69 protein-coding genes and 35 pseudogenes (1 of these 104 only partly in view) are annotated in these 115,343 nt (G+C 58.4%); 33 read left to right on the forward strand and 71 right to left on the reverse strand.

Annotated features, from left to right (window positions below; translation table 11 throughout):
* Positions 1-544: 544 nt before the first annotated feature.
* From SS05631_RS28865 to SS05631_RS32580, 4 genes and pseudogenes are all read right to left on the reverse strand, one after another.
* Positions 545-1,669, reverse strand: a pseudogene (locus SS05631_RS28865) (Glu/Leu/Phe/Val dehydrogenase dimerization domain-containing protein); the annotation flags it as partial.
* Positions 1,670-1,874: 205 nt separating this feature from the next.
* Positions 1,875-2,372, reverse strand: coding sequence for a UPF0262 family protein (locus SS05631_RS28870; protein ID WP_037427571.1), 498 nt, complete (start codon positions 2,370-2,372; stop codon positions 1,875-1,877).
* A gap of 10 nt (positions 2,373-2,382) precedes the next feature.
* Positions 2,383-3,033: pseudogene (locus SS05631_RS28875) on the reverse strand (hypothetical protein); the annotation flags it as partial.
* 21 nt (positions 3,034-3,054) lie between these two features.
* Positions 3,055-3,387: pseudogene (locus tag SS05631_RS32580) on the reverse strand (CoA-transferase); the annotation flags it as partial.
* Positions 3,388-3,713: 326 nt separating this feature from the next.
* Here SS05631_RS32580 and SS05631_RS28880 point away from each other — a divergent pair.
* The gene (locus SS05631_RS28880) at positions 3,714-4,307 is read left to right on the forward strand and encodes a GNAT family N-acetyltransferase (RefSeq protein WP_050988455.1); all 594 of its coding nucleotides are present in this window, start codon (positions 3,714-3,716) and stop codon (positions 4,305-4,307) included.
* A 52-nt stretch (positions 4,308-4,359) separates the two neighbouring features.
* On the opposite strand, the gene SS05631_RS28885 is transcribed toward SS05631_RS28880, so the two are convergent.
* From SS05631_RS28885 to SS05631_RS28950, 15 genes and pseudogenes are all read right to left on the reverse strand, one after another.
* Entirely contained in the window at positions 4,360-5,478 is a 1,119-nt protein-coding gene (locus SS05631_RS28885; protein ID WP_245369189.1) for an IS630 family transposase, read from the reverse strand.
* Positions 5,479-5,679: 201 nt separating this feature from the next.
* Positions 5,680-7,017, reverse strand: coding sequence for an ISNCY family transposase (locus tag SS05631_RS28890; RefSeq protein WP_095678142.1), 1,338 nt, complete (start codon positions 7,015-7,017; stop codon positions 5,680-5,682).
* Between the two features lie 636 nt (positions 7,018-7,653).
* Positions 7,654-8,640, reverse strand: a pseudogene (locus tag SS05631_RS28895) (IS110 family transposase).
* Positions 8,641-9,084: 444 nt separating this feature from the next.
* Positions 9,085-9,907 (reverse strand): annotated as a pseudogene (locus SS05631_RS28900) (IS110 family transposase); the annotation flags it as partial.
* Positions 9,908-10,671: 764 nt separating this feature from the next.
* A pseudogene (locus SS05631_RS28905) lies at positions 10,672-10,877 on the reverse strand (transposase); the annotation flags it as partial.
* 13 nt (positions 10,878-10,890) lie between these two features.
* Positions 10,891-11,187 (reverse strand): hypothetical protein, encoded by a 297-nt coding sequence (locus SS05631_RS28910; protein WP_037427578.1) that lies wholly within the window; start codon positions 11,185-11,187, stop codon positions 10,891-10,893.
* Positions 11,187-12,780: pseudogene (locus tag SS05631_RS28915) on the reverse strand (IS66 family transposase). Before SS05631_RS28915 ends, SS05631_RS28910 begins: the two are co-directional and overlap by 1 nt.
* Before the next feature lie 62 nt (positions 12,781-12,842).
* Positions 12,843-13,040 (reverse strand): annotated as a pseudogene (gene tnpB / locus SS05631_RS28920) (IS66 family insertion sequence element accessory protein TnpB); the annotation flags it as partial.
* A gap of 28 nt (positions 13,041-13,068) precedes the next feature.
* Positions 13,069-14,136: a hypothetical protein gene (locus SS05631_RS32305; RefSeq protein WP_037427654.1), complete on the reverse strand. Its 1,068-nt coding sequence runs from the start codon at positions 14,134-14,136 to the stop codon at positions 13,069-13,071.
* A 154-nt stretch (positions 14,137-14,290) separates the two neighbouring features.
* Positions 14,291-14,722: pseudogene (locus tag SS05631_RS32310) on the reverse strand (recombinase family protein); the annotation flags it as partial.
* Positions 14,723-14,754: 32 nt separating this feature from the next.
* Positions 14,755-15,159 (reverse strand): recombinase family protein, encoded by a 405-nt coding sequence (locus SS05631_RS32315; protein ID WP_245369176.1) that lies wholly within the window; start codon positions 15,157-15,159, stop codon positions 14,755-14,757.
* A complete protein-coding gene (locus SS05631_RS31565; protein WP_172900208.1) occupies positions 15,137-15,322 on the reverse strand; it encodes a hypothetical protein in 186 nt (61 codons plus the stop codon). Before SS05631_RS31565 ends, SS05631_RS32315 begins: the two co-directional genes overlap by 23 nt.
* Before the next feature lie 308 nt (positions 15,323-15,630).
* Positions 15,631-15,789 (reverse strand): annotated as a pseudogene (gene tnpB / locus SS05631_RS32320) (IS66 family insertion sequence element accessory protein TnpB); the annotation flags it as partial.
* Entirely contained in the window at positions 15,786-16,160 is a 375-nt protein-coding gene (locus SS05631_RS28940; protein ID WP_172900209.1) for a transposase, read from the reverse strand. The pseudogene tnpB (SS05631_RS32320) and the gene SS05631_RS28940, both read right to left, overlap by 4 nt.
* Before the next feature lie 109 nt (positions 16,161-16,269).
* Positions 16,270-16,545 (reverse strand): annotated as a pseudogene (locus SS05631_RS28950) (transposase); the annotation flags it as partial.
* A gap of 195 nt (positions 16,546-16,740) precedes the next feature.
* On the opposite strand from SS05631_RS28950, the pseudogene SS05631_RS32325 reads away from it, so the two are divergent.
* A pseudogene (locus tag SS05631_RS32325) lies at positions 16,741-16,938 on the forward strand (hypothetical protein); the annotation flags it as partial.
* Positions 16,939-16,950: 12 nt separating this feature from the next.
* Here SS05631_RS32325 and SS05631_RS28955 read toward each other — a convergent pair.
* Positions 16,951-18,585, reverse strand: coding sequence for an MFS transporter (locus tag SS05631_RS28955; RefSeq protein ID WP_037427592.1), 1,635 nt, complete (start codon positions 18,583-18,585; stop codon positions 16,951-16,953).
* A gap of 401 nt (positions 18,586-18,986) precedes the next feature.
* On the reverse strand, positions 18,987-19,472 hold the full coding sequence (locus tag SS05631_RS28960) for a GNAT family N-acetyltransferase (protein WP_037427591.1): 486 nt from the start codon (positions 19,470-19,472) through the stop codon (positions 18,987-18,989).
* A gap of 232 nt (positions 19,473-19,704) precedes the next feature.
* Here SS05631_RS28960 and SS05631_RS28965 point away from each other — a divergent pair, with 232 nt between their 5' ends.
* Positions 19,705-20,211: a GNAT family N-acetyltransferase gene (locus SS05631_RS28965; RefSeq protein ID WP_083854384.1), complete on the forward strand. Its 507-nt coding sequence runs from the start codon at positions 19,705-19,707 to the stop codon at positions 20,209-20,211.
* A 712-nt stretch (positions 20,212-20,923) separates the two neighbouring features.
* Here the strand turns inward: SS05631_RS28965 and SS05631_RS28970 are convergent.
* Positions 20,924-21,955, reverse strand: a pseudogene (locus SS05631_RS28970) (IS91 family transposase); the annotation flags it as partial.
* Between the two features lie 9 nt (positions 21,956-21,964).
* Positions 21,965-22,834: a tyrosine-type recombinase/integrase gene (locus SS05631_RS28975; protein WP_095678135.1), complete on the reverse strand. Its 870-nt coding sequence runs from the start codon at positions 22,832-22,834 to the stop codon at positions 21,965-21,967.
* A gap of 1,011 nt (positions 22,835-23,845) precedes the next feature.
* Between SS05631_RS28975 and SS05631_RS28985 the strand changes: the two genes are divergently transcribed.
* A complete protein-coding gene (locus SS05631_RS28985; protein ID WP_037427640.1) occupies positions 23,846-25,072 on the forward strand; it encodes an acetyl-CoA carboxylase biotin carboxylase subunit family protein in 1,227 nt (408 codons plus the stop codon).
* 442 nt (positions 25,073-25,514) lie between these two features.
* The gene (locus SS05631_RS28990; RefSeq protein ID WP_095678142.1) at positions 25,515-26,852 is read left to right on the forward strand and encodes an ISNCY family transposase; all 1,338 of its coding nucleotides are present in this window, start codon (positions 25,515-25,517) and stop codon (positions 26,850-26,852) included.
* A gap of 210 nt (positions 26,853-27,062) precedes the next feature.
* Here the strand turns inward: SS05631_RS28990 and SS05631_RS28995 are convergent.
* The 3 genes and pseudogenes from SS05631_RS28995 to SS05631_RS29005 all read right to left on the reverse strand — a co-directional run.
* Positions 27,063-27,469: pseudogene (locus SS05631_RS28995) on the reverse strand (IS5 family transposase); the annotation flags it as partial.
* A gap of 136 nt (positions 27,470-27,605) precedes the next feature.
* Positions 27,606-28,826 (reverse strand): annotated as a pseudogene (gene istA / locus SS05631_RS29000) (IS21 family transposase); the annotation flags it as partial.
* Between the two features lie 329 nt (positions 28,827-29,155).
* Positions 29,156-30,670, reverse strand: coding sequence for an ISNCY family transposase (locus SS05631_RS29005; protein ID WP_095678139.1), 1,515 nt, complete (start codon positions 30,668-30,670; stop codon positions 29,156-29,158).
* Between the two features lie 185 nt (positions 30,671-30,855).
* On the opposite strand from SS05631_RS29005, the gene SS05631_RS29010 reads away from it, so the two are divergent.
* The gene (locus SS05631_RS29010; protein WP_095677963.1) at positions 30,856-31,890 is read left to right on the forward strand and encodes an IS110 family transposase; all 1,035 of its coding nucleotides are present in this window, start codon (positions 30,856-30,858) and stop codon (positions 31,888-31,890) included.
* A gap of 339 nt (positions 31,891-32,229) precedes the next feature.
* On the opposite strand, the pseudogene SS05631_RS31570 reads toward SS05631_RS29010, so the two are convergent.
* From SS05631_RS31570 to SS05631_RS29080, 15 genes and pseudogenes are all read right to left on the reverse strand, one after another.
* Positions 32,230-32,397: pseudogene (locus SS05631_RS31570) on the reverse strand (IS110 family transposase); the annotation flags it as partial.
* A 97-nt stretch (positions 32,398-32,494) separates the two neighbouring features.
* Positions 32,495-32,615 (reverse strand): annotated as a pseudogene (locus SS05631_RS31220) (IS5/IS1182 family transposase); the annotation flags it as partial.
* 245 nt (positions 32,616-32,860) lie between these two features.
* Positions 32,861-33,863: pseudogene (locus SS05631_RS29020) on the reverse strand (IS91 family transposase); the annotation flags it as partial.
* Positions 33,788-34,483 (reverse strand): annotated as a pseudogene (locus SS05631_RS32330) (tyrosine-type recombinase/integrase); the annotation flags it as partial. The pseudogenes SS05631_RS32330 and SS05631_RS29020, both read right to left, overlap by 76 nt.
* A 159-nt stretch (positions 34,484-34,642) precedes the next feature.
* Positions 34,643-34,732 (reverse strand): annotated as a pseudogene (gene tnpB / locus SS05631_RS32335) (IS66 family insertion sequence element accessory protein TnpB); the annotation flags it as partial.
* A gap of 37 nt (positions 34,733-34,769) precedes the next feature.
* Positions 34,770-35,915: a DDE-type integrase/transposase/recombinase gene (locus SS05631_RS29035; RefSeq protein ID WP_348628906.1), complete on the reverse strand. Its 1,146-nt coding sequence runs from the start codon at positions 35,913-35,915 to the stop codon at positions 34,770-34,772.
* 690 nt (positions 35,916-36,605) lie between these two features.
* Entirely contained in the window at positions 36,606-36,797 is a 192-nt protein-coding gene (locus SS05631_RS29040) for a DUF1508 domain-containing protein (protein WP_037427068.1), read from the reverse strand.
* Positions 36,798-37,278: 481 nt separating this feature from the next.
* Positions 37,279-37,966, reverse strand: a pseudogene (locus tag SS05631_RS29045) (methylmalonyl-CoA mutase family protein); the annotation flags it as partial.
* 51 nt (positions 37,967-38,017) lie between these two features.
* The gene (locus SS05631_RS29050) at positions 38,018-39,439 is read right to left on the reverse strand and encodes a M20 family metallopeptidase (protein ID WP_172900210.1); all 1,422 of its coding nucleotides are present in this window, start codon (positions 39,437-39,439) and stop codon (positions 38,018-38,020) included.
* 65 nt (positions 39,440-39,504) lie between these two features.
* The gene (locus tag SS05631_RS29055) at positions 39,505-41,043 is read right to left on the reverse strand and encodes a malonyl-CoA synthase (RefSeq protein WP_037427063.1); all 1,539 of its coding nucleotides are present in this window, start codon (positions 41,041-41,043) and stop codon (positions 39,505-39,507) included.
* A 252-nt stretch (positions 41,044-41,295) separates the two neighbouring features.
* Positions 41,296-42,294 (reverse strand): ABC transporter ATP-binding protein, encoded by a 999-nt coding sequence (locus SS05631_RS29060; protein WP_037427060.1) that lies wholly within the window; start codon positions 42,292-42,294, stop codon positions 41,296-41,298.
* Complete coding sequence (locus tag SS05631_RS29065) at positions 42,287-43,297, reverse strand: ABC transporter ATP-binding protein (RefSeq protein ID WP_037427057.1); 1,011 nt, start codon at positions 43,295-43,297, stop codon at positions 42,287-42,289. The genes SS05631_RS29060 and SS05631_RS29065 overlap by 8 nt, the downstream gene beginning before the upstream one ends.
* Entirely contained in the window at positions 43,294-44,226 is a 933-nt protein-coding gene (locus SS05631_RS29070; RefSeq protein WP_037427054.1) for an ABC transporter permease, read from the reverse strand. The genes SS05631_RS29065 and SS05631_RS29070 overlap by 4 nt, the downstream gene beginning before the upstream one ends.
* On the reverse strand, positions 44,223-45,197 hold the full coding sequence (locus tag SS05631_RS29075; protein WP_037427052.1) for an ABC transporter permease: 975 nt from the start codon (positions 45,195-45,197) through the stop codon (positions 44,223-44,225). The genes SS05631_RS29070 and SS05631_RS29075 overlap by 4 nt, the downstream gene beginning before the upstream one ends.
* A gap of 25 nt (positions 45,198-45,222) precedes the next feature.
* Entirely contained in the window at positions 45,223-46,893 is a 1,671-nt protein-coding gene (locus tag SS05631_RS29080) for a peptide ABC transporter substrate-binding protein (RefSeq protein WP_037427050.1), read from the reverse strand.
* A gap of 379 nt (positions 46,894-47,272) precedes the next feature.
* On the opposite strand from SS05631_RS29080, the pseudogene SS05631_RS31575 reads away from it, so the two are divergent.
* Both SS05631_RS31575 and SS05631_RS29090 read left to right on the forward strand, forming a co-directional pair.
* A pseudogene (locus tag SS05631_RS31575) lies at positions 47,273-47,558 on the forward strand (IS110 family transposase); the annotation flags it as partial.
* A gap of 91 nt (positions 47,559-47,649) precedes the next feature.
* Positions 47,650-48,665: pseudogene (locus SS05631_RS29090) on the forward strand (IS110 family transposase).
* A gap of 577 nt (positions 48,666-49,242) precedes the next feature.
* Here the strand turns inward: SS05631_RS29090 and SS05631_RS29095 are convergent.
* The 4 genes from SS05631_RS29095 to SS05631_RS29110 form a co-directional block, all read right to left on the reverse strand.
* Complete coding sequence (locus SS05631_RS29095; RefSeq protein WP_037427047.1) at positions 49,243-50,994, reverse strand: CocE/NonD family hydrolase; 1,752 nt, start codon at positions 50,992-50,994, stop codon at positions 49,243-49,245.
* Positions 50,995-51,253: 259 nt separating this feature from the next.
* A complete protein-coding gene (locus SS05631_RS29100) occupies positions 51,254-52,663 on the reverse strand; it encodes an aldehyde dehydrogenase family protein (RefSeq protein WP_037427045.1) in 1,410 nt (469 codons plus the stop codon).
* A gap of 147 nt (positions 52,664-52,810) precedes the next feature.
* Positions 52,811-54,214, reverse strand: coding sequence for an aspartate aminotransferase family protein (locus SS05631_RS29105; protein ID WP_037427043.1), 1,404 nt, complete (start codon positions 54,212-54,214; stop codon positions 52,811-52,813).
* 299 nt (positions 54,215-54,513) lie between these two features.
* Positions 54,514-55,692 (reverse strand): Xaa-Pro peptidase family protein, encoded by a 1,179-nt coding sequence (locus SS05631_RS29110; RefSeq protein ID WP_037427042.1) that lies wholly within the window; start codon positions 55,690-55,692, stop codon positions 54,514-54,516.
* 347 nt (positions 55,693-56,039) lie between these two features.
* On the opposite strand from SS05631_RS29110, the gene SS05631_RS29115 reads away from it, so the two are divergent.
* From SS05631_RS29115 to SS05631_RS29130, 3 genes and pseudogenes are all read left to right on the forward strand, one after another.
* Entirely contained in the window at positions 56,040-56,243 is a 204-nt protein-coding gene (locus tag SS05631_RS29115) for a DUF5372 family protein (protein WP_157213226.1), read from the forward strand.
* A gap of 190 nt (positions 56,244-56,433) precedes the next feature.
* A complete protein-coding gene (locus tag SS05631_RS31580) occupies positions 56,434-57,174 on the forward strand; it encodes a helix-turn-helix domain-containing protein (protein WP_245369177.1) in 741 nt (246 codons plus the stop codon).
* Positions 57,164-59,247 (forward strand): annotated as a pseudogene (locus tag SS05631_RS29130) (recombinase family protein). Before SS05631_RS31580 ends, SS05631_RS29130 begins: the two are co-directional and overlap by 11 nt.
* Here SS05631_RS29130 and SS05631_RS29135 read toward each other — a convergent pair.
* The 7 genes from SS05631_RS29135 to SS05631_RS29165 form a co-directional block, all read right to left on the reverse strand.
* Positions 59,209-59,898 carry an IS3 family transposase gene (locus tag SS05631_RS29135; RefSeq protein ID WP_157748010.1) on the reverse strand — a complete coding sequence of 230 codons (690 nt, stop codon included), beginning with the start codon at positions 59,896-59,898 and terminating at the stop codon, positions 59,209-59,211. The pseudogene SS05631_RS29130 and the gene SS05631_RS29135 overlap by 39 nt on opposite strands.
* Complete coding sequence (locus SS05631_RS29140; RefSeq protein WP_095678149.1) at positions 59,847-60,197, reverse strand: transposase; 351 nt, start codon at positions 60,195-60,197, stop codon at positions 59,847-59,849. The genes SS05631_RS29135 and SS05631_RS29140 overlap by 52 nt, the downstream gene beginning before the upstream one ends.
* 714 nt (positions 60,198-60,911) lie before the next feature.
* Positions 60,912-62,054, reverse strand: coding sequence for a M20 family metallopeptidase (locus SS05631_RS29145; RefSeq protein ID WP_037427106.1), 1,143 nt, complete (start codon positions 62,052-62,054; stop codon positions 60,912-60,914).
* 34 nt (positions 62,055-62,088) lie between these two features.
* A complete protein-coding gene (locus SS05631_RS29150) occupies positions 62,089-63,210 on the reverse strand; it encodes an aminotransferase class V-fold PLP-dependent enzyme (protein ID WP_244412426.1) in 1,122 nt (373 codons plus the stop codon).
* A gap of 371 nt (positions 63,211-63,581) precedes the next feature.
* A complete protein-coding gene (locus SS05631_RS29155) occupies positions 63,582-65,294 on the reverse strand; it encodes a GMC family oxidoreductase N-terminal domain-containing protein (protein ID WP_244412428.1) in 1,713 nt (570 codons plus the stop codon).
* A gap of 266 nt (positions 65,295-65,560) precedes the next feature.
* Positions 65,561-66,916 carry a Glu/Leu/Phe/Val dehydrogenase gene (locus tag SS05631_RS29160; protein WP_037427109.1) on the reverse strand — a complete coding sequence of 452 codons (1,356 nt, stop codon included), beginning with the start codon at positions 66,914-66,916 and terminating at the stop codon, positions 65,561-65,563.
* A 240-nt stretch (positions 66,917-67,156) separates the two neighbouring features.
* Positions 67,157-67,705, reverse strand: coding sequence for a UPF0262 family protein (locus SS05631_RS29165; protein WP_086022820.1), 549 nt, complete (start codon positions 67,703-67,705; stop codon positions 67,157-67,159).
* Positions 67,706-68,186: 481 nt separating this feature from the next.
* Between SS05631_RS29165 and SS05631_RS29170 the strand changes: the two genes are divergently transcribed.
* The 6 genes from SS05631_RS29170 to ehuB (SS05631_RS29195) all read left to right on the forward strand — a co-directional run bounded on the left by SS05631_RS29170 (position 68,187) and on the right by ehuB (SS05631_RS29195) (position 73,622).
* On the forward strand, positions 68,187-68,651 hold the full coding sequence (locus SS05631_RS29170; protein ID WP_037427113.1) for an Lrp/AsnC family transcriptional regulator: 465 nt from the start codon (positions 68,187-68,189) through the stop codon (positions 68,649-68,651).
* 350 nt (positions 68,652-69,001) lie between these two features.
* Positions 69,002-69,886 carry an ectoine/hydroxyectoine ABC transporter substrate-binding protein EhuB gene (ehuB, locus tag SS05631_RS29175; protein ID WP_348225565.1) on the forward strand — a complete coding sequence of 295 codons (885 nt, stop codon included), beginning with the start codon at positions 69,002-69,004 and terminating at the stop codon, positions 69,884-69,886.
* 78 nt (positions 69,887-69,964) lie between these two features.
* Complete coding sequence (gene ehuC / locus SS05631_RS29180; RefSeq protein ID WP_037427115.1) at positions 69,965-70,636, forward strand: ectoine/hydroxyectoine ABC transporter permease subunit EhuC; 672 nt, start codon at positions 69,965-69,967, stop codon at positions 70,634-70,636.
* On the forward strand, positions 70,633-71,301 hold the full coding sequence (ehuD, locus tag SS05631_RS29185; RefSeq protein WP_037427118.1) for an ectoine/hydroxyectoine ABC transporter permease subunit EhuD: 669 nt from the start codon (positions 70,633-70,635) through the stop codon (positions 71,299-71,301). The genes ehuC and ehuD overlap by 4 nt, the downstream gene beginning before the upstream one ends.
* A gap of 67 nt (positions 71,302-71,368) precedes the next feature.
* Positions 71,369-72,190 (forward strand): ectoine/hydroxyectoine ABC transporter ATP-binding protein EhuA, encoded by an 822-nt coding sequence (gene ehuA / locus SS05631_RS29190; protein WP_050988432.1) that lies wholly within the window; start codon positions 71,369-71,371, stop codon positions 72,188-72,190.
* A gap of 553 nt (positions 72,191-72,743) precedes the next feature.
* A complete protein-coding gene (gene ehuB, locus SS05631_RS29195) occupies positions 72,744-73,622 on the forward strand; it encodes an ectoine/hydroxyectoine ABC transporter substrate-binding protein EhuB (protein ID WP_244412430.1) in 879 nt (292 codons plus the stop codon).
* A 547-nt stretch (positions 73,623-74,169) separates the two neighbouring features.
* Here the strand turns inward: ehuB (SS05631_RS29195) and SS05631_RS29200 are convergent.
* The 4 genes from SS05631_RS29200 to SS05631_RS31235 all read right to left on the reverse strand — a co-directional run bounded on the left by SS05631_RS29200 (position 74,170) and on the right by SS05631_RS31235 (position 78,832).
* Positions 74,170-75,342 carry an amidohydrolase gene (locus tag SS05631_RS29200; protein WP_037427120.1) on the reverse strand — a complete coding sequence of 391 codons (1,173 nt, stop codon included), beginning with the start codon at positions 75,340-75,342 and terminating at the stop codon, positions 74,170-74,172.
* Positions 75,343-75,568: 226 nt separating this feature from the next.
* Positions 75,569-77,011, reverse strand: coding sequence for an aldehyde dehydrogenase (locus SS05631_RS29205; protein ID WP_037427122.1), 1,443 nt, complete (start codon positions 77,009-77,011; stop codon positions 75,569-75,571).
* Between the two features lie 165 nt (positions 77,012-77,176).
* Positions 77,177-78,517 carry a diaminobutyrate--2-oxoglutarate transaminase gene (ectB, locus tag SS05631_RS29210; protein WP_050988428.1) on the reverse strand — a complete coding sequence of 447 codons (1,341 nt, stop codon included), beginning with the start codon at positions 78,515-78,517 and terminating at the stop codon, positions 77,177-77,179.
* Between the two features lie 147 nt (positions 78,518-78,664).
* Positions 78,665-78,832, reverse strand: coding sequence for a hypothetical protein (locus SS05631_RS31235; RefSeq protein ID WP_157213229.1), 168 nt, complete (start codon positions 78,830-78,832; stop codon positions 78,665-78,667).
* A gap of 148 nt (positions 78,833-78,980) precedes the next feature.
* Here SS05631_RS31235 and SS05631_RS29215 point away from each other — a divergent pair, with 148 nt between their 5' ends.
* The gene (locus SS05631_RS29215; protein WP_244412432.1) at positions 78,981-79,745 is read left to right on the forward strand and encodes an arylmalonate decarboxylase; all 765 of its coding nucleotides are present in this window, start codon (positions 78,981-78,983) and stop codon (positions 79,743-79,745) included.
* Positions 79,746-79,977: 232 nt separating this feature from the next.
* Here SS05631_RS29215 and SS05631_RS29220 read toward each other — a convergent pair whose 3' ends face one another.
* From SS05631_RS29220 to SS05631_RS29235, 3 genes and pseudogenes are all read right to left on the reverse strand, one after another.
* The gene (locus SS05631_RS29220) at positions 79,978-81,315 is read right to left on the reverse strand and encodes an ISNCY family transposase (RefSeq protein ID WP_095678150.1); all 1,338 of its coding nucleotides are present in this window, start codon (positions 81,313-81,315) and stop codon (positions 79,978-79,980) included.
* A gap of 525 nt (positions 81,316-81,840) precedes the next feature.
* A pseudogene (gene glnQ / locus SS05631_RS32345) lies at positions 81,841-82,044 on the reverse strand (glutamine ABC transporter ATP-binding protein GlnQ); the annotation flags it as partial.
* Between the two features lie 362 nt (positions 82,045-82,406).
* Entirely contained in the window at positions 82,407-83,087 is a 681-nt protein-coding gene (locus SS05631_RS29235; RefSeq protein WP_095678151.1) for an NAD(P)-dependent oxidoreductase, read from the reverse strand.
* On the opposite strand from SS05631_RS29235, the pseudogene SS05631_RS29240 reads away from it, so the two are divergent.
* Positions 82,984-83,922, forward strand: a pseudogene (locus tag SS05631_RS29240) (ISNCY family transposase); the annotation flags it as partial. The gene SS05631_RS29235 and the pseudogene SS05631_RS29240 sit on opposite strands and share 104 nt — an antisense overlap.
* Positions 83,923-84,110: 188 nt before the next feature.
* On the opposite strand, the gene ehuB (SS05631_RS29245) reads toward SS05631_RS29240, so the two are convergent.
* Positions 84,111-84,836 (reverse strand): ectoine/hydroxyectoine ABC transporter substrate-binding protein EhuB, encoded by a 726-nt coding sequence (ehuB, locus tag SS05631_RS29245; RefSeq protein ID WP_037427258.1) that lies wholly within the window; start codon positions 84,834-84,836, stop codon positions 84,111-84,113.
* Positions 84,837-85,390: 554 nt separating this feature from the next.
* Here ehuB (SS05631_RS29245) and SS05631_RS29250 point away from each other — a divergent pair.
* The 6 genes and pseudogenes from SS05631_RS29250 to SS05631_RS29280 all read left to right on the forward strand — a co-directional run.
* Positions 85,391-86,185: a hypothetical protein gene (locus SS05631_RS29250; RefSeq protein ID WP_193378225.1), complete on the forward strand. Its 795-nt coding sequence runs from the start codon at positions 85,391-85,393 to the stop codon at positions 86,183-86,185.
* A 1,088-nt stretch (positions 86,186-87,273) separates the two neighbouring features.
* A complete protein-coding gene (locus SS05631_RS29255) occupies positions 87,274-88,113 on the forward strand; it encodes a LuxR family transcriptional regulator (protein ID WP_095678152.1) in 840 nt (279 codons plus the stop codon).
* A gap of 182 nt (positions 88,114-88,295) precedes the next feature.
* The gene (locus SS05631_RS32350; RefSeq protein WP_244412445.1) at positions 88,296-88,619 is read left to right on the forward strand and encodes a transposase; all 324 of its coding nucleotides are present in this window, start codon (positions 88,296-88,298) and stop codon (positions 88,617-88,619) included.
* Between the two features lie 18 nt (positions 88,620-88,637).
* Positions 88,638-89,637 (forward strand): annotated as a pseudogene (locus tag SS05631_RS29270) (IS110 family transposase); the annotation flags it as partial.
* A gap of 165 nt (positions 89,638-89,802) precedes the next feature.
* A pseudogene (locus tag SS05631_RS29275) lies at positions 89,803-90,354 on the forward strand (transposase); the annotation flags it as partial.
* Between the two features lie 74 nt (positions 90,355-90,428).
* Positions 90,429-90,578, forward strand: a pseudogene (locus tag SS05631_RS29280) (IS110 family transposase); the annotation flags it as partial.
* Positions 90,579-90,634: 56 nt separating this feature from the next.
* On the opposite strand, the pseudogene SS05631_RS29285 reads toward SS05631_RS29280, so the two are convergent.
* The 3 genes and pseudogenes from SS05631_RS29285 to ectB (SS05631_RS29300) form a co-directional block, all read right to left on the reverse strand.
* A pseudogene (locus tag SS05631_RS29285) lies at positions 90,635-90,909 on the reverse strand (transposase); the annotation flags it as partial.
* Positions 90,910-91,919: 1,010 nt separating this feature from the next.
* Positions 91,920-92,762, reverse strand: coding sequence for a hypothetical protein (locus SS05631_RS29295; RefSeq protein ID WP_037427249.1), 843 nt, complete (start codon positions 92,760-92,762; stop codon positions 91,920-91,922).
* A complete protein-coding gene (ectB, locus tag SS05631_RS29300) occupies positions 92,752-94,011 on the reverse strand; it encodes a diaminobutyrate--2-oxoglutarate transaminase (protein WP_037427247.1) in 1,260 nt (419 codons plus the stop codon). Before ectB (SS05631_RS29300) ends, SS05631_RS29295 begins: the two co-directional genes overlap by 11 nt.
* A gap of 1,375 nt (positions 94,012-95,386) precedes the next feature.
* Here ectB (SS05631_RS29300) and SS05631_RS29305 point away from each other — a divergent pair.
* The 3 genes from SS05631_RS29305 (at position 95,387) to SS05631_RS29315 (ending at position 98,845) form a co-directional block, all read left to right on the forward strand.
* Complete coding sequence (locus SS05631_RS29305) at positions 95,387-96,316, forward strand: 2-oxoglutarate and iron-dependent oxygenase domain-containing protein (protein ID WP_037427246.1); 930 nt, start codon at positions 95,387-95,389, stop codon at positions 96,314-96,316.
* A gap of 371 nt (positions 96,317-96,687) precedes the next feature.
* A complete protein-coding gene (locus tag SS05631_RS29310; RefSeq protein WP_037427244.1) occupies positions 96,688-97,107 on the forward strand; it encodes a DUF2267 domain-containing protein in 420 nt (139 codons plus the stop codon).
* Positions 97,108-97,144: 37 nt separating this feature from the next.
* Positions 97,145-98,845: a GMC family oxidoreductase N-terminal domain-containing protein gene (locus SS05631_RS29315; protein WP_037427242.1), complete on the forward strand. Its 1,701-nt coding sequence runs from the start codon at positions 97,145-97,147 to the stop codon at positions 98,843-98,845.
* A gap of 342 nt (positions 98,846-99,187) precedes the next feature.
* Here the strand turns inward: SS05631_RS29315 and SS05631_RS29320 are convergent.
* Together SS05631_RS29320 and SS05631_RS29325 are read right to left on the reverse strand one after the other, a co-directional pair.
* A pseudogene (locus tag SS05631_RS29320) lies at positions 99,188-99,757 on the reverse strand (transposase zinc-binding domain-containing protein); the annotation flags it as partial.
* A pseudogene (locus SS05631_RS29325) lies at positions 99,709-100,236 on the reverse strand (tyrosine-type recombinase/integrase); the annotation flags it as partial. The pseudogenes SS05631_RS29320 and SS05631_RS29325, both read right to left, overlap by 49 nt.
* Before the next feature lie 621 nt (positions 100,237-100,857).
* On the opposite strand from SS05631_RS29325, the gene SS05631_RS29330 reads away from it, so the two are divergent.
* On the forward strand, positions 100,858-101,961 hold the full coding sequence (locus SS05631_RS29330; RefSeq protein WP_095678153.1) for an IS110-like element ISSfr2 family transposase: 1,104 nt from the start codon (positions 100,858-100,860) through the stop codon (positions 101,959-101,961).
* A 294-nt stretch (positions 101,962-102,255) separates the two neighbouring features.
* On the opposite strand, the pseudogene SS05631_RS29335 reads toward SS05631_RS29330, so the two are convergent.
* A pseudogene (locus tag SS05631_RS29335) lies at positions 102,256-103,364 on the reverse strand (IS630 family transposase).
* Positions 103,365-103,867: 503 nt separating this feature from the next.
* On the opposite strand from SS05631_RS29335, the gene SS05631_RS29340 reads away from it, so the two are divergent.
* Complete coding sequence (locus SS05631_RS29340) at positions 103,868-104,572, forward strand: response regulator transcription factor (RefSeq protein WP_037427651.1); 705 nt, start codon at positions 103,868-103,870, stop codon at positions 104,570-104,572.
* A 188-nt stretch (positions 104,573-104,760) separates the two neighbouring features.
* On the opposite strand, the gene SS05631_RS29345 is transcribed toward SS05631_RS29340, so the two are convergent.
* Positions 104,761-105,876 carry a transposase family protein gene (locus SS05631_RS29345; protein WP_348628907.1) on the reverse strand — a complete coding sequence of 372 codons (1,116 nt, stop codon included), beginning with the start codon at positions 105,874-105,876 and terminating at the stop codon, positions 104,761-104,763.
* A gap of 1,074 nt (positions 105,877-106,950) precedes the next feature.
* On the opposite strand from SS05631_RS29345, the gene ectB (SS05631_RS29350) reads away from it, so the two are divergent.
* A complete protein-coding gene (ectB, locus tag SS05631_RS29350) occupies positions 106,951-108,285 on the forward strand; it encodes a diaminobutyrate--2-oxoglutarate transaminase (RefSeq protein WP_050988450.1) in 1,335 nt (444 codons plus the stop codon).
* Positions 108,286-108,740: 455 nt separating this feature from the next.
* Here ectB (SS05631_RS29350) and SS05631_RS29355 read toward each other — a convergent pair whose 3' ends face one another.
* The 3 genes from SS05631_RS29355 to SS05631_RS29365 form a co-directional block, all read right to left on the reverse strand.
* Entirely contained in the window at positions 108,741-110,609 is a 1,869-nt protein-coding gene (locus tag SS05631_RS29355; RefSeq protein WP_037427520.1) for a DUF6119 family protein, read from the reverse strand.
* A 433-nt stretch (positions 110,610-111,042) separates the two neighbouring features.
* The gene (locus tag SS05631_RS29360) at positions 111,043-111,618 is read right to left on the reverse strand and encodes a hypothetical protein (RefSeq protein ID WP_037427518.1); all 576 of its coding nucleotides are present in this window, start codon (positions 111,616-111,618) and stop codon (positions 111,043-111,045) included.
* Positions 111,619-112,037: 419 nt separating this feature from the next.
* Positions 112,038-112,421: a winged helix-turn-helix domain-containing protein gene (locus tag SS05631_RS29365; protein ID WP_348225567.1), complete on the reverse strand. Its 384-nt coding sequence runs from the start codon at positions 112,419-112,421 to the stop codon at positions 112,038-112,040.
* Between the two features lie 15 nt (positions 112,422-112,436).
* On the opposite strand from SS05631_RS29365, the pseudogene SS05631_RS29370 reads away from it, so the two are divergent.
* Positions 112,437-112,955: pseudogene (locus SS05631_RS29370) on the forward strand (LysR substrate-binding domain-containing protein); the annotation flags it as partial.
* 605 nt (positions 112,956-113,560) lie between these two features.
* Positions 113,561-114,664 carry an IS110-like element ISSfr2 family transposase gene (locus SS05631_RS29375; protein ID WP_014327616.1) on the forward strand — a complete coding sequence of 368 codons (1,104 nt, stop codon included), beginning with the start codon at positions 113,561-113,563 and terminating at the stop codon, positions 114,662-114,664.
* A 294-nt stretch (positions 114,665-114,958) separates the two neighbouring features.
* Here the strand turns inward: SS05631_RS29375 and SS05631_RS29380 are convergent.
* Positions 114,959-115,343: pseudogene (locus tag SS05631_RS29380) on the reverse strand (IS630 family transposase) (it continues 724 nt past the right edge of the window).

Consider the following 115,343-nt stretch of genomic DNA (forward strand, 5'->3'; position numbering starts at 1 on the left):
TCTCGTGATCACGTCGGTGAGACAGCCCAGAGGTTCGACGCCGTATAAATTTGGCAGTTATGTCGAGCAGCCTCGTTCACCATGGCAATTGAATCGCGCTCCCCTCGCCGCTTTGGCCGAAGAACAGTCGCTGGCGCTCGGGATAGCTCTCGACGATTGCGCCGCGATCAGATCGACTGGGCCGGTCGGGTCTACGGCTTTTCCGTCTCAAGCGCAGCCAACCGCAGATCTGTCCGGTCTTTTCGTCTGTTGATGAGGCGCTCCACGGTGTGGCCGTTGTCGGTCTTCCTCTGCATGCAAGCGCCCCGTCAGCCGTTGAAGGCGAGGAGCGTTTATGATGGAGCGATCCGCAATGCCCGGTCAGAAGGAAACAGCTTCCAGGTCGCCCGAACAACTTCGAAGTCTGGACAGGACTTTTCCTGAACTGCATCGGGATGCTCGCCTCGTCGGCACAGATAAGGTTGGCCCCTGCGGAGTGTTCGCAGGGGCCACCGTTCACTCATTAGGCATATCTGATGATACAGGAACGACTTGGAGCGGTTTCTTGCTGTCCCACCAGGTCGGCAATGCGCGCCCAGGTGCTGCGCATGACGTCTTCCAGCCGGGAACGAACGAGGTCGATTTCGGCGCCGCCTTCGAGGAATTCGTCGCGTATCTGCGGGGGAACTCCTTGCCTGTTATCCGCTCGAGCGCCGAAGTGATCGTGTGGTTGCGTCGTTCCCGCCGCCGCCGCTCCATGAGCCCGAAGGGGATGTGTGTCAGGTTTCTCGCCCACTCAAAGTAACTGGCAACGACACCGCCGACATTCACATAAAGATCGGGAAGAATAGTTACGCCCTGAGAGCGAAGGATCTTGTCCGCCTCGAATGTGACGGGGCCATTGGCGGCTTCGACGACAAGATGTGCGTTTATGCGCCCCGCGTTTTCAGCATGAATGGCATTCTCCATCGCCGCTGGAAGCAGAAGGTCGCAGGGCTGTTCGACGCCGGTCATGTTGCCAGCGTAGGATTTGGCACCTTCAATGCCAAGAATGCTGCCGGTTCGGACCTGATGTTGCTCAAGTGCCTCAATGGATAGGCCTCCCGGATTGGCGACATACCCGTCACGTTCAGCAACAACGGTCACGCGTTCGCCATCCTCTTCGAACAAGAACTTGGCGGCGTGATAGCCGACATTGCCGGGCCCCTGTACAAAGGCGGAGGCGCCTTTCGACAGCGGCTTTCCGGTGACGCAAGCGCGCGGGTTGACGACATCGGCCGGATTGGCGCGACGGAATTCGTCCATCATCAAGGGCATCTCCCGCTCGCCCGTGCCGATGTCGGGAGCCGGAACATTCACGCCCGGACCGATCAGGCCGCGCTTGTCCAGTTCCTGCGGCGTCCATTCACGCGGGTCGATCTTCAAGGCTCCCTTGGAGCCACCTAACGGCACATCGACGAGCGAGCATTTCAGCGTCACCAGCGCAGCAAGCGCCTCGACCTCCTCAGCATCGGCATTGGATGCATACCGGATCCCGCCTTGAGCGGTTCGCAGTGCTCACTGTGCACCGAGCGCCAGCCGATGAAGCTGTACATGCGACCGCGCAGGCGCACACGAAGCGCACCGTGTAGGTTGAGTTGCATTGGATAATGCCCTCGGCTAATCCCTCCGGCAGATCAAGGAACGACATGGCGTGGCGGAAGTTATGGTCGACGCTTTCAAGAAAGCCAGCAGAGTTCGTTTGCATCAAGCACCTGTAACAGCCTGAGGAGCGCTGCATTGAGATTGTGTCTTGCCGGGGACTCGGATGCTGTGATATTGCATACACGTTGTGCTTCCTCCTATGATGAACGCTGACCAATCCGCCCGCTTGTGGGCGTAGATCGCATAGCTGTTCAATTCAAAGAGATCTGATGGCAGACATTGCGAGCGAGCAGCGCGTAAATCAGCGTGAACAACCGACGTGCTGTATCTTTGTCGATGTCAACTTTGGCGGAGAGACGCTCCCTCAGTAGCTCGGCAGCCTCGTCGTGAATGCCACGTCGCCCCATGTCGATCGCCTGCAGCCGCTCGGGCCCGGAGCGGCATATGGCCTCGTAATAGCTCTCGCAAATGCGCGTGTAGTCCTTGAGCAGCCTGCGGAAAGGGGCGAGCGAAAGATAGTGGCTGACGACATGCACTCTCTTATCGTCGGCGATATGAAATGCCAACCGGCCGTCGGCCGTCGCGATCTTGAGGCGATACGGGCCGCCGTCATGGCCCACAGGCATGAAGGTGTTCGTCTCAAGGAGGTCGACGACCGCGAGCGCCTGTTCGCGTTCAACTCGCTGGTCGCGGGTTTTGAACGAGCAGTCCAGCGTGACATCGCAGAGACGGAACTCGGCGCCGGTCATTATACACTCCTCACATCGCTTCCACGCACAGTGCGATGCCCATACCGCCGCCGATGCAGAGCGTGGCAAGGCCCTTCTTGGCCGATCGGCGCTTCATCTCCAAGAGCAGCGTGTTCAGCACGCGGGCACCCGATGCGCCGATCGGATGGCCGATGGCGATGGAGCCGGAAAGATCTCGTCGGCGAAACCGCCCTGCCCTCTGTGCCGCTTCCGCCGTCTTCTGCCAAGCAAGGCGAAGCGTCCTGCTCCTCACGGATCGTTGATACTGGCGGGCGACGTTCTCGGCAGCGATGCCCATGTGATAGCGATGGAAGGCGACCGTCAGGCCGTCCTTGATCATCGTGTCGATCATCTTCATGTCGCCCATCTTGGTGCCGTTGCGCGGGTGCGCGCAGTGGAGTGCCATGAACATCGACTCAACGATGATGTTCGCGTCGCCGGTCGCGATCTGCTGTATGCCGAGCGCCACGGCGCGACGGACCGACCCGCAGAGCTGGTTGACGCCGCAGGCGGTGGCTTCCTGCGGGATGCCCGCTTTCATCGCCGCTTGGCGCGCGGGGTTCTGGCCCTCGCCCGCCGGCAGAACCTGGCCGAGGATCACCTCGTCGATCTCGCTCGCCTCGACGCCAGCCCGCTCAAGCATGTCCCTGGCGACAGCAGCACTGCGCCGGCGTGTTGGCGAACGCACAGCATCGAGAACGCCAAGATTGGTGATGATGCGGCCGACCACGCCCTTGCCGGTAAGCGGAAGCGTGCAGGCCTTCAGCACCTTGGATCCGCCTGCCTTGTTGGTACGGTCCATCACAACCACCCGCTTGACACCCCCAAGCAGATCCATGGCGCCGCCCATGCCCCGAAGGACTGGACTGCGGTCCTTCTGAGCGGTGTCGTTTATGTTCACAGTCATTGAGGATCCCTCGGCAAACGTTTCGTTGGCCAAGCCTAAGGGCAAAGGTTCACGGGTTTTCGGCGTTCGACAATGTGAGCGTACTGTAGGTCTGCGTTCTTGCGCCATTAATGCAGAAATCCGGAGTCTTAGTGGAATTTTCGGGAGGGTCAGCTAGCGGATTTTCGAAGACCGCAGGAGCTGCAAACGCATTCGCCTTCACCGCTTGCGCAGTATGCTGCCTTTCACTGGCCCTTCGTGGATCTGCTGTTCATCTAAATCCATGCGCTGAAGTTACCAAGCACATTGAAGAGCCTTCATCACACAGGAAACAAGACTGTACAAAAAATTTCGTAGAACTTTAACCCCGGGAAAGTGCATTTTAGGAGATGATGGTCACTGTTCCTGTTGGGAACCGCACGGTGATAAGTGCCGGCTCGGAAAGGCGATCTCCCATGCACATCCTAGAAACGCGACGCCTAATCCTAAGGCCGCCGTCGTTTCGAGACGAGCTTCTTGTACATGAGCTTCATAGCGATCCATTCGTGGTCAACTCCGTCGGAGACGGAGCGTGTCCGACAATAGGGCAGTCGAAAGCTGCACTCCTTCAGTTCATCAATGCTTGGCACCGCGATCGCTTCGGCTTGTGGATGACGTTCGTCAAAGTTGAAGGCCAACCCAGAAATTTCGCTGGTTATTGTGGATTGATGCGCAGCGGACCGAGCCTGCCCGAAGATCCAAATAACGTGGAATTCGTGTACTGCTTCCATCGGGCGGCGTCTGGAAAGGGATTCGGCCCTGAGGCCGGCAAGGCAGTAATCCAATATGCTTTCAAGAACTTGACGCTAGACAAGGTAACTGCATTTATTCGGCCAACGAATACCCGTGCGCTCCGTGCAGGTCGGAAAGTCGGCTTTAGCTATGTAAGAGACCGCATTTACAACCACATGATGATGCGCTATTTTGAGGTGACTCCTGTAACGGCTGTAGAAGCTGAGCCGCTTCTTGTTTCCACGTATACCGACCCAGACGATATTCCGAGTCAGTAGTGGTACCAATCGCATTGTTGGGGCGATGCGACCTCTCGACGGCGTTCCAGACCTATAGGTCAGCTGGGCGACGACGCACAGTGGGCGTGTACGTCATCCAGACGCGACCACCTGTTAAGGTGAGCGCCGAGTGGATGGAATCTAACACTTGGTGCCCACGTTTGACGGCAGCGATGATTTTGTCGGGATCGGCGGTCCAGGTGAAGGGCTTGGGTTGTTGGTTGTGCTCTGTAAGGAAGCGGTTGATGGCGGCCTGGAGGTCAACGACCGAATGAAAGACGCCGCGCTTGAGGCGACGCTTCGACAGTTTGGCGAAGAAGCCCTCGACGGCGTTGAGCCACGAGCAGGACGTCGGCGTGAAGTGGAAGGTAAAGCGCTGATGGCGGTCGAGCCAGGCGCGCACCTTGGGATGCTTGTGGGCGGCATAGTTGTCGAGGATGACGTGGATCGCCTTGTCGGCCGGCACCTTGGCATTGATGGCGTTGAGAAAACGAATGAACTCCTGATGCCTGTGACGCTGCATGTTCCTGCCGATGACGGTGCCATCGAGCACGTTGAGGGCGGCAAACAACGTGGTCGTGCCATGCCGCTTGTAGTCGTGGGTCATGGTGCCGAGCCGGCCCTTCTTCAGGGGCAGGCCGGGCTGGGTGCGGTCGAGCGCCTGGATCTGGCTCTTCTCGTCGACCGACAGCACGATGGCATGGGCCGGCGGGTCGATGTAGAGGCCGACAACGTCTTTGAGCTTGGCGACGAACTGCGGGTCGCTGGAGAGCTTGAAGGCCCGCCAGCGGTGGGGCTGGAGACCGTGCGCCTTCCAGATGCGGCGCACCGCGCTGGCGCTGACGCCCACCTCGGCCGCCATCATGTCGGCAGTCCAGTGCGTCGTCTCGCCCGGCGGGTCGGCAAGCGAAAGCGCCACCACCTGCTCGCCGATCTCCGGCCCGAGCGGCGCAATGCGCGAGGGGCGCGTCTTGTCGCGCAAGAGACCCTCGAAGCCTTCCGTGGCGAAGCGCTCCTGCCAGCGCCACACGCAGGTCTTCGACTTGCCGGTCTGTCGCATGATCTCGACGGTGCCGACGCCATCGGCACTCAGCAGGATGATCTCGGCGCGCCAGACGTGCTTCTGCGGCGCATTGCGATCACTGATGAGGGCTCTCAGGCGTTGGCGGATACCACTAGCTTAGTTTCCGTCCACAAACGCGCGTATTTCGGAGCGTTTACAAGCACTTGCCCTTGGTAGGAGGAGTTGTCGAGGGCCATGGACGGGATCAATGGCGCTGGTTATCGGGCAGAATGCAGTTGGGGGCGCTGACGCGCACGCCACCAGGCCGGCATTGACCGCGACGACGCAATTCCAGGAGCTGGTCGGAGTTCAGGTCGGTTTGAGGCGGGTGAAGAGGACGAGGTTGTAAGCCACCACCGAGGACCAGACGTAAGTCTTGAAGTGGTCAAGGCCGCGCCAGGTGCAGCGCGCCAAGCCGTAAGCGCGCTTCAAGCATGATATTCCGGCTTCGATGCCGGCACGGAAGTTGCGCAGCTTGCGATAAACCCAATTGCTTCTGACCATGTCCTCGACCTTGAGGCCAGCTTTCTTGTGGAATGCCATGTCGCGAACGCCCCAGGTCTTCGCTGTGGTCAGATTGCCGCGACTCGCAAAGCCGCCGTCGGCCGCCGCCTGCCGCGGCGCTTGTCCATAGACGGCGATGTGGCGCTCCAGCATCGGCAACAGCCGCTCGCTGTCGGGCGGATTGCCTGCCTCGATCACTAGGTCGAGGATCATGCCGCTCCTACCGGTGGTCAGGTTGAGCTTGTGGCCGTATTCGGCCTCGCGGCTACCTTTGACGATGATATCGGAATGGGGTTCGAACAGGCTGACCAGCTTCTCGCTCGCCGGCAGGGGCTCGCCAGCCAGTACCCGCCGCTCGCTCTGTTTGATGATGCGTTCGATCAGCGGTCGATAGTGGTGGACTTGGGCCTGCCAGAGTTGGACGAGCGGATTGCTCGCCACCGCCAGCCGCTCGGTTGCCTGCTTCAAATATGCCAAGGTCGCGGAGGCGATCGCGATCAGCTCACGGTAGAGTTGGACCCGATTGGGCCGACCGCGTGTGAACTGGATCTTGCGGGCGCGCTTCTTGGCCGCGCGGCAATGATCGCGCCATGCCAGGCCGGCGCCGACCAAGGTATCCGCCTTCTTCAGCAGGCGCACCATGACCCGCACGGCATCCCACAGCAGGCTGCTGTCGCTCGGTTCGTGCATGAGTGCCGAGGTCACGGTGCTGTCCAGCCGCACGACCGTGCCGTCCTCCAGCTTCGCCTGTCGAGCGCTCGACAGCAGTGCCCGATTGATCTGTTCCCAGGTCTCGGGCCGGATCGCGCTGATCGTTTTTTGCAGCACCGACTTTTGCGGGCTCCATGACCACGGCAGGCGGGCAAAGGCCCGAAACGACGCGGAGTCCTCGAGATGGAAGGCCAGTTCCTGGTAGCTCAGCTGCCGGTATTGCTTGAGCAACGCGCAGCGTAAGACCGCTTCGGCGGGCAGTCCTTGCCGTCCGGTGGCCTTGACGTCAGGTCGACCCAGGTCTCGTCCCACCAAACCAAGCAGATCACCATGCTCATCCAACCATTGCGACATAGCCTTCAGCTCGTGGCCGATCTCGTGCGTGGCGGAAAGATCGAATATACTGGCTTGGACGGTGCGTTCTTGGCGCATTGTCGGCTCCGGCGGTGGCGGGGCTTGGAATCAGTGGCATGATCCAAGATACCTGAAACCGCCGGGCTTTGCCTCCGAAATCCCAATGTTCATCCAATAAAATCAATAGCTTGCCGTTTATGGACGGAAACTAGCTTAGTGGCGGACTAATCTTGTGCAGTCCGCCGTGTAGGTCTCGGTCACTTCGCCACAATCAGAAATACTGTCGAGGTTGACGGCTGCGATCGTGTCTCAGCGAGTGGTTGTCTTCTCTTCTCAATTCGGCGTAGTGAGGTCAAGCACCTTCTGACTGTCCGGAGCTATGGTTGATTGATGTCTTCGCAGTATCGCGCTTCTCTCCGGGATCGGCCTGTGGCCCTCCCATGATGGGACCAGAAGAATGGGGCGGAACAATCTGCCTAACATAAGAGTCCGTATGGGATTCCCTTTGGCGAGTGCGTATGCGAGTGTGGCGCATGCGCACAGGAATAGCCTTCACCGTTTCGCCGACCGATCGTAATCGGCGACCTGATCGCGATGAGCGACCGCAACGGACAACCACGCGAACTTACCCCATCCGTCGTCCTGCGAAGGACATCTTTCCACCGGCGGCGGAATCTTCTTGTCTCCTCTGGTTCTCGTTACCCTGGTTGCTGATTACGCAGCGACAGGCAAGCTCTCCCGCGTCCAGCAAAATTCGGTTCCGTCACTCCACATGCGATGCATGATCACTGCAAGCCGTCGGGCTAAGGCTACAACCGCCTTTTGCCTGCCGCGGCGTTTGGCGATATTCATCGCCCACGCTTTGACTTGCGCTGCTTCGTAAAGCAGGGATCGCATCATCGCGTCACCACAACAGGATACTCGCCCGACCCGTTTGCTTTCACCAGACTCGTTCAGTCTCGGCGTCAGGCCGAGCACAGAACCGACCGCTTTTCAATGTGCAAACCGCTCAGGAATATCGATGGTTGCCGTATAGGTGAGTGCGACAACGGGGCCGACGCCGGGGATCGCCGTCAACCGGCGACAGACTTCATCCTCACGGACCAAATCCAAGACCTTCTTGTGCAGCCTGGTGAACTCTTCACGCAGCAGTTTGCGTGCAGTCAACAAAGGCTGCATGATTTCGCGAAGATCAGGCCTGCCTTCGACGAGCTCATAGATCCGCTCCTCGTATTTGACCTTGCCAACCAATCCGACTTTCAGGCCGAAGTTGCGCAACAATCCGCGAATGTCATTCTCGATGGCGATGGCCTTTTCTTGCAAGAGTTTGCGCGCGGTCAGCAATGCCTGGTGCTTCTGGCTCGTCAGTGTCTTCACGTGCACAGGTCAGCGCATCATCTGGGCTATGCCACGCGCATCGTTGCGGTCCGTCTTGTTCGGTTGGGCTTTCAAAAATGCCTTGGCGTGCGTGGTCTCGATGCGGGGCAATCCTGCTTTGGCAAGTCCTTCATAAAGCCATTGCGACAGTGGTCCAGCCTCAAGACCGATCCGCTCAATCTGCCACTTCGGATCCTTGATCACCAAAATCAAATCCTCAGGGTGGGTAGCAATCTTCGTCTCCCTGCAAATCTTTCCTGTTTCATCAACAATGCAAACCGCCGTCTCCTTCACCGACACATCCAGTGCACAATAGTGTTTCATGCTGCGCTTCTCCCGTTGATGCTTGAGGCTGTTGAGAGACATAACCTCGTTTTACCATCAGCCAGAAGCGCAGCACCACAATCGGCAATGGTCAACGATGAGGCGCAAAGCCGATATCCCATCTAATCGCATCCCAGTCGTCAAGCTGATTTGAGCATTCGATGTCCTTGCCGGCTTGCGAGATAGGCAATATGGCTGAACTAATTGAATGAATCTTCCCTCACCGGCCGAGCCGTCAGAGCTGTCCAGTGCTGGGCGCAGGGTTGTCTCCGCGGTCGACAAATGTCGCCGCACAATGGTTTTCGCAGGTGGGATCTTCCTGATGTTCGAGGCGCAGTCTCAACGAGCTGCAGCCACCAAAAGCGGAATGATCCTGCCCACGTCCGCAGCAGGGACGCTCAGCAGCCAAAGTTGGCGCGCTGAGGAAGGAAGGCTGAACGTCTCCTATATGGTCGCGCCAGCCGATGCGTTGAACACTTCTCCCGTCTTGAGCATGCTGGGCAGATGACCGCGAGTTTCCGGGCGACGGCCAACGTTTGAAGCCAAGTCGCTCGCGCAGCTTAAATCCCCAACGCTTGAGACTGCTCTCCGTCCTGGCGCTGGTTCTCGTCAGAAGCACTGTCGCTGCTTCATAAAGCAGCCCACGTAAACGATTGTCACCCCTTCGCGAGATATGGCCGTCATAGTCGACCTCGCCTGACTGATAACGCCGGGTTGTCAGCCCAAGCCAGGCGCCCACCGAGCGCGACGTTCGAAGTTTTTCTGGATTTTCAATTGCTGTAACGTAGGACACCGCTGTGACCGCGCCGATGCCTGGAATTGTCATCAATAGCTTTATAGCTTGGCTCTCACGTGCCACTACAAACAGCTGGCGACCAAGATCGGCTGCGCGCTTGCGGATATCGTGCCACGCCTCCAAAAGAGGCGAGATAATCTTCGCAAGCTCGTTGTTACCATCTAAGAGCTTCCGTACATCGCCATCAAACACCCGACCCTTCCCTTTCGGGATGATCAGACCGAAGGTCTTCATCAGGCCGCGGATTTGATTGCCAAGTTGCGTTGAGATGTACAGGAGTTGTTCGCGGGCAGCCACCAATGTCCGGGTCATCATAGCGCCAAATGACTTGACGCGAACCGCTTTGTAAAAGCCTGCTTCAGCGAGTTGAGCTAAACCGTCCGCATCGTTGGCATCGGTTTTGTTGAGCGTTTCGTTCAATACCTTTTGCGCGTGCCGCGCTTCAATGCAGACCGCCGGCAACCCCTCGCTCGTCAGCGTGCGTCGCCAGGCGTGGCGCAGCGTGCGCAGGTAACCCAATCCCACGTGTCCCGCCACGCGTCTTCGGGATTTGCCTTACTCCACAGATAGTGTTTGCGTTGAACGCTGAGTACCCAGGCCTCGGCCTGGTGATCCATGTCCACAGATCGCTTCTCCGTCGTGCAAGTCTACGGTCTTCCTGCTTCCTTTCGTCCTGTGCGCTGTTCCCGCGCCCCGACTACTACGAAAGCTCCGCCCTTGGTGTCGTCCATCTCCGGCCGTCGCGGCGAGCCCAGTTCCGTGCTGGGCAAACGATCCAAGTTCCCGTGTTCCGATTTCCAACCTTGGTTGCCCTTGGGTGGTGAGCTCTACCCCGTGCGATGCGGGAGATGGGTCGAAGGAGCGGTTCCCATCTCGGACGCGATCTGCGCCCAGCAGTAAGGATCGACGAGCCTCACCGCTTCTGATCACTGTCGGTGCCTCCACGCCATTGCGCGATCCGAGACGATTTTCTGTGCAACGAGGCTTCAATCGCCCACTTCGTTGCCTCACCATAGGCCCTGCGGTAGCCCGGCTAGCGGTCAATGGTTCGCATCCGGCAAATTTAAGGCCGATCTACTTATGCCACGGCCCGGCGACGCCCGGTCCGGGCTGCTCGGCCCCCTTCCGTCCACTGCTCCCATGGACGGGGCGGCATCCCAGCCGCCGGTCGAAAATCAGCAGGTTTGAAAGGTGTCTCTAACTCATTGTCACCTCCCGCGCCGTCACGGCGCATCATCGATCCAGACGTATGGCCAGTCGCCCTCGAACGGTCGCTCGGGAACGCCTTGACCTTGCCGTCGATCTCCTCGCACGCCCGGCTGATCTGGCTCTTGGAGATGCCGCTCATACCCATCGCCTTGACGAGATCGTCGACGGAACGGGTTGAGATGCCTTGGATGTAAGCTTCCTGAATAGCAACCGTCAGAGCCTTCTCCGTCGTAACCGCCCGGTTGTTACCGCGTGGATTTCGCTTTGATGCGCGCGATGAGCTCTTCGTCATCGACGAAGGCTTCGAGGAAGTCGTTCCATTCGTCAGCGGTGCGGCGAGCATGGGCGAGCATTTGTCTCAGCTCGTCAACCCCATCGTCAGTGAGAGCGGTGAGTGCCTCGTCTGTGCCATCGTAGACGCTGATGATACTGCCGTAGGAGAGATTGTCGTCGTTGCTGACGATCGCCTGAAGGAGTTCAGGGTCCTCTCCAAGCTTTTTCGCGACGTGGTTTATCGTGAAGACATAGGTGACCGTAGCCATCAAGCGGCCTCGGCGCAGATGATTGCCACAGGTGCCCAGTTCCACGGCAGCAGTTCGTCGAGGCGATTGATCTTGTGATCGTGAATGCGGTCGAGCACGTCGGCCAGATAGGCCTGCGGATCGATGCCGTTCATCTTGGCCGTCTCGATGATCGTCATGGCACGCGCCAGGGTCTCCGCGCCGGTATCAGCGCCAGCGAAGAGCCAAGGCCCGCTCGGCGGCGTTGTTATCCATGGCGACACGACCGTCTTCGAGGAATAGGCAGAATGAGGACCAACGGCTCAGACCATATCGGAAGGCGCTCGCCAGATCGCTCTTGCCCGGAATACGGGTCAGTTGCGCTTCAGCCCAGACGCGGAATGCTTCGACCTTTGCTTTGCTGTGCTTCTGACGGGCAGCAAAGCGGATATCGGTAGACTGGCCGGCAATGTCGCGCTCGATGTCGTAAAGCGCACCGATACGGTCGAGAGCCTCTCGCGCGATATCGGATTTGTTCGAGGTCCAGATATCATGGAAGTCACGTCGCCAATGCGCCCAACAGGCCGCTTCCCGGAAGCGGCCCATGCCGTCCGCTCCTGGCTCATAAAGCTTGCCGTAGCCTTTGTAGCCGTCAGCTTGAAGGATGCCGCTTGTTTGCCTGAGGTGATGGTGGACGTGCTCTTCCTTCCAGTCGGGAGCAAAGTAGTAGACCGCGCCCGGTGGAGCCGCGCCCGCCCAGGGACGTTGATCGCGGACATAGGTCCAGATCCTGCCCTTCTTCACGCCTTTCCCAAGCCCTTTGTCTCGCCGAGAGCGATCCAGCACCCGGATTGGAGTGTCATCGGCATGAAGAAGGTCACTGCTCATGACCGCGGTTTCGATCCGCTCAATCAGCGGCTGGAGCACCTGCATGGCGCGACCGCACCAATCGACCAGCGTGCTGTCCGGAATGTCGGCGCCCATGCGGGCGAAGATCTCGTTCAGGCGATACAAAGGCAGGTGATCGTCGAACTTCGAGACCAGGATGTAAGCCAGAAGCCCAGCACCTGCCATGCTGCCCGGTATCGGACGGCTCGGTGCCGGCAACTGCACCATCTTCTCGCAGCAACGGCAGGACTTCTTCAATCGGGCGACCTCGATGACCTTCATCTGCGCCGCGATCATGTCGAGGATTTCGCTGGCGTCCTCGCCGACAAGGCGCAATTCACCGCCGCAATCGGGGCAGCAGGTACCCGGATCGAGTTCTTTGCGCTCGCGAGCTGCCTTTTCCGATACTCGCGGACGGCGGCGCATCGTCTTTTCGGGCGTGCTTGCCACTGGCGCGGCAGGCACTGCCTCATCGACGTCATCGAGCGGCTTGGTGCTGTTTTCCGCTGCGGCGATTAAAAGATCCTCCAGCGCCCGTTCCAGCTGCTGGATTTCCCGTTCGATCTTTTCCGAGGACTTGCCGAAGACCTGTTTCTTCAGCTTGGCGATGCGCAGCCGCAGTTCCCCGATCAATTGGTCGTGCGCCTGCAACGTCGCCGACATCTTCGCGTTTTCCGCCTGCAAGGCGGCAATCATCGCCTTCAGGAAGGCCGGATCGTCGGGAAGACTTTGGCTCGCGTTCGACATGATCCTGACTACCATAGGTCAGGACGAGTATCCATAAAAACAAGCAGATTCAGTGAGATAAATCAACTGACACGCGCCGGCGGAGCGCCCCAGTTGGGCCGTCGCCAATCAATCCCTTCCCAAAGCATGGCCAGTTGCGCAGAAGTCAGCCGGGCCGTTCCATCGGTTGCTGAAGGCCATGGAAAACGCCCCCTCTGCAAAATTTTATAGTACAGGCAGAATCCCTGGCCATCATAATAGAGGAATTTCAAACGATCGCCACAGTGCGTTTCATAATGCATCCCTCTGTTAGAGTCCGGGCAATCGAACAACCTTATCGTATTGATAATCCTCGTAAAACTTTGGCCGGCGATCAGCTACACCCTGCACCCCTATCCGGACGGCCTCTGAGGTTAGCGCTTCGACCGGGACCATCCACTGTGAGCCCGGCAAGATTTGAGTTGCGGGCAAGATTCCCTTCTTCGCAAGGCTCTTCGCCGATCCGACACAGATGCCGAGTCTCTCGGCCGCCTTCGTCAGACTAATCATCGGCACGTCCACTTTGGCGGCATCATATTCGGGAATTCCCAGGCGCTCGCGCATTTCGCGAACACGCACGGTCGTCCAGCTCTCGCCATCACCTGTCTTGCAAAGCATCCGATTGAGGGACACCGCGAGTTCCCGATCTGGCCAATGTCCGCCCAGTTCTCGTAACGCCTCGACGGCCGTTGGTGCGAGCTCGGCAGGATATCTTCCGGTCTTAACGCGCGCCACGCGCACCTCGGTGTGCCGACCGCCGGTCCAATGGATCAAGAGCACCGCCTCGTTCGTCGCATCATCGAGATCGCAAATAATCTCCTGAACCAGGATGTGGATGAGCCGCTGCTTTGTTCGCGTATCAGTGGAGGGCGCATTCCATACGGTCGGCAAATCCTGGGCAAGCTGCAGGAGCCGACCACGATCGATGACTGGTCGCGCCGCTGACAGTGCGGACAGTTCCTTGATCTTGCGCTCAAGCACGCCTACACGCTCCAAGGCATCATTCCATCGGGCCTCCAGTTCGCGTGCAACATGCCGCTTGGCCGGATCAACAAGCTCATACCTGCGACTGGCCAGCAACGCCTCGTAGCGTGCGCCCTCAAGGTCCCGCTCAATTGCTGCGATGATATCTCTTTGAGACCGCTCGACCTGATCCGAGGCGAAGATCGCGGCCTCGACGGCGCGGTCCGACACCGCCTCCAAAATCTGCATGGCCACGGCGCGATCCACCCTCACGCCACCAATGCCGATACAAAGGCCGACGCCTACATGAGCATCGTCGCCGCGACACTGGTAGCGGTGCGCGTTGCCTTTTGCGCTGCCGTAGAAGACGCGCATTCATTCGGCCACAGCGACCGCATCGCATCAGTCCCGTTAGCAAGGCACGGCCGCCGCGTGCTGATTTGCGATCGCAATTCTTCTTCATGTGCGCGTTCTCGGCCAGAAGTTTGTGGTTCTCCTCATACTCCCGCCAGGTAATGTAACCTCGATGATTGTCACGCAGCAGCACGCTCCATTCATCCCTGGGCTTGCGCAGCCCGTTAGCCTTGCGAGCCCGACCATCGACGATCAGTGTTCGCTGTGCTCGTCGTCCGAAGGCATAGGCGCCCGCGTAGAGCGGATTGTGAAGGATCTGCATGACGCTATGATAGGCTGGTGCTTTCCAGACGAGTTTGCAGACGTCGACATTGCGCAAGACGACGGGCATCTTGATATCCGCCGACCGCAGCCACAGAAAGACCTGGCGACCACTCCCCAACTCCCGGAATTTGGCAAAGACGAGCCTGATCGTCTCAGCCACATGTTCGTCCGGATCAATCTCGATTTTGCCCGCCTCACTCCAGCAGAAACCCGGAGGCAGCATGAAGCGGAACTCCCCGCGTCTCGCCTTCGAATCACGCGCGGCGATACCGCGCTGACGCATCAAGCTAAGCTCCTATTCCGACATCGTGCCCTTCAGCCCAAGCAGCAGACGATCATTGACGAGTCGCGGATCGTAGGCGCCATCCGGGTCGATCCCCATGTGCCGGCCAGCGCGCAGAGGTCGATTAGATGATGCCAGTCCCGCCCATTGCGCGCCAGGCGCGACGCTTCGATGCAATAGACCGCTCCAACATTGCCGGAGCAGACCTGTGCCACAAGCCGTTCGAATCCAGGCCGTTCCATACTGCCAGACCCAGAACGGCCGAGGTCGTCATCGATTACGGTCACTGACGCAAAGCCGGTTGTTGCGGCGGCTCCAGCCAAATCGTACTGCCGGCGCTGGCTTTCGAGATTGCCTGTCACTTGCGCCATGGTTGACTGACGGACATAGACCACAGCGGCGCGACCAAGATGGTCAGACGTGATCTTCGCGTTCATCTGCGCCTCCCGTCTTCGCCGTCCTGTTCACCTCCAAAGCTTCCAGCAGAAGATCCGCCAGTGCTTCCACCAACCCTTTGACGTTCTTGACCGGAACCTGAAGATTTTGGCGCTCCAGCTGTAAGACGAACTGGTCGCGATTTTGATGTCGCCTGCTTCGCATCACCCTTCTCCTTCTTCCTCGAAGGATGGGATCTTGCGCCTCTTGCCCGAGTCGCGCCGAATGATGCTAAGGCGGCAGCATTAAGGCCATCGATGCTGATCTCGGGTGGTCCAAGCCTCATCCCGCCGCAATAGCGCTCGTCGAACATCCAGTTCGGCAACTCACGGGAAAGATCGGGCCGCTCATTTGTATAGATCGACATCAAGCTTTTGCCGCGCCTATACGGCGAGACCTGCACCTTGCTCCCGAACAGCGGATGCCAAGGATATGCGATCGTCGCAAAACGAAAACCGTATGCAGAATGTCGGTAGTCGGCCGCTCCGGCCGCGAAACGCGAAGACTGCACCTCCCGTCGGCTTCTGGCGCAGCACATCCTGCGCAAGCGCAGCCAAACCTTCCACCCCTTTGCGCATGTCCGTGGCTCCGCAGGCGAGATACACTCGAACACCGGTTCCTGGTCCAATCATGCTGCTTCAACCGCCCGGATCAGCCGAGTCAGAACGGCGGCATCGACGCCACTGTCGAAGCGAAGGCTGCGCCCATCGTTCAACCGCAACTCGATCATTGCAGGCACGCGCGCAACCTCCTCACGCACGAGCGGGGCGCCGTGAATGGCGGACGTGTCTACGGGAAGGAAGACCGTATCGGCCGTGGACGACAACAAACCCTTCTTCTTCAGCTCATGCCGCCAGGCGTAAATCTGCTGCCGGCTCACATCGTGCCGATGGGCAACCTCAGTGACCGTCGCACCGTCGAGCCCAATCGACATGACAATGTCGAGCTTCTTCTCGTCACTCCAACGCCGCCGCCGTTCCTGACCAAGAATTTCGACACGCATCTCATACCTCGCCTAAGACACGTCGCTAACGACGTCGCTAATGACGTGTCTTAGGCCATCAAGGCGCTATCCGGCAGGCGGTGCCAATCGGGCGGTTACTCTCCGTCATGCGACGGGTCTCCAGAAAACTTGGGAAATAGCTACCTTTGCATAGCTTCGGGATGCGAACCTCGACCGTTCCAGCCCGTGTCCCCCAGTCCCGGTCACGGTAGCCGTTGCGTTGGGCGAGCCGCATCGGGTTCTTCTCGCCGTAGCCAGCACCGGTCGCGCTGCCGATCTCCAGCTCCATCAGCCGCTCGGCCGCAAAGCCAATCATCTCGCGCAACAAATCCGCGTCAGCGCTCTTCTCAACAAGCGAGCGCACGTTCATCATCTCGTCGGTCATCGGTGGTCTTTCCATCAGGTTGGTCTTGAACAACCCGATCCTGCCGGAAAAGCACTGATGGCCACCTAATCCTCAGGACCCTACACCACCTGACGGGACACGATCGAGCTGCGGCGACAATCAGAAGCCGACGAAGCCCCTGCCAGCGTCGATCACGATGATTGGGTCGCCGACAACCGCGACACCAGAATCTCATCCCATGCATACTCTCTTGCGGCTCCTGCCTTCAAACGATGGCTGAATAGTTTCAAATTCCTGTACGACCTCCATACGATACCCTTTCGACCACGGACCATCGACGCAACATGGCGCAAGGCCTGTGAATTGCTTGACGCGTTCTCGCCAGACGAATCCGCCAAATATCTCAGAGGCTCGGGCTATGCTTCCGTATAAAAGCAGCATGCTCTAGAGACGAGACGCGAGCCGTTGCGCACTTCGACGCGTGATTGTTGGCTGCTCAATTGTAAGCGTCATCTGCGGACAATGTTCCCCATCGTGCAAAGCGAGAAGCTGCTCACCCAGTTTCCTGTCACCCGTAGTCAGCCGATGGTTCAGGCGAAGGAAATCCATCCAGGTAGGGGTGCGAAATGTTTCTGACCAAAGAGTAGGCGTCTGCAAGCTGCGCTGAAGCGTCCAGTTCCGTGCACCGACCCGGCTTTGAACGCGGCGCCTGTCGTTCATGCAGTAGAGAAAGGCCTCGATATCGTGCTCAGCTATTACATACTCAACTTTAATGACTATAGGACCGCTGCTAGGCTTCAAAGTGAGTGCTAACGAGGGCGGTACGAACTCTGAGTCCCCTTGCTCCGATTCTTCCCATAGCCGCATGGGCAAGACTAATGCCATGGCGGCAACAAATAACAGAACCCCACCAGCACCCCCCAAAGCCAAGCTGAGTGAGTAGTCCTGAGCAACGGCGCCCCAGATCCAACTGCCTGTGGCCATTCCGCCATAGGACATGGCATAGTAGATTGACAGGGTCCGACCGACGACCCACCTCGGGCTCGCCAACTGTATGCATGTGTCGATTCCGGACCTGGTGAGTAGCCAGCCGGCGCCACCGAGTGCTAACGCAGCAGCGGTAACGGTAAGCGACGAGGTAAGTGGAAGCGAAAGGCAGCACACCGCACAAGCGAAGGAGGCTAATGCCATAAGCCGGTCCTGAGGCATAATTCGCCTCAGGTGCCTGCTGCTAAGGCCAGCGATGAAAGCGCCGGTGCCGAAAGCAGCTAGGAGAATCCCGTAGGCGATGGGCCCTCCTTGCAGGCGATCTCGGACGATCAGGGGGAGCAGCGCGAGGATGGAAATGCTCGCAAGTCCGAATAAAGTTGCGCGCGCGATTGCCGCTCTGATCTCCGAGGACATCGCGGTGAACCGGACCCCATCATGAATGGCCGTGGTTATTGACTCGCGCGGGAGCGGAGAAGCGCAAACTTGCCATTTCAAGCGGCATATAACGGCAAGCGGTACCAAATCACTCAACGCGGCCAAGGCAAAGGCAGTAAGCGGTCCAAAGGAGGCCAGGATAGCGCCGCCAAGAGCCGGGCCTACACTTCGCACAATATTATATCCGATGGACATCAACGTGACCGCAGCCGGAACGTCGTGCCTTTCCAGGAGGTCCCCAACGGAGGCATGCCAGGCTGGGTCATTCAGGGCAGCGCCGCATCCGACCAAGACACCTAGCCCCAGTATCAACCAGGGGTTCACAACGCCGAGCCCAACAGAAACCGCCAGCATTATGGATGCCAATGCGATCAAGCAGTGGCCGGCCAACATTACCCCCCGTCGGCTATGACTGTCTGCAATTGCCCCAGCGAGGATGGATAGAAAGAATGCAGGCAGTGTGGACGAGCCCTGCACAAGCGCGACCATCAGATCGGGCGCTGAATTCGTCACCATTAGCCAACTGATAGCTGTCGTCTGCACGAGCCACCCGAGGCTTGAAATTTGTGTAGCCGTCCAAATCGAACGAAACGCCTGGTGCCGAAGAGGGTCTAGTGGCTTCGAAACCGTGAAATGTGAATTTTCGCGCTGCATGACGTGTATTTATCCTCACCGAAGGCGTCACTTCGCTGCTTATGTTAGCTTCCCAGATTGCAAGCTTCAGAAAAATCCGCTGAAGCGTATTCAGCGACAGTCAAGTTCCCCTGGCTGGGAAACGGGACTTCGTTCACAATGCTGTCTTTATCCGCGCCGCCGTTGATCATCATATGCTCGCCTAATCCCAAGCTGCCGGTAAATGGCTATGCTGCACGCTTATGAGGCGAGGTGATCTGCTACAGTATCATGGTAGGCGTAACTTACCACCAGTGGAAAGGCGGCGAAGCACGGTCGACGAGTTTAGTCGCTGGATGAGAAGCCCCTAGTGAACACCGCTTGTTTGCGCGACTATCCCTTCCATAGGCCCTCATGACTGAGACATGTCCGCGAATTGTGACCTATCGCAATTTCTTCCATATCCAAATGTCGTTATGCCATTCACCACGAATGCAGGTCGCCTCCTGAAGCACCACGGCCCGCCGGAAGAAAGAGCTAGCGCTTTTCACGCTGCGGATGTTTCTTTCGTTTACGCGTGATACCAAAATTCGTAATCCCAAATTGGTGGCGGATTCAATCAGGTGTGCATGCATCAGCTTGCCGATACCCTTTCCTCGATAATTCTCATCGATGTAGCGCGATGTTTCTGCGACGTCGGTATATTCAGGCCGAACGGAAAACTTGCTCAATGAGCACCAACCGATCACCCTGTGATCAACCTCATAGACGAAAGCAGGGTATGGATCTTGATGCTCCTTTAGCCAGCCGATGCGTTCGTCGCGAGTGTCCGGAGCGATTTGACTTATGGCAAAGATGCCAGGCTTCAGCGCCTGATTGTAGATCTTTGCCATATCGTCGGCATCGTCATAAATTGCACGTCGAAACATTGGTGTAGCTCTTCAGTTGATGTTCAGGCGCATGCGCGGTGTTGTTACGGTGCCTGTTCGCTTCAGTATTGAAAGAGCGGAGCGCTGTCCGTTCTTTAACTTGCGGAGTAGACTACAGTCCCATCCGAGAATGGAAGCTATCAGCTGTGGTAGGGTTGCCGCGAGCTCCGGAACCCGGCAGGTTAACTGTATTCGACCCCAGCGATCGCGAACCAAAATCGGAGGACTTCTGATGTCGTACCAAGTGCGCCTGTTGCGTACAGCTGACCTGCCAAGTGTGACAGAGATCTATAATGCCGCATGTGGGGCCAAGGAATCGACAGAAGGAATGAGCCCCTGGAGCATCAATAGAATGCAAGAATTTCTATTCGAATCGCGCCCGGCGTTGGCGTCCTTCGTGTGCGTTGACAAGGGCTCGTTGGTCGGCTGGACAGCATTCACTCCGTTTCGCGTCAAGGAAGATGCTGAGCACACAGCCGAGATGTCGCTCTATGTTCATGGGTCATTTCGCCGTAAGGGGGTTGGGATGGCCCTTGCCCATACTCTTCTAAACCGAGCAAGTTTGCTTGATCTGCACTGCATTTTCGCAATCGTGTTTAAGGAAATGCCCGAGGTCGTTTCCTTCGCAGAACGCAATTGTGGATTTTCGGTTGCCGGTTGCCTTCCAGAGGTCTTTTCCGACAACGGAAAGTATTACGACGTTTTGGTTCTAGAACGGCTTATAGCACCGCGAATGTAATCGCCACTCATCGCCTGCACGGCTTTCGACACCGCACCGTTTTCTCTCGCGATCGCCGACGCGGAGCTCGGACTGGCTTTAGAGACTGTGTGAATCGTGACGCGGGAGAGTGGCCCACGCTACCAGATGTTGCCGATTGGGCGCCACCCCAACCTATCATTTGGCCCACTAATCGGGGATTTTCTGCATGAATCATGCGGAGAATCCTATGAGTGACACTGTGAATCGGGAGGGTTCTGTGAGGTCGCGCGGGGATTGGCTGGCGAACTGAGGCGGGGCGCGACCTCATTGAAGCCGGATTGAACTGGCCCGCTGACGCTGGCACGGCGCTATGGATTTAGTGCTGCGGCGTTTGATCGTGGCGCGCCGGTAGTGATGGCGCGCGCCGCTGCGGCGGGGGCAATGGCTCGGTGTGGCGGCGTCCAGTGCTGGTGTTTGTGGGGCCACCGGGGTCTTGAGCGCGGCTTCGGCAGAGCCGGAACCGCAGCGGGATGACGCAGGGGATACAGGCCCCTGTCGCACCGGCCCAGGTCGGTGCGGCAAGGCTGTCGGGACCATGGGCGCGGCGGCGTGCACTCATGACGTGTCGGGCCATGGTCGCGCCCGCGGCAGCCGGACGATGATGCGCAGGATGCCGCCGCAGCAGGGACAGACGGTCGAAGCGGGCGCGCTGGTGCCCGGACTGACTGCCTTCGGCCCGGCGGCGTTGCGGCGGGGCATCGGCCAGCAGTCGCCTGATGACGGCGAGGCGGGCGCGGCGGATGCCGTTGGCGAGGAAGCCGTAGTGGCGGATGCGGTGGAAGCCGTCGGGCAGGCAGTGGAGCAGGAAACGGCGGATGAACTCGTGCGGCGCCAGCGTCATCGAGCGGTGCGTTGCCGTGGCGGTAGTCGCGCCAGCGGAAGGTCACGCCGGTGTCGTCGGCGCTGACGAGGCGGCTGTTGGCGATGGCAACGCGGTGGGTGTAGCGGCCGAGATAGGCGAGCACCCGTTCGGGCGATCCGAACGGCGGCTTGGCGTAGACGACCCAGCGCTTCTTGCGCAGCGGACGCAGCGCCCGGGCCATCGCATTGCCGTCGCCAAGCGGCGCGAGGGCGCCGAAGAAACGCAGGCCTCCGGCCGTCTGCGCCGCCAGCAAGCGCTCGAGGAACAGGCGGCGGAACAGCCGGGAGAGCACCCGGACCGGCAGGAAGAAACGGCGGCGGCGACAGGCGATCCAGCGTCGGCCATCGGCGGCCAGCACGCCGCCGGGGACGAGGCAGTGGAGATGCGGGTGATGGGTCAGCGTCTGCCCCCAGGTGTGGAGGATCGCCAGGAAGCCGAGTTCGCCGCCGAGATGCCGGGGATCGGCGGCAATGGTCTTGAGCGTCTCGGCGGCCGCCTCGAACAGCATCGTATAGAGCTGCCGCTTGTTCTGATAGGCGATCGCGGCAATCTCGGCCGGCACGGTGAATACCACATGGAAGTACGGCACCGGCAACAGATCGACCTGACGGTCGGTAAGCCAGCGATCGCGCGTGGCACCCTGGCATTTGGGGCAATGGCGGTTGCGGCAGGAATTATAGGCGATGCGGCTCAAGGCGCAGTCGTCGCAGGCCTCGACATGGCCGCCGAGCGCTGCCGTCCGGCACAGCTCGATCGCCGCCATGACGCGGCGCTCCCCCGGCCGAGATGACCGTCATGGGTACGACGATAGGCGGGGCCATGGCGGCGGAAGATGTCCGCCACCTCCAGCGCCGGCCGCATGGCGCGATCTCAGACCGGCGGCACGACCTCGAGGCGCAGCCGATCGAGCGGGCTCTCGGTCCGGGCGATCGTCGTTGTCGCCACCTGCGTGTAGCGCGCCGTCGTCGACAGGTGGGTGTGCCCGAGCAGCACCTGGATGATGCGGATATCGACGCCGCTCTCGAGCAGATGGGTGGCAAAGCTGTGCCGCAGCGTGTGCACGCTGACCCGCTTGGTCAATCCCGCCGCCTTGGTCGCCGAACGGCAGGCGGCGTAAAGCACCTGCACATCGATCGGCTTGTCGCCCCGTCCGGGAAACAGCCAGTTCCTCGGGCGTGCCAGCCGCCAATAGGTGCGCAGGATACCAAGCAGCTGCGGCGAAAGCATCACCGTGCGATCCTTGGCGCCCTTGCCGTGACGGACCTGGATCACCATGCGCTGGCTGTCGATGTCGGCGACCTTCAGGCTTACCGTCTCCGAGGCACGCAGTCCCGCGGCATAGGCGGTCGTCAGCGCCGTGCGCGCCTTCAAGGACGGTACCGCTTCGAGAAACCGCACGACCTCGTCGGCGCTCAAGATCGCCGGCAGCTTGCGCGGCGTGCGCGCATAGGCAATCCGCTCGGGGATCTCGGCCCGGTCCAGCGTCACGCCGTAAAAGAACCGCAAGGCGCAAACCGTCTGGTTGAGCGCCGGCCAGGAGATGCCCTGCGACACCAGGTAAACCTGGAAAGCGCGCACATCCTCCAGCCCCAACCGATCCGGCGAGCGGCCGAAATAACGGCTGAACTTTGTCACGGCATGCAGGTAGGATCGTTGCGTGGCCGGCGACAGGTTGCGGAGCGTCATGTCGTCGATCATGCGGCGGCGCAGCGGGTTCACCGCTGCCGGAGCGTCGGTCATCGGTCGGTCTCCTGGTCAGGGGTTGGTTCTCAACACCCCAACATCCCATCAGGAGACCGCGCCTCCAAACCCGACCTCTCCCGCGTCAGCGGGTTAGTTCAATCAGCCGCGAACATTCGAGGTCTTGACGGCGGCGCCAGTGCGGGCGCGACGCAAACCGCGGAGGCGGAGGTCAAGTTCGCGCGCGTTGAGCTGGTGGCAAGCTCTGCGGTCGAAGTCGTCATCGGTGACGTCGTTGTGCGCGTCGGCGGCGATATCGCGTCGAGTCACTTGGCGAAGAGACATACGGACAGGGATGGTGGAATCCGCCAGTTTCATCGTCGATGAACAATGCGACCCAATAGTGGTCGAACGCGTTATGTACGACATGAAATGCGGTCTATAAAATAGGCCTCGGACCAAGCGAAAATGCCTTCGCCGGACGCTCACATTCCATCGGTAAATGCCAGCACCCGGCCAAGAAGCAGCGGACGTCGTGCTTCTTGAGCAGCCCTAGATCGCTTCCCGTAGCCTTCCCACGGCGGCGTAATGCCGCCGGTCCAACTAACGACTCAGTGATGGAACGCGGACATTGTCGGACCGACACGTTTGATCAGCCAGTCGAGCTCGGCGGCCCGGCCGGGGCGAGAGGCTCATCGTACCGCCGTTGCCCCCGCAGGTCCATGTGGCCGCGGTAGAAGTTCATGCGCGTCATAGACCCCAATAGGACTCGACGGGGTTAATGCGCCAGTGACGCATTGTTGACGACGGCACCGCCGTGTTCAGCTTCTCCGCGCGAATCCTTGTCGAGCGAACCATCTTAGGATAAAGCTAATTTTCCGGATTCTAATTTAATCCCCCTTACATCTTAGTTCAGCAATGCAACACAATCTTTAACTGATTTCGCAAAACCTTAACGACTGCACGTCACTGACAATGTTAAGTTCACGACAGTATCAGCGGTGAGGCATGCGTAATAAAGGCTGCTGCTGAATAAGAGCACCTCACAGCACTCAACCGGGATAGCAGGCAATGGCGACAAGAGCACTCATACTGATCGAAGGCAATATAAACGGTACCGGTTCGCAATACGTGCAGGCGGCCAGGCGCCTCGATCTTCATCCAATAACCCTGTCAACTGATCCGGCCCGATACGACTATCTTTCGGAGGAAGGGATTGAGGCAATCGGTGTCGATACCGGTAATTTCGATGCCCTGGTCCGCGAATGTTCCCGTCTACGTTCAACCTATGACATTGCTGGCATTACTTGCGCCAAGGAGTCGGTCTATGCGACGGTGGCCAAGCTCTGTCGGCATTTCGAACTACCGGGACCGAACCCCGTGTCAATTGAACGTTGCTGCGACAAATTCAGTCAACGGCAACTGCTTGCGGAAGCCGGCATTCCAGTACCTGCTTATCGCGTGGCAGAGAATGCAACGGACGTGGAGGCCTTTGCCGTTGAGATCGGCCTGCCGGTGGTTCTTAAGCCAGCCGTAGGTAATGGCAGTAGCGGCGTCCGCTTGTGCCGCAACGTCGATGAGCTAGCCGAACATACGACTTATCTTTTGGGCGGCAAGCACATCTGGCGGTCTCCGCCGAGAATACTTGTCGAAGAGTTCGCACAAGGCCCCTATTATTGCACGGAGATAATGGGAAATGAAGTCATCGGGATTGCCGCTGGATCCTTTGGCCAGCCACCACACTTCGTCTTTCGTGAGTTCACGATTCCCGCCGTGCTGACGAGTTACGAGCGTGCGCGAATCGCCGATGTATCGCTGAAGTCTTTGCGGGCTCTGGACCTTGGCTGGGGGCCAACCAACATTGAACTCCGGTGGACGAAGCTTGGTCCGGTAATCATTGAAGTCAATCCGCGTCTTGCGGCCGCGCCGGATCCTCAACTGATTCAGCTGGCCTGCGGTGTCGATGTCATCACCGAGCACATCAAGCTTGCCATCGGCCAGGAAGGGAACTTGCGCAGAACGCATTTGCACACTGCCGCCGTGCGGTTCCTGGTTCCTGAGCGCGATGGCATTCTCGATTGGATTGATGGCGGCAGCCAGGCGGCTGCTGTACCAGGTGTCGCCGAAGTCAAAGTGCCTAAACTTAAGACTCGGATCTTCAGGAGAGGGGACTACAGAGACATCTTAGGATATGTCATTGCCGTTACTCCCAGCTTTGCTGAGACCGAAGTCGCACTTCAGCGGGCTGTGGACTTAATCTGTTGGTCGATCACACCGTTTCCGAGCTCTCGCGATTAGGAACAATCTGCGGCCTCTCACCGGCAGCAAGTGGCGCCATGTTGCCCCAGTCAAAGCACAGGTCAACATGGGCGGCGAGCGCCCAGGAGCCAAAAGGTCCACCCGCCCGCGGCTCGCAGTATGATGCCGAGCTCTACCCCGACACACTGGCGCCAACGGCCCGATCGGTTCCATGGGCCGCCGCGGCAATCCCACGACAACGCCAAGGCCGAATGAAAACGCTGAAGGTCGGGGCGGTCTATCCGATACCTCCGAAACCTTCGGAGAGATCATCGATCACCATCCCCACTTCATCGAGGAGGTCTAGACTAGTTTCCGTCCATAAACGGCAAGCTATTGATTTTATTGGATGAACATTGGGATTTCGGAGGCAAAGCCCGGCGGTTTCAGGTATCTTGGATCATGCTACTGATTCCAAGCCCCGCCACCGCCGGAGCCGACAATGCGCCAAGAACGCACCGTCCAAGCCAGTATATTCGATCTTTCCGCCACGCACGAGATCGGCCACGAGCTGAAGGCTATGTCGCAATGGTTGGATGAGCATGGTGATCTGCTTGGTTTGGTGGGACGAGACCTGGGTCGACCTGACGTCAAGGCCACCGGACGGCAAGGACTGCCCGCCGAAGCGGTCTTACGCTGCGCGTTGCTCAAGCAATACCGGCAGCTGAGCTACCAGGAACTGGCCTTCCATCTCGAGGACTCCGCGTCGTTTCGGGCCTTTGCCCGCCTGCCGTGGTCATGGAGCCCGCAAAAGTCGGTGCTGCAAAAAACGATCAGCGCGATCCGGCCCGAGACCTGGGAACAGATCAATCGGGCACTGCTGTCGAGCGCTCGACAGGCGAAGCTGGAGGACGGCACGGTCGTGCGGCTGGACAGCACCGTGACCTCGGCACTCATGCACGAACCGAGCGACAGCAGCCTGCTGTGGGATGCCGTGCGGGTCATGGTGCGCCTGCTGAAGAAGGCGGATACCTTGGTCGGCGCCGGCCTGGCATGGCGCGATCATTGCCGCGCGGCCAAGAAGCGCGCCCGCAAGATCCAGTTCACACGCGGTCGGCCCAATCGGGTCCAACTCTACCGTGAGCTGATCGCGATCGCCTCCGCGACCTTGGCATATTTGAAGCAGGCAACCGAGCGGCTGGCGGTGGCGAGCAATCCGCTCGTCCAACTCTGGCAGGCCCAAGTCCACCACTATCGACCGCTGATCGAACGCATCATCAAACAGAGCGAGCGGCGGGTACTGGCTGGCGAGCCCCTGCCGGCGAGCGAGAAGCTGGTCAGCCTGTTCGAACCCCATTCCGATATCATCGTCAAAGGTAGCCGCGAGGCCGAATACGGCCACAAGCTCAACCTGACCACCGGTAGGAGCGGCATGATCCTCGACCTAGTGATCGAGGCAGGCAATCCGCCCGACAGCGAGCGGCTGTTGCCGATGCTGGAGCGCCACATCGCCGTCTATGGACAAGCGCCGCGGCAGGCGGCGGCCGACGGCGGCTTTGCGAGTCGCGGCAATCTGACCACAGCGAAGACCTGGGGCGTTCGCGACATGGCATTCCACAAGAAAGCTGGCCTCAAGGTCGAGGACATGGTCAGAAGCAATTGGGTTTATCGCAAGCTGCGCAACTTCCGTGCCGGCATCGAAGCCGGAATATCATGCTTGAAGCGCGCTTACGGCTTGGCGCGCTGCACCTGGCGCGGCCTTGACCACTTCAAGACTTACGTCTGGTCCTCGGTGGTGGCTTACAACCTCGTCCTCTTCACCCGCCTCAAACCGACCTGAACTCCGACCAGCTCCTGGAATTGCGTCGTCGCGGTCAATGCCGGCCTGGTGGCGTGCGCGTCAGCGCCCCCAACTGCATTCTGCCCGATAACCAGCGCCATTGATCCCGTCCATGGCCCTCGACAACTCCTCCTACCAAGGGCAAGTGCTTGTAAACGCTCCGAAATACGCGCGTTTGTGGACGGAAACTAGACTAGGTCGTGTGGCCAATTATGTGATCCACAGGACAATGGCTGCGATTGTGATGACGGCGCGATAGTTTCTGGCGGTATCCTCGAAGCGTGTAGCGACCCTTCGGAACTGCTTGAGTTTCGAGAAGCAACATTCGATCAGGTGCCGTTGGGCATAGAGGTGCCTGTCGAGCGGGTCTTTTTTGCGCGCGTGACGGGTTGTTGGGGATCACCGGCCCTTGTCGGCAACGCAGTTTGTCACTGTCATAGGCGGTGTCGGCCATGACGACGTCGGCGGGCAGACCCTCGATCAAGGCCTCCGCCTGCGGCGCGTCCCCTTTCTGGCCCGCCGTCAGCGCGAAGCGCACCGGGCAGCGCGCACGGCCATGTGGATCTTGGTGCTTAGGCACTGCGAGAGCGGCCAAGGGCCTGATCTTGAGCCCGCTCATATGATGAGTTGAAGGTTAAGAGGATGGTGGCACCATTAGGCCTTTCCTGTCGTCGACGGTATCCAGCTGCGCCCATTCCCAGTACTGGCAGGCCATGCCTCACCGGTACCACCTTATATCCGGTCGAGCAGGGTCTCGAAGGCCCTTCGGTATTCCTGCCGCGGAAACAGCTTGTCGCGATAGACAAGCTGAAGGAGCGCCATCGGCTTTTTGCGCAGCGAATGGATGACATGCCGATAATCGACCACCTGGTCGTGCTTGCCGCTAGCATGCGCACGCCCTCTTTGCAGAGTCATCAGATGCGTGCCGCCGATAAAGAGGTCAAGACGCTCGTCGTAAAGGCGCACGCGCAGCCGGTGCCCGATGAGCCGTGATGGCACGGTGTAAAAGACCTTGCGCAAGGTGAAGCCGCCGCTGCGCGAGACCCGCACGACAACCTCCTCAAAGTCGCTGGTGCGTGCTCCGGGTTGCGGCTGCAGCGCCGCCCGCTCGGCGTCGATGCGCTTGCCGTAGCGGGCATTACGCCGGCTGACGATCTCATCGATGAAGCCGCGATAGGCATTGAGATCGTCGAAGTCAAGGGTGCCGCGCAGCAACAGGGCATCGCGGATCGCATTCTTGAGGTGGCCATGCGGGCTCTCAATCGCACCGTTCTCGTGGGCAATGCCCTTGTTGTTGCGGGTCGGCGTCATCCGGTAGTGCGCACAAAGCTCTGCGTAGCGCCGCGTCTGGTCCTCCTTGGCATCGGCATCGAGATTGCGGAAGGCTGCCGACAGGCTGTCGCTGCGATGGTAAAGCGGCGCGCCGCCGAGGAACCAGAGAGCGTTCTGCAGCCCTTCGGCCAGCGCCACGAAGCTTTCGCCACCGAGGACGACGTGGGCGTGTTCGAAGCCGGAATAGGCGAGCCGGAAGTGATAAAGCAGGTGATCGAGCGGCTGGCCTGCGATCGTGATCCCCAGTTCGTTCATGTTGGTGAAGTCGGAAAGCCCCAGTCGGCCGGGCTCATGAACCTGGCGAAAGATGACTTCCTGCTCGTCGCCATTGATGGCCCGCCAGGCACGGATCCGCCGTTCCATTGTCCGGCGAACGCCTTCGCTGAGGTCGGGATGGCGGCGCAACATCTCCTCGAAGACGGCGACCGGACGAATGCCAGGTGCCGCCGTCAGCAGCGGCACGACCTCGGCATCGAAGATGTCGGCGAGTGGGTCGGGACGCCGACGGCCGCGCGGCTTCTTCACTTGTGATGGCAGTTGCGCGTTCTTCTCGATGCGATAGGCCGTTGCTCTGCTGAGCGACGCCTTCGCGGCGGCGACCTCAACCCTGTGCTCTTGTCGTAACTTCATGAAAAGCCTCATCTGATGATCGGTTATGTGACGACCTGGCACAAAGGGGTTCCCCGTTCTTCGAAGAACCCAACGTACCGGTCGAACCGCAATCACCAGATGAATCGGCGCGCCAGCAGCGGTAGAACTCCGTTCGGGCTACGCCCTCTCTGCGTTCCACCGCTGCTGCGAGTCTCATCTTGATTGACGCTTCGTCCGTATTGCCGCACGTAATGATGCTCCCCGAGATTCGCACGTTGCCTCATTCATTTTGTTCCCGCGTTGGGGCGAAGGAGGCCGGGCGCGGAGATGGTAGGGGTTTCGCAGCGCCTGGCCTCCTTCGCGAGCGCCACGGCGTCGCCTCAGTGTGGCCTTGCGATCTGCTGGGCCGGCAGCTCCTTGTTCAAGGTGCCAAACAGCAACGCATCCGCCTGTTCGCTGCGCCAGACCTTCAGCCGGCGCTGAAGTGTTCGAAGCAGTTTGTCGGGGTAATCGCCGGGATACTCGGCCTGCAGTCGCGACAGAAGTTCACTGCCGGTTCGCCATGGTTCGGCTTCGAACCAACTTCGCAAGTCGGCAGTCGCCTTAACGAGAGGGTCAGGACGCCGCCGTCCTCTCTTGGCTTTCACAATCGGGCGATCCGTCGGCCGGGTAGCTCCGTCCTTCCAGGCCGTCCGCAAACTCGCCAGGAAAAGGTCGATCGGCTGAGTTATCCCGTCAGAGCGCATGGCGGGCGGAGTGTCGGCAAGCGCAGCAAGTCGCTCCTGCAGGGCACGAATATCGCGCAATAGCAGGACAGGATCGAGCCGGGCGTAGATTTCCTGCAGACAGCAGCGGACTGCATCTGACGTGCGAGCGTCGGCAACCAGACGCTGATGCGGCGTGGCTGGCGGACTATACGTCTTGCGCACACGAGCGCCGTCGCGCTGCTTCGAGATTAACTTGAACGATGGTTGAAAGAAGTTCACGAACAGCCGCGCTGATCGGTAGAGCTTCGCTAGCAACGCGGCGGCCTCCAGCCCCTCGAACCGACGATATCCGACCATCCTGCGCACCACGGCGCCATTCTTCTGCTCGACAAAGGCCTGGTCGTTCTTGCGGTAGGGGCGGCAGCGCGTGAAGACGATGTTGGCGGCGTCACAGTAGGCCTTCAGCGTCTCGTTCATGAAGACCGTGTCGTTGTCCGTATCCAGGCCGAGAAGCGCGAAGGGCAGTTGCTTGCGCAATTCTGTGAGGACACTGCTCAACAGCGTCTGTTCGCGAACCAGCAGCGGCGCACATTCCGTCCAGCCAGTCGCGATGTCGGTGAGCACAAGGGTTTGGATGAAGCTGCCGCGAGCCGAAGGGCCGCAATGGGCGACGAGATCCGCCTCAACGAAGCCTGGCGCCGGATCGTCCCAATCCGCCGACGTCCTAATGGGAATGCTCCGTCGCAGGGCGTGCGCCGCGGGCCGGCGTCGAGAACGTCCCAAGCCCTCTCGGACAGGGCCCAGCGTCCTGTCGATCGTAGCCGCGCTCATCGCCAGCAATTTGCCGCGGATCTCAGGCGCGAGGTTAAAATGACCGTGCCGTTCCATCGCCTCGACAAGGACGGGCAGCAACGCCTTCAGCCGCTTCCCGCAGACCCGATCAGACGCCTCCCACAGCAATATGAGCGCATTGCGTTCCGCTTCATCATAAACCCGCGGCCGCGCTCGCCGACCTGTAGGCGCTCTCTCGTGACACCGCAGCAGCCGCATCGCGTGTTTTCGGTGAAAGCCCGTGACGACGACGAACTCATCCAGAATTCTCGCCTTCTCCGCTCGCGTCGAAACACGATAACGCTCCGAAACTGCCGCCGTCAGTTCTTTCCTCGTCGCCATGCTCAGCTGTCCCATAGTCGCCCCTGGTCATCCCCTCGGTAGGGAGCAAATTATGTGAGGCAACGGTTGAATATTCAGGAACAGTTTGGACGAGGCAATGCGCGTCTCATCTTGGTTGATGAGGTGGAACGACCCGCTACCACAGCATCAACGTGCTAACGTGGTCGTTGTTTTGAACGCCACAAAGTAGGAGCCGTTCCGTGAAGCAAGTTATCACTATCGGGTTGGATTTGGCCAAGCAGATTTTTCAGGCTCATGGCGCCGACGCTGAGGGCTCTCCACTCTTCACCCGAAGGCTGCGCCGCGCCGAGGTGCTGCGTTTCTTTGAGAAGCAGCCCCCATGTTTGGTTGGTATCGAAGCCTGCAGCGGTTCGCACTACTGGGCGCGGGAGATCGGCGCACTCGGCCACGAGGTACGTTTGATTCCGCCGGCCTATGTCAAACCGTTCGTCAAACGGGGGAAGACGGATGCAGCCGACGCTGAGGCGATTAGTGAGGCAGTGACGCGCAAGACGATGCGCTTCGTTCCGGTGAAATCCCCCGAACAGCAGGCGGCGGCGATGGTCTTGAAGACACGCGCCCTTCTGGTTCGTCAGCAAACTCAGACGATCAACGCGCTACGTGCTCACCTGTCCGAACTGGGAATCATTGCCGGCATCGGCACGGCGAAAATTGCAAGCCTGATCGCGATCGTGCGTGATGAAACCGATGCGCGTCTCCCGAACGCGGCCCGCTTCGCTTTGACGGCAATTGCGGATCAAATCGACGCGCTGGCGCTGCAGATCAACAAACTCGAGCGAGAGCTTGTCGCCGAAGTGAAGCATGACGAAGACATGCGGCGGCTGGCCACAATCCCTGGCGTCGGAGCCATTACGTCGGCCTCCATCAAGGCGCTTGTCCCAGACCCGGGTGGGTTCAAATCCGGGCGCCATTTCGCCGCATGGCTGGGATTAACGCCGAGATCCCATTCGAGCGGAGGCAAGGAGCGATTGGGCAAAATATCGAAGATGGGCAATCCCGAGCTTCGCACTCTGCTCGTCGCCGGTGCAACCTCGGTCCTGCGACATGCAAGAGGCAACCACAAAGCCCCACGGTGGCTAGTCGCACTGTTAGCGCGACGGCCTTTCAAGGTCGTTGCGATCGCGCTCGCCAACAAAATGGCGCGGATCATCTGGGCGCTCCTGACCAAGGGCGGAACATATCGCGGTCTCGAGAGCAGTGCGGCCAGCTCATAAGCTGACAACGAACATCACGAACTGCGCGGCACGGTAGCCGCCAGTGGCAAGGTGCACAAACAAGCGATGATTCCACAACGGGACGAAATCCCGAGGCGAGAGAGGCCAGCGCGACATTGCGCTTCGAGCGCGTTTGGTTGATCAGTCACTCGTTTCGCGGACTTCATCGAGGCCAGCGGTCCACAGAACCGCGCTGATAGGCCGGACATATGACCGCACCGTTCCCGCGGGATGAATCGCTGAAAAATGCCCTTGCCAAGCGGGTCGTTCCACATATGTCGCGCTGCAGAGCCTGCCCTCGCGCGCCTCTGCCTTCTCGCGCAAGAGGTTCAAGCATGCCAGCAAAGCAGGCAAGTCACCGCCGGGTACCGAATGACGCGACATCTTCTCGCTGCCAGGCGATAGCGACCTCACCAGCCAGATCGACTTCGACAGTTCCAATGAAACGAAAACTGCGCCAAGATCAACCCGGATAGCGGCAGGTGGCGCAGCTGGTTCTGCTGTCATGGCAAGTCCCTTCAGAGTGGTTGGTAGCAAACCGACTCTGATCTCTCACAGGCCGCTGCCCACCGCTCACCATGGAATCTTTTCCGCTCGCCTGTTAATGGGCGCGAACGATGGTGGAGTCGACGATCAAGATACTCAAAATCCGGATTGTCCGACATGGCTTCGAAGATGCGCCACCAGACGCCCTTACGGCTCCAACGGCTGAAGCGACGGCAGACGCAGAGCCAAAACCGGAGCGGAATGACCCAGGGGATACAGGCCCCTGTCGCACTGACCTGGGCCGGTGCGGCAAGGCTGTCGGGACCAATGGGCGCGGCGGCGTGCACTCATGACGTGTCGGGCCATGGTCGCGTCGGCGGCAGTCTGGCGGTGACGCGCAGGATGCCGCCGCAGCAGGGGCAGACGGTCGGATGGAAGGGGACGCGCCGACAAGCTTCGGCCCGCGGCGTCGCGGCGGGGCATCGGCCAGCAGTCGCCTGATGACGGCGAGGCGGGCGCGGCGGATGCCGTTGGCGAGGAAGCCGTAATGGCGGATGCGGTGGAAACCGTCGGGCAGGCAGTGGAGCAGGAAATGCCAGACATGGCTGGTCAGCGTCATGGAGCGTCGGGCATTGCTGTGGCGGTAGTCGCGCCAGCGGAAGGTCACGCTGGCGGCGTCGGCGCTGACAAGGCGCCTGTTGGCGATGGCGACGCGATGGGTGTAGCGGCCGAGATAGGCGGGCCCCGTTCGGGCGATCCGAACGGCGGCTTGGCATAGACGACCCAACGCTGCTTGCGCAGCGGACGCAGCGCCCGAGCCAGGGCGTTGCCGTCGCCAAACGGTTCAAGGGCGCCGAAGAAGCGCAGGCCTCCGGCCGCCTGCGCCGCCAGCAAGCGCTCGAGGAACAGGCGGCGGAACAGCCGGGAGAGCACCCGGACGGGCAGGAAGAAACGGCGGCGACAGGCGATCCAGCGTCCGCCGTCGGCAGCCAGCACGCCGCCGGGGACAAGGCAGTGGAGATGCGGGTGATGGGTCAGCGTCTCCCCCAAGTGTGGAGGATCGCCAGGAAGCCGAGTTCGCCGCCGAGGTGCTTGATCGGCGGCAATGGCCTTGAGCGTCTCGGCGGCCGCCTCGAACAGGATCGTATAGAGCTGCCGCTTGTTCTGATGGGCGATCGCGGCGATCTCGGCCGGCACGGTGAAGACGACATGGAAGTACGGCACCGGCAACAGATCGGCCTCACGGTCGGCGAGCCAGCGATCGCGCGCGGCAGCCTGGCGTTTGGGGCAGTGGCGGTTGCGACAGGATTATAGGCGACGCGGCTCAAGGCGCAATCGTCGCAGGTCTCGACATGGCCGCCGAGCGTCGCCGTCCGGCACAGCGCGATCGCCGCCATGACGCGGCGCTCCCAGTGGCAAAGCTGTGCCGCAGCGTGTGCACGCTGACCCGCTTGGTCAATCCCGCCGCCTTGGTCGCCGACCGGCAGGCGGCATACAGCACCTGCACATCCGTTGGCTTCTCGCCCCGTCCGGGAAACAGCCAGTTCCTCGGGCGCACCAGCCGCCATTAGGTGCGCAGGATGGCAAGCAGCTGCGGCAACAGCATCACCGTGCGATCCTTGGCGCCCTTGCCGGGACGGACCTGAACACCATGCGCTGGCTGTCGATGTCGGCGACCTTCAGGCTCACCGTCTCCGAGGCACGCAGTCCCGCGGCATAGGCGGTCGTCAGCGCCGTTACGCGCCTTCAAGGACGGCACCGCCTCGAGAAACCGCACGACCTCGTCGGCGCTCAAGATCGCCGGCAGGTGCGCGGTGTGGGCGCATAGGCAATCCGCTCGGGGATCTCGGCCCGGTCCAGCGTCATGCCGTAAAAGAACCGCAGCGCGCAAACCGTCTGGTTGAGCGCCGGCCAGGAGATGCCCTGCGACACCAGGTACAGCTGGAAAGCGCGCACATCCTCCAGCCCCAGCCGATCCGGCGAGCGGCCGAAATAACGGCTGAACTTTGTCACGGCATGCAGGCGTGGCCGGCGACAGGTTGCGGAGCGTCATGTCGTCGATCATGCGGCGGCGCAGCGGGCTCACCGCTGCCGGAGCGTCGGTCATCGGTCGGTCTCCTGGTCAGGGGTTGGTTCTCAACACCCCAACATCCTACAAGGAGACCGCGCCTTCAAACCCCGCCTCTCCCGCGTCAGCGGGTTAGTTCAATCCTAAATGTCGATTGGACCTCGTCCATTCCTTCCACGAGGAGAGCGAGTTGGGCTGCGACATCTGCAGAACACCATCGACTTTCGGCGGCCAGACGAACTTGCCATGCTCCAATCGCTTGGCAAAAAGGCACATCCCGGTTCCGTCTGTCGGGCGAAATGAAAAACTGACCCCCCCTATTGCCTCACCCAGGAATGTTACTGAAGTTGGGGGCATTGAGATGGCCCGTATCTCCTCCCGCCGCGGCGGGAGGAGATACGGGCGCGCGCTTCATCCAGTTGCCATCGAGTATGATCTGCCCGGCTATTTCCGTGCGCCAAGCCTTGACGGCCATTTGCACCGTCCGCAGCGCTTTCTTGGTGAAGCGTGACGGATCGGCGCTCACAAGGCGCTGGAGCACCGCGGCTGCCGAGAGCGCCGGATCTGCCTCAAGCCACGCTCGAATCTGGGGCTCGAATGGCTCCAGCATGCTCGGCCTTTTCGGGTAAGGCTTGGTCCGCCGATAGGGCCGCCGATGTGTCGGCCGTTTCTCTCCAGCCTGCCAGGCTGTCTCCAAGCTCACGGTGAATCGCTGCAGATCGATGGCGAGCGGTTCTTCGGTCCCGGCATTCAAGCCACGGCGATCGACCCGCTTTCCGAGCTCCCCCTGTGCGGCACGAATTCCGGCAAACAGCATCACCGGATCTTCCCTTTCCAACATCGCCTGCAGCCGCTCCTTATCGGCCTCGGCCACACCGGAATGGGCAACCACCCGCGCGATAGGCGGCACAGGCGGATGGTAGCGTTTGACGACGCGGGCGCCGATCCGTGTCTTCTCTCGCAGCTTGAACGAAGGCTGGAACAGATTGCCGTACAGACGCACCACGTCGTAGAGACGCCCAAGGACAACCGTCGCCTCCGCGCCGACGAGCCTTCCGTAACCGACCAGCCGTCGCACGATCGCGCCGTTCTTCTGCTCGACCCAAGCCTGATCGTTCTTTCGATACGCTCGCGAACGGGTCACCTCCAATCCCTGACTTCGGCACCAGCAGACCACACGTTCGTTCATGAAGGCGCTATCGTTGTCGAAGTCCACGCCCTGCAGCGGGAATGGAAACAGCGAGCGGGCCTGATTGAGGGCAGCGATAACGAGACCGCTTTCGCGCGTGCGGACTGGCACGCACTCGGTCCAGCCCGTAGCGATATCGGTTAGCACCATCGTCTGCACGAAACTACCGGACGAAGAGGTCCCCGAATGAGCCACGAAGTCGACCTCGACATAACCGGGCAGCGGATCGTTCCAGTCCCCGAAGGTGCGCACCGGGACCGACCGGCGTACCGCGGAACTCATTCCAGCGCGCCGACGCCGGCCACCGCGCGCCACCACACGTACCTCTGACAGCAACCGATCCATCGTCGCCGCACTGACGGTCAGTAGCTTATCGCGAAGCTCGGTACTCAGCTCGAGCCGGCCATGACGCTCAAGGGCTGGCAGTAAAATCGGAATCAGCGGCTTCAGGCGTTTCGAGCAAAGACGATCGGACGCTTCCCATAGAGCCACCAGCGCTTCCCGAACCTCGGGACCATACTGGACAGCATATTGCCGAGCGCAAGGCGGCTCGGACCCACGATGGCGGAGCACTCGGATCGCATGCTTGCGGTGATATCCGGTAACTGCGACGAACTCATCTAAGATCCTTTGCTTGTCCGCCCGACAGCTCGATCGATATCGCTCGACGAGCGCCTCAACCAGTTCCGTCCGTGTCGCCATGCTGATCCGCCGTGCCATCCATCCCCCGAGCCGGGACAGCGAACCATGACCATCCCATCGGGAGCATCAACACTATCGGTAACGTTTTGCTTGAGGCAATGCGGGGTCAATTCTTCGATTCGCTTGACACCGTCCCAATGGCTTTCAAATAGCCGCCTCTTTCCCCAGAAAGAGGATTGCCCGATTGCCGATTGACCGGAAGCGCCGTCATCGCTTCCGGGTTATGTGCCTTCAGGTGAGGGTAGAGATTGCGACATCAGCCACTTGGTATTACTCAGAGTAGAAAAGAGGATCCCTGCTGGACCCCTGCATTAGCGAGACACTGTGCGTGCAGTCGCTCCTATTGGTGTAGCTCTCGCTGCTTCTAGCAATCTCTTCGCGGTTTTTTGCGTAGTAGATCCAATACCATTGCCCGCGGCTGTCTTTCTTCTGCCAGTAGCATGGATATTTTAGGTCAGACATTCGTTTCTCCTGTTGAGATTGGATATGGAAGGCGCAATGGAACGCGGCCGCTTCGCACCCTACCAACCGCTCAGCGAGCTATCCCCTCCAACTCACAGCTGTTTGTTGATAGCTGTGCCTAATGAAGGTTTGGGCTGGCCGGTTTAGTCTCGAAGCTGCGTTGGATGCCATACCTCGGATGCACGAACTCCTCACAATGTCCGTTGCGCGGGATGCGTTATATGGCATTCATTTGATCGGTTCACTGCGGCATGAGGGGATTCCGCGGGGAACCACTGCAATGTTCCTGCTCAGATGCAGGAAATCGGTAGCACTTGATCGTGTTGACGGAGCTCTCCTCCAAGCGGCACAAAGATGACCAGCACATCTCCGGAGAGCTCGCGGGAATTTCCGTTCCAGTGCTTCGCGATTCAAACCGAGTACATTCAAAAAAATGGGTCAAATGGCCCAGACCACCCATAAGCTTCGATGGCGAAGAAGAAGAGAGGCGCCCGGCGAAATCGTCGACATCGAGGCCGTTCCTAATCGCGGCGCGGACGTATTCGCGGCCGTCGGCCAGCGTGAAGCCAAGTTCCTGCACCAGCGGCACCGCCTCGTGCATGTGATAGCCGGAGATCGAGAGCGAATGGACTTCGGCATTTCCTTGGAAGTACATTCAATGATGTCAGCAACGACCCGCAGAGAGGCTTCGGGCGGGTAGATATAGGTGTTGCGGACCATGAACTCCTTGAGGATGTCGTTCTGGATCGTGCCCGAGAGTTCGGCGCGGGAGACGGACATCTCCTGGAGCAGGATCCTGTCGGACAGGATCTTCATGTCCTCGACAGAGTCGATCGCCGCGCCCGCCTTGCCGCAACATCCCCGATGACGCCGGGATGGTCGGAATCGTAGCCGCGATGGGTCGCGATTCGAAGGCATTGGATTCCTCGGCCATCGAGAAGCCGGCATATTGGCGGATGGTCCAGGGCCGGCCGGCATACAGGGTGGCGCGGGGGCCGCGGGTGAAGGGCAGCGAGCCGAGATGGGCCAGGTTGGCCGTATCCTCTTCCGTATAAAGCGGGCTTGACAGCGATGCCCGCGCGGATATGCCAAGTCAGCGTTTTCGGGGAAGCTTTCAGCTCGCGCTCGGCGAGTTTTTGCCAGTCGGCGAGGGTTTTCCTATCACCCATATTCGAACTCTATGGTGACCTCTGAAACGACGTCGCTATAATCTACGGAGTTCATGAGCAACCTACGTCCCTGTATCGAGGCCGCCATTCGAGCCGTTCGCCTGATTCAGCGCAGGTTGCATGCTCGGCTATGTCGAGAGAAATTCCCGTCATGATCTTCATGGCCTCACAAGCGATCGAAAGCAGGGCATGCTCGTCAGGACCATGTTGGCCGCTCTCAGCATACGAGTGAGGAATCCAGATGGTGGGCAAACCAAGTACATCGGCAAAGAGGTCGTTCGGCAGCGAGCCTCCCAAATTTGGCAACACGTGCGGCCTCTTGTCGACAGTCTTCTCGATTGAATTACAAACGAACCGCACCCACGGATGACTTGGGGAAAGCCGTGTCGCCTTGAATGCTTCGTCGATCTGCGACACCTCAATCATTTCGAAGTCATGGGCGTCGAGATGACGCCTTAGAGCCGGCAAGATGTCTTGCATGTCGGTACCGACTACGAAACGCAGTTGTCCAACAGCCCGCGCAACTCCGGAAATGGCCGATTGAGGAGCGCCGATTGACCCCGAGGACATCGCAAGCACCGAAAACGAATTCCAGCCGAAAACTCGCTCTGATGGCGTAAGAGATGGCTCCCCCCAATGGGGATCATTCAATGGCGGTGGGAGATCGGCAAGTGCCGTCCGGATATCTTCGGTTAAACTGTTTGGCAGCCACTCGGGAATACGAATGCGCCCCCGCGCATTAGTAATGCTCGCGATCGCATGGGCAAGAATGATGGCCGGATCCGCCAGCAGACCTCCAAAATTGCCCGAATGATAATCTCGATCCCGCAGCGGTACGACCATTTCGAATTCGAGCGTGCCTCTGGAGCCTAAGAAGACGGTTGGGGTGCCTGGCGAAAGACGTGGCCCGTCGGAACCGATGAAGACATCGGCACCAAGCTTGTCGCGGTTTGCCATGACAAACTCACGCAGGCCAAAAGACCCCTTTTCTTCTCCCATTTCCAGAAGGAACTTAACATTGAAGCCAAGCTTGCCATTTGCTCGAAGTAAAAGCCCCAAAGCTACAATATTTATCAAGTGCTGAATTTTATTATCGGCTGTTCCCCGGCCGTAAAGCCTATCGCCTTCCTCGACTAGCTCGAAAGGATGTAGGCCGTCGCGCCAGCGATGCTCTTCGCCGTTACAAACATCCCCGTGCCCATACATAAGGACGGTCGGCAAGGCTTCGTCTTCTACATGGCTTCCCAGAAGAAACGGCGCTCCCCCCGGGAGCGGATTTTTGTAAATGTCCGTGACAAAACCGTAATGCTCGAACAAAGGCCCGATATCGTTTCTGAGGTAAGCTTCCAGACTCTCTGGCAAGCCCTCGCTCTGACTAACAGAGGGACACGCTACCAATTTTGCAAGATCACGTATCAGAGCACCGCTCTCGGCATAGTCGGCCGCGCGCTTGAGAGAGATTTCACGGGACATCACCACACCCTGGCTGCGCGGTTGAAACGGCCGCATACGGACATACGCACGCGAGAAGGCATGGCTTAGACAGCCTGCATCTCTGAACCATTTTCCACGAAAAGATTTCGATATGTATCTCGCAAGACGTTCTTCTGAACTTTCCCCATGGCGTTGCGAGGAAGAAGGTCAAGAAAAATAACGCGCTTGGGCTGCTTGAACCGGGCCAGCCTTCGCTCGATGCCGGTGGCAATCGCCGCCGCATCGACCTTGGCGCCGGGCTCTCTCACCACGACCGCGGTTACAGCTTCACCGAGGTCGCGATGCGGGATACCAATCACAGCGCTTTCAACAATGCCTTCGATCGCGTTGAGTTCGTTCTCGACTTCACTGGGATAGACATTGTAGCCACCGGAAATTATGAGATCTTTGTTTCGTCCAATGATGGCCAGGCGGCCGTCGGGCTCCATGATGCCGATATCACCTGTGATGAAATAGCCGTCATCGCGGAACTCTTCTTTTGTCTTTTCCGGCAAGTTCCAATAGCCTTTAAAGACGTTGGGTCCTTTCACTTCAATCATCCCAGGCTCACCCGCCGCAAGCTGCGCGCCCGTAGTTGGATCGGTGACACGCACCGACACACCGGGAAGCGCATATCCGACTGAGCCGGGTACACGCGCGCCATCATAGGGGTTGGATGTGATCATATTCGTTTCGGTCATACCATACCTCTCGAGGATCGCCTGTCCGGTGCGCTCAAAAAAACTGCTATGGGTGTCTGCAAGTAGAGGCGCGGAGCCGGAGATAAAGACGCGAATGTGCCGGGTGGACTCCGCCGTCAGTCGGGCATCTTGCAGAAGGCGCGTGTAGAACGTTGGAACCCCCATCATGATTGTTGCCCGAGGCAGAACGGCAAAAATCCGATCGACGTCAAATTTGCTGAGAAGGTCCATCCTCGACCCCGAAAGGAGCGTCAGGTTCGCTGCCACAAACAAGCCATGCGCGTGGAACAGCGGCAGCGCATGAATCAACCTATCAGCACTGCTGAAATGCCATCGCTCTTGCAATGCAAGCACATTGGAAAGAAGATTGTCATGACTCAGCATAGCGCCCTTCGATCGCCCTGTGGTTCCCGACGTGTACAAGATTGCGGCGAGATCATCAGGATTGCGACGAGCGTCGACGAAAGCTCCAGGCTGATCACCGGTGAATTCAAGCAGTGTTCCTTCGCCATTCGCGCCCAGCGTCTCCAGGCGAGCCCCCGCTTGGAAGACACAGTTTTTAAGGTGTTCCGCGGCGTCAGGCGAGGTTATAACAAGTTTCGGCGCTGCGTCAGAGATGAAATACTCAAGTTCGACGGCCGTGTAGGCAGTGTTCAACGGTAAATAGATTGCACCTGCTCTGACGCAAGCGAGATAGAGCATGAGCGCCTCGGCGCTCTTCGGAACTTGGACGACCACGCGATCGCCCGGATCCACACCGCAAACAACGATCGCGTTGGCAATACGTGCAGAACACTCCAACATGTCCCTGTAGGTCCACGTCGTCCCATCATCAGTTTCGATGAACACTGCGTCTGGTGATTTGATGGAGTTGCAAATTGAATCAAAGAGATGATTGGCCATTTGATTTGATTTCCCTCAAAATGCCCGCCGAATATTTGGATCTACGGGCTTAGAGACTTGCGATGCATAATGCATAGTGGGCCGTCTTCTTCGAAGACGCGTTCGGGTGGTCCGAAGGTAATGAGGGGTTTTTGAATCGGTGAGCACAAAGATGTCCTCGCCCACCGAAACTGGAACTTCGAAAGGGATCGAAGCCTCAGGTACCTTAGAGCAACCAGCGGACGAATACCCTTGAGTATTCGGGGGCAGAATTCATTTTGCCAGCCAGCATGCCGACGTATGCTGCGGTCCCACTTCGATTGCCGGTGGTTCTTCGACCCGACAGCGCTCGAAGGCAAGCGGGCAACGAGGATGAAAACGACAGCCCGATGGAACGCGCGCGGCGCTGGGCACCTCCCCTTTCAGAGGGATGCCGCCGCGATCCGCCTCATGGTGCAGTTTGGGTGTCGCGTCTCGTAGCGCGACGGTGTAGGGGTGGCTGGCGTTTAAGGTGATATCGTCGGCGCTGCCCATTTCTACCACCTTACCCAGATACATGACCGCAATCCGATCTGCGATCAACCACGCGATCGGCAGGTCGTGCGTGATGAACAGAAGCGCCAAGTTGTATTTCTCACGTAGATCGATCAGTGCCTGCAGAATCTGGGCGCGAATGGACACATCGAGCATCGACACGGGCTCGTCGGCTACGATAAGTTCCGGCCGTGCTACGAGTGCGCCTGCGACGACTACCCGCTGGCGCTGGCCTCCAGACAGTTCGTGCGGAAATCGCGCAAAGAACTCCTCTGGGGGTTTCAACCCAGCCGCGGAGAGGGCCTCGCTAACACGTGCAGTAAGCTGGTCGTGATTTTCGACTAGACCCAGCGACCGCAACGGCTCCGCGACGGCGTCGAAGACGGTATGGCGCGGATTGAGGGCTTGATAAGCGTCTTGGAAGATCATTTGCACGCGGTGTCTGTACGGACGCAAGCTCGAGAATCCATGCGCCATGGTCATATCGGTACCATCGAACAGCAACCTGCCGCCGGTGGGCTGAACCAGTTTGGTAATGATGCGGCCAACTGTCGTTTTGCCGCTACCCGATTCCCCAACAAGAGCAACGATCTCACCGCGAGCGACATTGAGGTCGATTCCGTCGACAGCTCGAATGACCCCTTTAGGCCGTCCCAAGATGCTGTCAACGACGCCGCTTTGCATGGGAAAGCGGACTTGCAGGTTCTCTAGGCGCAGGAGCGCGGCGTTATCAGGCATTTGCGGACACCTTATCGGCTGCAGCAAGTGAATCGTGGAGATGACAGGCCACTCGACCCTTCCCGTACTCTCTGAGGTGAGGAGCTTCGGTTGTGCAGATCTCCATTGCAGATGGGCACCGGGCGTGGAAGGCGCAGCCTGAGGGCCGCTTTAGCAATGTAGGAGGGTCACCAGGGATCGGCCGAAGCATCCGTTTCCCCTCCGTCGGCGTCGGGATCGACTCTATCAAGAGCCGCGTATAAGGATGCTTCGGCTCCGCGAAAATTTCTGCAACAGACCCGTCCTCAACAATACGGCCAGAGTACATGATCATTACGCGATCGCACGATTCCGCGACCACAGATAAATCGTGGGTGATCAAAATGAGCGCTAGGTTGAACTGCTTACGCAAATCGACCAAAAGCTTGAGGACCTGCGCTTGGTTAATTACGTCGAGGGCGGTGGTCGGCTCATCGCCGATTACAATCGAGGGCCGGCAAGCCAGCGCCATTGCAATCATCACCCTTTGGCGCATACCACCGGACAGTTGGTGAGGGTATGCGGAGCCACGGTCGGCAGGTATACCGACGAGTGCCAGTAACTCATTAGCCCTCGCCATTGCCTCGCGACGCGACATACCATGCAACATGCAAGGCTCGGCGATCTGATGTACGATGCGATGGACGGGATTAAGCGCATTCATGGCTCCCTGGAAAATGACGGACGTCTCACTCCAGCGATGTGGTCGCATCAACGTATCGTCATCGATCGGCAATGGCCTGCCGCGATAGCGTACCTCGCCGCCGACGACCCGTGCATTGGGTGACAGCAAGCCCGCGATCGCCATTGCGGTTGTGGTTTTCCCACTGCCCGATTCCCCCACAAGGGCAACAGCTTCTCCGGCTCGGAGTTCAAAGCTCACGTCGTTGATCGCTCGCAGCGAAACTGCTTTCGTCGCATAGTCGACAGCAAGTCCATCAACCGTCAGAAGCGCTGGGGCTGTATTTTGGCACTGATTGTTCATGGAATAACCCTTCGGCGGGGATTGAAGGTGTCGTCTAGCGCATTACCAATTAGTACGAAGGCAAGAGACACCGCCAACACGCATACGCCCGGCGCCCCCAGGTACCACCAGGCACCAACGCTGGCTGCACCAGAGCGCTGAGCAAGGGAGAGCAACGTCCCCCATGAAGGTTGCAACGGGTCGCCAAGACCGAGGAACGAGAGCGAGGTCTCAATGTAAATCGCGTTAGCGACGACCAGCGCCCCGTTGGCCGCGACCTGTGGCACTAAATTGGGCAGGATGTGACGCAGCATGATACTGGTATTACTACTGCCTGCGACCCGCGCCCGATCAACAAAGGTACGCTCCTTTAGAGACAACGTCTGACTGCGAATTACGCGTGCCACGAAGGCCCAACTCGTCAAGCCAATGACGACAATGATCACAAAGAGGGAAGGGCGAAAGCCGAGGATTTCTCCGCCGCTTCCCATAACTTCGAGAGCCACCGGTGTAATGACCAGCGCGAGGACAAACGTCGGCACGACGAAGAAGAAATCGGTCACGCGCATCAAGCAGACATCTGCGAAGCCGCCGAAGTATCCGGCCGTAATGCCCACTGTCGTTCCGACGATGAGGCTTATTACTGTTGCCAGGAGAGCAATCGTAAGAGATATCTTAGCACCATGGACGACTAGATTGAGCACGTCTCGCCCCACCTCGTCCGTCCCAAGGTAGTGCAGCTCTGATGGCGCGGCGAGAAAATCGCCGGTTGCAGTGATCGCAGTCTCAAGCGGTCCCACCAAAGTATGCGGCATGGCCGCTACGGCGAGAAAGAACAGCAAACAAACCATGCCAAGTTGAGCGCCGCCATGACCAATGAAATGCTGTAGGAAGCCTTTGATTGCCCGCGCTCTAATACGCGAGCGAGATAGAACACCGCTTTTGCTCATTGTTTCACTCGCGGATCAAGAACGCCGTAAATGAGATCGGCCATTAGATTTGCGATAACGATCGAGACGCCGAGCAATAGGAAGATGCCTTGGAGGACGGGATAGTCCCGCGCGTTAAGCGCCTCTACCGTTAGGCCGCCTATACCTGGCCAGGCGAACACGGCTTCCACCGTGATGGCGCCCGCTACCACGTAACCCAGATTAAGGCTGACCAAAGTCACCACAGGCAGCATCGCATTGCGAAAGGCATGACCCATTAGCATTTGACGGTTGGTCAGTCCCTTGGCCCGTGCTGTCACCATGTAGTCCTCAGTGACGACGTCACTCATTGCTGCACGGGCCACGACCACGTACTGGCCGATCAACCCAAGGGCTACAGCGAGAACCGGAAGCGCGAGATGCCACAGGTAATCGAGCAACCAAGCAAAGGAGCCAATGACAACACCGGGTGAAGATGCACCATAGCCTGGTAGCCATCCCAGTGCGGTGCTAAAAACCACCACCAAAAGCATGCCCAGCCAGAACGATGGTGTCGAATATAGCGCGAGAGAAACTCCCGTGGTCACATGGTCGACCGCTCCTCCTCTGCGCCAACCGGCATATACCCCAAGCATAACCCCGTATAAAATTGCTATCACTTGGGCGAGACCGACCAGAGCGATCGTAGCAGGCAATCGTTCCAAGATTAGATCCGCGACATGCCTGCCCCTGAATTTGAAGCTGAACCCAAAATCGCCGTGAAGAGTTGCCGATAAGTAGTCGATTACTTGATTCGGGAATAGCGGTTTGTCCAAGCCCCACGTTTGGCGTTGAGCCTCGATCTGCTCCGCAGTGACGCTGATGCGAGCCCCTCCAAGCAGAAGCGATGCAGGGTCACCTGGAATAACCCTAAATAGAACGAAATTTAGCGTTGCTACCATAAGAAGCGTCATAACCGCTCTGACTAGTATGCCACCGATGCGCCGGCTCATAGGAACTCTCCGTCTTGGGACCGCCTCAGATCGGCCTCAGACGATCGAAAGGAAAGTAACCCTCCATTGACATGATACCCTTCTCCCCCCACCCTTCGAAGCAATCCTTGCGTCGTGCCTCAAGCACGAAGGGGTAGCAGAGCATGATGTAGGGCGCTTCCATGTAAATAATGCGCGACGCTTGATCTAACAGATCCCGAATTTTGTTGACGTCAATCGTCACGTCTATCTCTGACAAAATCTTGTCAAACTTGTCCTTGGTCCACTGGGACTTGTTGGTTGTGCCGACTAACTTGCCACTTCCCAAGCTAAGAAGGTCATGAGGAGAGCCACTCAACCAATTGGCGCGAACGAGAAGGTCCCAGCCTCCTCCGCCGTTCGCTGGCGCTGCCGTTCGGGCGCTCAGCGCGCCGGAATCGAGTTGCGTTACCGAAACAGGGATGCCAATTTGACCCAACCAGCCAGCGACAAGTTGCACGACGGCAATTGGTATTTCTAGGGTGCCCGATGTGGTTCCGGTAATCAGTTCGAGCTGGAAGCTATTACCCTCTTTGTCCTCTCTGATTCCATCGCCGTTTGTGTCCCTATAGCCTGCTGCATCGAGTCGTCGGCCTGCCTCGGCAAGATCAAAGTGACGCCTGATGTCGCTCAAGTCGGAGTAGTAATTCGTAGCCATCGGCACGACTAGTCCTACGCCCGGATCGGCGTGTCCGCGCATAGCTCGATCAACAATAGCTTTTTGATCGATTGCATAGCCGATCGCATCGCGAAACGCTGGGTCCTGCAGAGCTTTGGTGCTACCCTCGCCTTTCCCCGAGACCGTATTAAAGGCAAGATAATTCCACTGAGGAGTGAGGGACTCGCCGACGACAAACGCAGGATCGGTTGATAGGTCGGTCCACTGGGCGGCTGTTAGACTGACACCATAATCTAGATCGCCACTCTTTAGACCTTGCGCAATTGGGTCCGCTGTATCGAAAAAGCGGAAGACCATTCCGGCCGTTTTCGGCTTTCCAGTCCGGAAGTGGGAGTTCGGTGTAAGGCGAGCAAACTGCCCTTGCTGAAACTCAGAAATAATCATTGGCCCCGTACCGACAAGGGGGGCTTCATTGCGGAAGGTGTTGCGCGCTTCGGCGTGGCTAACATCCTTCCAGACGTGTTCCGGTACAATTAAGTTGAAGTTGTTAATGGGCCAAAGTGAAGGTAGCTTGGTAACGATCTGCAATGTCTCGTCATCCACGACCTTTATGGATTCGATTACATCCATGCCATCGGTATTGTTGTAGCCGACGTTCAGCTCATCAGATTTGCCAATCGAGTCACGAAGAAAATTGTAGGTGAAAGCGGCGTCTCTGGCTGTGGCAGGGTGGCCGTCCGACCATTTCATTCCGGGCCAGATTTTGAATGTCCAAGTAAGGTTATCGTCGGAGACTGACCACTCTTTTGCATAGCCCTTCCGATCAGCATGACGCTGGGGTTCCGGACCGACCAGAGTGTCGTATGTGTAGACGGTCGGCCAAAAGGAACTCCACGTCGCAAAGGGATTCATTGTGTCGGGTGCGGCGATCGCGGCGAGCCGCACAATGTGATCTCCGCATGAGGATGCTAGGGCCTTCGAACTCATAATCCACGGCGCAGCTGAGCCAACCAGTATCGCTTTCAGGGCCGCACGGCGTCCGAGTTGCCACTTATCCATTGCGTATCTCCTCCTCTATTTATTTGGTCGCCGATCTCGCGGAAAGATCGTGAAACGTTCGCGGAGGCCCTCCTCCAGGCCTCGCATGCAAAAATTAGCGGCGCGTGTTGGGCGTTTCGCTCTAAAACATGCTTTGTAGAAGCAGGAATTCTGCGATATTTGGCAACTCGCGCATCCAAACGACCTGAACCGTTTCCTGCGCCAACCGCTATCCGGTCCGTATGAGCAATCGCTGGGAGGCCGTCGACAAGTGTAAGAACGTATGTCCTCGTGGCTGAGGTGGTTCGGCCAGAGTGGTCTTCCAAGGCTTGCTTGGGACGGGCCGCGCCGACCCTCATCACAGGAGGACGAGCCGTAGCAGATTGAATTTCGGCTATAAAGCGGCCCGACCGGTTACGGCCTGCATCGCCTCATCCAATACCTCGCCCATGAATGTATTGTTGTCTCTCCGTTCAAGGAGGCCGGGCGACAGAGTGAGGACGAACCGTCGAGATGCACTGCGCTCGCTCGTGTAGTGAGAGTGGGCGAGCTCACGGCGGGCTGGGTTCCCGACGAAGGTCACGAGGCTGTGCGAGATTTCGTTCGTGCTCGCGTCGGTGTCGAGGCGAATGCGGGTTCACCGGCAACAGGTAAGCGCCTTTATGCTCAAGCATAGTCGCATCTATCTACACTGAATGGGTTGGATGCCCCTCCCACCGGCGTCGCAGTGTGCCAAGATGGTGATGCGTTACGTCACCAACAGAGGAGGAGACATGCATGGAGGAAGTTAGCGTCGTCGGCGTCGACCTTGCAAAGCAGGTTTTCCAGGTTCACGGCGCAGCAGCGGATGGCCGGGTTTTATTTCGTAAGACGCTCTCGCGTCTTCAGGTTCCAAAATTCATGCCGGCACTGTCCCCTTGTAGTCGCGATGGAGGCTTGCGGCACAGCCCATTATTGGGGGCGCGAGTTGGCAAGGCTCGGCCATGACGTTCGGCTGATCCCGCCGGTCTATGTAAAAGCTTTCGTCAAGCGCCAGAAGAGCGATGCTGCCGATGCCGAGGCTGTTGCAGAAGCTGCGATGCGGCCTACCATGCGTGCGGTCGCTGTGAAGACGTCCAATCAGCAAGCTCGCGCGATGCTATTCCGAACTCGCGATCTTGTCGGCCAACGAACGCAGATGGTGAACGCTCTGCGCGGACATCTGCGGAACATGGGCTCATTGTGGGCACAGGACTGGGCGATGTGGAGCGCCTTGCTACCGTAGTCACATCTGACAATCTGCCCGAGCTGGTGCAGAGTATGAGCCGACTTTACCTTAGCCAGGTCCGCTCAATTGAACGAAGAATTGATCAGATCGATTGTCGATCGCCGCAGAAGCGAGGCAAAGCGATGTAGTTCGGCGGCTCCAGAAGGTGCCGGGCATCGGGCCAATCTGCGCCACGGCAATCACGGCCTTCGCGCCGTCGATGGAGGAATTCCGGAGCGGTCGCGATTTTGCTGCCTGGCTGGGTCTTGTTCCCCGACAGCACTCGACAGGAGGCAAACAAAAGCTTGGCCGCACCTCGAAGATGGGCCAACGAGATATCAGAAGGCTTCTGGTCATCGGTGCAATGTCAGTCGTACATTGGAAGGGACGTGGCGGCGGAAAGCAGGGCCCTTGGCTCTCAAACATGTTCGCCCGAAAGCCGCGAATGCTGGTGGCGATCGCGATGGCAAACAAAATGACGCGGGTGGTTTGGGCTATGCTAGCACGCAATCAACACTACAGAGATCCGACTGGAGCGGTCTGCTGACGGCAACTGTTTCATTTGGAGTGCCGGCGATGTGAGGAGGACATGATCCGCATGGGCAGATGATCGAACAGATCGGGGTTGGATAAACCAGTAGTTCTCAGGGAGCCCTCAGCTCGTTGCACTGATATGGAAATTTATCCGCGGTATCACCATACCGGCCCGCGGCATGTCATGGCCGCAATACGAGGTCTGAACCATGTACGCACCCGATCACTCGCTCAGCGGCAAAAAGTCCTTGCATCGCGAGGGGCATCCAAACATGAGAGCTGGACGATCCTATATCTGCGCTGGCTGCAGGGGCAGCAGGATCATCCGGCGCATCAGATCGCGCTGCGGGAAATGGCGGTACGCGTCTCGAAGGAGCGCGTCGAACGACTGGAGAAGGTAATCGGGGGGTCGTCCGACCGGCGTCCTTGAGTTTCGCCGGATCATGAAGGTCTCAAGCATCCTTGCGCCCAAAGCATTGAAAACGGACATCAGAGCGGGTGTTTAGACCCCACGTTGGGTTGTATACGGTGATCTGTGATTGGCGTCTGGCGAGCGTGATCCCCTCGGTCGCAGCTTGGATGCCCCTCACCTATCGTGGCAACGGCAGACCTCCGGGGACGAATTCGGTTCCTTTTCGACAAGGTTGGGCTCGCTGAGAGCCCCTTTCAGGTGGGGGCGCGAGCGCCCGCACCCCGCGGATGACAGGCAGCACAATCTTCGAAGGATATGATTCCGAGTGATAGACCCTGTTAATGGATAGGGCGCCGGCTGGTATGCTGCCGAAGTTGACCTGGATCGGATTTGGAGCCCCGATCGTCAGCTCAAGGCTGTGCCCTTCTCGGAGCACGTGAGCGATCGGGTTCAATAGAGACATTCGAATCTCATAGATTTCACCGGGCACGAGTTTCTCGCTCTTGCGGAAAAGGTGCATAACCTCATCAGGACTGGTACGATCTTCATCAATTGCCCGGAGAGAAGCACGCAGCAAGCCCGCCTGTAGAAAAAGTATGTTGCCGGAAGCATCGATATCCTTCAACGTTAATTGCAGGTCGGCGTCATCTCCATTGTCGATGCTGAGATAAAGTGTCACTTCCGGGTTTCCAAGCAGCCCCATGTCGGAAGTCGCCGGTGCTGTCCTGTAATTGAGAACGCCCGTCTGGTGCGGTTCGATCGCGAACTGCTGATTGTTTCCGTAAAGTTCTGTTCCCGCAGGATAAAAATAGGCACGCGAGCCTTCATTAGCGCTGGCATCGGGTCGTTCCGATGAGATTTTGGCGTCGGCGGTGAGATAGTAGGGATGTCGCTCGACCTCGGGTTCAGGCCAAGTGCTGTGTCTTGTAACCCAGCCAGCGGCTGACCTCTTAGGATCACCGTCCGGCTCCCGAACTTCCCAATAGACGGTCACCGGCAAATCGTGCTCGATTCCGTTCTCAACTCCCTTCACCCAGCGATCCAGAAATTTGATACGCTCATCATCTACAATGCCATAGCTTTCTGGTCCCGGCCCCCCGACAAAATGGTCGCCGTTCATAAGGATGAGCTTCTTTTGCACTACATTGGGCATGAGTTGGTTAAACAGTCGGGCACTTTCCCTTACTGCGGAGCCGGCAGTTTCCTGCCAGGAAGCAATAAGCATTGTCGGCACTGCAACTTTCCCAGCGACCTGGTCCCGGGCCAAATAGATTGAATCCCACCACTCATCCTTGAGGGGGTGCTTTCGAATTTCATCGTACCATGAACGTTTGACGACTTGGCGGTCGCCTTCACGAATTGCGATGCATTCAGCATCGCCCGCGCTTATTCGACCCTCTACGCCACGAACCTGGCTAATGAACTCACTTGTAATGCCCCATTCCACTGCGCCGAGCTGCTGCATTCCGCCCAGGGCATAGCAATCTTCGTAGCCGTCTTCAACGCCGCTCGCTACAATAGCCCGTAAGTGAGGCGGCTGTTCTGCCGCGACCCAGAATTGAACGGTGCCGGCAGAAGAATTACCGACCATGCCAACATTGCCGTCGCTCCAGGGCTGTTCGGCGATCCATTCTACGACTTCGGCACCGTAAATACCTTCCTTCTGATCAAACCAGTAGTCAATGATACCTTCCGAACAACCCGTTGCGGGAAAGTTGGCGCCTACGAATGCGTATCCGGCATCAAGAAAAGGCTTTGCGATCTCGAAAGGAGCGAAGCTTGCTGAATAAGGTGAATACAAGAAGACGCTGGGATAGCGGCCGGATTTCGGACGATAGCAAATGTAGGCAATTCGGGTTCTGTCCTTCATGTGCACGTAGTCGATTTCGCGCACTACGTCAGCTTCGCTAAGTTGGGCGTTAACTGTCATTTGCAGACCTCCCGCGAATTCGTTTTCGATTGTCTATGTCGGGGCGTTTTAAGCCCTGGTATAACTACCGACCTCTTTTCCAGAGGAGCGGTGAAATCACTGCCCGCTTCTAGCTCAATCAGCGGCTATCGACGCCATCTGGTTGTCCGACGCTGGACACCAGCTATCTATTGCTGGCAAGCAAAAGAAGCTGCCCATCGCGGATTGGAATTGACGCGACGGGCCTGAGGTTTTCTAGGTCGACCAATTCGATCTCGCTCTATCCCCGATTGATGCAGACGACCTTCGGCTGGGTCATGTCCTCGTAGGCGAAGCGCACGCCCTCGCGCCCCATGCTGCCGTATTTGAAGCCACCGAAGGGCATGGCATCGAAGCGGTAGTCGGAGGAGTCGTTGATCATTACCCCACCTGCCTCGATCCGGTTGGCGGCGTCGAGCGCGACATTGAGATCGCTGGTGAAGATGCCGGCATGCAGGCTGTAGTCCGGATCGTTGGCAATCTCGATCGCCTCGTTGAGCGTCTCGAACGGCGCAAGCATAACCACCGGCGCGAACACTTCCTCATGCCACAGGCGGCAGGTCAGCGGCGTGCCTTCGAGAACGGTCGGATGATACAACGATCCCTCGCGACGGTGGCCGCAGAGCAGCTTGGCACCTGCGGCGATAGCTTCATTGACAGCGGCTTCAGTGCGTTCCGCCACCTGCCTGGAGATCATCGGACCGACGTCGGTATCTTCCTGCAGCGGATCTCCCGCCTTGAGTTTGTCGGTGGCGGCAACAAAGGCATCGCGGAAGCGGTCGTAGAGGTCGGCCTGGATCAGGATGCGCTGAGCACCGATGCAGTTTTGACCCGCCGCCCAGAAGGCGCCGGAGACGGAAGCCTCGACCGCCTTGTCGAAGTCGCAGTCATTCATGACGATCACAGGGGCATTGCCGCCGAGTTCCATGGCGAGCTTCTTCAGGCCAGCGGCACGGCTGATCGCCTCGCCGGTGGCAAAGCCGCCGGTAAAGGAGACCATGCGGACCTCGCGTGCGGTGATCATCGCGGTCACCAGCTCTCTGTCTCCGTGAGCAACGGTGATGACCTCTTTCGGCAGACCCGCTTCGCGCAGTGCTTCGACCAGCTTGTTCGCCGAGAACGGTGTCAGATTCGATGGCTTGAGCAGTACCGCATTGCCGCCGGCGATAGCAGGCCCGAGCTTGTGCGCGACAAGATTCAGCGGGTCGTTGTAAGGGGTAATCGCGCTGATGATGCCGAGCGGTTCGCGCGTGAACCAGCCCTGACGTTGGTCCGAGCCTGTGTAGGCATCGAACGGCACGATTTCGCCGGCATTGCGCTTTGCTTCTTCCGCCGACAACTTCAGCGTGTTGACGCAGCGGAGCACTTCCTTCCGCGCCTGAACGATTGTCTTGCCGGCTTCGCGAACGATGGTCTCGGCAAAGGCGTTGCTGCGGCTTTCGACGATCTGTGCGGCCCCTTCCAGGATACTCGCTCGTTTGTGCCTCGGCAGGTTGCGCGAGATCGCGGCGCCGCGGCGGGCAGTTTCCAGCAGGCGATCGATCTCTGTTGGAGCGGTCGCATCGACCGATCCAAGCAGCGCCCCATCATAGGGGCTATGAACAGAGATCGGCGCCAGGCTGGTCGTGATGTGGAGTTTGGCGGCAGTCATGTGGCCAGCTTCCCTATTCCTGTTGACCTCTTCCTTGAGGTCGCGTTTCTCCCACAAGGCAAGGTGGATCCCCTGCCCTGTTCCGGCTTCATGCAATCGAACAAGCCGTGACGGCCGGCATGTCCGGCCGCCACGAATAGTTATCGATCAGAGGTTCTGGCCGTCGAGAACGAGGTGGTCGATCACGCACCGCACTGCCTTTTCGGCAATCGAGATGATCTCGTCGACTTCTTCCTTCGTCGTGACCAGCGGCGGCGCAAAGCCCAGGATGTCACCATGCGGCATGGCGCGGGCGATAAGGCCGCGGTCACGAGCAGCCTTGGAGACGCGGGCACCGACCTTCAGCGACGGATCGAAGCGCTTCTTGTTCTCGCGGTTGGCGACGAACTCGATGGCGCCCATCAGGCCAACGCCGCGCACTTCGCCGACAATCGGCAGCTGCGCGAACTTCTCCTTGAGCTGCGCCTGGAAATAGGCGCCGACCTCGCGGGCATTGCCGGGCAAGTCTTCCTTCTCGACGATGTCGAGCACCGCATTGGCCGCAGCCGCGCCAATCGGATGGCCGGAATAGGTATAGCCATGCGAGAAGGCGCCGACGCGATCGGCCCCGTCTTCGAGCACCTTGTAGACCTTCTCGCCGACAATTGAGGCCGAGAGTGGGAAGTAAGCCGAGGTCAGGCCCTTGGCGACGGTGATCAGATCGGGTTCGATACCATAATGCTGCGAGCCGAACATCGAACCGGTACGGCCGAAGCCGGTGATGACTTCATCGGCAATCAGCAACACATCGTGCTTCTTCAGCACCTTCTGGATCGCTTCCCAGTAGCCTTCCGGAGGCGGCGTGATGCCACCGGTGCCGAGAACCGGCTCGGCGATGAAGGCGCCGACTTTGTCGGGGCCGAGCGTTTCGATCATCTCGTCGAGTTCGGCGGCGCGACGCGCGGAGAACTCGCGTTCCGTTTCGCCGGGGTTTGCACCCCAGTAGTGATGCGGCACGCCAGTATGGTCGATCTGCGGCAGCGGCAGGTCCATATGATCGTGGTAGAAGCTCATGCCGGTCATCGAGCCGGAGACAACGCTGCAGCCATGATAGCCGCGTTCGCGCGAGATGATCTTCTTCTTCGTCGGCTTGCCGCGCAGGTTGTTGTAGTACCAGACGAGCTTGGCCTGGGTCTCGTTGGCGTCCGAACCGGACATGCCATAGAACACCTTGCTCATCTTGCCCGGCGCCATCTTCACCAGACGATCCGAGAGGATCGCAAGCTCGTCGGTCGTGTGCGCGGCATAGGAATGGTAATAGGCGAGACGATAGGCCTGGCGCGAGATCGCTTCAGCGACTTCGGTGCGGCCATAGCCGACGTTGACGCAGTAGAGGCCGGCAAAGCCGTCGATCAGCTGGTTGCCGTGCGCGTCCTGGATGCGAATTCCTTTGCCCGTCTCGACGATTGTCGGCTCGCCGAGCTTGCCCGTCGCAAAGTCCTTCAGCTGCGTGAACGGATGCAGGACGCTCTTGCGGTCCTTCTCAGCGATGTCCTTAATGTTGATGCTCATGAATACTTCCTTTCGATCTGCGATGGCACAACGCAGACTACTATCGACTCCCGAAACAACCGAACTGTGTGATCCGTAATTGAAGCTATGCTCTGCTATACGGCTCAGGTTCCTTGAGTGATCAGTTCACGTGTCTAAGGGTGTCTGTGAACGCCGACCTATCGTTGACTCCACCAAGTCTCCCAAAAACCTTCCACTCGCCCGCGGACATCGAGCTGATCCCGTACAAATCTCTTCGCAGCGATGCCGTTCCGAGGTGTCCGCCAGCGATTGGCACCGATTTTGTACCGGCTGCCTTGCTAGCGGACGTGAAGTTGACGAGGAAAGTTCGTCAGTATTTCGCAACCTGTTTCCGTGACACGGACAGTCTCACTGGTGCCCGCGTCCGCGAACCCAAAGACCTTTACCAGGGAAGGAATATGGAACGTCATGTTAGGGCGCAATTCCCGCGTTTCGCCGCGCTTGAATGACAGAATGTAGCCTTCGCCCCAGTCTGGTGGAAAATTGATGCCGATGGAGTAGCCAGTCCGTTTGAAACGACCTTCATAGCCACCCTCAGTAACAGCCGTTGACCAAACATTCCAAACTTCCCCTAGGGGCCGGCCGGGTCGAATGGCGTTGATCATTTTTTCGAGCGCCTTGCGAGACACATCTTCCATTCGCTCCATCTCGCTATTGACGGGCTTGACCAAGATGAATCGCATTAATGCAGCACTGTAGCGATGCACACACCCAGAGATTTCCAGGAGGACTGGATCGCCTTCTTGAACCTTTCGCCCGGCCCAAGTTGCGTGAGCTTGGCTTGTACGCACGCCTGACGACACAAAAACTGGCAGTCCCGGATATTCGCTTCCCATACCAGTAACGGCTCGCTGGATCTCTGCCGCAATGTCGTTTTCGTTAGCGCCAGCATGGATCTGAGATATACCCATCTCCATACCCACCTCTGCAATGCGAGCGGCTTGTCGAATATAATCCAGCTCCAAATCTGACTTGACGACCCTCGAGGCTTCTACTGTGAATGAGCCATCCTGGAACTTCGCGCTGCCAAGCATCTCTCTCAGCCGCTCATAATCAACAATCGACAAGAACCAGCTAATCATCTCAACGCCAATCACTGCATCGGCGTAGCCCATTTTGCGGATCGTGCTGGCCAGCAATTCGATGGGCAATTCGTGGTCCATGTAGCTAAACGACTGATCTATCCAGGACAGCACCTTGACGTTTGTTTCTTCGATCCCCCGGGTGATGTGAACCGGATCTCCTGAAATGGGGATCAGTAGGAATTGGCTGCTGAAATATCCGACGGTGTGGTAGCCGCTCATGTAATAGATATTTTCAGGGGTACTCACGACAAGAAGTTCCAGCCCTCTCGCGGCCATTTCTTCGCGGACTTTTTTTAGCCGCCGCTGAAACTCTTCCACTGGAAATGCGAGATCTTTTTGAACAACGGCGTCGTTTACACCAGGTACTTTCATCTTACCCCATCCTCGATGTCGGAGCTGCTATGCTCTCAACAGTAGCAGCGACAACAGCGGGACTTGAGGCAATTGCCGGCCAGGAGACGCAGGATTGCTGCGTAATGTCATTGAGTGCGCACAGTTCCTGCGTCCGCCGCGGCTGAGAGAGGGTAGATGTGCGACGCGCAAAAACCAGCGCGCCCATGACCCAGGGCGGATGTTGGCCTTGGCTTGCCCCCGCCCACTTCTGGCTCGGACCGAACACCGACAACGACGGGGAAAGGCCGCCAAAAAATAGCCATCTCGTCCTGTCGTCCGCACCGGCATAAGTGGGGAATTTTACTTCGGCGCTTGGAGTGCGCCCCTTGGGGTGGACAAGGATCAGGCTGCTGATTTGCCAGTCTGCCGACGCGGATGGGCGGCTTCGCTCGCTGCTTGCGTCATGGACGGACGTCGCTGCACCCGATGTTTTCATTCAGATCGCGGCCGGTAGGTCGTTCGTGCGTCCAGATGATCTGGCAACCTTGGCGGCATTGATCGAGCAAATCGAGCGCAGCCATGGCGGCTGAATGCGTGTCAGGCAATTTATGCCGCATATGTAAATCTAATTATGCCGAATCATACGGACGCTCACAGCGATAATGGCCTCTATATTGTAGGTATATGCAGCATAAACAGTCATATCGCCCGGCGTCGTTAGGTTGACACGTCCTCTATAGAGGCGTAATTTGATTTACATCACTAGGAAGAGGTTATGCCATGCCCAACGAGACCAAACGCCATCGACTGCGCCAGCTCGGAGCACTCAATGCGCGGCCCGAAGCCGTCCGTGCACCCTGGTTTCGTGAGTCCAGCTTCTTCGATCCTCTCGATCTCGTGCAGGTGAAGTACGAGATGCTGCGTCACGTCCAGGAGGATGGCGTCAACAAGGCCGATGCCGCCGCGCTTTTCGGTCTGTCGCGGCCAACCTACTATCAGGCCGAGGCCGCCTTCGAACGCGAGGGCATCGCCGGCCTGCTGCCGCGCACCCGAGGGCCAAAGTCGGCCCACAAGCTCACCGACGAGGTCATGCAGCTCATCGAGCAGAACCAGGACGCGGGCGCCCCGCTGCAGGCCGTTCCCTGGCGGAACTGGTGCATTCGACACTCGGCCTTAGTGTCCACCCACGCAGCATCGAACGCGCGATCGCCCGTAAAAAAAAACGCTGAGCCCCATGCCCGCACCCCGGTGCTACCGCGCAGCTGCAGGGATTTCTACGAGACGCTGCGCACCGCCGTCCTTTGCGGTCAGGCCTGCGCCAAGGACATGGGCGCCATCGTTTTCCACGGCCTTTGGCAAGGGCTGGCGGTGCTGATCGCGAGCCCCCAGCCTTCCCCGCCGACGCATCGGCGGCCGGAACCACGGCCTACGGCTTCGGCCGCAGTGCACGATCGCCAGCTCGTGCACATGCTCGCCAACATGGTGCTGGCAGCAGAGACTCGAGGGAACCATGTCTACTGACATCGCCATGAAGGTTGACGCCGACCATCTGCGGCGTGATGCATTCCTCTACGTGCGTCAGTCCTCGCTTCGTCAGGTGTTCGAGAACACCGAGAGCACCAAGCGGCAATACGCCCTGCGCGATCGCGCTGTGGCGCTGGGCTGGCCGATCGAACGTGTCCACGTCATCGATAGCGACCTCGGCCTCTCCGGCGCGCAGTCGCAGGACCGCGACGGCTTCCAGCACCTGGTGAGCGAAGTGGCGATGGGGCATGCAGGGATCGTGCTGGGGCTGGAAGTGTCGCGTCTGGCACGCAACAATGCCGACTGGCACCGTCTCCTTGAGCTGGCCGCCCTTCGCGCACGCTCATCATGGACGAGGACGGCGTCTATGATCCGGCCTATTTCAACGATCGGATGCTGCTCGGGCTGAAGGGCACGATGAGCGAGGCCGAACTGCACATCCTGAAGTCGCGGCTGCAAGGCGGCATTCTCAACAAGGCGCGCCGCGGCGAACTCGAGATGCCGCTGCCGATCGGGTTGGTCTACACCCCTGACGCGCGGGTCGTGCTCGATCCCGACCGACAGATCCAGGACACGGTGCGGCTCCTGTTCGATACTTTCCGCGAGACCGGCTCGGCCTGCGCCGTCGTGCGCCGCCTGCGGGGCGAGAAGATCCTCTTTCCCCGGCGTATCCGTCGCGGCATCGGAAAGGGCGACGTCCTGTGGAGCGAGATCGACCATTCCCGCGTGCTCCAGATCTTGCACAACCCGCGCTATGCCGGCGCCTTCGCCTATGGACGCACGCGCACCGCCTACAATGCCAAGCTCAAGCCCGTGCAACTGCGCGTGGCGAGATCCGACTGGCAGGTGCTGATCCCCAACGCCCACGAGGGCTACATTTCCTGGGCCGAGTATGAGCGGAATCAGACAGCCCTGGAACAGAACGCCGCCGGCTTTTCATCCGGTCTGCGTGGACGCATGCCCCGCCAGGGCAGCGGGCTGTTGCAGGGACGGCTGCTGTGCGGCCGCTGCGGCGCACGCATGCGGGTCCATTACGAGCCGTTCGAGGGGCGGCTGCGCCCGTATTACGTCTGCAACGAAGCCGTCGTGCGACACGCCGGCAAGCACTGCCAATGGGTACGCGGCGCTCCGGTCGACGAGGCGGTGAGCGCGCTACTGCTGGAGGCGATGGCGCCGGCAGCGATCGATGTCGCGCTTGCCGTGCAGCAGGAGATCACCCAGCGCGTCGAGCAGGCCGCGGCGCTGCGCGGCACGCAGCTGCAACGCGCCCGCTATGAGGCTGAACTGGCCCGCCGGCGCTACCTGAAGGTCGATCCGGACAACCGCCTGGTCGCCGACGCGCTGGAAGCCGACTGGAACGCACGGCTGCGCGACCTCGACGCACTCCAGCGCGAGCACGAGCGCCAGAACGAGGCCGACCGCGCGCTGCTGGACGAGCCCGCGCAGGCGCGCATCAGGACGCTGGCCGCCGATTTCCCGCGCATCTGGAACGACGAGCGCACCGGTCCCGTCGAACGCAAGCGCATGCTCGGTCTTCTCATCGAAGACGTGACGCTGCTCGTCGACGATGAGGTCAACATCCATATCCGTTGGCGCGGCGGGCGCACGCAGAGCCTGTCGGTGACCAGACCACGGCCTATGTCAGTGATACGCAAGACGCCGGCACAGGTCGTGGCGTTGATTAACGAGCTACTGGAGGCCGCCAACGACCGGCAGATCGCCGCCCGTCTCAATGAGCTCGGGCATCGCAACTGGCGCGGCGAACCCTTCACGCCGAAGAAGGTCATGCTCGTGCGCCGCACCTATGTATTGAAGAGCCGGTACGAACGGCTGCGGGAGAGCGGCATGCTCACCGGCGAGGAAGTAGCCCAGCAGCTCGGCGTGTGCGTCTCGACCGTTCACCAACTCGGGCGGAAGGGCATTCTCAAGCGCCATCGATACGCCTCCAACCATCGATACTTGTACGAACCGCCGGGCAACGTCAGACTCGAAAAAGGCGCCGGCAGTCGATATGGTGGCCGTCCACCCAGATTAATTGTCGCTCAACCACTCCAACAAGGTGCATCGTGATGCCTGCTCCTTGTCATAAGGGTTGCCCCGGCGACCCATCGAACCGATCAGGTCGTTGGCGGCCAGTGTCTCGCGGTAGAGCTCGGCAGCATACTGCGAGCCGCGGTCGGAATGGTGGACCACGCCCGGCGGCGGCCTTCTCCTGTCAATGGCCGCGTTCAAGGCTGCCACCGTCAGCCGTGCGTCGATCGATCGACCGATGGCGTAACCGACGATCAACCGCGACCAGGCATCGAGGATGATGGCGACGTAGATGAAACGGGTCGGTAAGGAGACATAGGTGATGTCGCTGACCCAAAGCTGGTTGGGACCGCTTGGGATGATGTCCTTCGCCAGATTCGAGAAGATCGGGCCGTCGTGATCGCTGTCGGTCGTGGCAATGAACCGTCGCCTGATCTTCGGCTGCAGATCGTGTTCGCGCATGAGGCGGCGAATCTTCTTGTGGTTCACGACAAGGCCCTGCTGCCGCAGGGCCGCACCGACGCGGCGGTAGCCGTAGAACTCGAACTCGTCGCAGATCGCGAACATCGCTTCGACGATCGCGGTGTCGTCGGCCGATCTTTCCGGGCGGTCATAATAGGTGGAGCGCGCGTTTCCCATCAGCCGGCATCCTTCGGCGACGGAGATGCCGCGGGGCCCGTGATGACGGATGTAGTCCCGTTTTTCGGCCGCGGTGCGTTTTTCAGAGCCCCCTTTAGGAACTCCAACTCCAGCGCCTGCTTGCCGACCAGCCGCTCCAGCGCCGCGATCCGGGCCTCGTAATCCTGGATGAGGTCGGCCGCCTGCGCATCGTCGTCAAATGCGCCTTGCTCGTACTTCTGAACCCAGATGCGGATAAGGTTGCACGACACGTCGTGGCGTTTTGCCAGACCATGCAGCGTTTCGCCGGCGAGGAATTCCTGCACGACCTGACGTTTGAATTCGACGCTGTGACTGCGGTGCTTTGCCATGGGTCTTCTTTCCGAAACCCGGTAAGCCGGTCAATTCCTCATCCCGATCTGTCCACCCCAAGGGGCGCACTCCAGCTTCTGAGGAAATTTCACCCGGCATTGACAGCAGCCATTCGCATAGCAATAACTCTGATACGCGTTCGCTCACCTGCCGCCATTTAGTGCTCGGTCGCGTGGGGTTATTGATTTTGTGACAAGTGGTCTGTAGCGGAACGTTTGTGCCTGACGGCGCAGATGCGCAGCTTTACCTGTCCTTTGAGACTGGTGCCGTCATTTGACCGTATCCGGTGGCGCTTCCGCCCAAGCCATCCTGCTGCGGCGACGCGTCGACGTCGGAAGAGAGATGCGTGGCCACAGCTCGGACGATTCGCTTGACACATCAGGTCATCGGCCTCGGTCATGCAGTCCAGAACGCGGCCCTATCGCCGAATCCTGCGGGAGAGCCTAATTGGCTCCCCCCACCTTCGACGCTTCTTTCTCCGGCCGATCCGAGCGACCAACCGAGATCGTCAAGGACACAGGAAATTGCTTATAGCGCTTGGGACAGGCACCCACGTTGAATCAAACGTGAAATCACGGCAAACAGCCCCGGTCAGGGACACCGCGGCAATACCTTTTTTTGTATTTGAAGTTCCAGATGCTGAGTTTGGCCGGCAAACTGCCGGCCAAACCGCAAAATGTGAAAGCAGCACCGTCCGGCACTGGCTCTCCCGTTTAATAGCTGAGCATTATCTTCCGATAAATTTCGACAGATTTGGCCAATTGGTCCAATTCGACGTACTCATTATTGGTATGAGCGCGATCGATACTACCCGGCCCCAACACGATGCAGGGAATTCCTGCCAAGGACAGCTGACTAGCGTCAGTCCCATACGGCACGCCAATATAGTTGCCCGTCCCAGCCACTTCGGCACAGGCTTGCGCCGCCACGGCCGCAATCTTGCTCGACTCGGCGCTATCTGGAGCGGGGTCCTCCAGTGCGGGGAGCAGAGACCGGACGCTGATGTTTTCGCGTTCGCGCAAAGCCTGTAGGATATTCTCCACCTCTTGCAAGGCCTGGTCCGGGCGCTCACCGGGCACCAAGCGCCTGTCGACCCAGATGCGGCACGACGGCGGCACTGTTGTCAGTTCCAATCCCCCTTCGATAAGACTTACTGTCAACGTCGGCGGGCTCACCAGAGGTTGCTTGCGTGAGGCAAGATCCTGGCCGTGCTCGTTGAGCGCCAGAATAACCTTGGCCATGCCTGTTATAGCATTGACGCCAAGGTGGGGTTTGGAGGTATGCGCCGGAATGCCCTGAACCTCAATCTGCCAGCGGACCGAACCTTTGTGCGCGACGACGAGTTCCAATTCTGTCGGCTCGCCTACCACCGCTCCATCATATGAGGTGCCGGAAAGAGCGATAGACCTTGCACCAATCTTTCGGTACTCCTCATCAATGCTGGCAGCGACAACTACGGTCGCATTGGGCTGGCGGTCTCCGAGGCTGCTCAGCGCAATCAACATTGCCGAAAGGGAGCCTTTCGTGTCACAGCTACCTCGACCGTAGACCCGACCATCTTTCTCTTCACCGGAGAACGGGTCAGAAGCCCAATTGTCAGTCGGCACGGTGTCCATATGGGCTACAAATAGGAGGCGCCGATTAAGGTCCTTCCCAGGAACCCAAGTCAGCAAGTTCGAGCGCCCTTCGGCAACATGCTGGAGCTCATACGGGAGATTTCGGTCCTTACAGAACCTCTCAAGGTATTCGGCAACCCTCTGTTCTCCGCCTCCCTTTGACGAAAGGGACGGGTTCACGCTTTCAATTTTGACAAGATCCTGAAGTAGCGTGATGGTATCTGTGCTGAGCGACGACATAAACTCTCCTGCTTCCGTGCTTTATCGCGGCGACCTACTTCAGCCATTTCCTTGTCAGGTCGACAACTTGGTCGATCTCATCCTCTGTGTTATAGAGATGAAGCGAGAACCGAAGCATTCCGCGCCGGGTCGATACCAGGACTTTGTTTTCGGCAAGATAGCGCTGCAATTCCTGAACGAAGGGCGCGGCCTCCTGAGCACCGGAGAGCGTCGCGACGTCACCGAGCGCTACAATACTTCCAGTTTGTTTGCCAGGAGCTCCACCACAAACAGGGAGGCCGAGTTCTAGCAGTCCAGAAGCCAATCGAGCAGTCAACGATGTGACATGATTGTCGATTGCTTCGGTTCCGATCTCCAGCATTTGCCCCATGGAGGCGTATGCAGCGATCATGCCCGGGAAGTTATAATGGCCAACATCGAATCGAGGTGCGCCGGCCCGCAGCTTGGGAGCGTGGAGAATTGGAGCCGATTCCGGCGCATTTCCGAGGTCTACACTGAAACGGGCGAGGTAGGCTGGATTGAGCCGATCAGCCCACTCGCGGCGGCAGTAAAGAAAACCCGATCCATAAAGGCCCATGAGACCTTTCACAGTCGAGACTGCCAAGCCATCCAACCCCATGCGTACAACATCGGTGTGGAGGATCCCTACCGACTGGGTACCATCGGCAAGAAGGAAAGCGCCCAATCGCTTGCAGGCTTCGGCTATCGGTACCGTCACCGTTCGGAACCCAGGGACCATAGTCGCAGTGGAAACAGCGACGACGCGCGTCCTGGAATTGATGGCGTCTATAATCGCGTCGACGGGGATTGCGCCGTTATCCGGCTCCACGACTTTCAGTTCGATATCGTGCAGCGCTTTAATCTGCAGCCAAGGTAAGATGTTGTTCGCATGCTCCAACTGGGGGCAGAGAACCACGCGGTCTCCGGGTCGCCAATCGATCGCGTTGGCGATTATATTGACGCCTTCCGACGCATTCTTGGTGATCGCTACTTCGTCTTTCTCCGCACCGACGAATCGCGCGAATCTGGCGCGGGTTTTTTCAATGTCCTTCAACTGAGGAAGTTCGTCGTTTTCGCCGAGCAATCGATTGTCCAGATGCTGCTCAAAGGACCTTCTTGTGGTTCTGGAGATCAACCCTTGATTCGCAACGTCCATGTAGACGTACTTCTGCGTGGCGGGAAATTCCTCCCGTAGGATATTTAGGGGAAGCAAAGCGCTTTTCGTACAAGTCATGGCGGCTCGTCAAATTGGCGGACGATGAGTGGCCGGTACACGGCCAAAGTCAGCGGGTTGAGGTCCAATGCGTCTGCGCGACAGCAACGGCGGCGCAGTAACCAGCTCGTTGCTGGTGCAGCACTTTACTGCGAGACCGGTGGGAAAAGCGGAGAATTTTCGCGCATCCGTGCAGGATTCCTGCTGATGTGGGGATTTTTTGCAGTTTCAGGTCAATTCCTAAGACTTGCAACACTGGAGCGGCAGAAGTGGTTATCCAAAGAGCGGTAGCACGATTTCTGATCACCTCGTGTTTAGCCACGATGCCGTTCCTTCAAGATGGTGTCGGCCATTTTCTCGGCGACCATCACCGTAGGGATATTCGTGTTGGCTCGCGGGCAGTGCGGCATCACAGAGGCGTCAGCGATCCTAACGCCGGAAACGCCGCGCACCCGGCCCGAGGGGTCCGTTACAGCCATAAGGTCGACGCTGCTTCCCATCCTGCAGCTGGACGTCGGATGCCAATTGCCGGTCACGTTTTCGCGCACGAAACGATCCAGCCGAGCCTCATTGGCAAGAAGATCAGAAAACGTTTGGCCATTCGTGATCACATGCTTTATGAGGCTGCGGCGCGAGTTGGGAGAACTGTCCATTAGCTTGGCTAGTACGTAAGTTAGGCCGTAATTAATGCGATTGATCTTGCTAATCTTCTTTGCTCGCCAGTTCCAAGCAGACGGGAATGGATCGAGTGCGACAGTCGAAAGGGACGGATGGCTCCATAACCGTCCGAGGAAGTGGAAGCCAGCTTTCAATCGCGCCAAATCCCGCTCGTCGCTCAGCCAGTTGAAATCCACCTCGGGCTCGAATTTGTGGGAGCGATGTCTGAGCGTAACTGCTCCAGTGGAATAGCTGCGATTGACCCACAGGAATAGAGATCCAAGACGTTTACCGAGAGGATGCCAAGCCGACTTTGCCACTGCGGATATCGCCATGTCTGTTGAAGGGCAATCGCCCTGGCCCGATGAATAGCGGGCATGCATCTGAATGTGGCCGCTGAGGTTGGACAGCATCCGATCGTTCGGTTCCAAATATCCCGAGATAGCGATTCCAGGATGCTCCTGAAGACCCCGCCCTACACCTGGAACGTGTGCCACGAGGGGGATGCCGAGGCTAGTTAGATGATCCGCAGGCCCCACGCCAGAGCGCATCAAAACTGCAGGGGTGTGAAGCGATCCCGAGCAGAGAACAACGTTTGAGCTGTGAAATATCTGCCGACCGGAACTGTTCTCAAGCTCTACACCTGTAACTGAGTTTCTGGAGAAGATTAGTCGCACCACAGTAGTATTCGGCAAGACTTTCAAGGTGGGCCGGGACCGGGCAGACTTATCCAGGTATGCCATGGCTGTGGACACTCGACGGCCGTCTCGATTCGTCAATGGCACCACCGAGTAGCCGTCGCCAAATTCACCGTTGAAATCGGGTCGAAAGCAAATGCCAGCCGCTTCATATGCCTCGGACACCGCTGTTATGAACCCCGACCAGTTCGACCGAAGAACGCGTTTTATCGGCAACGGACCATCTTTGCCGTGAAACTCCCCGTCGAAGTCCAAATCCGTTTCAAGCCGTCGAAAATATGGCAGGACCTCGTCCCAACCCCAACCGGTCGCGCCATTTGCCGCCCACTCATTGTAGTCGTCAGGACCGCCTCGGTTGGCCACCTGAGCGTTGATGCTGGAGCCACCGCCAACGACTCGGGCCTGTTCATAGTGGGTGGCCCTCCTGCCATCCCGTATCACTCTCGCCTGAAGAGCTGGCCATTGATAATCTGGATTGAAATACGCCCGAGTTGGGTCGCCATCCAGAATATCCTCCGGGATAGCATCGGGGGGCGTGTCGGGACCAGCCTCCACGAGCAGAACATGTTCGCCCGCGGCAGACAGCCTACTTGCCATCACGCAACCAGAAGAGCCGCCACCCACAATTATGTAATCAAATGCCAACTTTGCCCCCGCACTCATGATCTTCATTAGATTTGCTCGGAAAAAGTGGGCAGTGACGAAATCTCAGAGGACATCGCCTACTGCGCTTATGCTGTGACCCATCCTTGTGCCGGCAACAGCCAGTATAAAAATGCGTTTCGATGGTGCGCCCCAGAAATCTGGTACCCTCATGCAGTAATCCTGCGTTTCCTTGGGAAAAGTGCAGCAATCAGGCATTTGCCCCTCGGTTTCAGTAAGCTGCCGAAGTTGGCGAGGAAACCTCGGCAGCGCGGTCTATCGAGACCTACATGGTACTAAATGCCAATAGCCTCATACGCTTCGGCGATCTGTCGAATAGACACGATGTAGGCGGCGGTCCTGTAGTCGCCGACCTCCGGTTGCTTTTCCAGCAGATCGCCGATGCGGGCCCAGGTGCTGCGCATGACGTCTTCTAGCCCTGAACGAACAAGATCGATCTCGGCGCCGCCTTCCAGGAACTCGTCTCGGATATCGGCGGGGAACTCCTTGCCGGTCATCCGTTCGAGCGCTGCAGCGATCGTCTGGTTGCGCCGCTCGCGCCGGCGCCGCTCCATTAAACCGAAGGGGATATGCGTCAGATTCTTGACCCACTCGAAATAGCTGACGACCACCCCGCCGGCATTGACATAGAGATCGGGAAGAATGGTGACGCGACGCGAGCGGAGGATTTTGTCCGCGTCGAACGTGACGGGCCCATTGGCCGCTTCGACGACGAGATGCGACTTGATGCGCTCGGCATTCTCGGCATGAATGGCGTTCTCCATCGCCGCCGGAAGGAGCACGTCGCAGGGCTGTTCGATACCGGTCATATCGCCGGCAAAGGATTTTGCCCCTTCGAAGCCGAGAATGCTGCCGGTCCGGAATTGATGCTGCTTGAGCGCCTCAACGGACAGGCCGTCGGGATTGGCAACGTAGCCATCGCGCTCTGCAACGACGGTGATGCGTGCCCCATCTTCTTCCGACAGGAATTTCGCGGCGTGATAGCCGACATTGCCGAAGCCTTGGACCACGATTGATGCGCCCTTAAGATCGCGGCGGCCGTCGAGACCTTGCGTGCGGGCATCGCGAAGATAGCTCTGGATGGCGAACTGCACACCCCTGCCCGTCGCTTCGGTGCGGCCGGCGATGCCGCCCTTCGACAAGGGCTTACCAGTGACGCAAGCGCGCGCGTTGACGACATCGGTCGGATTGGCACGACGGAACTCATCAACCATCCAGGCCATCTCCCGCTCGCCGGTGCCGATATCGGGAGCCGGAACGTTGACACCCGGTCCGATCAGACCGCGCTTGTTCAGCTCCTGGGTAAAGCGGCGGGTGATGCGTTCAAGTTCCTGCACGGTCCACTCGCGTGGGTCGATCTTCAACGCGCCCTTCGAGCCACCGAACGGCACATCGACCAGCGAGCACTTGAGCGTCATGAGTGCGGCAAGCGCCTCGACTTCCTCGGCATCGGCATTTGGGGCATAACGAATGCCGCCCTTGACTGGTTCGCAGTGCTCGCTATGCACCGAGCGCCACCCGATGAAGCTGTACATGCGGCCACGTAAGCGAACGCCGAAGCGAACCGCGTAGGTCGAGTTGCACTGGATGATCCGCTCTGCCAAGCCCTCCGGCAGATCCAGAAAGGACATGGCATGGCGGAAGTTCTCGTCGACGCTTTCCAGAAAACCAGCCGAACTGACTTCGGACCTGACCGCAGATTCTGGCGCCGTTTGGGACTGAAGCTCCCGTTCTATTGTTGAAAGCACTGGTCTTCCTCTATTAGTTGTTGATCTGTGTGTTTGTTTTGCGCGATGCCCAAACTTCTGTGCCCAATGAATAGGCCAATCGATACACCCGGTTGTCCTGCTCCAAGTCGAGCAAATGACTGCTCAGTTCGCCGGGAAGAGATGAGTGGTTCTTCGGGGGAGCAATGAGTAGATCAAAGTAAACAGCCGGCGGGCAGTGTCGTGGTCTACTCTTACGGCCACCGACAAATGCTCTCTCAGTAACTCAGAGGCTTTGTTATGGATATGGCGTCGGCCCCAATCGAGTTCCTCGAGGTGTTGCAGACCAGGGAAGCGAATTGCTTCGAAGTAGCTTTCACAGACACGGGTGTAGTCCCGAAGCAGGCGGCCGAATTGGCTGAGCGAAAGGTGGTGCATTGTTATATGCTCGCCCGCATCATCTGTGATTTGCATGGCCAACATTCCCTCCTCCAGCTGTATATTCAGCCGGTAAGGCCCATGGTCGTGCCCCACTGGTGCAAATGTATTATTTTCCAGAAGGTCGGAGATCGCGATCGTTCGCTCGTGACCGACCGCTGAGTCTCTGCAATTCAAACAGTGGCGAATAGATATATCGCTAAGACGAAACTCAGGCCCCATGACACTCAGTTCCCATATGGCATCCTCTCGCAGCGGCGTGGTGACGCATTGCATCGCAGCTGCTGGACGAGCTCTGCGACTCCGCAGTGCGTGCGTCCCTCATGTCGACCCACACAGTACCCGGCGAGGCGACGTTGTCCTCTTCATCACTCCGCTTTTGCGGGCCCGGATGAGATTATCCGCCACGGATGCTGCGCCGAATGCTAATTATAGGGCCACGGCGCAGTTTTCAGGCGTATGCGGCGAGGCGCGCGCAGGAATCAGCCTGTAAAGGGAAAATCATTCGAAGACAGGACGTTCCTGGGGCTTATCCGACCCGCCGCAGCCTTCCGGACGCCGAGACCTTATCCGCATCACAGTCCTTTGGGCCCGCGTCCGCTCTAGCCTGACTTGCAGGGTGATCGTTTTGATCGCGCCCCGGGGTTGGTGCAGAGTTCCGACTTTTTGGGACTTCCACAAAGACGGAATTGCTACTACTTCTAGCCATTCGAACATCTTTCCTGCGCCGAAGCGCGCCCTCTCGCTGGATCAGTTCATGGAACTCGACAAGATCGACAGAAAGCTTCTCAACGCGGTGCAACGCAATAACCGTCTAACCACAGAGGAACTGGGCGAACTTGCGGGGCTTTCGGCCACCGCGTGTCAACGGCGCTTGAAAAGACTGCGCGATGCCGGGGTTATTGAAGCTGACGTAGCTATTGTTTCGCCCGAAGCGGTTGGACGTTCGATGCAAATGCTCGTATCGATCAGTTTGGAGCGCGATCGTACAGATATTATCGATCGATTTAAGCAAGCGATCCGAAAAACGCCCGAAATCATGAGCGGATACTATGTTACAGGCGACGCCGACTTCGTCCTCATCATCTCGGTGCGCGATATGGTCGATTATGAAAGGTTCACCCGTCGCTTCTTCTATGAGAACCCCGATATCAAAGATTTCAGCACAATGGTCGTTATGGATCGGACCAAAGTCTCCTTCGCGGTGCCCATTGACGAGTAGACCAGCGCCGATCCTGTCAACCAACTCACAAGTAACGCGCAGCCTGCCCCAGACAAAAAAGCCGCGCACCGGACGACCCGCCTGTACAAGTTGGCGGGGCTAAGTTGCGCACGGCGGCGCGAGAATGCAGATTTCCTGCGCCGAGGCCTGTCGATTCGCAGGAAGTGGAGCCTTTACGGTGCTACATTTATCTGGCGAGCGACGGCATTTTCGATATCTGACGGACAAGAAGCCGCGAGTGCCGCAAATAACAAGGGGAACTGCCGCATCATATGTCCATGCAACACGTGGACGCTATCGGCCTCACATCAAGATCGGGTCAGATATGCGGCGAAAAATGGAGACGTAAGATGGACGATTGGAAAGACGATGACATCACGATCAACCCCATGAGGCGCGCTGTCCTGAGGGGCATGGCTGTATTGGGCATGGCGGCATTCGCGATCGGATCGACGGTAGGTCCGGCCTCGGCGCAGTCGTTGCTAGATAAGATAAAGAATGGAGAAACGATCCGGATAGGCTTCTCCAATGAAATTCCATGGGCTTACCCCGGTGAAAACAACGAGCCGCTCGGCTTTGTCAATGCGATGACCCTCGACATCCTTAAGAGACTGGGCACGACGAAGGTCGAACCTGTTGTAACGGAGTGGGGTTCGCTCATACCCGGCCTGCAGGCCGGACGTTTCGATATTATCACCGGTGGCATGTTCATCCTGCCCGAGCGCTGCCGCAACGTTCTTTTTACTGAACCCCTCGGCAAATTCGGGGACGCACTACTCGTCAGGAAAGGCAATCCGGAAGGGCTACATTCCTATGAGGATGTGCGCGACAAGGGGCTCACCTTCGTCACTGCCTCGGGTTGGCTTTCAGTGAAGGCTGCAAAACAGGTCGGCATCACGGATGACAAGTTCATGGAGGTCGCCGGTGCGGCGGAGGTCTTGCAAGCTGTGAAGGCAGGTCGCGCTGCTGCGGGCGGTGGCGACTATTTCACCATGAAAAAGTTTGCAGATGAGGATGAGAGCGTCGAGCTGGCCGATCCTTTCACTCCGGTTCTACCCGACGGGGCGCCCGCTCTGGCATTCCTCCCCAACCAGCAGGCTGAAGTCGACGCGTTCAACGCCGTACTTAAAGAGTATATCGGTTCCGATCAGATGATGGAGACGGTTACAAAATACGGCTATACTAAAACTAATCTGCCTGGCGGAACCAAGACTTCGGACCTCTGCAAAGGTTAAATGCGGCAGGAACGCTGCCCATGAGCCTGATGGCCACCCCTGCTACATAGCGGGGTGGCCTAGCGAGAGGACAGAACCATGAATGAATTCGCGCTGGGCTTCAGCGTGGCCGCGCTGATGAAAGGTGTCGCTATCACTCTCGTGGTGACCGTTGGGGCATCTTTGGTAGCGATCGTCCTAGGTCTGATCGTTGGCCTTATCCGGATCTCGCCTAGATGGCCGCTACGCTGGCTAGCAGTCATCTATATCGAGTTTTTCCGGGGAACCTCGCTGCTGGTGCAGCTTTACCTGTGGTTCTTCGTACTGCCAATCTTTGGGATTATTTTGTCACCCTGGACCGTTGCGATCCTTGGCGTCGGCATGAACGTCTCCGGCTATGGCGCAGAATTGGTTCGCGCAGCCATCCAAGCCGTAGACCGTGGTCAATATGAGGCGAGCATCGCACTCAATTTCCCACGCAGCGGCATGCTTCGGCGTATCGTACTTCCACAGGCAATTCGCAGCATGCTGCCTGCTTGGGGAAATCTGCTGATCGATCTCCTTAAAGGTACATCGCTCATCTTTTTCATCACCATTACCGAGTTGACCACTGCCTCCAAGTTGGCCGCGGACGCCACGGGTAACTACCTGCTGTTCTTTGCAGTGGCGCTGTTTGGCTATTACTTCATCGCCCGCGCCCTCATTACTCCCTTTGTGCGCTGGCTTGAACGCCGCTTCTCGCGCGGCTTCATACGGGAGGTGCTGGTATGAATATCTGGGATTGGTCCTATGTCTGGGAAGCGCTCCCATATATCTATCGGGGTGCGATTGTCACCGTTCAGGCGACGCTGCTTGGCTTCGCAATAGCGCTGGTGTTGGGTTTGGTATTCGCCCTCATCCGGCAGTCACCGAACCGCTATATATCTACAGCCATGGCGGAAATCGTCGAATTTATTCGTTCCACTCCGCTGTTGCTGCAGGTGTTCTTTGTCTATTTCGTTGGGCCCCAGTTTGGAGTGGTTATCCCTGCTTGGTCCGCGGGCATCGGCGTGTTGGGTATCCACTACGCGGCCTATTGCTCTGAATGCTACCGTGGCGGAATCGAAAATGTCGAGGGAGGGCAATGGGAGGCTTGCACAGCGCTCAACCTTTCAAAGTCACGAAGCTGGCGCGCCATCATTCTGCCGCAGGCAATCCCACCGATTGTGCCCAGTTTAGGGAACTATTTCATAAGTATGTTCAAGGACACGCCAATCTTGGCGGCAATCGCAATCCTTGAGATGCTGCAGCAGGCCAAGAATTTTGGTGCAAACAACTATCGATATATCGAGGCAATCACCATGGTCGGCTTCTTTTATCTCGTATTCAGTCTGGTCGCGTCCGCGATCGTGCAGACGGTAGGATTCTGGCTCAATCGCCGCTATCATCTACAGTAGGAGTTCAGCCATGAACGACCAAACGGTTCGCTTGGAGCGCATCACAAAAGACTACGGCACGGTGGACATGCCAGACACTCTTAATCTCGATGTTGCGGCCAAGGAAAAAGTCACGAGCGAGCCCATGGTCCGCTTCGAGAACGTTGCAAAGCGATATGGCACGCTAACCGTTCTGGACAAGCTCAATCTCGACATTGCTCGCAATGAGAAGGTGTCGATTATCGGCCCCTCGGGCTCGGGCAAGACGACCGTGCTGCGTATGCTGATGACGCTGGAGCGCATCAACGAAGGGGTGATCTGGGTCGACGGGGAGCCGCTCACGCACATGCAGAAGAACGGACAGATGGTAACAGCGAGTGACCGTCATCTGCGGCGCGTGCGCGGAAAGATCGGCATGGTTTTCCAGCACTTTAATCTGTTCCCGCACATGACCGCGCTTCAGAACTGCATGGAGGCGCCGGTGTCAGTGCTTGGGCTCTCCAAGCAGGAAGCTGAGACGCGAGCGGCAGAGCTGCTCGATATGGTGGGGCTCGGCGACAAGAAGTGCCATTTTCCGATCCAGCTTTCCGGAGGCCAGAAGCAGCGCGTAGCTATAGCTCGGGCCCTGGCCATGCGGCCCAAGGTGATGCTGTTTGACGAGGTGACCTCCGCGCTGGACCCGGAGCTCGTCGGGGAGGTGCTCAACGTCATTCGGAAGCTCGGGGCAGAGCATGACCTCACTATGTTAATGGTTACCCACCAAATGGGCTTCGCCAAGGAGTTTTCCGATCGCGTTTGCTTCTTTTACGGCGGCAAAATCGCGGAACAGGGCCCGCCAGACCAATTGTTCTCAGATCCTCAAAACGAGCGGACCCGCCAGTTCCTCAGTGCCGTCCTCGAGGCGGGATAGGCATATGCCCTTGCGATGAGGTTAGTGTCCCTGCGAAACATATACTGGAGCGCTCTCGATTTAAGCGGGAAGTACTCATTTCAGATCGCTCCGTTTCGCCGCGTGGGTCACGTGTTATGCGAGGCTAAGGTTCGTCGCCCCTTGTTGGTGGACAGCCTTCGTCGGCTGCAGAGCCCGGTGGGCATTCTGCAGCTCTGAAAATGGGTCTCGGTCGCTGCCATTTCGCTGACGCAGCTGATCATCAAACAATGGATTGAGACTTCATCACGGGCAAACTAACGCAACACGCGCACGCCGCTAAACGCCGTTTTGCTGCGGCAAAGGTCGATGATTAGCGCAAAGCGACTGACACATGTTGCTACGTTCGTGGTGGTTATCGAGAGCTTCGGTACCCAGAATATCCTTTTTGAGAGGCACAGTGGTGTTTTTGTTGGGCCGGGATGTCTCCACCAGAAATCAGGAACCGCCGCATCCGTAGCTGACGTATGGACATGAGCGGGATCTCACGATGGCGGAAATCGCGGCGAAACCGCGGGCTGGGAGGGCTTGCATTATGAACGAACAGCAACAAACTAAGGTTGGAATTGTCGTAAGACGTGCGATCCTGAGGGCGATGCTCTCCATGGGCATTGCGGCGGTCTTGATCGGCTCGACAGTGGGCGCGGCCTCGGCGCAGTCGCTACTGGACAAAGTCAAGAACGGCGAGACGATCCGGATAGGCTTCTCGAACGAAATTCCTTGGGCTTACCCTGGTGAAAACAACGAGCCGCTCGGCTTCGTGAATGCGATGACTCTGGACATTTTGAAAAAGCTAGGCACCACAAAGGTCGAGCCGGTCGTGACCGAATGGGGCTCCCTAATCCCTGGGTTACAAGCCGGACGTTTCGACATTATCACCGGCGGTATGTTCATCTTGCCGGAGCGATGCCGGAACGTTCTGTTCACTGAGCCACTCGGCAGGGGTGCCGATGGGCTACTAGTGCCAAACGGCAACCCTAAAGCCCTGCATTCCTATCAGGATGTACGCGACAAGGGACTTACGTTCGTTACAGCCGCCGGCTACGACTCCGTTAAGTACGCACAAGAAGTCGGCATCCCTGACGACAAGATCATGCAGGTGGGCGGACCGGCTGAGATCCTGCAAGCTGTCAAAGCTGGCCGCGCCGACGCTGGCGCCGGGGACTATTTCACCGTCAAGAAATTTGCGGACGAGGACGACAGCGTCGAACTGGCCGACCCCTTCACGCCGCCGGTTACCGGCTACCCCGCTTTCGCCTTCCTGCCAGACCAACAGGCCACCGTCGACGCGTTCAACGCGGTGATGAAAGGCTATATCGGCTCCGAAGAAATGATGCGGACTGTTGCTCGGTACGGTTATACTAAAGCGAGCCTGCCGGACGGGACCAAGACTGCGGACCTTTGCAGGCAGTAAACCCTACCTGGATGGCTGCCTAAGAAATTGTCGCTTGATCGCCTCCGTAGCTTTGAGTGGGGGGAGTGAACAGTGGGGATCGCGCCAATCGGTGCCCGAGCAGATACCGCTTCCAATGGACGTTTCAAAATGGCAGGCGCCAGGAGGTCGACGGCGCCTTCCACCTCGTGCGCAGCCGGCGGTCGAGCGTCGGCTGACGTCGCCATCGTCGGACCGTTCACGATCAGAATCGTTTAGCAAACCAGCGCAGTCCCTCGCGGCCGGCAGACATGTCATTAGAAGGTCGCTAAAGAGAACAGTGCCAGTGCCCAATCGCCGCCACACCGACTGCGCAAATGTACGACCCACTTCGAGCGGGGACCGGAGGAGCATCATCTCGCGCCCGACTTCACCGGAATGCGCAACTTCGATTCGATCAAGCGCCGTCCGCCGTCGAAGATTGGGTGTTGCGCCTCCTCGGATTTCGTTCGGTTGTCGCTGTTTCTCAGCCTTGTAAAGCAGATCTGGAATATCATACTGCAGGAACGTGGCACGGTATCTTAACGACTCATGCTTTAAGGGTGTTCTCTACAAGCTTAATCCAGTAAGACGTCCCATAAGGGATCGCCTCATCGTCGAAATTATAGGTGGCGTGATGGAGCGCGGCACTACCTCCATTTCCGCACCAGATGAAGGCACCCGGCCTCGCCTCCGCTAGGTAGGAGAAATCCTCCCCGCCCAGTACTGGCGGCGTATTGACCACGTTTTCTCCACCCGCGACGTCCGTCGCCGCACTCGTCGCAAGCTCGGTCTGCTTCTTCTGGTTGAAAACCACCGCATCGCTGTTCTGGATCGTCAGGTCTAACTTTGCGCCGGTTAGTTGGGCTATGCCCGCGACAACGTCCTTCACACGCGTTTTGACCAGCTGCCGTACCTCCGACGTCAGCGTACGCATGCTGCCTCGCAATTCGGCTGTCTCTGGGATCACTCTCTGCGAGCCGCCAGATTGCAGGTGGTGGAACGAAATACCCGCGGACTCCAAGGGGTCGACGTTCTGAGCCACGATCTGCTGCAGCGCGGTTATCAACTGCGCGGCTACCAAGATCGCATCGATGCATTGATGCGGCATTCCAGGATGACCACCACGACCCTCTATCCTGATCTCGATACTATCCGTTGCAGCCATGACAGGACCTTGCCGGATACCAAAGGTGCCGATCGGCAAACCGGGCAGATTATGCATGCCATAGACCTGCTCGATACCGAAGCGTTCCATCAGCCCGTCATCGATCATTGCTTGCGCACCCGTACCTACTTCTTCCGCAGGCTCGAAGATGAAGACGGCAGTGCCCGCAAAGTCGCGAGTTTCTGCTAGGTAACGCGCCGCTCCCAACAGCATCGCGCTGTGTCCGTCATGACCGCAAGCATGCATAAAGCCCTTGGTTTTTGAGGCGTAGGGAAGGTTGCTTGTTTCTTCGATCGGCAGTGCATCCATATCCGCACGCAAGCCGATGACCTCAGGATTTCCCTTCTTTACAACCATTCTGCCCCTGATGACGCCCACAACCCCGGTCTTGCCGACCCCGGTCACGACCTGATCACATCCAAATTTGCGCAGGCGTTCGGCGACGATTGCCGACGTTCGATTAACGTCAAACCCCACTTCAGGATGCGCGTGAAAATCGCGGCGCCAGGCAATGATGTCGGGCAGTATCTCGGAGACACGACTGACGATAGGCATAGGTATTTCCCTTCCGATGGCATTAGAACTTTGTAGCAACGCGTGCGGCGATTATACGCCTCTCCTTCTGACAGAGCATGCGGTGATCGATCCCCGCATCACGCACTCGTTCTGGTCTCGACACCACATGGTTCCGTCTCGATAAATCGTTGACGTGCCGACATGAGGACCGGAGGCAACTTGCAACAAGATCAGCCTCCGGACCGAGATTACTTTGCCGTACCCTCTAGTCTTGAGGTGGGAATATGGATTTGCTCTCCAGAAACGCTGCCAGCCCCTCTGGCCCCAGTTCACGACCAAGGCCACTGCCCTTAATTCCGCCGAAGGGTGCGTCAATGTGGAGAGTGTAGCGGTTGATGCCGACCACCCCAGCCTCGATCCGACGTGCAACGGCCATGCCTCGCTCATGGTCAGTCGTAAACACCGCCCCACCTAGACCGTACGCCGTGCCGTTGCAGATTGCCACAGCCTCTTCCTCGGTGTCGTAGGGGATGACCGATACCACCGGTCCGAAGATCTCCTCCTGCGCAATGCGCATCGCGCTATCAACGTCGCGGAAAACCGTTGGTTGCACGTAATATCCGACGTCCAAGCCAGGCGGCCGACCCCCGCCCGTCACGATCTTTGCGCCTTGAGCACCTCCGGACGCAATATAATCTTCGACGCGGTTCAACTGCCGCTTGGCCACGAGGGGACCGACCTGCGTCGCAGGATCAAGCGGATCTCCGACGACCAGCGCGGCCATCTTGCTTGCAACACCGTCGACAACCTCGTGATAGCGTGCGCGCGGAGCAAGCACTCGGGTCAGGGCATGACAGATCTGACCACTGAAAGGAATGCAAGCCGGCGCGACGAGTGGAAGAAATGTATCGAGATCTGCGTCATCGAGTAGGATCGCTCCAGACTTGCCCCCTAGCTCAAGCGTCACGCGAGCGAACCGCTCGGCGCAGGCAAGAGCAACCTGGCGGCCGGCGTGGGTTGACCCGGTAAACGAAACCTTGTCGACGCCTGGATGCGATGCAAGCAAAGCTCCAGTTTCGCGGCCGCCGAAAACGATGTTTACTACGCCCGGCGGAATTTCCGCCTCGTCCAGAGCCTCCGCAAGTAGGTAGGAATCCAGTGATGCCTCGGGAGGCGGCTTTATGACCGTCGTGCAACCGGCAGCGAGTGCCGGAGCCAACTTCCACGCTATCGCCCCTTGCGGTCCGTTCCATGGGACGATCAATGCTGCTACACCGACCGGCTCTCTCCGCATGACGGTACGGAGCCCGTGACCGATGCGCTCAGACTCGACTTCGAACTCATCGGCAAGTTCAGCGTAGTAGTCGTAGAGCTTCGTGGTTCCGCTCCCACTTGACTGCACTGAGCTCGCCAGAGGCATCCCAATTTGCGCCGTAACAACTGCGCCAAACTGCTCGGCCCGCTTGTCAATCGCGCGGGCAAGCCTGCGCAAATACTTGGCACGTTCAGATGGTGGCAACTGCGGCCAACCTGAGGACCTAAACGCTGCGCGCGCGGCATCAACGGCTGCACAAACGTCGTCGTTGTCACCATCGGGTATTGTAGCGAACTCGCGCTCGTCAGCTGGGTTGATAACCGGGATGCGGGCCGCCGAGTGCGCCCGCTGTAGTTTTCCGTTGACGTAGATATCAACGTGCTCGCCGCCCATCGGGGTCCTGACCCCACTGTTTGTCGCTCTCATTTCCGTGCCTCTTGGCTGCGTTAATTGGTCGGTCCGCTGCACTGTTGTCGAACGGGCAGCGACTGCGGGCCAGGAAAGGATCGCCTCGAGTCAGGAGGCGATCCGATCGTCTTATGATTGGTAAGTGCGCTGCTAAGCGTCGACTTCGGCGGCAACAGCAGCCTTGGCGGAGCCGGTGGCCAAGCTCGCTTGTACCGCGCCAATGCTTTCACGAACGATCGATAGACCCCTGCGCAAATCGGCTTCTGCGATGATCAACGCCACGAGGAACTTCAGCACCTCGCCGCGCCCGCCGCAGGTCTCGATCACCAAGCCTCGCTTTAGAGCTTCGGCCTGGATCTTGGCAGGCAACGAAGCGTCATTCTCTGAAACAAGGCCATACATCAGGCCTCGACCGCGGACGGTAAATCCAAGGTCGGGGAAATCGTTGGCGATCGACTTCAGTTCGTCCGCCAGAATTGCCGATTTCGCGGCGATTTCCTTCTCAAACTTGTCGTCCGCCCAATAGGTCTCCAGAGCGACCCGTGCAGCGACGAACGCGAGATTGTTGCCTCTGTATGTACCGCTGTGGGCCCCAGGGGACCAGATGTCGAGTTCAGGCTTCAGAAGAACGAGGGCCATTGGCGTGCCCACTGCCGAGATCGACTTCGACAAAGTTACGATATCCGGGACAATCTCGGCTGCTTCGAAGCTGAAGAATTTCCCCGAGCGGCCAATACCCGCCTGAATATCATCCAGGATAAGCAGAATCTCGTGGCGCTTTGTAATCTCGCGCAACCGTTGCAACCATTTGATGCTGGCGGGCCGAATGCCGCCTTCGCCTTGAATGGCTTCCAAAATCACGGCGGCAGGTTTGTCCAGGCCGCTACTCGGATCGTTGAGCAGTTTCTCGAAGTAATCAAGCGTGTCAACCGAAGGTCCAAGATAGCCATCGTAGGGCATCGCTGTCACGTGTGCGAGACCGTATCCTGCTGCGCTTCGGTACTTCTTGTTTCCGGTCGCCGCCAGTGCGCCGGCGCTGACGCCATGGAATCCATTTGTGAATGCCACGACGTTCGATCTCTTTGTGACTTGGCGGGCGAGCTTAAGAGCTGCCTCGACCGCGTTCGTGCCGGTCGGGCCAGTAAACTGCAACTTGTAGTTCAAACCCCGAGGCTTCAGAATGTACTTCTCAAAGGCTTCGATGAACGCCTTCTTTGCGCTCGTGGCAAGATCGAGGCCGTGAATGATGCCGTCCCGCTGAATGTAATCGAGCAACGGCTTCTTGAAAGCTGGGTTGTTGTGCCCATAATTGAGAGCCCCTGCCCCGGCGAAGAAGTCGAGATACTCACGACCCTCAGCGTCGATCAGGGTTGTGCCCACCCCGCGGTCGAAAACGATCGGGAATGATCGAATGTAGCCGCGCACCTCAGACTCTAGGCGCTCAAAAATCGCGATGCTCGTGTCGTTAGCCGGCGGGATATTCTTGCTCATAGCCGCAATCTCCTGTTCGTTGGAAACACTTCTCTTTTGCGGCGCGTGACCGCTGTTTAGGCGTATTATTGTGAGATCAGAAAACTCACCGCCCATGTCCGGAATTTAACAGGGTACGGCGAGCGTTTAGCGCCAATTATAAACTGATCATGCAGACTTCCTGCGCGATTGTTGGCTTTTCGCAGGAAAGCCACGCATTAGCTGCCAGTCCGGCAGATTTCCCGCCGCAGCCTCGAAGCAACCTGCGACGAGTTTGGTCTGTTCCGTTGCTTGGGCGTTGGGGTGCGACACGTCAGCCTGCTTCGGCTGCTTCATTATTGCCGACTCCCCCAAGTGCGGCTTCCTTCCGCTAATGCTGCTTTCGTGCGAAACCCCGATCCGAAACGCCGGAATCCTGCGAGTAGGCCGAAAAATCTAAGTGGGATGGCGTCCTTTGCCCGCTAAGATGCAATGCAGTTCGGGAATGCCGATATCAACGCAGGTGAAGGGCGGCTCACAAATGGACAACATGCGAATAGGCATTATTTATCCTTCCGATGGGGTACATGACCGTGAGTTCTGGCAGTTCGCCCCGCCTGAGGTCACTGTCCATGTGACGAGGATACCTTTTCCAGAACCACCAGTTACCCTGGAGATCCTTCAATTGCTCGTCGATGACTCCGAGCTTGATTACGCTGCCAAGGTTCTGCGGCCTATTCGTCCTCACGCCGTCGCTTACGCCTGCACTTCAGTTAGTTTCGCAAAAGGACACGTAGGTGACCAGTCAATAATACGCCGGATCTCGGACGGCACCCATGCTCAGGCAACCTCTACCTCCAGCGCGCTGATCTCAGCTTGCCACGCTTTGGGCGTTCGCAGACTCGCGCTTGGCGCACCCTATCCTCCGGAAACCACCGCACAGTTTGAGCAGTACCTGATGGAGGCGGGTCTTGAACCGTTGTCCAGCCACAGCCTGGGACTCGCGGAAGGAATTGGTGAACTGGAGCCGAACAACATCGTCGATTTAGCCCGCAAGGTTGACGTAGCTCACGCGGATGCCGTCGTTCTCGCCTGTACAAACCTCACGACCTATTCTGCTATTGAGGCGCTCGAACTTGCTCTTGGAAAACCAGTCCTCACGGCCAACCAGGCGACTATGTGGCATGCGAGCCGTATTTCCGGCTACAGGGGCGTCGGTGGGGTTGGACGGATTTGGCAGGTCAATCCGCTGGAGGCTGTCGGTACGTGATGAGAGCAGGCAAACGCATGTGTCCGTGTGCCACCCTAATCTAGTTTCCGTCCACAAACGCGCGTATTTCGGAGCGTTTACAAGCACTTGCCCTTGGTAGGAGGAGTTGTCGAGGGCCATGGACGGGATCAATGGCGCTGGTTATCGGGCAGAATGCAGTTGGGGGCGCTGACGCGCACGCCACCAGGCCGGCATTGACCGCGACGACGCAATTCCAGGAGCTGGTCGGAGTTCAGGTCGGTTTGAGGCGGGTGAAGAGGACGAGGTTGTAAGCCACCACCGAGGACCAGACGTAAGTCTTGAAGTGGTCAAGGCCGCGCCAGGTGCAGCGCGCCAAGCCGTAAGCGCGCTTCAAGCATGATATTCCGGCTTCGATGCCGGCACGGAAGTTGCGCAGCTTGCGATAAACCCAATTGCTTCTGACCATGTCCTCGACCTTGAGGCCAGCTTTCTTGTGGAATGCCATGTCGCGAACGCCCCAGGTCTTCGCTGTGGTCAGATTGCCGCGACTCGCAAAGCCGCCGTCGGCCGCCGCCTGCCGCGGCGCTTGTCCATAGACGGCGATGTGGCGCTCCAGCATCGGCAACAGCCGCTCGCTGTCGGGCGGATTGCCTGCCTCGATCACTAGGTCGAGGATCATGCCGCTCCTACCGGTGGTCAGGTTGAGCTTGTGGCCGTATTCGGCCTCGCGGCTACCTTTGACGATGATATCGGAATGGGGTTCGAACAGGCTGACCAGCTTCTCGCTCGCCGGCAGGGGCTCGCCAGCCAGTACCCGCCGCTCGCTCTGTTTGATGATGCGTTCGATCAGCGGTCGATAGTGGTGGACTTGGGCCTGCCAGAGTTGGACGAGCGGATTGCTCGCCACCGCCAGCCGCTCGGTTGCCTGCTTCAAATATGCCAAGGTCGCGGAGGCGATCGCGATCAGCTCACGGTAGAGTTGGACCCGATTGGGCCGACCGCGTGTGAACTGGATCTTGCGGGCGCGCTTCTTGGCCGCGCGGCAATGATCGCGCCATGCCAGGCCGGCGCCGACCAAGGTATCCGCCTTCTTCAGCAGGCGCACCATGACCCGCACGGCATCCCACAGCAGGCTGCTGTCGCTCGGTTCGTGCATGAGTGCCGAGGTCACGGTGCTGTCCAGCCGCACGACCGTGCCGTCCTCCAGCTTCGCCTGTCGAGCGCTCGACAGCAGTGCCCGATTGATCTGTTCCCAGGTCTCGGGCCGGATCGCGCTGATCGTTTTTTGCAGCACCGACTTTTGCGGGCTCCATGACCACGGCAGGCGGGCAAAGGCCCGAAACGACGCGGAGTCCTCGAGATGGAAGGCCAGTTCCTGGTAGCTCAGCTGCCGGTATTGCTTGAGCAACGCGCCGCGTAAGACCGCTTCGGCGGGCAGTCCTTGCCGTCCGGTGGCCTTGACGTCAGGTCGACCCAGGTCTCGTCCCACCAAACCAAGCAGATCACCATGCTCATCCAACCATTGCGACATAGCCTTCAGCTCGTGGCCGATCTCGTGCGTGGCGGAAAGATCGAATATACTGGCTTGGACGGTGCGTTCTTGGCGCATTGTCGGCTCCGGCGGTGGCGGGGCTTGGAATCAGTGGCATGATCCAAGATACCTGAAACCGCCGGGCCTTGCCTCTGAAATCCCAATGTTCATCCAATAAAATCAATAGCTTGCCGTTTATGGACGGAAACTAGTCTAGTGGGTCGTCATCTGTGAGAACGCCACTCCATATTCGCCGGGAGGAAGAAGCCTGGCATGCGAGTCAAGACGAACCGCCTCGATGCCATTTCGCTTGCCCAGCGATTACGGGTCGGCGAGCTCACGCCGGTCTGGGCTCCCGATGAAGGCCATAGGCCACCCGATTTTGTCCGGGCTGCAAGCGTGCGGACTGACAAAGAGCGCGTGGAGCGCTCTGCGGGCTTTGGGTGGCATCGACGTATAGAGTGCGCTGATACGGACTCAAGTCAGCATCGGATAGGCCGCGTCCGGGATCATTGGCATGTGGATGGTGACGCGGTCAGTCCTTCTTCACGGGTCCAGAAAACGGGGAGATGACTCACCCCCGCAGTTAGCTAGATCATGCTCCTAGTGCGACAAGATCTGGCTGAGGAACAGCTGCGTTCTCTCGTACTGGGGGTTTGCGAAGAACTCTTGGGGTGCCCCCTGTTCAACGATCTGCCCGCGATCCATAAAGATGACCCTATCTGCGACCGCCCGCGCAAAACCCATCTCGTGTGTGACACAAACCATTGTCATGCCGTCACGCGCTAGTTCCGTTACAGCGTCGAGCTGCCCTTCAGCATTTCGCAACTCTACATGGGCCTGTTCGGCAGAGTCCGTAAGCACGAGATCTACAAACCTGTCGGCTTGCCTGATGGACTCCGGAGGAGCCGTTCCGGCAGGCAGTAGGCCTACCACCTTCTTTCGCATGATTTAACCTCTCTATCTGAACGCTAGCTGATCAAGGTGCGCAACAAGGGCAGAGCACTGTTGCATAGGGCAGAAAGGGGGGTGTCGTTCCTGTTGTTTGGCGAAAACACTTCTGCTTTACGACAAAAGACACCCCGCACCTGTTGTCTCGGCGGGCCGACTACCGCGTAGGCCTGGCCGGCCGTGGTTTCTCAGTTCGAACCTATGGATCGCCCTCTGTTTTAGTATCCGAGGTCTAGGTCAATCGCCCACTTCAGGGGTTTGCCTGCCTGTAGCTCCGACAAGCTCTCAATTGAGCGATCCATGGCGAGCTCAATTACGTCGTCTGCATTAGCCGCCTGATCGCCAGTGCCGAGTACATTCTCCATCTTATGGATACCCGTGCGGGAGGGAACCGGGAAGTGGTAGGTAGGGGGGAAGCAGTTGTTGTAAGTCCACCACACGTCTGATCCGTATCGAGACAATTTTCCCGAGACCAGCGCGTCATGAAGCGGAGCTTCGTGGGTGAGATTGCCCCTCGCAATGTTCAACAGGAATGCACCCGGCTTCATCGCAGCGATCTCGGCAGAGCCGAAGAATCCGTCGGTGTCTTTTGTGATTGGCGTGCTGATCAGTACGTAGTCAGACTTGCCAAGCACGGCATGAAGTGCATCGAGGCCATAAACCTCGTCGGCTCCGTTTGCACCCCTTTCAGGATGTCGCCTGACACCTAAGACCGTCATGTTAAAGGCCTTCGCGAGCTTCGCCACGCGACTACCGATACCGCCGACTCCAATAATTCCCAAAGTTCGGCCGTTCAAGCTGGAGGACGGCACGGTCGTGCGGCTGGACAGCACCGTGACCTCGGCACTCATGCACGAACCGAGCGACAGCAGCCTGCTGTGGGATGCCGTGCGGGTCATGGTGCGCCTGCTGAAGAAGGCGGATACCTTGGTCGGCGCCGGCCTGGCATGGCGCGATCATTGCCGCGCGGCCAAGAAGCGCGCCCGCAAGATCCAGTTCACACGCGGTCGGCCCAATCGGGTCCAACTCTACCGTGAGCTGATCGCGATCGCCTCCGCGACCTTGGCATATTTGAAGCAGGCAACCGAGCGGCTGGCGGTGGCGAGCAATCCGCTCGTCCAACTCTGGCAGGCCCAAGTCCACCACTATCGACCGCTGATCGAACGCATCATCAAACAGAGCGAGCGGCGGGTACTGGCTGGCGAGCCCCTGCCGGCGAGCGAGAAGCTGGTCAGCCTGTTCGAACCCCATTCCGATATCATCGTCAAAGGTAGCCGCGAGGCCGAATACGGCCACAAGCTCAACCTGACCACCGGTAGGAGCGGCATGATCCTCGACCTAGTGATCGAGGCAGGCAATCCGCCCGACAGCGAGCGGCTGTTGCCGATGCTGGAGCGCCACATCGCCGTCTATGGACAAGCGCCGCGGCAGGCGGCGGCCGACGGCGGCTTTGCGAGTCGCGGCAATCTGACCACAGCGAAGACCTGGGGCGTTCGCGACATGGCATTCCACAAGAAAGCTGGCCTCAAGGTCGAGGACATGGTCAGAAGCAATTGGGTTTATCGCAAGCTGCGCAACTTCCGTGCCGGCATCGAAGCCGGAATATCATGCTTGAAGCGCGCTTACGGCTTGGCGCGCTGCACCTGGCGCGGCCTTGACCACTTCAAGACTTACGTCTGGTCCTCGGTGGTGGCTTACAACCTCGTCCTCTTCACCCGCCTCAAACCGACCTGAACTCCGACCAGCTCCTGGAATTGCGTCGTCGCGGTCAATGCCGGCCTGGTGGCGTGCGCGTCAGCGCCCCCAACTGCATTCTGCCCGATAACCAGCGCCATTGATCCCGTCCATGGCCCTCGACAACTCCTCCTATCAAGGGCAAGTGCTTGTAAACGCTCCGAAATACGCGCGTTTGTGGACGGAAACTAACCTAGATACTCTTTCAAGGCGGAGTTGAAGGCAGCAACCGCAGCCTGTTGGTCCGGCGGGAAGGCGAATGCGGAATAGCCATTGGCGGGCGGAGTGAATGGATCGGCCAGTTCGACGCTGTTATCCTTGTCGGCAAAAGCTTTCAAGGTGAAGTAGGCGCCTCCGCCGGCGTCGGCGCGACCGGCCTTCACAGCTTGCAGGATCTCGGCCGGACCGGCGACCTGAAGGAGCTTGTCCTCAGGGAGGCCTACTTTTTGCGCGTAGCTCACTGAATCGTAGCCGGCGGCAGTGACGAACGTGAGGCCTTTATCGCGCACGTCTTCGTACGAGTGCAGTCCATGCGGGTTGCCCTTCGGCACGATCAGCCCGTCGGCGCCCCTGCCGAGCGGCTCCGTAAACAAGACGTTGCGGCAGCGCTCCGGCAGGATGAACATGCCACCCGTGATGATGTCGAAGCGACCGGCCTGCAGGCCTGGGATGAGGGAGCCCCATTCGGTAACGACTGGTTTGACCTTCGCCGTGCCCAGCCTCTTCAGAATGTCAAGCGTCATCGCATTGACGAAACCGAGCGGCTCGTCGCTGCCGCCAGGATAGGCCCAGGGAATCTCGTTGGAGAAGCCGATCCGGATCGTCTCTCCATCCTTGATCTTCGCAAGGAGCGACTGCGCCGAAGCCAGCCCAGCAAACGATGCGATCGGCAGGGCGATACCGAGTGCAGCCATCCCGCTCAAGATTGCACGTCTGAAGGGGTCAATCCTGTTTTCGTCGCGTTTCGAATTATCCATCGGGTAATCTCACTCTTGTGTTTCGCCACCGGGCCAACCAAAGCATACCCTTTAGACGACACTCATTTCCATTTGTTCGCTGCAACATTCGTGCCAGTTTCATCCCAATATGACTCTGATGGGGCCGGGCTTGCCGGATGCGGTTTGGGTTTAAAGTCATGCAGTCTGACTCAAGTGCAGACTGCAAACATCTTTCCCGCGACAAACCCTTAAGAGAGTGTCGCGTCCATCGATCTCCGACACACGGGCCCAAGTGAGGTTTACAGTATGCGCTCACTGGGCTCATGCTGAAAAACACCCGACCTCTGGGCCGTATGTTAGAGGTGCTTACAGACATCAACCGCTCCGGGGCGCTAATTCCTGATACCACTGGCAGGGCGCTTTTGCGGGTATAAGTAGATTCGTCAACTACCAGATGACGGAGTATCAGCGCTTGCCCAGGATTGTCTACAATCCCGGTAGATTCTTGGCACTAAACAGGGTGCATTGGCATGCAGAACGATGTAACCGCGCTCGAGGTTTCCAAGTACATCAGTGCAGCAGAGGAGCTGGGGCGCACATCCGGTATCCATATCACGATGGGCCACGATTTTGAGGAATATGTGGAGATCACGGGCAAACTTCCGGGAAAGTCGCCGACGTATCCAAGCTTCCGCCCTGACTGTTCTGATGTTCCGCCTGGAAAGGCCTTTTGGATCGTTGGGCGGGATCGGGAAGGAAGAGTAGCGCATGTCCAAGCAATGCGCCTAGATGATCTATCCGAAACCGACCTCGCTGAGCACCTTGGATCGCTCAGAGCCTGGTTCGCGGATCCTAAGCTCAAAGCCGGGCCCGGTTCCTCGTCCCGGTGCAATGCGCCGACTGCTCGAAGCATATCCGGGCTGGTGGCGTATCATGGCGACATCTGGTTGCGAGAGGACTTTAGGGGCGGCGGCCTCTCCACTTTTATCGGTCGCATTGCATTTGGACTGGCATGGGCGAACTGGTCGCCCGATTTTATTTACGCTCTGGTTGCCGGGTGGCACATCGAAAAAGGCGTTGTCGATCGCTATGGCTATGTGCATCGAGAGCGCCACGGATCAGTACTACGCTTGCCCTCTCACGGAATAAACGATGACGATTGGCTCGTTTGGCTGACGCGGGACGAATTGTTAATGACGCTTTCGCGTACTCCGGCACCGCAGGCGCTTGGAGAGAATACTTTGTCAACAGCCGACTCTAATAGTCGGACAGCGCCGCACGACGCTAACCGCGTTCTATTGGACGGCACGGTCTCCAAATGCTAGGTAACCACAGCCTCCCATAATTGAGCTCAGCGATCGAAGCTCTCGGCAACGCTGTTCGCGGCCTGGAGCGCCGCGAGCTCTGCGCATGGGAAGAGATCATTATCTGCTGTCCGAGCAACTCGGCCGTGCGCGAGACCCTGGGTGTTGCCTACCGCGGCGGCCTGTCGAACCGATCACGCCATTGGAGCGGCTAGTGTGACGCGGTAGAGCTCGGCAGCATACTGCGGCCGCGGTCCAAACGGTGGACCACGCTCGGCGTCGGCTTTCTGTCAATGGGGCGCCTACAAGGCAGCCACCGAGCCGCGGATCGATCGACCGATTACGTGGCCGATGATCAACCGTGAGCAGGCACCGAGGATTATGGCGACGTAGGTGATGTCGCTGACCCAATGCTGTTGGGACCGCTCAGGGTGATGTCCTTCCCCATATCCTGGAAGATGGGGCCGTCGCGCTCACCGTCGACCGGGTCGGTCGGTCATAATAGGTCGAGCGTGACTCCAACATCCTTCCGCGACATAGATGACGTGGCGCTCGGCGATGAGGGATGTAGTTCCCTTTTGTCCGCGGTAAATTCTTCAGCGCCTCCTTTCGGAACCCCGACTCCAGACCCTGCTGGCCGCCAGCCGCCACCCGCTCCAGTGCAGCGATCGGGGCCTCATATTCATCGAATGAGATTGGCCATCGGCGGCTGATGAACATCGTTAAGACACGTTTCGCGAACAAAAGGCTGCGGTCCTTGCAAAGGCCCTTGAGATCCTCAAGGGCGATTAGATGTCGATCTCGCCAGCTATTCCACCCGCCACATGGTTTGGCAGCCCAACTTGAGCCAATCGTCGGGATCAGTCCCTCAGTTCACCGAAGCGCATCGCGTTACTGTTAAATGAGACGCTCTTCACCTTTCTCGGTGTAAAATTTTCGCAATCATTCCGGTACACACATTTTACTTAATCATAACCTCCCCCTATTACAAAGATATGTTAGAGCTTTGACCAGGCCCGCCCTCGAAGGGTGGCGGCAGAGCTTCGCTTTCCAGGGCCCTTGTGTCGCCAGTTACCATCAGATGCAAATCGCTGCGAGCAGGGAAAGCGATGAACCGCCCGCCGATGACTGCTGTCTCTCAACTTCGAGGCTTGGCAAGCACACCGTCTGACCAGTTAAATCTGGCCGCAAACACCCATTTCGCGGCGGGAGCCGCGGAGGCGTTGTCAGTCGAGTTTGTCCGATTTCTTAACCAAACTGTTGGCCTTGTTGAAGCTGAGCAGTTGTTCGACCTGTTGTCTGCGTTTGCCCTGAATTTTGACTGTCCATGGATTGCGTATCACTACCTAACACCTGGTCAAAGAGTTATGATGCCCGTCCAATTCAATCAGACGATCATGCTCAACTATCCTGATGAATGGCAGGAGCGCTATTTCGAAATGGGTTATGACAAAATAGATCCTGTCATCAAGACTGGCCGAAAGCGGGCATGTGCCTTTCGATGGAGTGAAGTGTATAACGAGGCATGCACGACTGAAGATGAACGGCGCGTTTTCGATGAAGCCGCCACGTTCGGCTTAAAGTCGGGGATTAGCATTCCATTGCACGGCCCTAATGGCAGCTTTGCAATCGTGAGCTTTTCTCGGAATCACGAATTCCAAAATAAAACGGTCACTTACTTTCAGCTTGCAGCGCTTCATTTTCATCTTAGGGCCGCGATGTCGGTGAATTCGAGTGGTATCGAGGAGATCCCCGACCTTTCTCCAAGAGAAAAGGAGTGTATTCTTTGGACAGCAAGAGGAAAATCGTCGTGGGAAATAGGAAAAATTCTGGGGATAACCCTGAACACTGCCAATTTCCATATAAAAAATGCGATGCAAAAACTGGAAACTTCAAGCAGAACGGCCGCCGCCATAAAAGCCCTGCACTTCGGAATTATCGAGTTGTAGAGAACGGCCATCTGCTTAGTGGCGGAGTTCCGGTGTCGCGGAAACGATACGGCTGAGAGACTAGCTCAAAAAGAAGTGGGTAGTGGTGTTAATTCCTCCGGATTCGCAAAGGTCGATGGAGCTCACGATGAAACGGGCCGCAATCACCCGTTGGACCCCGCGTGCGACTCGATGGAGACAACTTGCTGGGCGATTTATACGCCGATCTCCTGCGCCTCGAAGAGCGTATCCGCCAAGCCACGAAAGAGATTGAGGCGATCGCCGATCGAGAGGACGTTGCACGCCGACTGATGACGATCCCTGGGATCGGTGCATTGGGCGCGACAGCATTGCTCGCCGCTATCGGCAACGGACTGCAGTTCCGTAAAGCCCGCCATCTGACTGCATGGTGTAACGGCAAGTTAGATGGTGTAACGGGCAGAACCCAGCCAGCCAGGTTTGGAGGTCTGGTGGTCGTCCCTCACAATGATGGTGTCGCGGAGTCAGGAATGGCCTGCTCCACATAGCATCACGGAGAGACGACCATGAAGCAGTATGCCGGAATCGATGTCTCGTTGGAATATTCAAGCGTGTGCGTGGTGGATGCAGATGGCTGCATCGTGCGGGAAGCAAAGGTACTCAGCGAGCCCGATGCGCTGATCGCCTGGTTTGCCGAGCACGGCGTGGCCATGGAGCGGATCGGTCTCGAGGCCTGCCCCTTGTCGCAGTGGCTCTATGCCGGGATGACAAAGGCGGATCTGGCGGTCGAACTGATCGAGACGCGGCACGCGCGTGCGGCCTTCAGGACGATGCCTGTGAAGACCGACAAGAAGGATGCTCGGGGCATTGCGCAGTTGATGCGGCTCGGGTGGTTCAGGCCGGTCCACTGCAAATCTCTTCCGGCCCAGGAGGTACGCGCCCTACTGACCGCCCGCAAGCTCATCCAGGGGAAGCTACACGACATCGAATGAGCATGCGGGGCATACTGCGCGGCTTCGGCCTCAAGGTAGGGCCGACGACGCGGCGCACGTATGTGGCACGCATCCGCGAGCTGATCGAAGGTCATCCGACCTTGGAGGCGATTGCCGCGTCGCTGTTGAAGGTCCGCGACGCACTTGCGGACGAATTTGCAGGGCTTGATCGAACGCTGCGTGCCATGGCCCGCCAGGACGATAACGCACGACGGCTGATGACGACGCCCGGCGTTGGCGTCTGGTGGCGCTGACATTCGTATCGGCCGTTGATGCGCCGGAGCGTTTCCGATCATCACGAGCGGTGGGGCCGCATTTCGGACTGACGCCGAAGAAGTACCAATCGGGCGAGACCGACTGTAGCGGTCGCATCTCGAAGATCGGCGATGTGGGCGTACGAACCGCGCTCTACGAGGCGGCCAACGTTATTTTGACCCGGCCGGTCAAAGGCTCGGATCTGAAGACTTGGGCGCTGGCGGTCGCCAGACGCGCGGGGCCCAGAAAGGCGCGTGTTGCGCTGGCCCGCAAGCTGGCGGTCGTGTTGCATCACATGCTCAGGGACGGAACCAATTTCATTCCCATAAGCCGATGCCAGCCATGGCCGCCTGAGCCGAAAGGAGACAACAAGAGAGCCTTCGGGGGTACTGCCATCAGCCCTCGAGCAAGGTCCCTTCGCCGGGACGTGGATGGGTTAGGCCGCCATACGGCAAGCAGCACTCAGGTGACTGCGCGTGATTAGATCCTGTTGGCGGAATACTGCCAAGCCATTGAGGATGCCGGCGTGCGTCTGGACCGGCTGACCCAGCTGGTGGTGGAGACCGCGGCATCCTGGTCGATGGCCCCGGTTGTGGCCGCCTACCAAGCAATGCGCGGTGTTGCATTCATGACAGCGGTCACCTTCGTGGTCGAAATCGGCGATGTCAGGCGCTTTGATAATCCCCGTCAGTTGATGGCGTATCTTGGTCTTGTGCTGTCGGAAAGCTCGACGGGCGAACGGGTCAAGCGTGGTGGGATCACCAAGGCAGGCAACACCAGGGTGCGTCGGGTCCTCATCGAAGGCGCCTGGACATATCGCTTCCCTGCACGTGTAAGCCCGACGATCCAAACGCGGCTAGAGGGATTACCAAGGACCGTTCGAGAAATTGCCTGGAGAGGCCAGGTGCGGCTTTGCGCGCGCTATCGCAAGCTGATGGCAGCAGGCAAGCCAAAGGTCGTCGCGGTCACCGCCATTGCCCGGGAGATGGCTGCTTTTCTTTGGGCGATTGGACAGGAGGTCGCTCCCACAGCAAAAGTTCAAAGCCTATCGTCGGTGCAAAGCGCGACAGAGCGAGGTCCTGCTTTCGACACCTCGACCGAACGCGCGATCGCTTGGGAACCTGGCCCAATGGCCTTCAAGCTCGGATGCATTCGAACAAGGCGGTCGTCGCATTCGCCGCCAAGATGGCACGCATCGTCTGGGTCGTTCTGAACAAGCCGGAGGCACTCTACGAACGCAGCGACCCTGCCTTCGCCTGAGGCTTCCTAAGCAACTGGAACCGTGACCTACGGCGTCGCGACCCCTTGCACGGACGGGGCGACCATACATTCTTTCCCAGCGGGCCTTTCAAGGCAGCATTGTCGAGCATCGCATCCGCCAGAAGCCGCTTCAGCTTCGTGTTCTCGTCCTCAAGCGTCTTGAGCCGCTTGGCCTCGGACACGTCCATGCCGCCGAACTTGGCCTTTCACTTGTAGATGCTGGCATCGCTGACGCCGTGCTTGCGGCAAAGCTCCGAGACCGGCGTGTGCCCGCCTCGTGCTCCTTCAAAATGCCGATGATCTGTTCGTCCGTGAAACGGTTGCGCTTCATCATTCCCTGGCCTTCTCCATGGGCCAGAGCTTACTTCAAAATGGATTATTTCAACGGGGCAAGGTCAACTTGGCGTAAGGGGGGCCGCCTTAGAGATCCTCAATGGCGACTGGACGACGATCTCGCAGGCTTTTGCACCCCGCCACAACGTTTTGTGGCCCTCGATAAGGCAAAAGAGGGCAGTTCATTTCGCCTGAGAGTTAGCTGCCCGGTCTTCGCGAGGATGGCGACAAAATCACGCGTTTCCATCCCGTGCCAGACTATACAGGCAGACAGCATGTGTTACTCGTTGCATACTTCCCGTGTTTCGAGTTCTTAAATAGCCAGCGGCACATCTGAGCATCTGGAACCCTACCCTCATAAGCGTCAAGGCCGCATTCCCACCAGGTATGCCGCCCTTTCGGATTGCCCTCCGGTGCCGTCACGGCGCACAATCGATCGAGTAAGACGGCCAGTCGCCCTCGATGTGGGGCAAGGGGGGCCTCACCTATCGTGGATCTCCTCCGGCTGACCTGCATGTTGGAAATTCGCTCACACCCATCGCCTTAACGATACTGTGGACGGAGACCCGTTGACTGAAGGCTCGGATCCGGGCGACGGCCGCCATGTGGGCATACGGTGCGGCTCGAGGCAACCCAGGTATACCTGCCATGCCGCGTGACAATGTGCAGTTCCACCGTGCCGGCACGCGTCCCGCAATCGCGCCGGGATAGCCATTGCATGGGGCGAGCTGTGAAATGTTCTTCTCGCTGTGCTCGGCGTGCTCACCTGCGCCGAGTTCGACCAGCCGCTCGCCGGCAAACCAAATCAGCTCGCGCAGCAAGTCAGGGTTGCCGCTCTTCCCAACAGGCACGCGCAGGGCCATCATTCGTCGGTCGCAGATGGTCTTCCTTGGGGTTGTTGCTCGACAACCCGGCCTGCCGGAAAACTGAGGACGCCTTACTCTGCTGCACCACTGCCCCCGTCTTCATCGCCGCGGGGCGGCCGGTCCGTCGCTCGCACACCCAAAATCAGGTCCACCACAGAACCAGATCGGGTCGCGCAAAACCGAAAAAGCAGTTCAGGACCAGGCGAGGTTTTTTACCGCCTGATTTACTGGTGACACCGTGAACGAAGCCGCCGTCGATCAGGGCGATATCCCCGACTTTCAGCTGCAAATCTCGGTAGGGGATGCCTTCGAGATAGGTTGACGAATAGGGATATCCAGTGGTCTCCACATCCTGTGCCTTTCGATCGGCGCCTGTCGGCTTGTGGCTCCACAGACGCAAATCGCCACCTTCCTTGGCCATGCTCGGATAAAAATTAAGCGCCGCAACTGTGTTCTCCGCCACGGTGGAGAACTCGAAATCGCTTCCAGCACACAGGACCTGGGCGACATCATCGTGAGGGGCCAGAGCATACGGACCGCTACCACACCAACTTATAGCGCGGCAAATGTTAGCCTGACCGTGGTCCGAACGGGCCAGCCGAAGCTCAATGCCTTGATGCTGAAGATCGCGCTTTAGCGCTTCGAATATTCCCCGAACCGGGTCAACGAGATCTCCAAAAAGCATGTCAATGAACGGTCGCGCATCTTCCGAATCCGCGAAATAGTTGACCGCATCCTTTCTGTAATGAGAAGCACCGACATATTGTCCGGGAACTCCATCCTTGCGGTCCTTGAGACCGGGACTGTCATTAAAGTTATGGGTGATCTCCTCGGCTATTTGGTTACTAAACCCGTTTTTGATGTGCAGACCGGTGATCTCGCCTTTCAGGACTGAGATGATCTCCGTGGTGGTGATCGAGCCTACTCGTTCTCTGAGCGAAATAGAGGAAATGGCCGGCGCGGTAGACACTGGGCTAGTTGTCATTGGTTTGCTCCTCTACTGCGTGATCGAGTATCTCGATGGCATGGTCAAGTTCGTCATCGGTGATCGTTATAGGTGGAAGGACTTTGATGACGTCGCGATTCGGGCCCGAAGCTTCGATCAGCAAGCCATTTTCGAAAGCGACGTCATGCACGCGGGCGACAATGGCTTGCGAACGGCACTTGAGACCTGCCATCAGACCGCGGCCGCGCTTTTGTTCGATGTACTTTGGAAATTTTTCAACGAGGCGATCAAGGTGTCTTTGCAGCCTAGCGGTTGTCCGCTCGACGCTTGCAATAAACTGCCCATCGGACCACAGTTTGCACATGGCTCCTGAAGTCACGAACGCGAGATTATTGCCTCTAAATGTCCCGCTGTGTTCGCCGGGCTTCCATACGTCTATTTCGGGGCGTATCAGCACAATCGAAAACGGATTTCCTGAACCACTTAGAGACTTCGAAAGGCACACGATGTCGGGTTCTATTTTCGCGAACTCAAACGAAAAGAAATCGCCGGTTCGACCGGCACCTGCCTGAATGTCGTCAACAATCAAGACAACGCCGTGCTCACGGCAAATACGCTGAATTTCGGTTAGCCAAGCAGCGGATGCGGTGTTCATGCCGCCTTCTGCCTGGATCGTCTCCAGAATAATTGCCGCGGGCTTTTCCATACCGCTTCCTGGATCACCCAACACGGAGTCGATATAACCCGCGGAATCGAAACTCTGGTTCGGATAGCTGTCGTAAGGGACGCGGATTACATCGTGGCGAGCAACGCCGCCAAGCTCCCTCGTTGATGCCGAACCTGACACCGCCAAAGAGCCCAGCGACATGCCATGGAACGCATTCGTAAAGGCCATGACACTTGAACGGCCGGTATATTTACGCGCCAGCGCCAGCGCCGCTTCGTTAGCGTTGGTGCCCGTCGGGCCTGGGAATTGTATCTTATAGGACAAGCCCCGAGGCTTCAGGATCGATTCGACAAACACTTCAATGAAGTCGCGTTTTGCCGCTGTATACATATCGAGTGACAACAATATATTTTTGCCAGCAAGATATTCAACGGCTGGATCAATGATTGACGGGTTATTGTGTCCATAGTTGAGTGCGCCGGACCCGACAAGAAAGTCGACATAAGACTTGCCACTCTCATCCCAGATTGTCGCCCCAATGGCTTTCGTGAAGACTGTGGGAAACGACCGCCCATAGCGACGAACGTTAGACTCATGAGCCACGAAAGGGGCAGTATTCATTTTAGCAACCTCTCTGCACGTAGGCATTGCACTCACAGCAGCGACCACCGAGTTTACCTGTGGATGTTTCTCAGTTCCGTATGGGAGGAGAATGGTCCGGACGCGAGCTCAAGTTGGCCGATAATCCCGGCAGAGCCCTCAAGTATACCTTGATCTTGTCGCGGAGGCCCGACTGCCGCCGCACTTGTCTCCCGAGCAGATGTGCAGGCGCTCTGCATGCCGACACCTCCTGGTCACTGAGCTCGAACAACCAAGTTTCTACAATCTTCGGGCAAGCGCCGATACTACGGCATCTGGTAGTTGACGCATCCGTTTCCTTCACAAAAGCGCCTGCAGCTCTAGTAAATCGGCAGTTTAGCACACACTATGACTCATGTGTGACAGACACCTCCGGTATGCTGGACGTTAGAGGTGCCTTTCGAAGGCGACATCAATCGGTTCAGCCTTGGAGGCGACACCCACAGCAGCAGACCCTCTCACAGCCTGTTTTGAACAGCTTCAACCGTGGCTGTGGTGGAGGCCAGTGGTGCAAAGGTGTTTCTGGCCCGCGGGTGCGTGACCAAATGCGGTCTTCTAGGAGGTCCTGACGGTGCAGCGCTTCACAGTCTGCCGGCCGGTGTGACGATCTGCGGATTGGGGCTGTATCTGAAGGACAGCTCCCTGCTAAATCCACCTGGGAAACTCTTACTGTACTTCCAACTTGTGGTGTTCAAATCGAACGCCTTCTAACAAAGGTCGATCTTTTTTGCGCCAAAAATGGCCTCGTCAAATAATATAACACGTCTATAACGCATTGTTTTAACAAATTTAAAGCGGCTTTCACAATCAGAAAAACCCTGACAATTTTTCGCAATAAACGCGGACGTATTCTTAATAATACTGGTATTGTCAGTGCGCTGGTTTCTCTTCATACTTACCTCAGTGGTTCATTCACCAATCACACCGTGGTTTTACTTGAGAAGGGTACATCTATGTCCGCTTCAATTACCGTGAGAAGCCCCCCCGGGGGGCATGGCGAAAGGGGTCCAACAATCGCGCGGCGGCGATGTCGATCTTAATGGGCGACTATCCGAATGCGCGAAGGCAAACTATAGCACTACCGTCTGCTGCGGCGTCTCAAGTCCAGGCATGGCCGGCGGAATCAGCTGTCCAAGCTGGCTCGGGTTACTCTTCCGAGCGGACTCACCATCGCAAGCACTCGCAAGAGCTATGTGGTAGCCACACCCTTTGACGACGAAATGGACCGTCTACAGGATGCTGGCGTTTCTGTGCCGGCGCACTGTCCAGGCGACGGCAGATACATTGCGAAAAGGGTGGAGACTACCAGTTTTTTCCAGGAGCCCCGCGATACCATAAGGATCAACGAGGAGCGACTATGAGCACGCTACCGCAAATCTCACTGGCCAAACTGGCAGCCGATGCAACGCGATATGAAGAGCAGCAGCGCTTGCAGCTGGCCTGCGAGGAGTATGGATTCTTCTACCTCGAGCACGGCATCCCTAGGGAGCAGATCGCCCGAGCTATCGAGGCTTCCCGGCGCTTTTTCGCGTTGCCACAGTCGACCAAGGAACGCTACGGTCACGCCTCTCAAGACGTTTATCCACCTACCGCGCGCGGATACAGCCCATTGCACGGCGAGATGCTACATCCTGAGGCCGGCCCCGATCCAAAGGAACTGTTCGACCTCGGAATCGACAACGAGGGCGACCGGCGTCCGTTTGCGGGCCGCACGAACTTACCGGATGACGCCGTGGCCCCCGATTTCGCGCGTAGCCTACTTGCTTTGCAGGCAACCGTGCTCAATGGGGTCGTGCCGCAGCTCGGGAACGCGCTTGCCGACCTGCTTAATATGGAACAGGGGTGGTTCGGCCGCCATTTCAGCCCGCCGACGGTCCTGCAACGTGTAATCCGGTATCCATCTAGCGGCGGCGCTTGCGCCAAGCACACCGACAATGGCTTCTTCACGCTACTGCTGCAAGAGGAACTGCCCACGCGTCCCTTGCAGGTGTGGCTCAATGGGCGCTGGATACCGGTGCCGAGCCTGCCCGACAGTCTCGTAGTGAATTTGGGCGACATGCTTCAAGCCTTGAGCGACAAACGCTTTCAGAGTACGCCGCATCAGGTCGTGCACAGTGGTCCGACAGACCGAATTTCACTTCCCTTCTTTATCTATCCGCACATCGACGCTCGTCTGACGTCGCAGAGCGGACAGCACACCTTCGGTGTCGCAGAAATGATGCTGCGCAACTACGAATCGATCTGGGAAACCGGCAAGGGTGCCGGACGCGCACTAGAGCTGCAGTAAGCGTTCGGTTTTCTCAAGCGTGCTTCAGCAATTGAGACGACGCGACACAAATCCGGGTCGTGCGCCACAAGAGCAAGGACGGTATGTCGACGCGCCTCGGGAATGAAGCGCTGGCGCCACGGCTTCCGTGGCGCTGAGACGATGATTGCTCTGGTGTCGGAATCGAAGCGGAAGTCAGGGTTAGAACGAGATGATGGGGCAAGGGAGGTGTTCTTTGGCGGTCGAGCACCCGCACGATTATACGCGATCCGTGAGTGTCTTCGTAACCTGCGCGGAGCCGAGACTACGCCTTGCCTCTGGAATTGACGACAGCATTTCGTTCGCAAGGGACGGGATGCGCCAACGACAACTTAGACAGGAGACCAGTCCTCATGTGCCTGAGCCATGATCTCGACAGTGCATTTCAGGCCACCCAAAATTGGATCAGCGATTTGATGTGGAGGCTTCGCTGGCATGATCGCGAACGGGTCTATCAAGCTTTGATCGCGACGCTACACGCATTGCGCGACTGCCTGGATGGAGACGAGGCTGTTTGCATAGGCGCAACATTGCCGCCCCTACTGCGCGGGTTTTACTACGAGGACTGGTCTAACGGCCGCCGCACCATAACTAGAAACCGGAAGTCGTTTCTCGATCGGGTGCACGACGGCGTCCAACGAGATCCCGCGGTTGATCCGGAAGAGGTTGTCCGCTCGGTTCTCGCCCAATTGGCGGACCGCTTGCCTGCAGCAGAGCTCCGAGACGCTAAGGCCGCTACTCCAAGAGCTCTACATACCCTTTGGCCGACCTGAAAGGCATGCTGCTGCCGTTGTTGGCGCGTACGTACGAATGGGAGTGTTAGCTTTGGTTTTTGACTATATCGTCGTTGGTGGAGGTTCCTCTGGATGCGTCATGGCCAATAGGCTCTCCGCCGATGGAAGTCGCGTTCTGCTCATCGAGGCCGGCCCTGATACGCCCCCTGAAAGCATCCCCGACGACATCCTGGACGGCAATCCAACGCGTGCTTACTTCAATCCTGACTATCAGTGGCCGTCACTCGATGCGACAATGGTACGCGACGGACGAAAGCCCGTTCATTACGAGCAGGCCCGGGTGATGGGTGGTGGCTCAAGCATCAATGCGCAAGTGGCCAACCGAGGTGCCCCCGAAGACTACGACGGATGGTCCTCAAGCGGTGCAACGGGGTGGGGTTGGGAGGAGGTTCTGCCCTACTTCCGTCGCCTCGAATGCGATTTGGATTTCGAGGGTGAATTGCACGGCAATCATGGTCCCCTGCCGATTAGGCGTGTTCGGCGATCAGACTGGTCCGGCTTTATCCGAGCGGTAGCGACCGCATATGAAGACGCAGGTATTCATTTTAGCCCGGACTTCAATGGCCCATTTTGCGACGGATACTCCGTTGTTCCGTTGACCAACCGCAACGGTCACCGAGTTTCCGCTGCAATGGCCTACTTGTCCGAGAGCGTCCGCTCTCGGCCCAACTTACGAATATTGCCGAAAACAATGGTCGTGCGGTTGACCTTTTCAGGATGCGCCTTAACCGGCGTCGAGACGGAAAACAACACCGGCCGGCAGTGCTATCGCGCTTCGACGGTGATCCTCTGTGCCGGTGCAATTCATTCGCCCTCTATATTAATACGCTCAGGGATTGGCCCGGCCGATCAGTTGAGAAAGCTCGGAATTCCGATTGTTGCAGAGGTCGTGGGGGTGGGGCAGAATCTACAGGAACACCCTGGAATCGCCGTTTCAGCATATTTGAAGCTGGACGATCGCATGGCGCCTAATGTGAGCGGCCACATCCAAATGCATGCTCGCTACTCGTCCGGCTACGATGGGTGCCCTTCTACGGATATGGCAATATCCGCGGTTGCCAAGTCTGCTTGGCATCCGCTCGGCATGCGCCTCGGCTCCCTATATTCGTGGGTCAACCGCAGCTATTCGACAGGTACCATCGTGCTCAAGTGTCGCTCCCACGCTATAGAGCCGCAGGTAGATTTCAACTGGTTGAGCGACAAGCGTGACGCCGAGCGATTGAAGCATGGGTTCCGTTTCATGGCCCACCTGCTGAAGCATGATTTACTGTCGGCGGTGGCGCTCGATGCGTTCCCGTCAGCTTGGAACGCGCGAGCGAAGCAGGTTAGCAAGGTCAATTTCGTTAACTACGGGCTCACCTCGCTGCTGGCCCTCCTTATGGACAGTTCGCCGCGCCTACGCCGCGGCCTCATTAGGCACGTCATTACCGATGGCCATAGCATTTCAGATCTGATTAACAACGAGGAGCATCTGGATCGGTTTGTCCGCCAGAACGTGACGGGCAACTGGCATCCGACGTCGAGCTGCAGGATGGGGGCATCCTCGGAGCCTACCGCAGTGACGGATCCGTCCGGCCGCGTTCGCGGCGTTCGCGGTTTAAGGGTCGCCGACGCTTCAATAATGCCATTCTGCCCCCGGGCCAATACAAACATACCAACGATCATGGTGGCCGAGAAGATTGCTGACGCGATCTTGAAGGAGAACCGCAATGGCTAAGGAAGAGGTTATCAGAAGCTTGGGTTGACGCGGAGTGGACGTATTGTTGTATTCGCAGGCGAGATTAGGGTGAATCGACATTCATCTGAGCCAGATCATTGCGGTGGCGAGTAAGGCAAAGCCGTTAAAGTGGATTGTCTGCCGGTCATAGCGGGTGGAGAAGCGGCGAAAGTGTTGAGGCGGTTGAAGCAGCGCTCGATACGGTTGCGGTGCCGATACGTTTCGGCATCATACGGATGATGACCTTGCGCAGCGGACGCAGCGCCCGAGCCAGGGCGTTGCCGTCGCCAAACGGTTCAAGGGCGCCGAAGAAGCGCAGGCCTCGGCCGCCTGCGCCGCCAGCAAGCGCTCGAGGAACAGGCGGCGGAACAGCCGGGAGAGCACCCGGACGGGCAGGAAGAAACGGCGGCGACAGGCGATCCAGCGTCCGCCGTCGGCAGCCAGCACGCCGCCGGGGACAAGGCAGTGGAGATGCGGGTGATGGGTCAGCGTCTCCCCCCAAGTGTGGAGGATCGCCAGGAAGCCGAGTTCGCCGCCGAGGTGCTTGATCGGCGGCAATGGCCTTGAGCGTCTCGGCGGCCGCCTCGAACAGGATCGTATAGAGCTGCCGCTTGTTCTGATGGGCGATCGCGGCGATCTCGGCCGGCACGGTGAAGACGACATGGAAGTACGGCACCGGCAACAGATCGGCCTCACGGTCGGCGAGCCAGCGATCGCGCGCGGCAGCCTGGCGTTTGGGGCAGTGGCGGTTGCGACAGGATTATAGGCGACGCGGCTCAAGGCGCAATCGTCGCAGGTCTCGACATGGCCGCCGAGCGTCGCCGTCCGGCACAGCGCGATCGCCGCCATGACGCGGCGCTCCCAGTGGCAAAGCTGTGCCGCAGCGTGTGCACGCTGACCCGCTTGGTCAATCCCGCCGCCTTGGTCGCCGACCGGCAGGCGGCATACAGCACCTGCACATCCGTTGGCTTCTCGCCCCGTCCGGGAAACAGCCAGTTCCTCGGGCGCACCAGCCGCCATTAGGTGCGCAGGATGGCAAGCAGCTGCGGCAACAGCATCACCGTGCGATCCTTGGCGCCCTTGCCGGGACGGACCTGAACACCATGCGCTGGCTGTCGATGTCGGCGACCTTCAGGCTCACCGTCTCCGAGGCACGCAGTCCCGCGGCCGCGCAAACCGTCTGGTTGAGCGCCGGCCAGGAGATGCCCTGCGACACCAAGTACAGCTGGAAAGCGCGCACATCCTCCAGCCCCAGCCGATCCGGCGAGCGGCCGAAATAACGGCTGAACTTTGTCACGGCATGCAGGCGTGGCCGGCGACAGGTTGCGGAGCGTCATGTCGTCGATCATGCGGCGGCGCAGCGGGCTCACCGCTGCCGGAGCGTCGGTCATCGGTCGGTCTCCTGGTCAGGGGTTGGTTCTCAACACCCCAACATCCTACAAGGAGACCGCGCCTTCAAACCCCGCCTCTCCCGCGTCAGCGGGTTAGTTCAATCCTAAATGTCGATTGGATCTAGGGGGTATCTTAAATGCCGGGATGATGCCATCGCTGGGAGGCCGGGGTCCGAACCGGTCGGACTTGCCGCTTCCGCTCATCGGTTTTTGAATATCGAGCTATGGTGGATGCATGCCATTCCGCTCTGCGGACACACTTGTGGTGTGCCGGCGACATAGCGGCAGGCGTCTGCAGGTACACGGGGTAGCGAGATGTGGTTAGCAGGAGGAGGTTCGGACCGCGATCAGTTGCGCCAATCGTCGACGCTGTGAAGCGAAGCGAGGAATGAACCTGCATTTGCCTCAAGCAAAATGTTACCGAGTGTTGATGCGCAAGGCCGCGCCTTTGCCCTTCTTGGAACAGCGCTTAAGGATATAGACTAGATGCTTCCTGTTTCCGGACGCGAATTGTCTAGACTAAATGTTCGCCTGGGGCTGGGTGACCCGTCTCACAGTATGCAGGTATCGAGGGTTGCGAGAGCGATCCTCTCGTAGAGCCTCATGCATAGGAGACGGGCCATGGACGAGACTATCACATACGTCGGATTGGATGTTCACAAAGAAACGATTTCGGTGGCACTTGCCGATGGCGGTAAGCGCGGTGACGTGCGCGCGTTTGGCCAGATCGTAAACACACCAACGGCCTTGGCCCGCATGCTGGCGAAGCTTTCGCAGTCGGGGCGGACGCTGAAGTTTTGCTACGAAGCCGGACCTTGCGGCTACGGCATTCAGCGGCAACTGTCCGCCGCGGGCCATCACTGCGTAGTTGTCGCCCCGTCTTTGATCCCTCGAAAGCCAGGCGATCGCATCAAGACGGACCGCCGGGATGCCGACAATCTGGCAAGGCTTCATCGCGCTGGGGAGCTGAGCGCCGTCTGGATCCCCGATCCCGCCCATGAGGCAATGCGCGATCTGGTGCGGGCACGCCTGGCTGCCGTGCGCAGCCTGCGACAGGCGCGCCAGCAACTCAGTGGATTCCTGCTGCGCCATGGCTGCCATTATGGCCGTCCAGCCTGGACGCACATGCACCGCCGCTGGCTGGCCGGTCTTCGCTTCACGCAACCAGCCCACCACATTGTGCTTGAGGATCATATCGCGACGATCGAGGCTGCGACGGACCGGCGCGATCGGCTGACGAAGCAAATCGAGATCATGTTGAGCGATTGGTCACTGGCCCCGGTCGTCCAGGCGCTGCAATCGCTGCGCGGCATGGCTCTGGTGACCGCAGCAACGATGATTGCCGAATTGGGCGATATCAGTCGCTTTACCAATCCGCGTCAACTGATGGCCTATCTGGGGCTCGTCCCATCAGAGCATTCGAGCGGCGCAACCCGACGCCAGGGCGGCATTACAAAAGCGGGGAACGGAACCGCACGCCGCATGCTGGTCGAGGCGGCCTGGAGCTACCGGTTTCCCGCAAGGGTGAGCCGCGAGCAATTGCTGCGCCAGGAGCAGCTTCCAAAAACGATCCGCGATACGGCGTGGAAAGCGCAGGAGCGGCTCTGCGGCCGCTATCGCAAGCTCACCAAGGCCGGAAAGCCGGCCACGACGGTAACCACGGCGATCGCGCGCGAATTATCGGGCTTCGTCTGGGCGATTGCATGCCAGGTCTCACCGCGTTGAACATCGCCAAATCTTAGGAAAGCAAAGAGGAGGAACGAACCCATCAGAAGCCATGTGCACCTGGGCAAGGCTGGGGGCACGGTCACGGCAGGAGAACCCTCGTTTCCACTATCAGCCGGTTTAATTCCGACGCTGCCAACTAGACTGAGGAAGCTCCGCGACGCATCAGGTCCGGCGGTACTCAACCCGCGTATCAGAGCATGATCAACCGTTGTTCATTGACCGTGCCTCCTGCTTTCCCCAGGACGCACTCATGCGAAACACGACGTCCGAGAAAATCGGGCCGGAGAATTTCTATGCCTGCTGCTTGAAAAGGCGAACATGAGAGTGGATGGAATCTAACACTTGGTGCCCACGTTTGACGGCAGCGATGATTTTGTCGGGATCGGCGGTCCAGGTGAAGGGCTTGGGTTGTTGGTTGTGCTCTGTAAGGAAGCGGTTGATGGCGGCCTGGAGGTCCACGACCGAATGAAAGACGTCGCGCTTGAGGCGACGCTTCGACAGTTTGGCGAAGAAGCCCTCGACGGCGTTGAGCCACGAGCAGGACGTCGGCGTGAAGTGGAAGTAAAGCGCTGATGGCGGTCGAGCCAGGCGCGCACCTTGGGATGCTTGTGGGCGGCATAGTTGTCGAGGATGACGTGGATCGCCTTGTCGGCCGGCACTTGGGCATTGATGGCGTTGAGAAAACGGATGAACTCCTGATGCCTGTGACGCTGCATGTTCCTGCCGATGACGGTGCCATCGAGCACGTTGAGGGCGGCAAACAACGTGGTCGTGCCATGCCGCTTGTAGTCGTGGGTCATGGTGCCGAGCCGGCCCTTCTTCAGGGGCAGGCCGGGCTGGGTGCGGTCGAGCGCCTGGATCTGGCTCTTCTCGTCGACCGACAGCACGATGGCATGGGCCGGCGGGTCGATGTAGAGGCCGACAACGTCTTTGAGCTTGGCGACGAACTGCGGGTCGCTGGAGAGCTTGAAGGCCCGCCAGCGGTGGGGCTGGAGACCGTGCGCCTTCCAGATGCGGCGCACCGCGCTGGCGCTGACGCCCACCTCGGCCGCCATCATGTCGGCAGTCCAGTGCGTCGTCTCGCCCGGCGGGTCGGCAAGCGAAAGCGCCACCACCTGCTCGCCGATCTCCGGCCCGAGCGGCGCAATGCGCGAGGGGCGCGTCTTGTCGCGCAAGAGACCCTCGAAGCCTTCCGTGGCGAAGCGCTCCTGCCAGCGCCACACGCAGGTCTTCGACTTGCCGGTCTGTCGCATGATCTCGACGGTGCCGACGCCATCGGCACTCAGCAGGATGATCTCGGCGCGCCAGACGTGCTTCTGCGGCGCATTGCGATCACTGATGAGGGCTCTCAGGCGTTGGCGATCGGTCGGCGAAACGGTGAAGGCTATTCCTGTGCGCATGCGCCACACTCGCATACGCACTCGCCAAAGGGAATCCCATACGGACTCTTATGTTAGGCGGATACCACTAGATCGGGGCCAGCCAGTTTCAAGCCTCTATTGAGGCTGAAGACCTCACTACAATCGCCGTAGCTTTGCAGCGAGCCGCAGGTCCTTCCTTTTCGAGGATAGGTCGCCCTGGAGGAACGCTTTCGCATCTCGACAAAATATAGCGGCCGCAAGTAATGCACCCGACACATTTTACAGCCCCTTGTCGGGTCCATGACCAAGCTTGTCGAGCCAATCTCGTCTTTTCGCCTCGACTAAATAGCTGAAACGCAATTATAAAACGCCTTTTGCTCGATCATCCGAAATCGGCACAAAATTTGAAGCCTTAGTTCGTGGGCGGCGAGAGCTGCTGGAAGTGCTTTCCACTCGCGTGCTGACGTGATCGTTTAAAAAAAGGGGAGCAACAAGTCAGGTCTGCATCAAATTGCATTTCATTGAAAGGAGGAGGCAAGCCGATGAACCCACTGGTCCTGATCTGTTCGCAAGATGCGGAGTTCTATTTGGTCTACAGCCACATCCTCGAGATGGACGGCTTTGAAAGTGAGTTGGCCGGGGGCTTGGAGGAAGCGCTTGCAGTGGCCGAGGAACGGGGGCCGCAGGCGGTGGTGTTGGACTGTCAGCCGTCGAGCCCGACAGCGCCGGTTATTTGCACCCGCCTAAAGCAGCAGCTCCAGATTAGCCCTCTACCTATTATTGGGATGATCGCGGCCGGCGCCGGAAAACAGCACCTTGATCTATTGAAGGCCGGTATCGACGAGAGCTTCGTGCGTCCAATAGCACCGGCCATGCTGCTCGACTGTCTGCGCGCAAAACTCGTATTGACGCAGCCGGGAGCCTACGAGACTGAAAACGGCAGATCGCTCTGCTGTGGCGACGTTGAAATGAGGGTAGATACGTACCGGGTCCGCTGCAATGGCCAAGAAATCCATCTCGGACCGATCGAATTCAAGTTGCTGCGGCACCTGCTTGAGAATCGCGGCAAAGTCTTTAGCCGAAGCGATCTAATCGGCGCGGTTTGGCCCCAAAATATCCATGTGGGTGAACGCACCGTCGACGTTCATATGAGCCGACTGAGAAGGACGCTGGAGACGTCCTCTTCTCGCAAGATCATTCGTACCATCAGGTCGGCTGGTTACTCGCTCGACGGAGAGGACTGCTGAACGAGGCAATGTTCAATTAGAAAGGCGTGTAGACGTTTCCTTGTGATCAGATTTAGCTTTAGAGCTCCCCATACTTGGCATAGATGTTTAAATCTGCGGTGTGTCTGCCGACGGGACAATGAGCTCGCCTCGATAGCACAAGGTCAGGTTCTGTCAAGCGAAGGGAAGATTTGACCCCTCCTATTGCCTCACCCACGAATGTTACCGAAGTTTTGTGCGCTGAGATGGCCGTTATCTTCTCCTGCCGCGGCGGGAGAAGATAACGGCGCGCGCTTCATCCAGTCTCCATCGAGAATAATCTGCCCGGCTGTTTCGATACGCCAAGCCTTGACGGCCATTTGCACCGTCCGCAGGCTTCTCTTCGTGAAGCGTGACGGATCGGCGCTCATTAGACGCTCTAGGACCGAGGCTGCCGAGACCGCCGGATCCGCCTCAAGCCACGCTCGAATCTGGGGCTCGAATGGCTCCAGCATGCTCTGCCTTTTCGGGTAAGGCTTGGTCCGACGATATGGCCTCCGATGTGTCGGCCGTTTCTCCCCAACCTGCCAGGCTGTCTTCAGGCTCAAGGTGAAGCGTTGCAGATCGACGGCGACCGGTTCTTCGGATCTGGCGTTTAGGCCACGCCGATCGACCCGCCTTCCGAGTTCCTCCTGGGCGGCGCGGATCCCGGCAAACAGTATCACTGGATCTGCCCTTTCCAACATCGCCTGCAGCCGCTCCTTGTCGGCCTCGGCCACACCGGAATGGGCCAGCACCCGCGCAACAGGCGGCACGGGCGGATGGTAGCGTTTGATGACACGAGCGCCGATCCGTGTCTTCTCCCGCAACTTAAACGAAGGTTGGAACAGGTTGCCATGCAGACGTACCACGTCGTAGAGACGCCCAAGGACAACCGTCGCCTCCGCGCCGACGAGCCTTCCGTAACCGACCAGCCGTCGCACGATCGCGCCGTTCTTCTGCTCGACCCAAGCCTGATCGTTCTTTCGATACGCTCGCGAACGGGTCACCTCCAACCCCTGACTTCGGCACCAGCAGACCACACGTTCGTTCATGAAGGCGCTATCGTTGTCGAAGTCCACGCCCTGCAGCGGGAATGGAAACAGCGAGCGGGCCTGATTGAGGGCAGCGATAACGAGACCGCTTTCGCGCGTGCGGACTGGCACGCACTCGGTCCAGCCCGTAGCGATATCGGTTAGCACCATCGTCTGCACGAAACTACCGGACGAAGAGGTCCCCGAATGAGCCACGAAGTCGACCTCGACATAACCGGGCAGCGGATCGTTCCAGTCCCCGAAGGTGCGCACCGGGACCGACCGGCGAGCAGCAGAACTCATTCCAGCGCGCCGACGCCGGCCACCGCGCGCCACCACACGTATCTCTGACAGCAACCGGTCCATCGTCGCCGCACTGACGGTCAGTAGCTTATCGCGAAGCTCGGTACTCAGATCGAGCCGGCCGTGACGCTCAAGAGCTGGCAGCAAAATCGGGATCAGCGGCTTCAGGCGTTTCGAGCAGAGGCGATCGGATGCTTCCCACAGAGCCACCAGCGCTTCCCGAACCTCGGGACCATACCTGACAGCATATTGCCGAGCGCAAGGCGGCTCGCTCTCACTAGGGCGGAGCACTCGGATCGCATGCTTGCGGTGATATCCGGTAACTGCGACGAACTCATCTAGGATCCTTTGCTTGTCCGCCCGACAGCTCGATCGATATCGCTCGACGAGCGCCTCAACCAGTTCCGTCCGTGTCGCCATGCTGATCCGCCGTGCCATCCATCCCCCGAGCCGGGACAGCGAACCATGACCATCCCATCGGGAGCATCAACACTATCGGTAACGTTTTGCTTGAGGCAATGCGGGGTCAGTTTTTCTTTTCGCCCGACGGGTTCGACAAGGTTGCGTAAACTGGAACTCGTGGGCGCGTTAGGCGGATGTATACAAGCGCAGCGGATTAGGCCAACCTGATCCGCGTATCAGCTCCCATAAGCAGAACCTGGGCATCATTCTCGCTCTCCCGCCCCGGCAGGCGACCGGCAACGCCTGATACAGCATGTAACCTCGTTGGGCGCCCGCTCAGCAACGTAATCCAGAGTGCAATGCTCACCCCTCTCAGCTTTTGAAGAACCCTCTGCACGGCGGAAACAATTTAGCTCAGTAAATTTCTTAGAACTTTAACCCAATGAAAGCGCATTCTAAGAGATCATGCTGCCATGGTTCTTATGTGTACCGCTCGGTAGCAAAGTACCGACCCAAAGAGCGATCTCTCATGCCCGTTCCCGAAATGCGGAGCCTAAGGCCGCCATACACAGGGACGTTGGTGCCGGAACGCTGATCGCTGCCGCTCCAAAAGGGCTCCCTACAAACAAGGAGATTGCCGCAATGAAATCGCAATTCGCGCCAACAAACGACACAGGCATCGCGATTTTCGAGCGCCTCGAGTCTGAGGTGCGAGGCTACATCCGATCGTTCCCAATCCTATTCGATCGCGGGATTGGCACTACTGTTATAGATGCGGATGGCCGTGAGTATCTGGACTTCTTCGCGGGTGCGGGTGCGCTCAATTACGGGCACAACAACCCGGCTTTCAAGAAGCCGTTGTTAGACTACATTCAGCGCGACGGCATAATACACGGACTTGACCTCGCGACCAGCGCAAAAAAGGCGTTCATCGGGGCCTTTGAGAAGTACATCCTTAAGCCGCGGGGTTTGAACTATAAGCTGCAATTTACCGGCCCTACAGGCACAAACGCGGTCGAGGCGGCGGTGAAACTTGCCCGGCAGGCGACTAAAAGATCAAACATCGTAGCTTTTACCAATGCGTTCCACGGCGTCAGCGCAGGAGCGCTGGCGGCCACGGGAAACAAAAAGTACCGGAGTGCCGTGGGTTATGGCCTCGCGCACGTGACAACTCTGCCGTACGATGGCTATCTCGGACCCTCAGTTGACACGCTCGATTACTTTGAGGAACTTCTAAACGATCCCAGCAGTGGCCTTGACAAACCTGCCGCCGTCATTTTGGAAGCGGTGCAAGGTGAAGGTGGCATCCGGCCGGCTAGTTTAAGATGGCTGCAACGGCTGCGTGATCTGACCGAGCGCCACGAAGTCCTAATGATTCTCGATGACATTCAGGCGGGTGTCGGTCGTACGGGAAAATTCTTCAGTTTCGAAGCGGCTCAGATCGTTCCAGATATCGTCACTCTGTCGAAGTCCTTGTCAGCGATCGGAACGCCGATGTCCCTCGTTCTTCTAAGGCCTGAACTGGACGTTTGGTCGCCTGGTGCTCACAGCGGCACGTTCAGAGGCAACAATCTTGCCTTCGTTGCTGCCCGGGCGGCTCTCGAGACATATTGGGCAGACAGCAAGTTCGAAGACGAGATTGCTCGTAAATCTGGAATTTTGGCTGACGAACTGAAGTCAATCGCATACGACTACCCCAACATTGGCTTCAGTGTGCGAGGCCGGGGGTTGATGTATGGCCTCGTATCACAAGAATACGATTCATTACCGATCCAAATACAAGGGGAAGCTCTTCGTCGCGGGTTGGTGATCGAGACCTGTGGCGGACGGAACGAGGTGCTGAAGTTCCTCGTCGCGCTCACTATTACAGAGGCTGATTTGCGCCGTGGCCTGTCAATCGTTCGCGAGAGCATTGGCGCGGTGCAGGCCAGCATGGACAGAAGCTCCGCCGAATCGAAGTCCGCGACGAAGGTATGAAGGCATACCAGTGTGTCCTGCTAGTCGACCAAGTGTTTGAGCCTCTTGGAAGAATGCACCAACGCTGCGCGGCTAGCGCCTGAGCAATGAATAACCGTGCACTCTGACTCTTGCGTCACCTTCCGCCAAGAATCGCGAGTCCTCGCTCGCTGTCGCCGTTTCTATGTCGATCATAGGCGCGGTCTTAGCGACGTAATTGACGGTATCGAGAGGCGATGGGCCGGCGGGACGTCGGAGCAGGTGCGACATCCTGCAGGATGCGCCGCGACAGCACGTAATTGGTGACTATCGCCGGCCCAAGCAACTGCCTTGATGTTGGAAAGCTCCTTGAGCCGAAACTGGTCGTTAGGCAGACGGCAGTATAAGCGCCAGATACCTGTGCCCACCGACCTGTGGTGATGCGGCCTCCGAACCGGAGATTTGCTCAATTCGCGCCTTTCGTGGAGCAACGAGCATCACGCCGCGACCTCAATCGGCCAGCCGTGATAGCTCGAGAGGGCCCCGTCTTCGGCTCTTTTCACAGTCAGTCTGTAGCGTGTCCCAACGGGGCTCTCCCGTACTTGCTTCGGACAGGACTTTATCGGGACCGCAGGATCGTAACCTTGTCCATCGACAGCTCTTACCTCAGTCTTTCCGTTGTCTAGCTCAAAGATCTCGACAATGATGCGCTCGTGTTTCGGGTGACCATGCTTCTTAGGGCTTTGGTCTTCGATGAACACGAGAACGGATGGTATTTTTCGAACGTCAAGCTGTTGCATGCTACGCATGAGGCTTATCTTTGAAAACAGCGGCAGGTTGTCTGACCTACTCTCGTTGTTTTTGTGCGTGATGATCCCGAATACGACCTTAAAGTCAAAGGAATCGAGAGGTGCAAGAAACCCGACTGGATCGTTTCCGTTCAGATTCCCGCTGACAAGCGCCTTCATCTTCTCGCGCGAAACCGGTTCCAACTGGATGAGATCCACCGAATTGACGCCTTGATTGAACAGATGGCTCAGATGAGAGGAGCGGGTGGAAATCTTAAGATGATAAAAGAAAGCCCGGTGCCCGCATGCCGCGTTGGCGTCGGCGGCGACGGTATAGACATCGCAGGGCTCAATCTGCGTGCTGCCCGCTGGGCTGATATCGCTCTGGTCAAGGCAGATAAAGGCATTATTCCAGCGAGGAATAGCAGCGTTGTAGCCCTCCTCACTATAAACGGACTTGCCCTCCTCGACGGCATCGTGGTCGTAAGGCGGGAGATCGGAGGCTTCGCATCTCGCATCGAGATAGTTCTTCAACCGTTCAATGTAGCTTTTTTCGACGCGATACCAGCTCCCGTCGCACAGATGGTACACTAGGTCTTCTCCGGCAGGCTCTCCGTCGTAGATCAGAGATCGATAGACGCTATAGCTCCGCCCAGGCGTCCCCTCGACATCGGTCAGCATCATCCGGAAGGCCTTGAACGTTTCGAGGGTCATCCCGGCAAGATCGTAGTCTTTCCCGAGAAATTCATAGAACTCCTCAAGCGAGATATCCGGAAAGACGTCGCTGTTTCTTCTGTCGCCTTGAAAGATACAGCACGTGTTATCCCGGTAATCGATGATGTCGGCAATCGTGAGGGATGCCTTGCCGTCGTTCGCCTTCAAGGAGGCAAGCAGCAATTCGTCGAGTTCGGCGATCTTGGACGGATCGTTGACTGGCGATATGTTCTGTATGTTCGGAAATGAGGTTTGGTAGTCCTCCGCCTTATAGAGCGTGAGCAAAGTCTCGCATATGCCCGGCAACTCACCGGGCTCAAGATCGAGACCCACTTTGAGCGACACCGAACCGGTCGCATTCTTGAAAAGGTCTTGATATTCTCTCTTTACCCTGCCGGTCAGACTCTTAATGATCTCGCTGTTACTATCGAAATCGAGAAAGGTCAGTTCGGTCGAAACTGGCACTTGGGTCCTCTTGCGGCGGGCCACACCAGGCGCGACCATGTCGGCGCTTTTCAACTCGTTCGGATCGACGCTGTTCAACGTTACCCGCAAGCCAAAATCGTATTCGTAAGCGGCATCGCTCAGATGGTGAAACACCTGCCCGAAGGATAGCGCAAACCAGCGGTCTCCGACGGAAAGAAAAACAAGCGCCCCCTTTAGTTGCTGTATGAGAGGCTCTGTTACACCGAAATAGCCCCTCCACCAGGGAGGCTTGGGGTCAGCGTCAAGGATGTAAAGGACTGCGCCCTCTGGCAGGTCCGTTGCTTCCGCTATCTGAAGGTCGTGATCTTCTCGAAGAGAGTTCGTCGCGTCGAATTCTTCCTTCAGAAGATAAATAGAAAACGGTCGTACTTTACCCATTATATTTCCCCAGCCGACAAGCGGCGATATTTTGCACTCTCCACAAAATCCGCGCGCCGCCCACTTTTATGATATTTGCATAGTCGATTTCCTGTGGGATCAAGGATATTGAGCCTAAACTCTGCGTTAATTAGCGCCTTGACACAGGATTTCGCAGACAGCCCAACCTCACATTAACGCCGCTCTCGTAGCCTTGTGAGGGTGCCGGGACCTTCCCGGGAATTATTCTGCGATCAGGCGCCAACGCGCCCCGCCGCCGAAGATCGAGAGCCGCGAGCTGTTTTGTGGAGGTATGGGCATGACGAGCCAGTCCAAAAAAGCGTCATAGACCTACCCGGACGTGGGCAACAGCCACTGCCCCCGAGCAGGCCTGCGATGTTCCGACGATTGAGGTCCTACAGCATCTCACCGGCCAGCGTCAGTTGACGCCGGCTCACGAACCATCGAAACGCTCCAGCATCTTTCTAAGTTGGACGTTCTGCAGATAAAGTTTCCGAGCCAGCAGTCGTCGCAGTTCTTTGATTTCCTCGTCGAGGATTGCCACTTCATTGAAGAACGTGTCCCCGGAAGACGCGGGTTTTTCGCTTTGCGCATCGTTTGTAGCGACAGCGCTCTGCGCAACTACCTGGGCGCGGGCCCTCTTCGGCCTCTCTCGACGCTCGATCCGCAGTTTGCTTGGGGACTTTGCGCTTGTCTCGCTTTTCAGCCCCGCTGCACCCGCCTCCGCGGTCGATTCCTGAGGACTGGGAGCAAGGGTTTGAGCCTCTTCAGTATCAATCGGCAGGTCTATTGAATGCCATACCATGGACATTTGATCAACTGAGCCGCCCGCGTCGTGATCAGGTGTGCTGGAAGCTTCCGTTGGATTATCGGACGGGAGTGCAGGCGTGTCTTCGGCTTCGTTTTCGAGACCCTCGGGATCAGCGTCATCCGCAATCTGATTCTCTTGCACTTTCGCCGGAAGTCGCCGCGACGACAATTCAACAAGAAATTTCCACGGTGTTTTCATAATATTGCTACTTCGAAAAACGGGGACTGCGAACCTCTGCAGCCATGTACTTCAAACGCCATTCAGCCAGGCACCGTGACATGTGGCCGGCGAATATCTCCCCTGCGCAACATGGACTGAGGAACGTTGCCTCTACAAGCGCCTTCTTAATGATGTCGCCTGAAAGTCCACTGCTTTGCGTCCTTGAAGGCTGGCTTCGTCCCGGCCCGAGACCTCCAGCGCCGGACCGCCGCCTGGAGCCCTTGATACCGGGGCATTCCGGTCCCTCGTTGAGACACGGAGCGCGACTGCAACACCCAGAAGATACATTTGATTGGAACAGCTCCCGTCCACCTGACGAAAGGATCCGATAAAAATCGGCCCGACCTCCCCAACGGCGGAGATGCGACCCTCGAGACAAAAATCGAAAGAGTGCACTGTCAGTGACTGCGCGTCCTCAACTCCTCAACGTTCACAACGCTGTCGAAAACATAGCCTGCGGCCCTTTCCGTGCGAATATACTGCGGGTTCGAGCCGGTGTGCTGACCTAGCTTGCGGCGAAGGCGCAGGATTTTAACATCGATGCTGCGGTCAAAGACCTCTTGATCATAGACGTGCGTCGCCACCAGAAGCTGCTCGCGCGAAAGAACCCGGCCCGGATTTTTGAGGAAGGCCATAAGCAGGTTGAATTCGCCCGCAGTGAGCTTGACTTCACGATTGGTCCCTCGGCGCAAACGGCGACGCTTCGTGCTGACGCGCCAGTCATCGAAATGGAAGATCCTGTTGCGATGAGGCTCCGGCCGCTCGCATAAAGCGGCGCTCACACGGGCCAGGAGGCCGGCGCGCTCCGACGCCTTGAGCAAGGCGAGATCGATTTGGCCGTTGGGCAGATCGGTGGGGCCCCACCGGGCTACTTTCGGCGCCGGCTCTACACCGACCGCTTTGCTTGCCTGCTACGCAACGACCACCCAGCCCTGGCGCAGGAATGGACAATCGACACCTTCGCGGCCTTGCGCCATGCCGGCATTGCCTCGAATACCAAAGACGGTTTCGGCCGGGTTCATGACGACCTGGTCGAGTTGGATCTTCAGGATCGCGACCCGGTGCTGGTTTCCAACGTCCTGACGGCCGCGTTGGCGATCTTGTCGACTGATCTGGTGCTGGTCGTACCACGCCGAGTGGCGACCAGGATCGCCGCCTTGCTGCCGCTAGTGATTGTCGATCCTCCTGTGGAACTGACGCCCTACGAGGTCGCGCTGATCTGGCACGAGCGTTGCCATCGCGACCCGGACCACCGGTGGTTGCGCCAGGAGATCGCCGCCGCGGCAACGGCAACAGGGCAAGGGCAGTCGACCTGATGCGGCGTCCAGGCACTGAGTCCGAATTCTGGCTGTCTTTCGTTTATGCCGGAGACGGTTGGTTCCCCTCTCCTCATCCACCGGCAGGCGAAGACTACGCTGCGCCAATAGAACGAACTCTTTGCGAGCCTATCGCGCGCCAGGATTTGAAGCGCGGGTGTTCGGCAAATTGCCAAACGAGCGCGTATTCACACGCTCGACCACCTACACAATCCAAGTCTCACCTCGTCAACCGCCGTGCGCGGCGCCAAGCCAATTGGTAGGCCATATCCTGAGCGCGGGCCCCACGTGCGTGCATCCATTCTGGGAGCATACCTTGGGTCCGACCCGGTCACATGTACGTCGTTAACCCAAATCGCGAGCTCTCTGCCGCAGTTCGATATCGTTGATCACCGTTTGTTGCGGCCAGGACGCTCGGCGCAATTCGTCGTCGTGGACTGTCGCGACCCAGCGCAAAACAACCACGGTCGTACGAAGCTCTCATCCGAGCTCGTGCAACTAGACTAAATGTTCGCCTGGGGCTGGGTGACCCGTCTCACAGTATGCAGGTATCGAGGGTTGCGAGAGCGATCCTCTCGTAGAGCCTCATGCATAGGAGACGGGCCATGGACGAGACTATCACATACGTCGGATTGGATGTTCACAAAGAAACGATTTCGGTGGCACTTGCCGATGGCGGTAAGCGCGGTGACGTGCGCGCGTTTGGCCAGATCGTAAACACACCAACGGCCTTGGCCCGCATGCTGGCGAAGCTTTCGCAGTCGGGGCGGACGCTGAAGTTTTGCTACGAAGCCGGACCTTGCGGCTACGGTATTCAGCGGCAACTGTCCGCCGCGGGCCATCACTGCGTAGTTGTCGCCCCGTCTTTGATCCCTCGAAAGCCGGGCGATCGCATCAAGACGGACCGCCGGGATGCCGACAATCTGGCAAGGCTTCATCGCGCTGGGGAGCTGAGCGCCGTCTGGATCCCCGATCCCGCCCATGAGGCAATGCGCGATCTGGTGCGGGCACGCCTGGCTGCCGTGCGCAGCCTGCGACAGGCGCGCCAGCAACTCAGTGGATTCCTGCTGCGCCATGGCTGCCATTATGGCCGTCCAGCCTGGACGCAGATGCACCGCCGCTGGCTGGCCGGTCTTCGCTTCACGCAACCAGCCCACCACATTGTGCTTGAGGATCATATCGCGACGATCGAGGCTGCGACGGACCGGCGCGATCGGCTGACGAAGCAAATCGAGATCATGTTGAGCGATTGGTCATTGGCCCCGGTCGTCCAGGCGCTGCAATCGCTGCGCGGCATGGCTCTGGTGACCGCAGCAACGATGATTGCCGAATTGGGCGATATCAGTCGCTTTACCAATCCGCGTCAACTGATGGCCTATCTGGGGCTCGTCCCATCGGAGCATTCGAGCGGCGCAACCCGACGCCAGGGCGGCATTACAAAAGCGGGGAACGGAACCGCACGCCGCATGTTGATCGAGGCGGCCTGGAGCTACCGGTTTCCCGCAAGGGTGAGCCGCGAGCAATTGCTGCGCCAGGAGCAGCTTCCAAAAACGATCCGCGATACGGCGTGGAAAGCGCAGGAGCGGCTCTGCGGCCGCTATCGCAAGCTCACCAAGGCCGGAAAGCCGGCCACGACGGTAACCACGGCGATCGCGCGCGAATTATCGGGCTTCGTCTGGGCGATTGCATGCCAGGTCTCACCGCGTTGAACATCGCCAAATCTTAGGAAAGCAAAGAGGAGGAACGAACCCATCAGAAGCCATGTGCACCTGGGCAAGGCTGGGGGCACGGTCACGGCAGGAGAACCCTCGTTTCCACTATCAGCCGGTTTAATTCCGACGCTGCCAACTAGACTGAGGAAGCTCCGCGACGCATCAGGTCCGGCGGTACTCAACCCGCGTATCAGAGCATGATCAACCGTTGTTCATTGACCGTGCCTCCTGCTTTCCCCAGGACGCACTCATGCGAAACACGACGTCCGAGAAAATCGGGCCGGAGAATTTCTATGCCTGCTGCTTGAAAAGGCGAACATGAGAGTGGATGGAATCTAACACTTGGTGCCCACGTTTGACGGCAGCGATGATTTTGTCGGGATCGGCGGTCCAGGTGAAGGGCTTGGGTTGTTGGTTGTGCTCTGTAAGGAAGCGGTTGATGGCGGCCTGGAGGTCCACGACCGAATGAAAGACGTCGCGCTTGAGGCGACGCTTCGACAGTTTGGCGAAGAAGCCCTCGACGGCGTTGAGCCACGAGCAGGACGTCGGCGTGAAGTGGAAGTAAAGCGCTGATGGCGGTCGAGCCAGGCGCGCACCTTGGGATGCTTGTGGGCGGCATAGTTGTCGAGGATGACGTGGATCGCCTTGTCGGCCGGCACTTGGGCATTGATGGCGT

This window comes from Sinorhizobium sp. CCBAU 05631, from assembly GCF_002288505.1.
Lineage (GTDB): Bacteria > Pseudomonadota > Alphaproteobacteria > Rhizobiales > Rhizobiaceae > Sinorhizobium > Sinorhizobium fredii_C.

Excerpts from the sequence above, each read along its gene's own strand:
- SS05631_RS29065 (WP_037427057.1), bottom strand. The coding sequence starts at position 43,297 with ATGAACAATCAGTGCCAAAATACAGCCCCAGCGCTTCTGACGGTTGAT.
- SS05631_RS29170 (WP_037427113.1), top strand. The coding sequence starts at position 68,187 with ATGGAACTCGACAAGATCGACAGAAAGCTTCTCAACGCGGTGCAACGC.
- SS05631_RS28890 (WP_095678142.1), bottom strand. The coding sequence starts at position 7,017 with ATGCGCCAAGAACGCACCGTCCAAGCCAGTATATTCGATCTTTCCGCC.
- ehuB (WP_244412430.1), top strand. The coding sequence starts at position 72,744 with ATGAACGAACAGCAACAAACTAAGGTTGGAATTGTCGTAAGACGTGCG.
- SS05631_RS29355 (WP_037427520.1), bottom strand. The coding sequence starts at position 110,609 with ATGGGTAAAGTACGACCGTTTTCTATTTATCTTCTGAAGGAAGAATTC.
- ehuA (WP_050988432.1), top strand. The coding sequence starts at position 71,369 with ATGCCAGACACTCTTAATCTCGATGTTGCGGCCAAGGAAAAAGTCACG.
- SS05631_RS29140 (WP_095678149.1), bottom strand. The coding sequence starts at position 60,197 with ATGGCAAAGCACCGCAGTCACAGCGTCGAATTCAAACGTCAGGTCGTG.
- ectB (WP_037427247.1), bottom strand. The coding sequence starts at position 94,011 with ATGAATACTGCCCCTTTCGTGGCTCATGAGTCTAACGTTCGTCGCTAT.
- SS05631_RS29205 (WP_037427122.1), bottom strand. The coding sequence starts at position 77,011 with ATGGGCGGCGAGCACGTTGATATCTACGTCAACGGAAAACTACAGCGG.
- SS05631_RS29375 (WP_014327616.1), top strand. The coding sequence starts at position 113,561 with ATGGACGAGACTATCACATACGTCGGATTGGATGTTCACAAAGAAACG.
- SS05631_RS28910 (WP_037427578.1), bottom strand. The coding sequence starts at position 11,187 with ATGGCTACGGTCACCTATGTCTTCACGATAAACCACGTCGCGAAAAAG.
- SS05631_RS29110 (WP_037427042.1), bottom strand. The coding sequence starts at position 55,692 with ATGAAAGTACCTGGTGTAAACGACGCCGTTGTTCAAAAAGATCTCGCA.
- SS05631_RS29080 (WP_037427050.1), bottom strand. The coding sequence starts at position 46,893 with ATGGATAAGTGGCAACTCGGACGCCGTGCGGCCCTGAAAGCGATACTG.
- SS05631_RS29040 (WP_037427068.1), bottom strand. The coding sequence starts at position 36,797 with ATGTCTGACCTAAAATATCCATGCTACTGGCAGAAGAAAGACAGCCGC.
- SS05631_RS31565 (WP_172900208.1), bottom strand. The coding sequence starts at position 15,322 with ATGCGAAGCAGGCGACATCAAAATCGCGACCAGTTCGTCTTACAGCTG.
- SS05631_RS29220 (WP_095678150.1), bottom strand. The coding sequence starts at position 81,315 with ATGCGCCAAGAACGCACCGTCCAAGCCAGTATATTCGATCTTTCCGCC.
- SS05631_RS29005 (WP_095678139.1), bottom strand. The coding sequence starts at position 30,670 with ATGGGACAGCTGAGCATGGCGACGAGGAAAGAACTGACGGCGGCAGTT.
- SS05631_RS28975 (WP_095678135.1), bottom strand. The coding sequence starts at position 22,834 with ATGACCGACGCTCCGGCAGCGGTGAACCCGCTGCGCCGCCGCATGATC.
- SS05631_RS29295 (WP_037427249.1), bottom strand. The coding sequence starts at position 92,762 with ATGACAACTAGCCCAGTGTCTACCGCGCCGGCCATTTCCTCTATTTCG.
- SS05631_RS29055 (WP_037427063.1), bottom strand. The coding sequence starts at position 41,043 with ATGGCCAATCATCTCTTTGATTCAATTTGCAACTCCATCAAATCACCA.
- SS05631_RS29095 (WP_037427047.1), bottom strand. The coding sequence starts at position 50,994 with ATGACAGTTAACGCCCAACTTAGCGAAGCTGACGTAGTGCGCGAAATC.
- SS05631_RS29050 (WP_172900210.1), bottom strand. The coding sequence starts at position 39,439 with ATGTCCCGTGAAATCTCTCTCAAGCGCGCGGCCGACTATGCCGAGAGC.
- ehuC (WP_037427115.1), top strand. The coding sequence starts at position 69,965 with ATGAATGAATTCGCGCTGGGCTTCAGCGTGGCCGCGCTGATGAAAGGT.
- SS05631_RS28965 (WP_083854384.1), top strand. The coding sequence starts at position 19,705 with ATGTCGTACCAAGTGCGCCTGTTGCGTACAGCTGACCTGCCAAGTGTG.
- SS05631_RS32305 (WP_037427654.1), bottom strand. The coding sequence starts at position 14,136 with ATGCGCGTCTTCTACGGCAGCGCAAAAGGCAACGCGCACCGCTACCAG.
- SS05631_RS32315 (WP_245369176.1), bottom strand. The coding sequence starts at position 15,159 with ATGAACGCGAAGATCACGTCTGACCATCTTGGTCGCGCCGCTGTGGTC.
- SS05631_RS29250 (WP_193378225.1), top strand. The coding sequence starts at position 85,391 with ATGCAGAACGATGTAACCGCGCTCGAGGTTTCCAAGTACATCAGTGCA.
- SS05631_RS28870 (WP_037427571.1), bottom strand. The coding sequence starts at position 2,372 with ATGACCGGCGCCGAGTTCCGTCTCTGCGATGTCACGCTGGACTGCTCG.
- SS05631_RS29150 (WP_244412426.1), bottom strand. The coding sequence starts at position 63,210 with ATGGACGTTGCGAATCAAGGGTTGATCTCCAGAACCACAAGAAGGTCC.
- ehuD (WP_037427118.1), top strand. The coding sequence starts at position 70,633 with ATGAATATCTGGGATTGGTCCTATGTCTGGGAAGCGCTCCCATATATC.
- SS05631_RS29310 (WP_037427244.1), top strand. The coding sequence starts at position 96,688 with ATGTGCCTGAGCCATGATCTCGACAGTGCATTTCAGGCCACCCAAAAT.
- SS05631_RS28880 (WP_050988455.1), top strand. The coding sequence starts at position 3,714 with ATGCACATCCTAGAAACGCGACGCCTAATCCTAAGGCCGCCGTCGTTT.
- SS05631_RS29100 (WP_037427045.1), bottom strand. The coding sequence starts at position 52,663 with ATGACTGCCGCCAAACTCCACATCACGACCAGCCTGGCGCCGATCTCT.
- SS05631_RS29145 (WP_037427106.1), bottom strand. The coding sequence starts at position 62,054 with ATGTCGTCGCTCAGCACAGATACCATCACGCTACTTCAGGATCTTGTC.
- SS05631_RS29155 (WP_244412428.1), bottom strand. The coding sequence starts at position 65,294 with ATGAAGATCATGAGTGCGGGGGCAAAGTTGGCATTTGATTACATAATT.
- SS05631_RS31580 (WP_245369177.1), top strand. The coding sequence starts at position 56,434 with ATGCCCAACGAGACCAAACGCCATCGACTGCGCCAGCTCGGAGCACTC.
- SS05631_RS29060 (WP_037427060.1), bottom strand. The coding sequence starts at position 42,294 with ATGCCTGATAACGCCGCGCTCCTGCGCCTAGAGAACCTGCAAGTCCGC.
- SS05631_RS28990 (WP_095678142.1), top strand. The coding sequence starts at position 25,515 with ATGCGCCAAGAACGCACCGTCCAAGCCAGTATATTCGATCTTTCCGCC.
- SS05631_RS29305 (WP_037427246.1), top strand. The coding sequence starts at position 95,387 with ATGAGCACGCTACCGCAAATCTCACTGGCCAAACTGGCAGCCGATGCA.
- SS05631_RS29255 (WP_095678152.1), top strand. The coding sequence starts at position 87,274 with ATGAACCGCCCGCCGATGACTGCTGTCTCTCAACTTCGAGGCTTGGCA.
- ectB (WP_050988428.1), bottom strand. The coding sequence starts at position 78,517 with ATGAGCAAGAATATCCCGCCGGCTAACGACACGAGCATCGCGATTTTT.
- SS05631_RS29035 (WP_348628906.1), bottom strand. The coding sequence starts at position 35,915 with ATGAGTTCCGCGGTACGCCGGTCGGTCCCGGTGCGCACCTTCGGGGAC.
- SS05631_RS29105 (WP_037427043.1), bottom strand. The coding sequence starts at position 54,214 with ATGAGCATCAACATTAAGGACATCGCTGAGAAGGACCGCAAGAGCGTC.
- SS05631_RS29160 (WP_037427109.1), bottom strand. The coding sequence starts at position 66,916 with ATGTCCTTTCTGGATCTGCCGGAGGGCTTGGCAGAGCGGATCATCCAG.
- SS05631_RS28940 (WP_172900209.1), bottom strand. The coding sequence starts at position 16,160 with ATGCGTGTCGAAATTCTTGGTCAGGAACGGCGGCGGCGTTGGAGTGAC.
- SS05631_RS31235 (WP_157213229.1), bottom strand. The coding sequence starts at position 78,832 with ATGAAGCAGCCGAAGCAGGCTGACGTGTCGCACCCCAACGCCCAAGCA.
- SS05631_RS29340 (WP_037427651.1), top strand. The coding sequence starts at position 103,868 with ATGAACCCACTGGTCCTGATCTGTTCGCAAGATGCGGAGTTCTATTTG.
- ectB (WP_050988450.1), top strand. The coding sequence starts at position 106,951 with ATGAAATCGCAATTCGCGCCAACAAACGACACAGGCATCGCGATTTTC.
- ehuB (WP_348225565.1), top strand. The coding sequence starts at position 69,002 with ATGGACGATTGGAAAGACGATGACATCACGATCAACCCCATGAGGCGC.
- SS05631_RS29165 (WP_086022820.1), bottom strand. The coding sequence starts at position 67,705 with ATGCAATGCGTCACCACGCCGCTGCGAGAGGATGCCATATGGGAACTG.
- SS05631_RS28960 (WP_037427591.1), bottom strand. The coding sequence starts at position 19,472 with ATGTTTCGACGTGCAATTTATGACGATGCCGACGATATGGCAAAGATC.
- SS05631_RS29330 (WP_095678153.1), top strand. The coding sequence starts at position 100,858 with ATGGACGAGACTATCACATACGTCGGATTGGATGTTCACAAAGAAACG.
- SS05631_RS29075 (WP_037427052.1), bottom strand. The coding sequence starts at position 45,197 with ATGAGCCGGCGCATCGGTGGCATACTAGTCAGAGCGGTTATGACGCTT.
- SS05631_RS29360 (WP_037427518.1), bottom strand. The coding sequence starts at position 111,618 with ATGAAAACACCGTGGAAATTTCTTGTTGAATTGTCGTCGCGGCGACTT.
- ehuB (WP_037427258.1), bottom strand. The coding sequence starts at position 84,836 with ATGGCTGCACTCGGTATCGCCCTGCCGATCGCATCGTTTGCTGGGCTG.
- SS05631_RS28955 (WP_037427592.1), bottom strand. The coding sequence starts at position 18,585 with ATGCAGCGCGAAAATTCACATTTCACGGTTTCGAAGCCACTAGACCCT.
- SS05631_RS29070 (WP_037427054.1), bottom strand. The coding sequence starts at position 44,226 with ATGAGCAAAAGCGGTGTTCTATCTCGCTCGCGTATTAGAGCGCGGGCA.
- SS05631_RS29215 (WP_244412432.1), top strand. The coding sequence starts at position 78,981 with ATGCCGATATCAACGCAGGTGAAGGGCGGCTCACAAATGGACAACATG.
- SS05631_RS29315 (WP_037427242.1), top strand. The coding sequence starts at position 97,145 with ATGGGAGTGTTAGCTTTGGTTTTTGACTATATCGTCGTTGGTGGAGGT.
- SS05631_RS29235 (WP_095678151.1), bottom strand. The coding sequence starts at position 83,087 with ATGACCCGCACGGCATCCCACAGCAGGCTGCTGTCGCTCGGTTCGTGC.
- SS05631_RS29200 (WP_037427120.1), bottom strand. The coding sequence starts at position 75,342 with ATGCCTATCGTCAGTCGTGTCTCCGAGATACTGCCCGACATCATTGCC.
- SS05631_RS28985 (WP_037427640.1), top strand. The coding sequence starts at position 23,846 with ATGGCGACAAGAGCACTCATACTGATCGAAGGCAATATAAACGGTACC.